This window comes from Neobacillus niacini (genome assembly GCF_019749295.1).
GTDB classification, from domain to species: Bacteria; Bacillota; Bacilli; order Bacillales; family Cytobacillaceae; genus Neobacillus; species Neobacillus niacini_D.
This window is the reverse complement of sequence record NZ_JACWFG010000011.1, coordinates 1-115,343: the sequence shown is the minus strand read 5'-3', so window position 1 is coordinate 115,343 and position 115,343 is coordinate 1. Positions and strand designations below refer to the sequence as shown.

General features: G+C 38.5%; 80 protein-coding genes (1 of these 80 running past the window's edge). 14 read left to right on the top strand and 66 right to left on the bottom strand.

Translation table 11 applies throughout. The annotated features are described in order from the left end of the window. Nucleotides 1-19: the 3' end of a metallophosphoesterase family protein gene (locus tag H0184_RS14470; protein ID WP_221826489.1), read on the top strand. 719 nt of this gene lie to the left of the window's left edge; only the last 19 of its 738 coding nucleotides appear in the window; its start codon lies beyond the left edge, outside the window; its stop codon occupies nt 17-19. A gap of 97 nt (nt 20-116) precedes the next feature. Here H0184_RS14470 and H0184_RS14465 read toward each other — a convergent pair whose 3' ends face one another. Both H0184_RS14465 and H0184_RS14460 read right to left on the bottom strand, forming a co-directional pair. Beyond that, nucleotides 117-1,334, bottom strand: coding sequence for an MFS transporter (locus H0184_RS14465; protein ID WP_221826483.1), 1,218 nt, complete (start codon nt 1,332-1,334; stop codon nt 117-119). A gap of 320 nt (nt 1,335-1,654) precedes the next feature. Then, entirely contained in the window at nt 1,655-2,281 is a 627-nt protein-coding gene (locus H0184_RS14460; RefSeq protein ID WP_260631579.1) for a fumarylacetoacetate hydrolase family protein, read from the bottom strand. A gap of 209 nt (nt 2,282-2,490) precedes the next feature. On the opposite strand from H0184_RS14460, the gene H0184_RS14455 reads away from it, so the two are divergent. Then, nucleotides 2,491-2,829, top strand: coding sequence for a replicative helicase loader/inhibitor (locus H0184_RS14455; RefSeq protein WP_221826481.1), 339 nt, complete (start codon nt 2,491-2,493; stop codon nt 2,827-2,829). Nucleotides 2,830-2,996: 167 nt separating this feature from the next. Here H0184_RS14455 and thrC read toward each other — a convergent pair whose 3' ends face one another. Continuing rightward, entirely contained in the window at nt 2,997-4,400 is a 1,404-nt protein-coding gene (gene thrC, locus H0184_RS14450) for a threonine synthase (protein ID WP_221826480.1), read from the bottom strand. Between the two features lie 262 nt (nt 4,401-4,662). On the opposite strand from thrC, the gene H0184_RS14445 reads away from it, so the two are divergent. Next, nucleotides 4,663-5,574 (top strand): AEC family transporter, encoded by a 912-nt coding sequence (locus tag H0184_RS14445; RefSeq protein WP_221826477.1) that lies wholly within the window; start codon nt 4,663-4,665, stop codon nt 5,572-5,574. A gap of 167 nt (nt 5,575-5,741) precedes the next feature. After that, complete coding sequence (locus H0184_RS14440; protein WP_221826475.1) at nt 5,742-6,650, top strand: EamA family transporter; 909 nt, start codon at nt 5,742-5,744, stop codon at nt 6,648-6,650. 95 nt (nt 6,651-6,745) lie between these two features. On the opposite strand, the gene ypfJ is transcribed toward H0184_RS14440, so the two are convergent. The 24 genes from ypfJ to H0184_RS14320 form a co-directional block, all read right to left on the bottom strand. Continuing rightward, nucleotides 6,746-7,582, bottom strand: coding sequence for a KPN_02809 family neutral zinc metallopeptidase (gene ypfJ / locus H0184_RS14435; RefSeq protein WP_221826473.1), 837 nt, complete (start codon nt 7,580-7,582; stop codon nt 6,746-6,748). Between the two features lie 134 nt (nt 7,583-7,716). Beyond that, complete coding sequence (locus tag H0184_RS14430; RefSeq protein WP_221826472.1) at nt 7,717-9,387, bottom strand: glycerol-3-phosphate dehydrogenase/oxidase; 1,671 nt, start codon at nt 9,385-9,387, stop codon at nt 7,717-7,719. 206 nt (nt 9,388-9,593) lie between these two features. Then, nucleotides 9,594-10,142: a glycerol-3-phosphate responsive antiterminator gene (locus H0184_RS14425; protein ID WP_221826470.1), complete on the bottom strand. Its 549-nt coding sequence runs from the start codon at nt 10,140-10,142 to the stop codon at nt 9,594-9,596. A gap of 444 nt (nt 10,143-10,586) precedes the next feature. After that, entirely contained in the window at nt 10,587-12,080 is a 1,494-nt protein-coding gene (gene glpK / locus H0184_RS14420) for a glycerol kinase GlpK (RefSeq protein WP_221826468.1), read from the bottom strand. Nucleotides 12,081-12,362: 282 nt separating this feature from the next. After that, nucleotides 12,363-13,286: an AEC family transporter gene (locus tag H0184_RS14415; RefSeq protein ID WP_221826467.1), complete on the bottom strand. Its 924-nt coding sequence runs from the start codon at nt 13,284-13,286 to the stop codon at nt 12,363-12,365. Nucleotides 13,287-13,361: 75 nt separating this feature from the next. Beyond that, complete coding sequence (locus tag H0184_RS14410) at nt 13,362-13,514, bottom strand: hypothetical protein (RefSeq protein WP_221827211.1); 153 nt, start codon at nt 13,512-13,514, stop codon at nt 13,362-13,364. A 35-nt stretch (nt 13,515-13,549) separates the two neighbouring features. After that, on the bottom strand, nt 13,550-14,947 hold the full coding sequence (locus H0184_RS14405; protein WP_221827167.1) for a CitMHS family transporter: 1,398 nt from the start codon (nt 14,945-14,947) through the stop codon (nt 13,550-13,552). A gap of 108 nt (nt 14,948-15,055) precedes the next feature. Then, nucleotides 15,056-15,748 carry a response regulator gene (locus H0184_RS14400; RefSeq protein ID WP_221826461.1) on the bottom strand — a complete coding sequence of 231 codons (693 nt, stop codon included), beginning with the start codon at nt 15,746-15,748 and terminating at the stop codon, nt 15,056-15,058. Continuing rightward, a complete protein-coding gene (locus H0184_RS14395; protein ID WP_260631577.1) occupies nt 15,732-17,240 on the bottom strand; it encodes an ATP-binding protein in 1,509 nt (502 codons plus the stop codon). Before H0184_RS14395 ends, H0184_RS14400 begins: the two co-directional genes overlap by 17 nt. Nucleotides 17,241-17,359: 119 nt before the next feature. Continuing rightward, nucleotides 17,360-18,079, bottom strand: a complete 720-nt coding sequence (locus H0184_RS14390) for a response regulator (RefSeq protein WP_221826459.1) — start codon at nt 18,077-18,079, stop codon at nt 17,360-17,362. Continuing rightward, nucleotides 18,045-19,670, bottom strand: a complete 1,626-nt coding sequence (locus tag H0184_RS14385) for an ATP-binding protein (RefSeq protein WP_221826457.1) — start codon at nt 19,668-19,670, stop codon at nt 18,045-18,047. Before H0184_RS14385 ends, H0184_RS14390 begins: the two co-directional genes overlap by 35 nt. Nucleotides 19,671-19,739: 69 nt before the next feature. Next, entirely contained in the window at nt 19,740-21,266 is a 1,527-nt protein-coding gene (locus H0184_RS14380; protein ID WP_221826455.1) for a tripartite tricarboxylate transporter permease, read from the bottom strand. Nucleotides 21,267-21,303: 37 nt separating this feature from the next. Beyond that, a complete protein-coding gene (locus H0184_RS14375; RefSeq protein ID WP_221826454.1) occupies nt 21,304-21,756 on the bottom strand; it encodes a tripartite tricarboxylate transporter TctB family protein in 453 nt (150 codons plus the stop codon). 59 nt (nt 21,757-21,815) lie between these two features. Then, nucleotides 21,816-22,847, bottom strand: coding sequence for a Bug family tripartite tricarboxylate transporter substrate binding protein (locus tag H0184_RS14370; RefSeq protein WP_221826452.1), 1,032 nt, complete (start codon nt 22,845-22,847; stop codon nt 21,816-21,818). A 284-nt stretch (nt 22,848-23,131) separates the two neighbouring features. Then, nucleotides 23,132-25,570 carry an Ig-like domain-containing protein gene (locus H0184_RS14365; protein ID WP_221826450.1) on the bottom strand — a complete coding sequence of 813 codons (2,439 nt, stop codon included), beginning with the start codon at nt 25,568-25,570 and terminating at the stop codon, nt 23,132-23,134. 48 nt (nt 25,571-25,618) lie between these two features. Next, on the bottom strand, nt 25,619-27,187 hold the full coding sequence (locus H0184_RS14360; protein ID WP_221826448.1) for a glycoside hydrolase family 43 protein: 1,569 nt from the start codon (nt 27,185-27,187) through the stop codon (nt 25,619-25,621). Continuing rightward, a complete protein-coding gene (locus tag H0184_RS14355) occupies nt 27,144-27,605 on the bottom strand; it encodes a DUF4064 domain-containing protein (RefSeq protein ID WP_221826447.1) in 462 nt (153 codons plus the stop codon). The genes H0184_RS14360 and H0184_RS14355 overlap by 44 nt, the downstream gene beginning before the upstream one ends. Before the next feature lie 43 nt (nt 27,606-27,648). Further along, a complete protein-coding gene (locus H0184_RS14350; protein WP_221826445.1) occupies nt 27,649-28,563 on the bottom strand; it encodes a pectinesterase family protein in 915 nt (304 codons plus the stop codon). Next, nucleotides 28,533-29,429: a dienelactone hydrolase family protein gene (locus H0184_RS14345; RefSeq protein WP_313771785.1), complete on the bottom strand. Its 897-nt coding sequence runs from the start codon at nt 29,427-29,429 to the stop codon at nt 28,533-28,535. Before H0184_RS14345 ends, H0184_RS14350 begins: the two co-directional genes overlap by 31 nt. Continuing rightward, complete coding sequence (locus tag H0184_RS14340) at nt 29,429-30,763, bottom strand: glycoside hydrolase family 28 protein (protein ID WP_221826443.1); 1,335 nt, start codon at nt 30,761-30,763, stop codon at nt 29,429-29,431. The genes H0184_RS14345 and H0184_RS14340 overlap by 1 nt, the downstream gene beginning before the upstream one ends. A gap of 4 nt (nt 30,764-30,767) precedes the next feature. After that, nucleotides 30,768-31,883, bottom strand: coding sequence for a glycoside hydrolase family 105 protein (locus H0184_RS14335; protein ID WP_396953597.1), 1,116 nt, complete (start codon nt 31,881-31,883; stop codon nt 30,768-30,770). A 123-nt stretch (nt 31,884-32,006) separates the two neighbouring features. Beyond that, complete coding sequence (locus tag H0184_RS14330) at nt 32,007-33,536, bottom strand: extracellular solute-binding protein (RefSeq protein ID WP_221826439.1); 1,530 nt, start codon at nt 33,534-33,536, stop codon at nt 32,007-32,009. Next, entirely contained in the window at nt 33,481-34,170 is a 690-nt protein-coding gene (locus H0184_RS14325; RefSeq protein WP_221826437.1) for a YesL family protein, read from the bottom strand. The genes H0184_RS14330 and H0184_RS14325 overlap by 56 nt, the downstream gene beginning before the upstream one ends. Before the next feature lie 21 nt (nt 34,171-34,191). Beyond that, complete coding sequence (locus H0184_RS14320; protein WP_260631617.1) at nt 34,192-35,049, bottom strand: ABC transporter permease; 858 nt, start codon at nt 35,047-35,049, stop codon at nt 34,192-34,194. A 445-nt stretch (nt 35,050-35,494) separates the two neighbouring features. Between H0184_RS14320 and H0184_RS14315 the strand changes: the two genes are divergently transcribed. After that, complete coding sequence (locus tag H0184_RS14315) at nt 35,495-36,379, top strand: carbohydrate ABC transporter permease (protein WP_221826433.1); 885 nt, start codon at nt 35,495-35,497, stop codon at nt 36,377-36,379. 59 nt (nt 36,380-36,438) lie between these two features. Here the strand turns inward: H0184_RS14315 and H0184_RS14310 are convergent, their stop codons facing one another. Next, entirely contained in the window at nt 36,439-38,673 is a 2,235-nt protein-coding gene (locus tag H0184_RS14310) for a helix-turn-helix transcriptional regulator (RefSeq protein WP_313771767.1), read from the bottom strand. A 329-nt stretch (nt 38,674-39,002) separates the two neighbouring features. Between H0184_RS14310 and H0184_RS14305 the strand changes: the two genes are divergently transcribed. From H0184_RS14305 to H0184_RS14295, 3 genes are read left to right on the top strand one after another with little or no spacing between them, the layout of a single operon-like run. Beyond that, entirely contained in the window at nt 39,003-39,686 is a 684-nt protein-coding gene (locus H0184_RS14305) for a rhamnogalacturonan acetylesterase (protein WP_221826418.1), read from the top strand. Between the two features lie 42 nt (nt 39,687-39,728). Then, nucleotides 39,729-41,159 carry an ABC transporter ATP-binding protein gene (locus H0184_RS14300; protein WP_221826417.1) on the top strand — a complete coding sequence of 477 codons (1,431 nt, stop codon included), beginning with the start codon at nt 39,729-39,731 and terminating at the stop codon, nt 41,157-41,159. Beyond that, nucleotides 41,156-41,491 (top strand): ATP-binding cassette domain-containing protein, encoded by a 336-nt coding sequence (locus tag H0184_RS14295; RefSeq protein WP_221826414.1) that lies wholly within the window; start codon nt 41,156-41,158, stop codon nt 41,489-41,491. Before H0184_RS14300 ends, H0184_RS14295 begins: the two co-directional genes overlap by 4 nt. 145 nt (nt 41,492-41,636) lie before the next feature. Here H0184_RS14295 and H0184_RS14290 read toward each other — a convergent pair whose 3' ends face one another. The 26 genes from H0184_RS14290 to nirB form a co-directional block, all read right to left on the bottom strand. After that, on the bottom strand, nt 41,637-43,130 hold the full coding sequence (locus H0184_RS14290) for a UxaA family hydrolase (RefSeq protein ID WP_221826406.1): 1,494 nt from the start codon (nt 43,128-43,130) through the stop codon (nt 41,637-41,639). Nucleotides 43,131-43,145: 15 nt separating this feature from the next. Next, nucleotides 43,146-44,609 carry a tagaturonate reductase gene (locus H0184_RS14285; protein WP_221826404.1) on the bottom strand — a complete coding sequence of 488 codons (1,464 nt, stop codon included), beginning with the start codon at nt 44,607-44,609 and terminating at the stop codon, nt 43,146-43,148. Between the two features lie 60 nt (nt 44,610-44,669). Further along, nucleotides 44,670-45,668 (bottom strand): LacI family DNA-binding transcriptional regulator, encoded by a 999-nt coding sequence (locus H0184_RS14280; protein WP_221826402.1) that lies wholly within the window; start codon nt 45,666-45,668, stop codon nt 44,670-44,672. A gap of 75 nt (nt 45,669-45,743) precedes the next feature. Continuing rightward, the gene (gene uxaC, locus H0184_RS14275) at nt 45,744-47,180 is read right to left on the bottom strand and encodes a glucuronate isomerase (protein WP_260631575.1); all 1,437 of its coding nucleotides are present in this window, start codon (nt 47,178-47,180) and stop codon (nt 45,744-45,746) included. Between the two features lie 102 nt (nt 47,181-47,282). Next, the gene (locus H0184_RS14270) at nt 47,283-50,549 is read right to left on the bottom strand and encodes a glycosyl hydrolase (protein ID WP_221826400.1); all 3,267 of its coding nucleotides are present in this window, start codon (nt 50,547-50,549) and stop codon (nt 47,283-47,285) included. Between the two features lie 17 nt (nt 50,550-50,566). Further along, the gene (locus H0184_RS14265) at nt 50,567-52,957 is read right to left on the bottom strand and encodes a glycosyl hydrolase family 95 catalytic domain-containing protein (protein ID WP_221826398.1); all 2,391 of its coding nucleotides are present in this window, start codon (nt 52,955-52,957) and stop codon (nt 50,567-50,569) included. A 95-nt stretch (nt 52,958-53,052) separates the two neighbouring features. Next, the gene (locus tag H0184_RS14260; protein WP_221826397.1) at nt 53,053-54,189 is read right to left on the bottom strand and encodes a glycoside hydrolase family 88/105 protein; all 1,137 of its coding nucleotides are present in this window, start codon (nt 54,187-54,189) and stop codon (nt 53,053-53,055) included. Nucleotides 54,190-54,217: 28 nt separating this feature from the next. After that, entirely contained in the window at nt 54,218-56,272 is a 2,055-nt protein-coding gene (locus tag H0184_RS14255; protein WP_221826395.1) for a glycoside hydrolase family 65 protein, read from the bottom strand. Nucleotides 56,273-56,288: 16 nt separating this feature from the next. Beyond that, nucleotides 56,289-58,580 carry an AraC family transcriptional regulator gene (locus tag H0184_RS14250; protein ID WP_221826393.1) on the bottom strand — a complete coding sequence of 764 codons (2,292 nt, stop codon included), beginning with the start codon at nt 58,578-58,580 and terminating at the stop codon, nt 56,289-56,291. A 59-nt stretch (nt 58,581-58,639) separates the two neighbouring features. Further along, on the bottom strand, nt 58,640-60,808 hold the full coding sequence (locus H0184_RS14245) for a glycoside hydrolase family 88/105 protein (RefSeq protein WP_260631574.1): 2,169 nt from the start codon (nt 60,806-60,808) through the stop codon (nt 58,640-58,642). Further along, the gene (locus H0184_RS14240; protein WP_221826386.1) at nt 60,805-62,124 is read right to left on the bottom strand and encodes a Gfo/Idh/MocA family protein; all 1,320 of its coding nucleotides are present in this window, start codon (nt 62,122-62,124) and stop codon (nt 60,805-60,807) included. The genes H0184_RS14245 and H0184_RS14240 overlap by 4 nt, the downstream gene beginning before the upstream one ends. 106 nt (nt 62,125-62,230) lie before the next feature. Next, the gene (locus H0184_RS14235; protein WP_221826384.1) at nt 62,231-63,772 is read right to left on the bottom strand and encodes an extracellular solute-binding protein; all 1,542 of its coding nucleotides are present in this window, start codon (nt 63,770-63,772) and stop codon (nt 62,231-62,233) included. 67 nt (nt 63,773-63,839) lie between these two features. Further along, entirely contained in the window at nt 63,840-64,709 is an 870-nt protein-coding gene (locus H0184_RS14230) for a carbohydrate ABC transporter permease (RefSeq protein WP_221826382.1), read from the bottom strand. Further along, a complete protein-coding gene (locus H0184_RS14225) occupies nt 64,709-65,644 on the bottom strand; it encodes an ABC transporter permease (protein WP_221827162.1) in 936 nt (311 codons plus the stop codon). Before H0184_RS14225 ends, H0184_RS14230 begins: the two co-directional genes overlap by 1 nt. Before the next feature lie 429 nt (nt 65,645-66,073). Further along, on the bottom strand, nt 66,074-69,328 hold the full coding sequence (locus tag H0184_RS14220; protein ID WP_221826380.1) for an FIMAH domain-containing protein: 3,255 nt from the start codon (nt 69,326-69,328) through the stop codon (nt 66,074-66,076). Nucleotides 69,329-69,606: 278 nt separating this feature from the next. Next, on the bottom strand, nt 69,607-70,113 hold the full coding sequence (locus tag H0184_RS14215) for a hemerythrin domain-containing protein (protein ID WP_221826378.1): 507 nt from the start codon (nt 70,111-70,113) through the stop codon (nt 69,607-69,609). Between the two features lie 90 nt (nt 70,114-70,203). Next, on the bottom strand, nt 70,204-70,839 hold the full coding sequence (locus tag H0184_RS14210) for a DNA-3-methyladenine glycosylase (protein ID WP_221826376.1): 636 nt from the start codon (nt 70,837-70,839) through the stop codon (nt 70,204-70,206). A 167-nt stretch (nt 70,840-71,006) separates the two neighbouring features. Then, nucleotides 71,007-72,323, bottom strand: coding sequence for an ABC transporter substrate-binding protein (locus H0184_RS14205; protein ID WP_221826375.1), 1,317 nt, complete (start codon nt 72,321-72,323; stop codon nt 71,007-71,009). A gap of 214 nt (nt 72,324-72,537) precedes the next feature. Beyond that, the gene (locus H0184_RS14200; protein ID WP_221826368.1) at nt 72,538-73,029 is read right to left on the bottom strand and encodes a DUF6803 family protein; all 492 of its coding nucleotides are present in this window, start codon (nt 73,027-73,029) and stop codon (nt 72,538-72,540) included. 180 nt (nt 73,030-73,209) lie between these two features. Beyond that, nucleotides 73,210-74,955, bottom strand: coding sequence for an alkaline phosphatase D family protein (locus H0184_RS14195; protein ID WP_221826367.1), 1,746 nt, complete (start codon nt 74,953-74,955; stop codon nt 73,210-73,212). Nucleotides 74,956-75,341: 386 nt separating this feature from the next. Beyond that, a complete protein-coding gene (locus H0184_RS14190) occupies nt 75,342-79,811 on the bottom strand; it encodes a hypothetical protein (RefSeq protein ID WP_221826365.1) in 4,470 nt (1,489 codons plus the stop codon). Next, on the bottom strand, nt 79,789-80,535 hold the full coding sequence (locus tag H0184_RS14185) for a DUF6063 family protein (protein WP_221826363.1): 747 nt from the start codon (nt 80,533-80,535) through the stop codon (nt 79,789-79,791). The genes H0184_RS14190 and H0184_RS14185 overlap by 23 nt, the downstream gene beginning before the upstream one ends. Beyond that, the gene (locus tag H0184_RS14180) at nt 80,532-82,046 is read right to left on the bottom strand and encodes a hypothetical protein (protein WP_260631573.1); all 1,515 of its coding nucleotides are present in this window, start codon (nt 82,044-82,046) and stop codon (nt 80,532-80,534) included. Before H0184_RS14180 ends, H0184_RS14185 begins: the two co-directional genes overlap by 4 nt. Continuing rightward, complete coding sequence (locus H0184_RS14175) at nt 82,037-83,110, bottom strand: Wadjet anti-phage system protein JetD domain-containing protein (protein ID WP_313771766.1); 1,074 nt, start codon at nt 83,108-83,110, stop codon at nt 82,037-82,039. The genes H0184_RS14180 and H0184_RS14175 overlap by 10 nt, the downstream gene beginning before the upstream one ends. Nucleotides 83,111-83,266: 156 nt before the next feature. After that, the gene (gene nasC, locus H0184_RS14170) at nt 83,267-85,414 is read right to left on the bottom strand and encodes an assimilatory nitrate reductase catalytic subunit NasC (protein WP_221826360.1); all 2,148 of its coding nucleotides are present in this window, start codon (nt 85,412-85,414) and stop codon (nt 83,267-83,269) included. 39 nt (nt 85,415-85,453) lie between these two features. Next, nucleotides 85,454-87,820 carry a nitrite reductase large subunit NirB gene (gene nirB, locus H0184_RS14165; RefSeq protein WP_221826357.1) on the bottom strand — a complete coding sequence of 789 codons (2,367 nt, stop codon included), beginning with the start codon at nt 87,818-87,820 and terminating at the stop codon, nt 85,454-85,456. Nucleotides 87,821-88,249: 429 nt separating this feature from the next. On the opposite strand from nirB, the gene H0184_RS14160 reads away from it, so the two are divergent. Next, on the top strand, nt 88,250-89,449 hold the full coding sequence (locus H0184_RS14160) for a nitrate/nitrite transporter (RefSeq protein ID WP_221826355.1): 1,200 nt from the start codon (nt 88,250-88,252) through the stop codon (nt 89,447-89,449). 86 nt (nt 89,450-89,535) lie between these two features. Here the strand turns inward: H0184_RS14160 and H0184_RS14155 are convergent, their stop codons facing one another. From H0184_RS14155 to H0184_RS14115, 9 genes are all read right to left on the bottom strand, one after another. Beyond that, nucleotides 89,536-90,231, bottom strand: coding sequence for an SDR family oxidoreductase (locus H0184_RS14155; RefSeq protein WP_221826353.1), 696 nt, complete (start codon nt 90,229-90,231; stop codon nt 89,536-89,538). A gap of 55 nt (nt 90,232-90,286) precedes the next feature. Then, the gene (locus H0184_RS14150; protein ID WP_221826347.1) at nt 90,287-90,745 is read right to left on the bottom strand and encodes a VOC family protein; all 459 of its coding nucleotides are present in this window, start codon (nt 90,743-90,745) and stop codon (nt 90,287-90,289) included. A 71-nt stretch (nt 90,746-90,816) separates the two neighbouring features. After that, the gene (locus tag H0184_RS14145; protein ID WP_221826340.1) at nt 90,817-91,746 is read right to left on the bottom strand and encodes a carbohydrate ABC transporter permease; all 930 of its coding nucleotides are present in this window, start codon (nt 91,744-91,746) and stop codon (nt 90,817-90,819) included. 11 nt (nt 91,747-91,757) lie between these two features. Beyond that, complete coding sequence (locus H0184_RS14140) at nt 91,758-92,621, bottom strand: ABC transporter permease (RefSeq protein ID WP_260631614.1); 864 nt, start codon at nt 92,619-92,621, stop codon at nt 91,758-91,760. A gap of 287 nt (nt 92,622-92,908) precedes the next feature. Further along, nucleotides 92,909-94,567, bottom strand: a complete 1,659-nt coding sequence (locus H0184_RS14135; protein ID WP_221826336.1) for an ABC transporter substrate-binding protein — start codon at nt 94,565-94,567, stop codon at nt 92,909-92,911. 83 nt (nt 94,568-94,650) lie between these two features. Then, on the bottom strand, nt 94,651-96,450 hold the full coding sequence (locus H0184_RS14130) for a sensor histidine kinase (protein ID WP_221826333.1): 1,800 nt from the start codon (nt 96,448-96,450) through the stop codon (nt 94,651-94,653). A gap of 6 nt (nt 96,451-96,456) precedes the next feature. Continuing rightward, nucleotides 96,457-98,031, bottom strand: a complete 1,575-nt coding sequence (locus H0184_RS14125) for a response regulator transcription factor (protein WP_221826331.1) — start codon at nt 98,029-98,031, stop codon at nt 96,457-96,459. Nucleotides 98,032-98,185: 154 nt separating this feature from the next. Beyond that, a complete protein-coding gene (locus tag H0184_RS14120; protein ID WP_221826329.1) occupies nt 98,186-99,334 on the bottom strand; it encodes a glycosyl hydrolase family 8 in 1,149 nt (382 codons plus the stop codon). A 320-nt stretch (nt 99,335-99,654) separates the two neighbouring features. Next, nucleotides 99,655-100,296 (bottom strand): YesL family protein, encoded by a 642-nt coding sequence (locus H0184_RS14115; RefSeq protein ID WP_221826327.1) that lies wholly within the window; start codon nt 100,294-100,296, stop codon nt 99,655-99,657. Between the two features lie 233 nt (nt 100,297-100,529). Between H0184_RS14115 and H0184_RS14110 the strand changes: the two genes are divergently transcribed. From H0184_RS14110 to H0184_RS28095, 4 genes are all read left to right on the top strand, one after another. Further along, nucleotides 100,530-104,534 carry an endo-1,4-beta-xylanase gene (locus H0184_RS14110; RefSeq protein ID WP_221826325.1) on the top strand — a complete coding sequence of 1,335 codons (4,005 nt, stop codon included), beginning with the start codon at nt 100,530-100,532 and terminating at the stop codon, nt 104,532-104,534. A gap of 470 nt (nt 104,535-105,004) precedes the next feature. Continuing rightward, nucleotides 105,005-105,562, top strand: a complete 558-nt coding sequence (locus H0184_RS14105) for a M15 family metallopeptidase (protein WP_221826323.1) — start codon at nt 105,005-105,007, stop codon at nt 105,560-105,562. A gap of 116 nt (nt 105,563-105,678) precedes the next feature. Continuing rightward, entirely contained in the window at nt 105,679-105,900 is a 222-nt protein-coding gene (locus H0184_RS14100) for a hypothetical protein (protein WP_221826321.1), read from the top strand. 105 nt (nt 105,901-106,005) lie between these two features. Beyond that, the gene (locus tag H0184_RS28095) at nt 106,006-106,161 is read left to right on the top strand and encodes a type II toxin-antitoxin system RelE/ParE family toxin (RefSeq protein WP_396953598.1); all 156 of its coding nucleotides are present in this window, start codon (nt 106,006-106,008) and stop codon (nt 106,159-106,161) included. A 340-nt stretch (nt 106,162-106,501) separates the two neighbouring features. On the opposite strand, the gene H0184_RS14090 is transcribed toward H0184_RS28095, so the two are convergent. From H0184_RS14090 to gltB, 3 genes are all read right to left on the bottom strand, one after another. Next, nucleotides 106,502-107,743: an endo-1,4-beta-xylanase gene (locus tag H0184_RS14090; RefSeq protein WP_221826318.1), complete on the bottom strand. Its 1,242-nt coding sequence runs from the start codon at nt 107,741-107,743 to the stop codon at nt 106,502-106,504. A gap of 479 nt (nt 107,744-108,222) precedes the next feature. Next, entirely contained in the window at nt 108,223-109,698 is a 1,476-nt protein-coding gene (gene gltD, locus H0184_RS14085; RefSeq protein ID WP_221826317.1) for a glutamate synthase small subunit, read from the bottom strand. Nucleotides 109,699-109,715: 17 nt separating this feature from the next. Beyond that, nucleotides 109,716-114,263: a glutamate synthase large subunit gene (gene gltB / locus H0184_RS14080; RefSeq protein ID WP_221826315.1), complete on the bottom strand. Its 4,548-nt coding sequence runs from the start codon at nt 114,261-114,263 to the stop codon at nt 109,716-109,718. Between the two features lie 133 nt (nt 114,264-114,396). Here gltB and H0184_RS14075 point away from each other — a divergent pair, with 133 nt between their 5' ends. Continuing rightward, nucleotides 114,397-115,302 carry a LysR family transcriptional regulator gene (locus H0184_RS14075; protein WP_221826313.1) on the top strand — a complete coding sequence of 302 codons (906 nt, stop codon included), beginning with the start codon at nt 114,397-114,399 and terminating at the stop codon, nt 115,300-115,302. The last annotated feature ends 41 nt before the right edge of the window (nt 115,303-115,343 follow it).

Genomic DNA, 115,343 nt, shown 5'->3' with positions numbered 1-115,343 from the left:
ATATCGAGGATTAAAATAGGAGTATTCTTAATTTGACCTAGTTCGCCGATTCAGTTACATAGTAAAAAAGCCATTCCCTCCTGTAAGCATGTTGGAGAGAATGGCTTTTCATTTATTTAGACTGCTTCAGTTAAAGTATTGACTTCATCTCTTATACCCTTACCTTTTCGCAAACTAACCATCGCTATAAAGGAGATACAATAGAGCAATGCTAGGTACGTCATTGCTACCGTAACATTAGCGTGCTGCAGAATATATCCTACTAATATAGGAGATAAACCTCCCAACGCTCTACCAAAGTTAAAGATGGTATTCGTTGCTGTACTGCGAATTTCTACTGAATAATACTTACTAATTAATGCTCCATACCCTGCAAACATTCCATTTGAGAAGAATCCTACTATCGCTCCTCCAATTAGAAGACCTGTGCTGCCTGAAGCAAAAGAGTATAAGAAGACAGCAACAGCGGAAGCGGCTAAGAAAATTCCATACGAACGCTTCATTCCAAACCGATCAATAAATTGACCAAACGTTAACATCCCAGCAATCATTCCTGCTGCGGTACTGATCGTCCAAAGAGCTGAGCTTGAAACGGATAATCCTTGAGATTGTTGAAGCATAGATGGCAGCCAAATCATCAAACCGTTATAACCAGCGATTTGAACGGTTGCCATTATGGCTAAAGCAACAGTGGTAAATGCGATTCTAGGAGTAGCAAATAATTGCTTTAATTTTCCTTGCTTCTGTACGCTCTGCTTTTTCTTTTGTGTTTCCAGCCATGCAGGTGATTCATCTAATTTTTTACGAACGATAAAGGCGAAAATAACCGGAGCCAATCCAACAAAGAACAACCCTCTCCAGCCCCAAGCCGGAAGGATCATGGCGCTAAGAAGTGCCGCAAGGATTACACCGTATTGTGCACCTACACTTACGTATGATGATGCGCGTCCTTGTTTATTCTTTGGCCATGCCTCAGCGACTAGCGCCATACCAATACCATATTCACCACCAGCTCCTAAGCCGGCAATAAACCTAAATAAATATACTTGTTCAATATTTTGTGCAAGCCCGGTTAACGCAGTTCCGACAGCAAATAATAGAATTGTATAGGTGAAGATTCTAACTCTCCCAAATTTATCTGCTAATATACCGAAAATGACTCCCCCAGCCAGCATTCCTAAATTAGTAATGGAGGAAATTAGTCCGCCGGCTGCCATATCAATTTGAAACTCTGCAATAATCATCGACATGGCAAAGGATATAAACATGATATCCATGCCCTCTAGTGTTAAACCTGCTACGGATGCGACAACTGTTTTTTTACGATAATCCATTCTTGTTGTTCTCCTTTCGAGCCTCACGGGACTCAGATTAAAAGATTTTAGCAAAATAAAATGCCTTTCTATCCAAAGGACAAAAAGGCATTCATAGACATAATAAATATGTATGAAGTTTACTTTCGCCTTTTTGGCCTCTCTGGACCAGATTTAAAGGGATCTAATTTCAACTAATAGTAACATGATAATAATCCGGTGACAATATATTAAAAAAATTTATAGATTTTTAAAAACAAAGAAACGCAAATGTGATTGCATCTAACAGAGGTGGAAAAGTCAATAATGTTGGGAATATTTCTCAGTGCCGGTCCAACCATTTAATTAAGTTTGATATAACATTCACCAAGAATGGAATTCCCCCATATTAAAGTTAGTTGATCCTTATCGTTTACTTGGCCAACACCTTCAGGGGTGCCCGTATAGATCAGATCTCCCTCCCCTAATCCAAAGTTTTGAGCGGTGAAATCGATTATCGTCTGAAAATCAAAAATCATATTTTTGATATTCCCTTGCTGCACCGTCTCCCCATTTTTCACAAGAGAAAAATCAATCTTCTTCATTTCTTCTACTCCAGGAAAAGGAATAAAATTACTAACCAAAGCTGAGTTCGGAAAACCTTTTGCCAGCAGCCATGGATGTCCTTTTTTCTTGAGCTCACTCTGGACATCTCTAAGTGTGAAGTCAATGCCAATCGCCATACTATCTACTATTTCTTCTGCCTTTATACCCTGTTCATATGGTTTACCGATTTTTAGGACAACTTCTGTTTCAAAATGGATAGATCCACGATCACCAGGGAATAAAACCTCCTGACCATCACCTTTTACGAGAGCATGTGTAGGTTTCGAAAATAGCATGGGTGAAGAAGGAACTTCATTTTGTAATTCTTTTGCATGTGCAGCGTAGTTCCGGCCAACACAATAAATGTTATTAATCTTACTCAAAACAATCCCTCACTTAAATGTATTTTATAAGAAAATGTTACCCTTCTCCCTGCCTTTCTGCAAGAATGGTATTGCGAAAAGGTTATTGGGACAAAACTAGAAGCGAATAAGAGTGACAGCAGACAGAAAGTATTGAGGAAAGAATTAATATCCGATCAGGTAGACCGGTTAATACTGGAAGGGAAAATTATGTTACAGGAGGAAATCCAATGACCAAGGAAGAAGTAGTTAAACTTTTAGTACTGATTGAATCGGTCTATTCTCATTGCGTTCTTAAAGACGAAAGTGTTCAGCAGTGGTTTCAATTTTGTTATCAGATGGATTATGAGAAAGTATTAACGAAGCTGCAAAACCATATTCGGAAAAGTCCCTTTCCTCCTGCGATTGGTGATATCGCTGTATTCCAGTTTGAAGAAAATCATTTTCCTGCCACCTTAGAAGAGTGGATGAAGAAAGGACGGGAGAGAATTGAATGCGATCGTAAATCAAACAACCGAGGATCAATACCTGCCTGGTTTGCCGAATATTCACCAAGAAAATCCATTTGAAGCGGATGGGATCCTCTGCTAAGCATCGTGGTCCGGTGGGTGTGATTAAACTAGCATTTGAAAAGAACTATAGCCGCTATCGTGATTATCCGGTATAGACTTATCCTATCTTTATAGTATGAAAAAGTAAAAGGCACCCTTCCTTCGGGAGGGTGCCAATCTTGTAATTATTTTGCAGTAAAACTAAAAAGCTTTTCTAAATGACGTACCACTTCGGCTTTATCCGCTTCAACCACTTCTAGATACTGTGGTTTATTAGACAATTGACTGATTTGTTCAGGGAATGTCTGCTGGATATCACAACGTTCAATGGATTCGTTAAACTTTGCCGGATGAGCAGTGGCGAGTGTGACACAAATCTCACTAGGTGCATTACATTTTTCGTATGCAGCTACTCCACACGCCGTATGTGGATCTAATAAATAACTAGTTTCTAAATTATACGTACTAATCGTTTGCAAGCATTCTTCCCCTTTTACTCCGTATGCTGCAAAATCCTCTTGCACTTTATGGAGCAACTCTTTGCTTACAACAATTTTTCCTTCTGAATTGAATTTTTCCATTACCTCCGAAACGGCTTTTGGATCTTCTTCAAGCAAGTAAAAAAGATAGCGTTCAAAGTTGCTAGCTACTTGGATATCCATCGAAGGGCTGAATGTGCTCCGGAATTCACCCGGCTTGTACACTCCATCATGAATAAAATCTTCTAAAATATTATTCTCGTTAGTAGCAACGATAAGTTTACCAATTGGAAGACCCATTTTCTTTGCAAGATACCCGGCAAAGATATCGCCAAAATTCCCCGTTGGCACACTAAAGTTAACTGTCTTAACATCAGCCTCTTTTGTCACCTGGAAATAGGAATAGAAATAATAAACCGTTTGTGCCATAATCCGAACAAAGTTAATGGAGTTGATTGCACGCATATGATACTTATTTTTAAAATCCACATCTGCAAATAATTCTTTAATGATACGTTGACCATCATCAAAGGTTCCTTTAATGGCTAAATTTAGAACACTTTTATCATCGACTGTTGTCATTTGTAATTCCTGAACCTTACTTACTTTCCCATGTGGATGCAAAATACAAATGCGAATGCCTTCTTTTCCTCTAACTCCCTCAATCGCTGAGGCGCCGGTATCCCCTGAGGTAGCTCCGAGAATATGAATCGACTCACCTGTCTTCTTGGATACATAGGAATATAAATTTCCTAAGAATTGAAGGGCAATATCTTTAAATGCAAAGGTAGGACCGTGGAATAGTTCTAAAACATACATGTTATCCTTCAGCTTTTGAACAGGTGTAACCTCTGGATGGCGGAAGGCTGCATAGCTCTTCTCAATTAATTCTTTCAACTCTTTTTCTGGAATTTCACCATCAACATAATAGGAAAAGATTTCGTATGCTAATTCTTGATAAGTAAGATTGGACATTGCATCTAACTTTTCTGCAGGTATTTGTGGGATTTTCTCCGGTACTAATAATCCCCCATCATTTGCCAGTCCCATTAAGACTGTGTCGATAAAACCAATTTTACTTACATTGCCACGTGTACTAACAAAGTTCATAGCTGCCTGCCTCCATATATAATCAAAATTTTATTTGAGAGATAATATTTATTCATAGTATTAAAATATAAAATCCATTTTAACACAATTGAGTGAATAATCGATAAATTATTGATATATTTGAGAAATTATTTTAAAAGTTCATTCACAAACAAAACCCGCATTCGGGCTAAATATCCTTTTTTAATATATAATGAGTTCTATGGATTTATAATTTAAATACAAAAGCATAATTTAAGGTACAGCTTAGAGGAGATTATTTATGAATCAAGAATTTCTTTACATTATTCTCATCATTGCCTTTGGCTATCTATTAAAACGGGTAAATATTTTACAAGAAAAAGATGGAGAGGTCATTTCAAAAATTATTTTTAAAATAACCCTTCCTGCCTTAGTTCTGGTAACCTTCGATTCTGTAAAAATTGAAACTTCTTTATTTTTATTACCTGTTATTGTTCTCGTTTTTGGGATAGTATCGGCCATTTTAGGACTCTTATTTTATAAAAATGAGGAAAGAGAACTTAAAGGTTCGCTTATGATGCTCTCTTCCGGATTTAATGTCGGCTTATTTGCATTTCCACTAGTTTATGCTATTTGGGGGATGGATGGATTAACCTATTTTAGTATGTTTGATGTTGGGGCGTCATTCATTGTCTTTGGAATTTCTTATATTTTGGGGAGTTATTTCTCAGAAGAAGGCCTTAATCTTAACCCTATAGAAATTCTAAAAAAACTTGGCAAGTCAATACCACTTATGACCTACATGATTGCTAGTATTTTAAATTTTTGCCATGTCAAATTACCAGATCTAATCATTAACTTGGCAACTACCATCTCAGGAGCAAATATACCATTATCATTATTATTATTAGGGCTGTTTTTAAATTTTAAGTTTGATAAACAATTTATTAAGCCTATGGTGAAGTTTTTAACTTTCCGATATGGGTTAGGTCTTAGCGTTGGTTTGGTCTTATACTATCTCCTTCCCTATGATATCATGCTTCGAACTACTATTCTGATTGGACTGTTATTGCCTGTTCCAGCATCTGCCTTAACATATGCAGTCGAATTTAAATATAGCAACGATAGTACGCGTTTCGTTGCCACTATGTCTAATATAACAATAGTAATTAGTATAATAATATTATATATCTTTGCAAACTTTATATTATAAACCTTTTTATTGACATTTGTTTAGAATCGTTTTAAGATAACAAAGGTAAATATATTGAACCAAAAAACATTTGTTTGTGGACTTTTCTAGAGAATTCTCTATTTTCGCCACACAGCTACTATTATAGCTGTGTGGCTTTTTTGTTTTAATTGAAAGGGGCAGGAAATATGAAAACTTGGCATTACGCATTAATTGTCTTAATAGGAGGCTGCTGTTACGGAGCATTATCAACCTTTGTAAAGCTTGCTTATTCTGCGGGTTTTACTAGCAGTGAGGTAACGGGAAGCCAATTCTTAATGGGAACGCTATTAATCTGGATAGCAGCAATCTTTTCGAAAAAGAAAAAACTGACTTTGCCGAAGATAGGTAAATTACTTATTTCAGGGATACCACTTGGCTTAACCAGTCTATTTTATTATCAATCTCTGCAATCACTTAACGCTTCACTTGCGATCATCTTTTTATTCCAATTTGTCTGGATTGGCAGCTTATTTGAATGGGTGTTTTACAAAAAAGCACCAACAAAAGAAAAGCTTGTTTCTATTGGTATTTTGGTAATAGGTTCTATTCTTGCATCAGGCATCATTGCCCAAGGCAGCGGTGGCCTTACATGGCAAGGAACGGTATGGGGAATGCTTTCTGCAATAACTTATACCACGTTTATTTTTGTCAGCGGCAGTGTGGAAAAAGATACTCCCGTTGTGCAAAAAAGTGCTTTATTTACCACGGGGGGCATGATTACCGTTTTCACTCTAAGTCCGCCAACAGGGTTACTTCAAATACCTGTTTTAATGGAAATTGCACCATACGGTCTGTACCTTGGCCTATTAGGTGTCGTCTTGCCGCCAATCTTATTTACAATCGGCATGCCGCATGTTGGACCAGGTCTCGGGACCATTTTAACATCTGCTGAATTGCCTATTGCAGTTATTTTATCCTCGCTAGTCTTAACGGAATATGTGAGTATGTCCCAATGGGTAGGGGTTGTTTTAATCTTAGGTGGAATTGTAGCCGGAAATCTGAAGATATCTAAAACGAAAACAAAAATAAAGTCTGCAGCTTTTGAGCTAGACTAAAGGCATTTTACCAACTGAATTTGCATTGAGAATCGCTTTAGTAAAGTTAATCGCCCATAATAGTTATGGGCGATTTGTATTTCTCGTGTCAAAAATTATAAATCAGCCTCGTTAAATGTATCTCCACCTTCAAGCGTGCCGTTTTCGAACCCTTTATAGAACCATCGTTTCCTCTGCTGTGATGTTCCATGTGTAAAACTTTCAGGTACTACATAACCTTGGGATTTTTTCTGAATATTATCATCGCCAACAGCATTTGCTGCTGCGAGTGCTTCTTCAAGGTCACCTTCCTCTAGATAGCCCTTCCCTTTTGCATGATGAGCCCAGACACCCGCCAAGTAGTCCGCCTGCAATTCAAAGCGGACAGAGTGCTCGTTACTGCGCTTCTGTTCAGGAGTTGCCTGTTCTCCGGCATGTAATAGGGTCTGTACATGATGTCCAACCTCATGGGCAATTACATATGCCATCGCAAAGTCACCGGGTGCCTGAAATCTTTGCCTTAACTGCTCATAAAAACTTAAATCAATATAAAGCTTATGGTCACCTGGGCAATAAAATGGCCCGACAGCTGAACTCGCAGATCCGCAAGCCGACTGGACACTATCCCTGTACAAAACTAACTTGGGCTCTTCATATTCTAACCCTTGTTCCTTGAATTCTTCTGACCATACATCTTCTGTGTCGGCAAGGACTACAGAAACAAAGTCCGCCAGTTCTTCCTCCTGAGACGATACATTCATCGGAGTATTTGGATTCGTACCGTTTGTCGTGGGTGTGTTGTTTGTTAAATCTCCCGGGTTCCCTCCAAGCAGCGTAAAGAGGAGAATGACGATAATACTGCCAATTCCCCCTCCAATCGCGGTTTTTCCACCCATGCCCATTCCTCTGCGGTCTTCAACGTTTGAACTTTGCCGTCTTCCTCTCCATTTCATTTTCCTACCTCCAAAAATTGTGATAACTCATAAATTTACTATTTCCATTATCTTTTACCATCATGAATGATAAAAATGGAAACGAATTTTTGAAATAGGAATTCTGAAATGGAAAAACCACCAATAATGGTTATTTAAATGGCATTCGTATGCTGCAAATCCACGGGCAGGACAGCATCTCTTATTTCTGTTTCCAGCTCTTCTTTATAAAAAGCGGTTTGTTTTTTAGTCCAGCCCAATTTCTTCTCCATAAATGACAGGACTTCATTCTTCCAAGTAAGGACCCAGTTGATATCGAAAAATAAAGCCCCTGTACGGCGAATGAAGAAATCTGCTGGAGTAGCAGCCATTTCATGTTCAATGGAATACATTAATTGCGCATAAACGGTCTTTGTTAATTTTGTGTTTTCTTCCGTATTAAATGTTTTGCCATAGGTGAAAAGTTCATTCACATTTGAACCGTACATTTGGACCAGGCACCGGCCGTCTTCCTGAGTGAATCCGTATTCCGCCGCTTCTTTTTCTTTAAGTGAAATATATTCGTAAAACCCTTTAGAACCTCCGACATCCCCTCCTGAAATAGGATATGTCTTGGTTAGTGATTCTTTAAAGAGCTGCCCTTTTTCCTCAAGTCGTTTTGCAATCAAATCGACTACCGATTCTGCCATTTTTCGATAACCGGTTAATTTGCCTCCTGCAATGGTGATAAGACCACTTTCCCCTTCCCATATTTCATCTTTACGTGATATCTCTGAAGGGTCCTTTCCTTCTTCGTATATTAATGGACGAACGCCTGCCCAGCTCGATTCGATGTCTTTTGCTGTAACCTTTACCTCTGGGAACATAAAATGTATAGCATTCAGTATATAGTCACGGTCTTCCTCAAGCATTTTTGGACGGGTCGCGTCTTCGCCATAAAATGTATCAGTGGTTCCCACATAGGTTTTCCCGTCACGGGGTATTGCAAACACCATCCGTCCGTCTGTAGTATCAAAATAAACAGCTTGGCGCAGCGGGAAGACCGCCTGATCGATAACAAGGTGAACACCTTTTGTCAAACGAAGCTGTTTGTTGTTCCTTGAGTAATCATTTTTACGAATGTGATCAACCCAAGGACCTCCTGCATTTACCACTTTTTTTGACGTGATAGTTACTGTCTTGTTTGTCAGCATATCCTTCGCCTTGACACCGATAATCATCTCATTTTGATAAATAAATTCCTCCGCTTTTACATAATTTATTAAATTTGCTCCATTTTCAAAGGCAGCTTTTAAGACTTCAATGGTTAATCGAGCATCATCTGTGCGGTATTCAACATAATACCCTCCACCCTTGAGTCCCTCTTTCTTAATAAGAGGTTCCTTCGAAATGGTTTCTTCGCGTGAAAGCATACGCCGGCGTTCAGACTTTTTCACACCTGCTAAATAATCGTAAACACGTAAACCGATAGATGTGCTCAAAGGACCGAATGTACCACCTTTATGCAGGGGTAGAAGCATCCATTCAGGGTTGGTAACATGCGGGCCATTTTCATAGACGATGGCTCTCTCTTTCCCTACTTCTGCAACCAACCCAATTTGAAATTGCTTTAGGTATCGTAATCCTCCATGAACCAGCTTGGTTGAGCGGCTTGACGTACCGGCCGCAAAGTCCTGCATGTCTATTAGCGCAACCTTCATTCCTCGAATCGAGGCATCTAAAGCAATTCCCGCTCCCGTTATACCGCCGCCAATAATAAGCAGGTCATACTGTTCTTCTGATATGATTTCAAGCTGATCTTCTCTTCTTAATGCTGAAAATGTCATTTATTATTCCTCCTATGTGAAACGTCAATGAGCTATCTGAAAAAAAAAAGAGACCAAAACGTGCATTATAGCAGATGCTATAACTTGCGTTTTGGTCTCTCCGTATCTCGAACCGTCAATTATTAACTTATTAGTAGTATAACTTATAATTTCATCGTAGAAAAGGTATAAAGTACATTTTTATTAAAATATAGTCAAACGGCAGCTTATTTGCTGCTAAAATGCTCCCAAATTTCCTTTTGGGAAGTGGTAATGGACTCCGCTCCAGCGTCTAGCACATTTTGGGCATCCTCAACACTTCGGATAAGCCCTCCTGCAATAATTTTTGTTTTGGTTCGATCTTTGATTTCTTGTATCATTGATGGAATTACCCCCGGCAGCACTTCAACATAATCTGGTTTTGTCTTATCAATAATTGAGTAACTCTTTTCTAACGCATGAGAGTCTAATAAAAACATCCGCTGGATAGCTAAAACTCCCTTTTGTTTCGCTTTTAAAATCACACTCGACTTAGTCGAAATGACCCCAATCGGCTTATATTCCTGGCAAATAAATTCTGTCCCGTATTCATCATTTTTTAAACCTTGGACGAGGTCCAAATGGTAGATCATTTTTTTCTTATGCTGTTTAGCCAATAGGGCAATGTTTTTTAATTGAGCAATATGAACGTCTAGAAATAAGCCTACTTCATAGTCGCTTTTTAAGAACTTTTCAAAATCCTTTAAGGAAGTCGATGCCGGTAATATTTTATGCATGATGACCCTTTCCAACCTTATTTCATTTTGATGCATTTTTGATTTATGTAGTCATATTATTTTTCCTTGTTAACTAGACTGTTGATTTGTGCTCAATGCGCTTCCTCTTCCGCACAAATAACAAAGTTCTAAAAATCATCTACTACCTTTAAAGAGGCTCTGATAAAACTGAATGTTGTTTTCACTGTGTTTGGAAAATAAGCGGAGAATTTCCGTTTAAATTGGGAAATACCTATATTTTCTTATAAATAGGCGGAGTTTTTCCGCTTATTAGCATCCAAACCCTTGGAATTTGTCTTTTTCATAGCAGTTAAGCGGAATATCTCCGCTTATAGCTGCTTCATAAGTTCCTCTTTAAACAATAGCCGGAATTTCTCCGCCTAAGAATTCACACCCCTACACGAAAATCAACAATGAATAATAACAGAACCTACAAAAAGTCATTTATTTGAATGCCATTGCTGCTTTTACTGCCTTTTTCCAACCCTTGTAAAGTTCTTCGCGTGTTTCTTCTGCCAGATTTGGTTGGAAACTGCTGTCAATTGCCCACTGATTTGAAATTTCCTCCTGATTGCTCCAAAAGCCTGTAGCGAGTCCAGCAAGATATGCCGCTCCAAGTGCTGTCGTTTCATTTACGACTGGTCTTTCAACAGGTACATTTAAGATATCACTTTGAAATTGCATGAGAAAATCGTTCTTTACCGCCCCACCATCCACACGGAGGGTTTTTACTTCGATTCCTGAATCTGTTTCCATAACTGATAGAACATCTTTCGTTTGATAGGCAAGGGATTCCAACGTTGCACGAACGAAATGCTCTTTTGTCGTTCCGCGTGTTAAACCAAAAACAGCTCCACGAACATCACTATCCCAATAAGGTGTTCCCAGCCCAACAAAAGCGGGAACGACGTAGACTCCATCTGTTGAAGCAACCTTTCTGGCGAGTCTTTCACTATGTTTTGCATCCTGTAACATTCTTAATCCGTCCCGGAGCCACTGGATCGCCGAACCCGCAACAAAAATACTTCCTTCGAGAGCATATTCAACTTTTCCATCAAGTCCCCATGCAATGGTCGTCAAAAGTCCGTGTTCTGAGCGTACAGCCTTTTCACCGGTATTCATCAACATAAAGCAGCCTGTACCATAGGTGTTTTTGGCCATCCCTTTTTCAAAACAAGCCTGGCCGAACAATGCTGCCTGCTGATCCCCTGCAGCACCCGCAATCGGAATCTCCTGACCAAAAAAATGATAATTTACAGTAGTACCATAAATCTCGGATGAAGACTTTACTTCGGGAAGCATAGACCTAGGAACTCCTAATATATCTAACAATTCTTCATCCCATTTTAATTCAAAAATATTGAACATCAATGTACGCGATGCGTTACTATAATCCGTAACATGTGCCTTACCGCCAGATAGCTTCCAAATTAACCAGGTGTCAATTGTTCCAAATAACAATTTTCCTTGTTCCGCTTTCTCTCTTGCACCCTCAACATTGTCCAATATCCACTTTACTTTGGTTCCTGAGAAGTAAGCATCAATTAATAGTCCTGTTTTTTCTCTGAAAAGAGTATTATATCCTTGTGCAATTAACTCATCACAAATCCCGCTTGTTTGCCTCGACTGCCAGACAATTGCGTTATATACTGGCTTTCCGGTTTCTCGATCCCATACTACTGCCGTTTCACGCTGGTTCGTAATTCCAATCCCAGAAATTTGATCTGGTCTAACACCTGATTCAGTTAGAACACAGGCAATTACGGCTAATACAGAACCCCATATTTCATTTACATTATGTTCCACCCATCCTGGTTTAGGAAAATATTGAGTAAATTCCTTTTGTGCCGAATGAACAATTTCGCCTTTCTTATTGAATAATATCGCTCTTGTACTAGTCGTTCCCTGATCCAAAGACAAAATATATTTTTCTTCCATTCTATTTACCTCCAATTTCTATTACGGTAAATCCTTTTACGATTGATGAATGTTCTATATTATATTATAAAAAAAAGACTCACCCAGAAACAACCTAATACAATAGGTTAATCAGTGTGAATCTCCCAGTCTCCGACACAACATTTTAACTTGTATTTAAATATATTCTAAGTTGTAAACGTTGTCAATACTCCGTTTTCTCATCGTAACTATCAATTCCTTTTCATCATTCTAGCAATTTAAACTATCTACCACAAAAATATTTAAGGGAGACCGTTTCACTTAAAAAAGTATTTTTGATAGATAAACAACAACCGCAACGGTAATACTGCTTATGATGGTAGTCAAAAGGACCGCTTGCGAAGCATATTCTGGATAATTATCATATTCGAGTGCCAGCAGAGCACTATTTCTCGAAGAAGGAAATGAACTGGCGATAAATAAAGCCTGAGCAGTAATTTCAGTTAATCCAAGAATAAAGATAACTAGTAACCCCACTATAGGAGAAATAATCAGCCTGCCGATTACAATCCAAACAATGGGTCTCGAAATTCGTGTAATCCTTAAAAATGCCACTTGGGCTCCAAGTGTGACCAGTGCAACTGCCAGAAACGCATTCGAGGAATTTTCAATGGGCCTCCACAAAAATTCAGGAATTTCAATATGGAGCCATTTCAACAATATGGCCAATAATAAAGCGTAAATGACCGGAAGACGGATAATTTTTCGTAATATTTCTCTACCGCTGCTATCTGCTGAGACACTGTTGAAAAAACCATATGTGAATGTAAGGAGATTTTGAAAAATAACTACTATAATCTGTATCGACATACCTGCAGGATTCGCGGCAAAAACTAGTTCACTTACCGGGAGACCATAATTACCGGAATTGCTCAAAACCATGCTGTTTTTAAAAGTAGCTGTCAGTTTACGGTCAAACCTGTTCACTTTCGCAATAAACATACTGGTAAGAATAAGGAAAATATTAAAAAGCAGTAAAAATACTAACGTTTGGCTAATTAACTTACTTGACATCTTGCTCTCATATATATTTACAAAACAAACAGCTGGCAATAAGAAATACACTGTCAACGTTGACAGTGTAGATAAATCAAGCCTAATTACACGCTGAAGTAAAGCCCCTGCCCCTATTAAAACCAATATTGGAAAAATAATATCAAGTAAAATGTGATACAAAATACTCATCCAACGTACCTTCTCTCTCTAATGAAAAAAGGAAAAATGCAGTTTATAAATAAATAAAATGCATTTTCCTACTCCTTACACGATCTGATCGTTAAAATAAATAACCTCTGAAAGAATCTTACAACCTGTAACATTTTTAAAAGCTTCTTTGGCTTCTATTTCAGAATTAAATTCAAACATTGAAATATTGTTACCCTTTGAATAGACAGTGATTATCCACATTAACATTCATCCCCCATCGATTTTCCTTTGGTCTACTATAGTTAAAAAGGAATAATTGACATTATAATTGCAACGGTCATCATAACCAAAGTCGATCCACAGGCCCATTTAAGGAATGTGCGCTGTAAGTCACCAAAATCTTCTCCAACCATACCGACTAATAAGTACGTAGAAGGTACAAGAGGGCTTAATAAATGGACAGGCTGCCCCAATAGTGATGCTCGTCCAATAAACTCAGGGTCAATACCATATACACCTGCTGCTTTGGCAAGCAATGGCAAAACTCCATAGTAAAAGGCATCATTTGACATAAAAAACGTTAAAGGTGCACTGATAATCGCGGTTATAAGTGCAAAATGAGAACCCAGTACATCAGGAATATAGGAAATCATGGTGTTTGCCATGGCATCAACCATTTTCGTTCCTGAAAGAATACCAGTAAAAATACCTGCTGCAAATACCATCGAAACAACCGATAACGCATTATCTGCATAGTTTGCAATTCTTTCTTTTTGATCACTTATTTTGGGATAATTGATCGTAATCGCTAACGCAAATCCCAGCATAAACAATACGGTTGTTGGAAGGACTTCTTTTATTAACGCAAATAGAAGGAGTATTGTAAGTAAATAGTTTACTAATATTAGCTTTGGGCGTTTAAGATAAGCTTCCTCAGATGTTGCTGCTACCATGCCCATCGTGTCGTAATCGACTTGCAGTATTCCAACTCGTTTCCGTTCTTTTCTTCCAAGACAGTAGGCCATGAACAATACGAACAATATCCCTCCCGCCATGCTAGGTATAACCGGAGTAAAAACATCTGACATCTCAAGATTTAATGCCGTCATGGCTCTTGCAGTAGGTCCGCCCCATGGAAGGAGGTTCATGACACCTGAAGCAGATACTGCAATACCAGCAAGAATCAATGGTTTCATGCCAATACGTTTATACAAGGGCAGCATGGCAGAAATCGTAATTATGTAGGTTGTTGTTCCATCCCCGTCAAGGGATATTAAAAGTGCAAGGACTGCAGTTCCAATAGCTATTTTTACCGGATCTCCCTTTACTACTTTTAAGATGGTAGAAATAATAGGATCAAATACTCCTGCATCAATCATGATACCGAAAAAGAGAATAGCGAACAAAATCATAATTCCCGTTGGTGCAACACTTTTTATCCCTTCAAACGCCATTGGCCCCATTTCCTTACCAAATCCGCCAAGTAATGCAAAAATGACAGGAATCACTATAAGGGCAATCATAGCTGGAAGTCGTTTCGTCATAATTAAAATCATAAAAGTGATAATCATTAAAAACCCTAATATTGCAAGCATCGTCTTCACCTCTTTTATATGTAAATTAAATATAATCGAAATATTCAGTCGTGAAAACGTTACCAAAATAAAGTTATTAACGTAAATAAAATTGATTTTGTACATTTTGTTCATAAGAGGGGAATTCCTCCAAATAAGAATAACTCATTGGGGTATTCAAATAAGGGGAAATATAGATGTAAATAACAAAAGGAGGGTTATTTGCCCCCCCTTCTATACCGGATAATATTTCCTTTCCGGTCTACCCACAATTCCATAAACCACTTCTGCTCTTACTTCCTGATTGGAGGAGAGATATTCCAAGTACCTTCGTGCAGTTATCCGAGAAGCACCAATTTCCTTACCAACCTCCTCTGCCGAAAGTCCCTCTCTTCTTACGAGGAAAACAGCCTTAACTTTTCCTAAGGTAATTTCGTCAATTCCTTTTGGCAATCCCGCGCTCTTTGTCGGCACTTCATTTTTCCCTTTACGGAATAGCAAGTCTACATAAGTCTGATTTACTTCTTGAGTGGCAGAAAGAAGCGTGTGTTTTTTAATATAATCCTGAATGACTTCATCAAATCTTTCCCTGCTTACTGGTTTGATTAAGTAGTTCTCCACACCATAGCTTAAGGCTTTTTCAAGGAAAACTTTATCAGTTGCTGCTGTTATCATAATAATACTGACTTTTGGAAAATTCACACGGATTATGGGGAGTAACTCAGAACCAAGCATATCCGGCATATAAACATCTAATAGCAGTAAATCTGGGGTTTTCTGCTCCAATAATTGTAAAGTTTGCTCACCATTCAATGATTTGCCAACCACATCTATTTCCTTAAACTTAACTAAAAATTTCTCATGTATATCTGCTATTCGAAAATCGTCTTCCGCTATAGCCACTTTTACCTTATCCAAAATTCTCATCCCCTTGCACATTCTTCGGAAGATAAACGGTGAAAACAGTTCCGCTTTCTGGATTGCTTTGCACCTCGATAATCCCATTCAATTCCAATACTGCCTCTTCAGCATTTGATAAGCCATATCCCCTTGGCTCAGTGCCTTTCTTAGAGGTATAACCTCTATCAAAAAGAAAGGGAATTTCTACATCACTTATCCCGTTGCCACTATCTGAAATCTCAAAAATTATATCTCTTCCAATATCTGTAGCGAAAAACTTAACCGTTGGATTTTCGCATTCATAGACTGCTTCAAAGGCATTATCTAGTAAGTTTCCAAGGATTACAATCAAGTTTGATAGTTTTATATGGGACGGCAAACTATCCAAATAGCTGTCTGGAATAATCTCAAACTTAATTTTCCTTTCGGATGCTTTTCCTAATTTCCCTAACAGGATAGCCTGCACTTTTGAATCTTTAATCTGGTTAAAAACCACTGAATTTTGAAATTGTAATGTTTGTGTCTCACTTTGTATCATAGAGATCGCTTGGTTGTATTCACCAAGCTGAAGCAGGCCCAATAAAACATATAATTTATTGGTAAACTCATGTGTTTGAGCACGAAGATCCTCCGAATAACTTTTTACTTCGGATATGGTATTTAACATTTGCTTAATTTCTGTTTTATCACGAAAAGAAGCCACAACCCCCTTAATACTTGTTTCATCGATGATAGGAGTACAATTTACAATAACGGTTTTATCTTTCCAGACCAATTCTATATCGGTTTGGGCGTTTCCTGAACTTAATACCTCATACAAATATTTTGAAGGAAAAAGCCCATCCACTTTCATATTTTTGACTGATCCTTGAAGCTGCAGAAGCCTCTTTGCCTTTTGATTCATCATGGTAATGCGGCCTTTATTATCTATCGCTAAGATACCTTCTTTTACCGCATGCAGGACAGCGTTTTTCTCTTTATAAAGAGTTGCAATTTCATAAGGCTCAAGCCCCATTGTATCCCTGCGGATGTTACGTCCTAGTAACATACTGCCTAGAAGGGATATTAAAAGTGCGAAGAAAGAAACAATGAGCACTCTCGTGATGTTATTTATAATTTGCTGCTGCACATCTTCAAGGAGAAAGCCGACAGAAACAATTCCGATTATCTCCCCTTGATGATTAAAAATAGGAGATTTACCTCTAATAGATGGTCCAAGTGAACCCTCTGCCTTTGAGATATAATATTCCCCATTGCTAAGCGCCCTTTCATTATCTCCGCCTTTCATCTTCTGCCCAATTTTTGTAATCATAGGATGCGCATATCTCGTTCCATCCCTATTTCCGATGACTACAAATTCAGCACCGGTTTCTTTTCGAATTTTTTCCACTATTGGCTGTATCGTTTTAGAAGGGTCGCTCGTTTGGAAAGCGTCAATGATCGTCGGGATGAATGATATGGTTTTCGATATTTCTAGTGCCAGCCTTCCCTTGTTTTCCTCTATTTGTTTACTTTCCATATAACTATAAAATCCTGTCATTAGCAGGATTAAAAATAAACTCAGTGAGAGTACCAGCCCGAATATTTTTGTTTGCAGGGTAACCTTTATTGACTTCAGGCAGAAAACCTCCTATTATATTAAATCTTAGTTGCTTTGCCTGAAACGATATATACTCGTTCTGGCCGACCTACTGTTCCGTATGATAAATCTGCTTCAATACTTTCATTAGATACTAAATGTTCAAGGTACCGTCTTGCGGTGGTTCTGCTTACACCTATTTCTTTCGCAACACTCTCTGCTGTTAGTCCATATTCAACCTTACCGAGAACCTCCATCACTTTTTCAAGTGTTAGTGGGTCGATTCCTTTTGGGAGGTAGGACTTTTCGTTACTTGCAGCATCGATTTCTTTTCGTAACAGCTTGTCTACCTGCTGCTGTGTCACATGAGTATTTTCTTTCCCTAATTCTAATAACTTTGTGTGATAATCCTTATATCTCAGTAACGATTGTTTAAAGCGGTCAAAAACGACCGGTTTGATAATATAATCGAATACTCCTATACTAATAGCCTCTTGGACTTGATTGATTTCTTTTGTTGCTGTAATCATAATAACATCCATTTGTTTGGTTTGCTGTTTTGTTTCCTTCAGTAAGTCAAGCCCATTCATGTCTGGAAAATATACATCCAGTAAAAGTAAATCCGGTTCCAAAATATCAATTAAGGTTCTAGCCTCAAGATAACTTGCAGCAATTCCTACTGTTTGAAAGCCTTCAATCTGTTCTATGTAACGTTTTTGGATTTCTGCTATCCTCAAGTCATCCTCAATAATTAACAATTCGATGTTCCTGTTCCCCATCCTTCACATCCCCCATGCTCTTTGGAATCGCCACAGTGAAAATCGTTCCTTCTCCCACTTCAGATGAAAACGTGACATATCCACCTAAACTATTAATTGCATTTTGAACGAGACTCAGTCCAATGCCAGCATTGCTGTTCCTGTCCTTTGTGCTGAAGCCTTCTTTAAAAATCTGGCCGTTATCATGGCTATCGATTCCTTTTCCATTATCCTCTACTTCAATAATTAACTCTTTACCAAGGTCGGTGAAAAATAGAGATACTTCTTTTTCTCCATTCTTATTTTCTTTTACAGCTTCAAAAGCATTATTGACAAGGTTGCCAATTATAGTTACTAATGAATCTCTGCTAATTTCATGTGGAATATCTTTAAAGCTGCTCTCTCTATCTATTGAAAAATTCACTTTCAATTCACTGGCTAGACTTACCTTCCCTAATATAAATCCAGCAATAATGGAATCCGGTATTTCCTTCATTAAAAATTGAATGAATCCTTGGGTAACATCCACTTCCTTTGAGATGAAATCAATAGCTTCTTTATAAGATCCAAGCTGAATCAAGCCTAAAAGGGTATATAGACGGTTGGAGTATTCATGGGTTTGAGCTCGCAAACCTTCTGCGTAGGCTTTTACATGGGATAATTCCTGCAGTAACTGGGCCAGCTCCGACTTATTTCGTAAACTCGCTACTGCCCCAATCACATCACCTTTCTTATTAAAAATCGGAATCCGGTTTGCCAAAAATACATCTCCGAATATGATAATTTCCTTATCATATTCCGCCTTCCCACTTCGAACCACTTCAAGTAGTTTCGTATTTTCTATGACCTCTTCAATTCGTTTTCCACGGAGCAGCGTCTCATTTGGCACACCTAAAATTTTATGAGCTGTTTCATTCACTACGGTGATTCGCCCATCAGTATCAATCGCAATGATTCCTTCATGAATAGACTCTAATATCGCATGTTTCTCTTGGTACATCCAGGCGATTTCTTTCGGTTCTAATCCAAACAACGCTTTTTTTATATTTAAAGAAATGAGTGAGGCAGCTAGTAATCCACCAATTAAAATAAGGAACGTAGTAAAAAAGATTTTTTTCTGGATTTTTGAAACTTCCTTTTCAATATCCGTTTGAAGATAACCGACAGAAACCACGCCAATTACTTCTCCCTGTTGAAAGATTGGTGCTTTCCCCCTAAGAGACGGACCAAGAGTCCCAATAGATTCTGATATAACAGATTCTCCTTTAAAAACAAGTCCATTATCTCCCCCAACCATTTTTTGTCCTAAACGTTTCGGATTGGGATGGGAGTATCTGGTTTCATTCGTATTCCCAATAACAATAAATTCTGCCCCAACCTGTTTCCGAATGCTTTCTGCGACCGGCTGGATAACAGCGGCTGGATTTTCTGCTTGAAAGGCTTCCTTAATATCTGGCATATTTGCAATCGATTGAGCTACAGATAAGGCTTTGGTACCTATTTCATGTTTAAGATTGGTCTCCATTATATTTTTAAAAGTAACCTCAAAAATAACTCCAATCGAGATAATTAGAAGAAGAATGACTAGCATTAATTTCGAATGTAAACGCACGCAATCACCTCATTCATATTATAGTAAAAAAACTCCTTAAATAAAGGAGTTTTCGCATTATTATAAAAATTATCCTTCGATATTGATAATTACATCCTTCCCTCTTCTTTTCATCATGAACGGAATGATCAGCCATAGGAGAGTAATGAGAAGAAAAACAAGAGAAATTGGTCGTGTAACGAATATACTGAAATCTCCATTCGAAATCGTTAAAGCTCTTCGTAAATTATTCTCTACCATGGGACCTAACACCAATCCAAGTACGAGAGGGGCGATTGGATAATCGTTCTTGCTTAAGAAATATCCAAGAATTCCACATCCCAATAAAAGTAAAAGGTCGTAAGTTGATACTTGGACCGCATAAACACCAAAAATGGAGATTGCAATTATCATAGGAATCAAGAATTGTTTTGGTGTTTGAATAATTTTGGCAAACACTTTGACAAGTGGAAGATTTAATATTAAAAGCATAATATTCCCGATAAACATGCTGGCAATAAGTCCCCATGCCACTTGAGGATGGTCCTCAAATAATAACGGTCCTGGCTGTACATTATACATCATTAATGCTCCCATTAGAATGGCCGTTGTACCTGAACCTGGTATTCCTAATGTTAATAATGGAATCATAGCCCCGCCTGATGCAGCATTATTTGCCGATTCTGGTGCTGCAACCCCAGCAATGGTTCCCGTTCCAAACTTTGAAGGCGTCTTAGAAATCTTTTTTTCAAGAATATAGGAAAAGAAGGAAGCAAGCGTTGCCCCGGCACCAGGTAAAATTCCTACGAAAAAACCTAATAGCGAGCCGCGGGTAATGGGACCTGCTGATTCTTTTAACTCTTCTTTTGATGGTAGTAAATTATTTATCTTTGCAATTTCAGCTTCTTCCTCATCTTTTTCCAAAATGGTCTTAAACACTTCTCCGAGTGCAAACAACCCTACCGCAATCGTTAAAAACTCAATTCCCTGATAAAGCCATGGGACATCAAAGGTAAATCTCGCAATACCTGATACACTGTCAATTCCAATCGTTCCAAGTAATAACCCACAAACCGTCATGATTAATGCTTTCGTTACCGATTTGCCAGCCAGTCCACTGACAGCTCCCAGCCCTAACAGCATTAAAGAAAAATACTCGGCTGGTCCAAATTTAATCGCTACAGCTGAAAGAGGTTTCGCTAATAAAATCAGGGCTACAAGGGTAACAATCCCAGCCACAAAAGAACCAATTGCCGCTATGGACAATGCACTTCCCGCTCTTCCCTTCTTTGCCATCTGGTAACCATCTAATGTCGTCACAACAGAGGAGGATTCCCCTGGTGTATTTAATAGAATGGAAGTCGTCGAACCTCCATACATCGCTCCATAATAGACTCCAGCAAGCAGAATAATTGCGCTCGTCGCAGCTTGTTCTGGCGGAAGTCCGCCAGTGATAGATGCCGTTACAGGAATAAGAAGGGCTACACCACTCATTGGTCCAATCCCTGGTAACACACCAACAGCGGTCCCAATCAATACTCCAACGAAAGCAAATAAGATATTATACCAAATAAGTGCTGTTCCCAATCCTTGAATCAAGTATTCGATTGTACTCATGCTTCAATCTCCTATCGTAAAGTTTTCTAGTTGACTATTAAAACCAGATTGGCCAGCCTGGCAGTGTACCTTTTAATACATCAACATATAAAAAATATACAAGTCCTGAAAAACAAGCAGATATGATAAGGGAAAGAATCACTTTTGAACGTTGCATCGTTTGAAAGCAAACGAATAAAAATAGAAAGGTAGTAATGACATACCCGATTGTTTCCAACGTTAAGATATAGAGCAAAGTTGTCGTAAAAATGATTATGAAAGGCTTGTACTGTAATTTTTCTTTCGTTCCATAGTGATTCTTCGTAATAAATGTTTCATAAAATAAACGAATACTTAATAAGACAAGTGCGCTTCCAAGAATGAGTGGAAATATATCAGGTCCAACTGCACTTCCATAAGAAGAACTCTCAAGATTCTTACTTCCAACAATGAAAAGTACACCTACAGCGAGAAACAATACTGATGCAATGTAATCGAACTTTAATGCCATTCCTAATCCTCCTTCAATAAACCAAGGGGAAGGAGAAAGTTAACTCCTTCCCTTCTTTTTTACTTTTGCATTCCTAATGCTGTTAATAATTGCTGGACTTGGGTTTCTTGCTCCTCTAAAAACTTTTGGAAATCAGAGCTGTTTTTATATTCTAATTCCCAGCCTTGTGTCTCAACTTCTTTTTTCCATTCAGGAGAATTAACCAGCTTATCAATGGCTTGTTCCCAATATTGTTTTGCTTCTTTAGACATCTTTTCCGGACCGAAAACTCCGCGCCAAATTGTAAACTCTGCATCGACACCCTGTTCTATTGCAGTCGGCACATCTTTAAAATCACCTGCTAATCGTTCGTCTGAGGTAATTGCTAACACCCGCACCTTACCCGCCTTTAAAAATTCTTTAACACTTGAGGCATCGGTACCAATTACATCAGCATTACCTCCAAGTAGTGCAGTTATTGCTTCACCGCCGCCATCATAGGAAACGTATTTCACTTTTGTTGGATCCACTCCATATTTATAAGCCGGGAGAATGGAGATTAAATGGTCCATAGAACCTGGTGCAGAACCACCTGCAAATGTTAGTTTACTAGGATCTTTCTTTACCTCTTCCAAAACTGATTTTAAGTCTGTAAATTTGGAATCTGCTTTTACAACAATTGCCCCGAAATCTTTTGTCAGCTGTGCCAATGGGGTTGTATTTTTGTACCCGTATGGACTATTCCCTTCTTTTTTCAGATTGTTAATAACAATCGGTGGTGAATTGACAAAGAGCATGTCATTATTTTCAACTTGCTGGGTAGCATATTCAGCCATGAAGACAGCACCGCCGCCACCAGGCTTATTCTCAACTGTCAATGGCTGATCGACTATCTTCGTTTCACCCAGCACTTTTGTAAACGAACGAGCAGTTAAATCCCAGCCGCCCCCAGCCCCTGAAGGTGCGACAACTGTAATCGCTTTCGCAGGATAGCCAGTAGTTTCTTCTTTCTTACCTGGGCTTGCTGTTTCATTACTGCTGCTGCAAGCACCAAGGCTTAGTGCCAATGCTCCAGCAAACATTACTGCTGAGATTTTTTTAATAGAAAACATTTCATTTCCCCCTTGTAAACGTTTTCTTAATTTTACAAAACTTTTGAATTTTTAATAGATTATACATTTAAACAGCATTAAAAACTTATTAACCATTTTGTTCATTTTGTTCACGAGGGATAAAACTTACCCATGTAATTCAATGTCACAAAAGCTTAAGGCTTAATTCTGCTAATTTTGTGACAATTGATATTTCTGATTAAATAACAAAAGCCGTACTAGTGAGCTAATCACTGTACGGCTGAAAAAAATCATAATTGGCAAAAAGCCATTTAGTTACTATTTCATTTTGATACGGATGGAACGTTAAATTGGTTTTTAGCTTTGTTTAATTGTATATGAGAAAAGGCAGCGGTATTTAGATTGTTTAATTGATTCTCAACTTTGTTTCCATCAACAGCTATTCCAATAAATACCTTTTTATCCATCTCAATCTCGCGTTCTCCTATTAAAGTCCAACTGACTCCATCAACAGACCCTTCAGCTCTAAAAACATTACCTGTTCGTTTCAGTTTAAGAAAATAACCCAGTGGTTTGTCTTTATCTTTAAAAGGTATATCGTTTAGTAACGCTACTCCCGATGCTAATGCATTTTCAGGAGAATCAAGGTTTTCACCTAATTCGTCCATATTTCCACCTTGTTCATAACGGGCGGCTAAATATGCAGACCATGGATTCCGATAGTATGTTGTTCCATTTTCCTTCCAAGAATAAGATTTTGTATAAGAAAGACCCAAAGCAACACTTTTCGCATCTTCTTCAAGACTCTCACGGATCATTAACCCTGCAAAAGCATGATGATCCACAGGTGTCATGGTCTCTACTTTTGCAATCAATTCTCCATCTCCTGCCAAATTACGGTAAGTAAAATGGAAGTTATCATTATTCTCTATTAATTTTCCAGAACCTTTAACAGTCATAACATCATTAGCTAATGATGCATGACCTGGAATATTTGGAGTTCCAATATCCTTTGATTTCCATTGTTTTAAATTAGTTTCGCTATTGATATGAATAACAGAAGCAGTTGCCTGTGTTTGTAGACCCGATTTATCTGTTACTTTTGCAGATAAATAATAGGTACCATCTGGTAAATTGGTACTCATCCTAAACGGTTCCTTTGTAACCGTTCCAATAATTTTATCTCCATTGTAAAATTCTACTTTTTCAATGTCTGTCTTTCCTTTTACATCCGCTTCAATCGTAATTTGATCACTTGTTTTATAAATCTGATTATTTGCAGGGGTTTTCAATGATATTTCTGGGTTATTTGGTGTATATTCTATATCTGCCAATGAATTCACGTAGGTTTCTATATTTGTATATCCGCTATGATTTGCTGATATTTCACTGCTATCATCAGCATTACTCGGATCTAATCCATTCTTCATCTCCCAGTCGTCCGCTATTCCATCATGATCTTTATCAAAATCTTCTGATCGAGTAATTACAGCTGTGTATGGGAGTCCCCCTACTTCTTCATGGCGATTAACGAATCTACCTTGATTATTCTTCACTTCATTTATAATTCTAGCATCCAAGGCATCTCGTTTTGGATAGGTTGCTCCCGCTTTTGCTAATACCTCATGATATGCTTCCTCAGCAGAAGTAGTTCTTAGTGCCTCCATGGATGTACCATCCATCTTAAACTCTTCATCTACTATTTCTGTAGATGGGGAAGCACCTTCAGAAACATAAATACCTTTTGAATTATCGTTGGATACTTCAGAATTTCCTTCTAGTACATTTCCATTAATGTAAAATTTACCTGGTTTGTCTTTCTCCCCAGCGTCCATCACCCGTGATTCTACACTGGTACGTGTGCCTAATCCTGGCTTCATATAATTATTCATATAATTCGCATAGGCTCTGCCGCCACCGTATGCAGTGTTAAAACCCCAGTTATATATTACATTATTTCTGATATCAAATAAGCCAATATGATTGTTGTCATCTGCCTCGGCAGTACCACCGCCTAAACGAGGGTTTCGAGAAGTATGATTAGCTACTAGATTGTGATGATAGGTAGTGTTGACTCCACCCCAAATGCCGCCATACCCATGGCGGCCTTTCGTATGACCGCTCATCGCTAAACTTTCTGCTACAATTGACCACTGCACAGTCATATTTTCCGCCCGATATAAGGACATTGTTTCATCAGTCGACCAGCTTGTTGATATATGATCTATCATGACATTCTTCATACTTCTACCCCAAATGGCGTCCATGGAATCACCGCTATGGACATTTTCAGCTCCTGGACGGAAGCGAAGGTATCGAATAATAACATTCTCAGAATCACTGATATTGGTTTCGTATCCAGTTAGAGTAATTCCATCCCCTGGTGCCGTTTGTCCGGCAATCGTTATATTCTTTCGTTTTCGTAGAGATAATGGTTCTTTTAGATTAATTGCTCCAGAAATGTTAAAGACGATAAAACGATTGTCCTTACTTAAGGCATCACGTAAAGATCCTGGAATTGCCTTTTCTCCAGTTCCATAGTCTTCAAGAGTATTTACGATATAGACATCCCCAAATCTCCCACCGGAAGTATAACGTCCCCCACCTTCTGCGCCAGGAAATGCAAGCACTTTATCAATATTTTTAACTTCAGTTATGGCATTCACGTTACTATCTGGTACTATTATTAAACTTGATATAGCTAATGCCGCAGTAATGATCGAAGCTTGGATTTTCTTCCCTTTTAATGACGGTTTTTTCAAGATTTAATCATCTCCTATGAAAATAATTTCGAGTGCTTTTTCTGATTGTTACAGTGAATCTAGTCCACGATAGTCAAAGAAATCAAAATCAGCATACGATCCAGCTTTCCTATCCATATCATGAACAGCAATTCCTACGAAGTTACCTGTGAATCCTCCCGCTAAAAATAACAATTCTTGAGGTTCTCCAAGTTCTTGCCAATGAGTTTTGTCACCCATGCTATAATAAAAACTTCCAACTGGTCCATTGACTTCAATCTTTAACTCTACTTCGCCATCTTCTGTTGGAATGATGTCCGGAGATAAAGTAAATTCACCATCACAGCACTTCATCAATCGAAGGACACGACCATTTTTCTCATCATAAGTCAGGTAGGAATAAAGGTAATTACTATCATTCAAGTACAGCAGTAAACCTGCCATTTGATTATAGGTTTTTGGGGTATAATCTATTTTCGTGGATGCATGAAACTTGAAATCCTTTTGGCGAATAGCCAATATATGATGTTCAAATAAGGATTGAATGGAATCACCAGAGATTAAACGTAAATACCCTTCTCGACTAGCTAAATCACACCAAGAGTCATCCGCTAAAATACGCAGGCTATTCCACTCTTTGTCGAGAACATCCGTAAAATCATCTCTAAAGTTAGTATTTTTTCTTTGTACAAGTGGATCTGCCGTAACAATTTCTGTTTCTACTAATGGTCCATTGCCGCCATCTACTAGTCGCAGCCAGCCATCTTCTGTCCAATAAACCTCTTGAATTGCGGTTTCACGTCCTAAAATCGCTGCTTTTCCAAGCAATGGGCGAGTACATAAATAGACCATATACCAGTTGCCCATTGGAGTTTGAACAATACTGCCATGACCTGAACATTGTAAAGGTGATTCAGGTTTATCACTAGCTGTTAACAGGGGGTATTGAGGATCCAATTCATATGGTCCGGTAATCTCTTTGGCACGACAAACCGTAACGGAATGACCAGAACCTGTTCCACCTTCTGCGGTAATTAAATAGTAATAATCATTATGACGATAAATATGCGGGGCTTCTGTTTTTGCCAATTCTGTACCGTCAAAAATTTTATAGACAGGTCCCGCTAAACTTTGTTTTTCTAGATCATATTCTTGAAGGACAACCCCGACTGATTTATTGCCTGTTTCAATACGATAATCCCAAATTTCATTTAGAAGCCACTTTCGTCCGTCCCGATCATGGAATAAAGATGGATCAAAACCGCTGCTATTTAAGTACACGGGTGTTGACCATGGTCCATTGATACTTGGTGCTGAAATTAAATAATTATGGCTGTCTTTAAAGGGGCGTTTTGTACTCTTTACATCGGTGTAGACAAGATAAAATAAACCGTCTGCATAACTAATTTGAGGTGCCCAAATACTTCCGTTTTGTGGATTACCGCGTAGATCCACTTGATTTGTTAATAGATCGGTTTCATGTTCCCAATTCACTAAATCTTTTGATTGATACATACGAACGCCTGGCAGCCATTCAAAGGAAGAAACAGCAATATAATACGTATCCTCCACCTTCAATACATAAGGATCTGGATTAAAGCCTGGCAAAATCGGGTTGACTATTTTTGTTCGATACATGTCCCGCACCTTCTTTTTCGTTTATTTTTCTAAATAGGCACAAGGCTGCGGCTATAAAGAAAAGAAAAGCTAAGGGAAAGGCAATAAATTGGGTACCCATTAAAGCTGCTAAGCCGGCAAATATAAAGAACACTGCTCCCCTTTTAGGATATTTATTTTGCCAAATTGATAAAGCTGCGAGAGCAACTAGAATAAATACAATTAGCAGGGTAACTCCAAACCATATAGCTAACGCTTTCACTGCTTCAAAGCTCTCTGAAATGTATTCCTCCGAAACACCCTCCTGCAGGATAGGAAAAACGGTTGTCTCGTAAGTATTTTCCTCCATGGAAGTTATCGTCAATGAAAACCCGCCTAGGAAAATAACACAAAGTATGACACCTGCTATACCAATCATCACTTCCCATTTCCTCTTCATTCTTCATGTTCCTTTCCTATTCATCTATTTGTATAAAATCGATTCAATCTAATGTGTTTATATCACTTTGACAGGTATAGGTATTGTTAATTTCTTTATAAGTTACGGTTTTTCTATTTGCTTTGTTTCCCCAATCATCCCATCTATTTTGATGTATATGTGAACCTGCCAAACAGCTTTCAAATGTGGTTTTTGCATAGCTGCGCCATGGCCTTCCTAGGAAGACATTGCTAACATCTGCCTCTGCCGTTAACCAGCACTGATAGAAATAAAAACCTTTTTTATCTTTGGGTGTGGAAGCAGCAGTAATGTACCCTTCTTTGTTGAGCGGTCTTTTCAAGGACTTAATTTCACAGCCTTGGAATAGTGCTTCTCCACCACCAAAAATAAAATCAATATTTCCTTCTATATAGCAGCTCATAAAATGGCTTTTATTCTCTTGAAAGATGTTCCTTATTTCAGGAGTAGAAAAAGGGAGGCCGTTTTTTTGCAATTCTGGCAGCGGACCTAGACAAACGGTGTCTTGATACCCTTTGAAGGAACAGTTTTTAAATGCTACGTTGTTTCCTTCACTATATAAGGCGACCGCCTGACCTGCCTTTTCTCCTGGTCCTGCATTATTAATAATCTCAAGATTTTCTATACTTATATTTTCACCATTAATAAATAGGGTTGCCGTTTGAAAGGTACCTATTTCTCGTAGATGTTCATCTTTTTGTAAAGCATATCGATTTCCTATCAACTTAACAGAGCCTATTCCTATCATGGTAATGTTAGATTGATATAAGGTAATATTTTCATAGTACTCTCCACTTAAGATTGTAATCTTTACTGGTCCATTTTCTTCACGACAACTATCTAGAGCCTCTTGAATAGTAGGAAAATCGCAAATTTCATTTTCTCCAACAACTATACTCTTAACAAAATTTATAGATGGTTTTTTAAGAAAGTTATCCATAGTGATCTCATTTCCTTTGTTTCCTGGTGTCCGCCTGTAAGTATGCATCCTTCCCAATTCTCCGGAACACACTGTTCTTCATAGGTCCTTTTCAATTGTTCATTTAAAAACTGTGCTCCTTCAATCGGGCACATTCGATCATCCTTACCGATCATGCTGAGGCGTGGTCTAGGGGCAATCATTTCTTGAACGGCAAATGTTGAAAAATGTTTTAAAAACCCAGGGACATAATAATAGAAACCATGATGATCTAAGCCGCGTTTCTGTTTTAATGTCTCAATATCCACTTGGGCTGCGATGTCCACTGTCACCTTTATACGCTCATCTAGGGCAGCTAACCACCAACTCATTAAACCACCCATACTCATCCCGATTGCTGATAATCTGGAAGAATCTACATCTGATCGGGTTTCTAGATAATCTATCAAGGACATGTTATCGAATATCCGCATCCCCCACAGCGTTTGACCATCTAACAGCATTTCTTTTACCAACTCACTTTCTTGTTTGCCTTTTCGTTGGTTAAAGCCCCACATATCAATACAACAAACAGCAAACCCAAGTTCGACTATCGATTCAACGAAGGATGGGGTTTGTAAATAGGAGGAACTGGTTAAGAGTTCTTCCTTCCCTTGGTCAAAGTTGCCGCCATGAGAATGATTAAAAATAACCGTTGGCAAAGGTTCAACAGCATTTATTGGTTTTGCGAAATAGGCAGGGACGGTTTCGATATCATTTAACTGCAGCATTAAACTTTCTAATACAAACCCCTGCCTTGTTTCTACATTTATTAATTGTGCAGATATCTCTTCTGATTTTGAACGTTCTCCTAACAAATCGATGAGATGTTTACGCCTTTTCTCAATCACACTACCCCTACTTCCTTAAGAAGTTCTTCTTGCACTTTTGTGTTTTTAGACTTACAGCGGGTAATCTCTACATCCTCACTATATTCCACATGGAAAGCTGGACCTTCGTGATTCTCAATCGTGACTGAATTAAACAGGATGTCTTTCGCAAAACCCACATAAAAACCTCGATTATTCATATCCTCTATTCCTGCCATCATCGCTGGTTTCCCGGGAATTGCATCTTCTGCCATAGAAATATCAATGTTGTTAAATGTAATTTCGGACACGTATTGCTCCGCTAAGCCATAAATAAACCCAGCTGATGCATGGACATTTCGAGCTGAAATATTAGAGAAATGTATTCTTCTAAAGGATGGTGTTTCTTTTGTTATAGGGTATGGATTTTTATCCCAGACATATTTATCTTTTCCTTTAGGTCCGCAGAAGTAGTACAGGTTCAAAATAAATGGACACATGACCCGATCCATGACAATATTGTCGATACGAATATCCTCAACTACCCCGCCGCGTCCACGCCGTGATTTAAAACGAATTCCCCTATCCGTGTCCTGGAAGGTGCAGTTACTAATCGTTACATTTCGGATGTCCCCGCTCATTTCACTGCCTAATACTACTGCCCCATGTCCATGAACCATCGTACAGTTGGTAATGGTAATGTTCTCACAAGATACCCTATCCGCAGTATCTTCCGTACCAGCTTTAATCGCAATACAGTCATCTCCTACATCAATGTGGCAGTTTGAGATTCTTACGTTTCTACAAGATTCTGGATCAATTCCATCTGTATTTGGTGAGTCTGATGGATTAATAATAGTAAGATTATCAATCGTTACATTGTTACAACGGATTGGATTTACGGTCCAGCTAGGTGAGTTAATTAAGGATACATCTCGGATTGAGATGTGTTCACATCCATCAAAGCTAATCAATTTTGGCCGTGGATATGCCAGCTTTTCTCGCTCATTTCGGAAAATATGCCACCACTTCTCCCCATTGCCATCAATTGTGCCAAAACCCGTAATAGAAATGTTTTTTGCATCTTCTGCATATAAACAAGACGCATATACCTCTCGAACAACACCCTCCCAACGAGAAACCACCACTGGATAGTCCTCTTGTTCATCCGAAAATTTCAATGTAGCTCCCGCAGACAAATGGAATTCAATATTATCTTTTAAAAATAAAGCACCTGATAAAAATACACCCGACGGAACCACGATTTGTCCGCCACCGTTTTTATAGGCTTCATCAATCGCCTTCTGTATATATTGGGTACATAAACTACCATCGGCCAATGCACCAAAATCGGTAATATAGTAAGTGGTCATATCTTTACTCCTCGTTCATGACTTCTTCAAATTCAGCTAAAGCCTGTAGAAACGCGCCAACCCCTTTTTGGTCATTACAAATTATCGGTTCACTAATGTAATACGTGTAGCTGCCATCCCTTTGATCATCGCCGCCAAGTCCAGCAACCTGGCAATTCTTATTTAAATTCACCAAGCCCTCTTTTGTTAGTAAAACAAATTCATTTAATAATCCTTGATGTGATTTCTTTAACTGTGCTTCCCATACTTGTTGATCTAAAACTCCCAGGCGAATTCCTCTCGCTATTGCACATACAAACATGCTGCTGCATGAAGCTTCTAAGTAATTCCCTTTTTCATTTCCCTTATCTGTTACTTGATACCAGACACCACTTGCTTCATCCTGGTAGTTTACGAGTGCTTTTAATGTTTTCTCTAGTATCTGTACAAGAAAGTCACGATCAGGTGTATCTTTAGGAAGGATTTCTAATGTATCTACTAAAGCCAATAAATACCAGCCCATAGAACGTCCCCAGAAGTTCTCTGACAAACCTGTTTCTTTATTTGCCCATGGCTGCACTTTTTTCTCATCCCAAGCGTGATATAAAAGCCCGGTCTTTTCATCTATTAAATGCTGATAACTAAGTTTAAACTGACGAATGATATCCTCTAAACCATCCCCGTTAGCAAAGGTTGTTTGATATTCTGCATAAAAAGGTGAACCCATGTATAAACCATCCAGCCAAATTTGATAAGGATAAATCTGTTTATGCCAAAATGCCCCTTCAGATGTTCTAGGGTGTGTTTCGAGCTGACTGCGTAATAATTCAGCAGCCTTTCGATACTTTTCCTTTCCGGTTTCTTTGTAAAGGACAAATAACATTTTTCCATTATTAATGTGATCGATATTATATTCATCTAGTTGATACCCTTTAATTGAGCCATCTTCTTGAATAAAATAATCCATATTCTCTTTAATATAGTTAAAATATTTAGGATCGCCTGTTTGCTTCCAGACTCTCTCAAACCCTTTAAATACCACTCCATAATCATACGACCATTTTCCTTTATATCCTTTGTCCTCATACAGACGAGGAAGCCTTTCCATAATTGAATCTGCTGTTTTTACGGACCAATTCATACCTATCATTCTCCTATTCTCATAACTATTATTTTCGTAGTAGTGAAATTTCTGACCTGGCAGGATGTAGAATGGAGGTACTTTCTATTGAACAAAATTCAATAAAAAGACCTCCATTGGTGATTATTTTGCCTCTTTATGTGCTGCTTTATATTCCTCTTTTATTGTTTTGCCGCCTTGTTCATTCCAATTTTTAACTGCCTTCTTATAATCCTCAAGTGTGATATCACCTAAAATGTATTGATAAGTAGCATCCGTAATAATCTTTTGTAATTCCGAACCTTGTGTAGTGAAAGTTGGTGATTCTAAAGGAACGGCAGGGTTAAATACCGCATATTTTGCGTTTTCAGCAATCATATCATCTGCTAATGCTTTAATTGGGTTAGGATCTTTTAGACCATAACCGTTTTCTTTCGGACGTGAAGAAGCAAAAGGCTGAACTTCTTGCTGCCATAAATCCTGGTTAATAATTTCATAGGCACCTTCATCATTGAGCTTATAATGTGTACCTTCAATTCCGTAGGTCATTAACGTATAGGTTTCTGGATCTAGTAAATCATTAACGAATTTTAACAGACGTTTTAATTCTGCTTCATCCTTTACTTCTGAACGCGGGAATGCTAGCAATCCTCCAATACCATTACCTGCAGACCAAATGGCTCGTTCAGAGTTTGAGTTAGAAGTCATATCATTGACTAAGGCAATTTCCATATTATCTTGGACACCTGCGGCCATTGTTTGTAGGTTTTTAGCATCAAATAGGGCTCCCACATAAATACCAGCCTTACCTTGAGCGAAGTTTTGCTGTTGATCTGTTTTGGCTGTTACAGCAAAGTCCTTGTTAATCCACCCATTCTCATATAACTCTTTCATGTAGTCCATCGTTTTAATGTAGCCATCTGTTTCAGACTCAGCTGTAAAGTTGCCCTTACTGTCAACCTGCCAATTATTTGGTGTACCATGATATGAACTTAATGTTTTGAAAGCACCATAGATTAAATCGCTGCGATCCATAAATCCAGTCGTATCATTTTTACCATTGCCATCAGGATCATTCTCTGTAAACGCTTTCGCTACTTCCATTAATTCTTCTGTTGTTTTAGGAACAGCCAAACCTAATTTATCTAACCAATCTTTACGAAGAACAACACCATTTCGAGCTAAATCTTTTTGGAACGGCACGCCATAAAGCTTACCCTCGATAGACGCTGAAGTGCGGATCTCTTTTGAAATCGCTTTTAAGTTTGGAAACTCATCTAAATAATCTTCTACATTCCAGAACATTCCTGATTTCAAGGCATTACGAACAGAAGAATTTTCCAAAATGGTTAAAGTAACAATATCTGCTAGAGAATCTGAAGCTAATGCTGTATTCAGACGTTCCTCTTTTGAAGCATCTGGGATCCAAGAGAATTTAATTTCTGAATTTGTGTTTTTCTCTATTTGGTCTAACACCGTATCGGTCGGCGGTGAGGCTGTATGCAGAATGTTTAACCACGAAATCTCTGTTTTGCTATTTTTATCTTCTCCTTCTGAGGAATTGTTGTTGTTAGATGTTGTACTGTTGCACCCTGCTAATAGAAGCGCACTTGCTAAACTAACACCGGCTAATTTTGATACCTTTTGTTTTTTCATCCCAATTCTCCTTCGCATTGTGGTAAATACTTTTATCTTCTATCTCTTCTTTGGCATCCATCGTTTCCATTCTTGTAAACACTTGATTTGCTGTCCATGTAATCAAATAGAATAAGAAACTAATACCTAGAAAGGTTAAAACCCCTGGAAAAAAAGTAGTTGCTGCCCAATAAATGACACCGGTAACCAAAAATAGTACTAGTGAATATTGCAGGCAGGAAAAACCGAATAGTAGAGACATCTTCATTTTAAAGAGAATTCCCTTCCAATTATAATGAGCCATAATCGGAAAGATATAAACGAGTGATAATAAATAGATAAAACTGATCAAAAATAATGCGACCCTGACATACCAATTGGCTACATGCATTAAATCGACGATTAAAACAGTACCGCCTATGAGATAGATCCAACTGATGATGACAGATTCTTTGAAACTCTCTTTGTAATATTTCCAGAAGGTTTTAAAAACCGGCAGGCTATTGTTGCTCCGAACCCATTGCCTGCAAATACTAACCAAGGCATATGTGGAGGGGCCAATACCGAATATACCTAATCCTAGAATCGTAAAGAGTATCCATAGAAAATTCACGTATACCAAGTTAAGGATGATCAATAAAATGTGATTTAACCTTTCTACTGATTTCAGCAAAATATCCCCTCCTTTTTTTCACTAATAGACGCCATCTTCTCCAAATTTCTTCGCTAATTTGTTTGCAAGAATGACTAATACCAATCCAACTAGACCTTTAAATAAGCCCACAGCAGTACTAAAACTTAACTGACCATTCTTCAAACCGGCTGTGTAAATATAGGTGTCGAAAATTTCTGCAACACTACGGTTTAATGAATTAAGTAAAAGATACATATGCTCAAAACCTAGATCAAGAGTGCTTCCTATTTTCAAGATTAATAGCGTAATAATAATAGGACGAATGGCGGGCAAAGTAACATGCCATGTTTTTCGAAGCCGCCCAGCACCATCCATTTCAGCAGCTTCATATAATTGAGTATCCACTGCAGTAATCGCTGCTAAGTAAATGATCGTTGACCAGCCTAATTCTTTCCAAATGATTTGTGCGATGTAAACGGTCCTTGTCCAATCAGGTGCAGTTAAGAAGCTGATTTTCTCCATCCCTATTAATGCTAAAAACTCATTAATAATACCTCCATCCACATTCAGAAAGATAAAAGAGATGGAAACAATAATTACCCAAGACATAAAGTGAGGAATATATATCAGCGTTTGAATACCAGCTTTAAAATATCTGTTCTTCACTTCATTCAGCATGAGAGCCACGATGATCGGTAATGGAAAAAAGATAACAAGATTTAAGGCAAACAAAATTAATGTATTCTTTAATAACATAAAGAAGGTAGGTTCCGTAAATAAACGAATAAAATGTTTGAGTCCGACCCATGGACTTCCCAAGATCCCTAAGAATGGCTGATAGTCTTGAAAAGCAATAATGAGACCTGCCATCGGTAAGTACTTAAATATAAGGAAATAAAGTACTCCTGGGAAAATCATAAGGTATAAGATTTTATTTGTTTTTAATCCCGCTAAGATTTTTTGTCTTTTTACAATTTTTTGCTGCCTTGCACTCAAGATGGGCAATGATTGATTATTTTGATTCACAGCACCTTCCATTTCTTTCCTCCTCTTATCATTTTGTTTTCCTTTCTTGCTCTAAGCATACTGAAAATGAAAAATTACGTACATAATCATTTTATGATTACGCTTACAAAACCCTTTGGTATCAATGTTTTTTCATATGGTATCCACCATAATGATAGTTTTTTACAGTTGGTGATTATCCCATTATCGTGTGAAATTTCTACCATGAAAGCGTTATCTTTGTTGTTAAATCAATAGTGGGATATTGATTATATACGTAATTTGGATGTGATGATAAGGTTGGTTTATCTTACTAAAAGATAAATAGATTACTATTTTGGAAGCGAGGAGGATTTATATGAAGAAAACGAGAACGATTAAAAAAAACAAAGGAGGACTAGTCTTTCCCATAATAAATGGAACCATTCTAATTCTGATTGCCCTTATTTGTTTTCTTCCATTTGTCAATGTGATCGCAAGTTCATTCGCATCCACCCAGGAAGTGGTGGCAAGAAAGTTTATCTTATTTCCACGTACTTTTTCTCTGGATGCCTATCGCTATATTTTATCAACGCCTACCCTCTTTAAGTCATTAGCGGTTTCCATTGGAGTAACTGGTATAGGTACTTTAGTTAGTATGGTTCTCACCGCTTTAATGGCATACGGCTTATCTCGAAAATATCTAATAGGAAGAAACTCCATTAATTTTATCGTTGTGTTCTCCATGCTTTTCAGTGGCGGGATGATTCCTACCTTCCTAGTTGTTAAATCAGTTGGTTTAATTGATTCTTATTGGTCATTAATATTGCCAGTTGCAATTAACGCCTTCAACTTAATTATTATGAGAAACTTTTTCCAAGCCTTACCTGATAGTTTAGAAGAATCGGCAAAAATGGATGGCTGCACAGATTTGGGTGTCTTCGTTAAAATTATGCTGCCACTGGCATTACCATCAATAGCCACTATTTCATTGTTCTATGCCGTCACCTATTGGAATACGTATATGACTGCTATTCTTTACATCAATGATTCTATCAAGTGGCCGATACAGGTATTATTACGTCAGATTGTTATTGTATCTAGTGGAATGCAGGCAGAAGGGTCTTCAGTAGATGTTGTACCTCCAGCTCAAACGATTAAGATGGCTGTTATCGTAATCGCTACTGTTCCAATGTTAATTGCTTACCCATTTGTTCAAAAGTATTTCGTTAAAGGGGCATTAGTTGGATCTGTAAAAGGATAAAATATATATCAAACAAAAAAAGCTTCTGCTGTAGAAGCTTTTTTTGTTTGACAACAGTTTTAATGCATATATTCCTTACGATAGTCTCCAGGGGTCATTCCCAATTTCTTTTTGAAGAAACGAATGAAGTTTTGAGAGTTCCGATATTGCAAGCGTTCGGCAATTTCTTTAATGGCTAAATCGGTATCCTTTAACAAGGATTGTGCCATTTGCAGACGATAATTCATCAGATAGTCTACAAAATTCTCCCCATATTCTTTTTTAAATACATTGCTTAAATAGTTTGGATTGTAATGCAATCGATCTGCAATAATATCCAGGGAAATTTCTTGATCATATTCCGTTTGTACAATATACACAATTTTTTCTGACAAGGATTTAAATCCTCTTTCTGTCTTATCATGTGTACTGATAATGACAGGTTTGATTAAATCGTTCATCAACATTTCCTTGATCTTTTCTGGATAATAAGCATTCATGGCAGCTTGGTACAATTTCTTTATATTTTCAAAGATTTTTGATTCTGCACCTAATAGTTGTCCTAATTGTACGAGTTCATTTATTACGCGTATTAAGGTGACTCCTAAGCTAATAGGGTTTTTATTTAATCGAAAGATTTCTTCCACCAGCAGGTCAACCTTGTTCATAACCTCTTCCTCATGTCCAGAACGAATACCATTCAATAACTCATTAAGTAATTCGACCGGGAATTTGGAAATAGACGCGTCATTTAACATCGACGAGATATCATTATAGAAAATAATCGACTCTGGTCCAACATTTACTCTGTAATGCAGTGATTCCTTTGCTAAATCCACCGCTTTTTTACTCTCTATTAATGATTCATAGATTGGGCTGATACCAACACTACTGATAATATTCAGCGATTGTTTCACGGCAGCTTGGATTTCCTCATAGTATTTCATAATCCGTCGCTCAGGTTCTTGTTCGCTTTTATCTAAGATAAAGATTGTCGCCTGCATTTCATCATTTAATACGATTGGATTTAAGCGTTCATCCTTAGGGACAATTTCTCCCACGATATTATTAATGGCCAATAATAATAGATTTTTATCGCCAACCTGTTGTTCATCAATAGTGTCAATTTGTATCAAACCAGTATAAAATACCTTTTCCTCTTCAAAATGATAACCAAATTGCTCTAACCGATTCATGACATCGTTTTCAGAAATTCTTTTTCTAAATAAACTTAAAACAAATAATGTCTCTAATTGAGGTATCTGCTTAGATAGACTAGCTGTTAACTGTTCGTTTTGCCCAACAATTTTATCAATAGAATCCGCTAAAAAGGAAAGTTCATTTTGTTTTTTATGTATTCCGTGTATGTCCAGTTTTTCTTGTATCCTCTTAATCGGCCGTGTGTATGATAACGCCAGCACATATGAAATAATTCCCACTAATAATATCAATAGTGCCGATACAATAATAAGTCCTACCCTCGTATTATGGATGATACTGCCAATCTCATTTTCATCTATTTCCACTACATAAAGCCAGTGATTATAATCTGACTGCATATAAACATATTTCTTTCCATCGTCAGTTTCTAAAACATTGGCAGTTTGCCCGCTTTCGTTAGAGACTGCTTTAAAATCTTGAAAACTGCCTTTTTTTACTTCATTTTCCTTCATCATGCTAGAGTAAAGCAATTGATTTTTTTTATTAAAAATTTCAACAATAATGTTTTCGCCACCTATAATCTGTTCAATGCTTCTTCTAGGAATATATGATATGCCTAAAGCGAATTTATCCCTCTTATACATCGGTAAAGTCATGACCATCTCGATTCCCGATTTTAATGGTTTCCAAAAGAGGCTATTGTTATCATTGTTAATATATGTATTTTTATATTCAGTAACCTCCTCCGCTGAAAGTGTCTTCAAAGAACCATTATTGATTCCCCAGTTCCCATCCAAGCTTACTAAACTATTATTACTGCCTTCTATCCCCATCATTTCTATGTAACTCAATTCTTTTTTGATATCGCGGTATGTATCAAAGTCTTTACCTGACAAAGGTTTTCTAAAAATCTCTTCAAAATTGGAAGTCGCACTGTAAGCAGTATATCCATATTCGATTGTTCTAACTTTTTGTTCAACATTTTGAAGAATTTGTTTTGTATAATTCTTTTTATCCTTTAAGAAACTTTCTTCAACGGAATTATAAGTGGAATTGTAAATAAATATGCTAAATCCAATAACAAGCCCTATACCCACTAAGAAAAACGGGATAAACAGTTTGTAAAACACCCTAGCTTTTCTCAACCATTTCACTCCTTCGTTACCTGTTTTCCACTATATTTCAAAAAACTCAATTTTCGAAATTTTGATAACGCTTACGTAATAATAAACTACAATTTCCATATTTACAAGACTTGTCAATCTAGCATTTACCTATTGTATGTTATATGCATTGACACATAAACTCTTACATAATAAAATGTTAACGTTAACATTTATACAAACAATTTATCACTATCTTCAATGTTTAAACTAATTATTGAAAGAAATCGGTTCTAATTTTGTTTTAACATAAAAATGTTAACGTGTACATATGCTTTTAGCAGTAATTAATAAGAATTTTAATACTTAGGAGCAAATCTATGGATAATCTGATAACCATTTATATAGCAGGAGATTCGACTGCTGCTATGAAACTACCAGAAAAAAGGCCAGAAACGGGCTGGGGTGAAGCATTTCAGGCGTACTTTAAAGAGAATGTAAAGATTGAAAATCGCGCCGTTAATGGCCGCAGCACAAAATCATTCATAAACGAAGGTCATTTAGCTAAAATCGAGAATAGCATTCAACCCGGAGATTACTTAATCATCCAATTTGGTCATAATGATCAAAAAATAGAGGATCCTGAACGCGGAACACAACCTTATGGTGATTACCAAGATAATCTCAGCCAATTCATTCAGGTTGCTTATCAAAAAAATGCCTATCCATTATTATTAACATCCGTCACTCGCCGAAAGTTTGAAGACGATAAAATTGATAGTATGTCAGTTGGAGATTATCCAGAAGCCATGATTCAATTCGCGCAAAAAAACCATGTACCCTTATTAGACATACATAAGAGCACCAATGAGTTTATGGGGAAAGCCGGTGATGAGGAGTCAAAAAAATACTACTTGCATTTACCTCTGGGTCAATCCGATAACTACCCTGAGGGGATTACGGACAACACCCACTTCAATGAAGAGGGTGCGAAAATTGTTGCTCAATTGATTATTGAAGCAATCAAACAAAGTAATTTACCTCTAAAGAACCTACTAAAATAGTACAATTTGGCTTTTTAACAACCTTAACAAGGAGTTGAATCAATGGAGGATTCCTTTGTACAGCAAATTTATAACAAAAATCAGAAAAATTCCTTTAAGGTACTAGTCGGATTATATAAAGGAAACTACTTAAGAATATTTTATTCAGCTGTTTTCTTTATCATTAAACATATCCCAGCATGGGTGATGCCGATTGCAATTGCGAATGTTATTAATGCTGCTACGATTCAGGAAGGCGGCGGCATTCAAACAATCTATCTTAACGCGATCATTATGATTATATTGGTACTTCAAAACTTCATAACAAATTATTATCATACTAAACTGCATAGTTATGCGATTCGCAGTGTGGAATCGGGTTTGCGCGCCTCGCTTATAAAAAAGCTGCAAGAACTTTCAATTCCCTATCAAAAGGAAATGCAGTCTGGCAGGCTTCAATCTAAAATCATGCGAGACGTAGAAGCTGTCCAGACACTTGCCTCACAAGTGTTTGTTAGTAGTTTAAATATAATTGTCAATCTAGTAGTTGCCTTAGCCATTACGTTATATAACAGTCCTACTGTATTTCTATTTTTTATCTTAACTGTACCGATATCAGCTCTTATCATTGTTGTCTTCCGTAAAAAAATCAAAACCTCCAATTCTGAATTCCGCCAGGAAATGGAAGAAACCTCTGCTCGTGTTATTGAAATGATTGAATTAGTACCTATTGCACGTGCGCATGCGTTAGAGAATCAAGAAGTACGCCGTTTAAATCACCGGTTCCAACAAATATTAACAAAAGGTTTTCAATTAGACATCATTCAATCTGTATTTGGTTCTGTAAGTTGGGCTAGTTTTCAAGTTTTTCAAATTATTTGTTTAGTTTTCACTGGTATTTTGGCATTACGTGGTTCCATTACGCCTGGTGAAGTAGTGATGTATCAAACGTACTTTACAACAGTCGTAAATGCTGTTTCTAGTATGATAACATTAATACCTACAATCGCTAAGGGCCTGGAATCAGTAAACTCGATTGGCGAAATTTTAACAGCCGGTGAAGTAGAAAATCATGAAAATAAACCAAAAATTAAGAAGGTAAATGGAAATTTTTCCTTACAACAGATTTGTTACCGGTATCCTGCTAGCGATAAAACAATTCTCCAAGATATTAACTTAGAGGTTAAACAAGGAGAAACAGTCGCATTTGTTGGCGAATCGGGCTCTGGGAAATCAACCATTTTGAATTTACTCATTGGGTTTATTCAGCCTACTGAAGGAAAAATTCTTTTAGATGGTCATGATATGTCTTCCATTGATTTGCGATCCTTCCGACATCATTTAGCAGTAGTCCCTCAGTCTACCATTTTATTCTCTGGAACCATTCTCCAAAATATAACCTATGGCATGCCTTCAGTTACAGAAGAAGAAATTAAAAAGGTCTTATTAGCCGCAAACCTCTGGATGTTATTCAGAAGCTTCCTGGTGGATTGAACACGAAGATTGGAGAACATGGGGATAAGCTTTCAGGAGGTCAAAGGCAAAGGGTATCTATCGCAAGAGCCTTAATTCGGAACCCAAAGGTCATTATTTTAGATGAAGCCACTTCTGCATTAGATAGCCATTCTGAGAAAAAGATTCAGGAGGCCTTGAATACTTTATGCCATGGCCGGACTACCTTTATCGTCGCTCACCGTCTTTCGACGATTCGTAATGCAGACAAAATAGCAGTGATCGAAAATGGACGCTGCGTAGAATTCGGAACCTACGATGAGCTAATGTCTTCTAAAGGGAAGTTTTATGAATTGAAACAATTGCAAATGTAGCTTCTCTAGCTAATAGTGTGATAGATGCCAAAGGAAACCAGCCTGGCATTTTTTTGGCGAGGGCCGGTTTACGCGTTTAAGGTAAAAAAATCCCTTTTTATAGACTGTAGCACTGTCTACTCAAAAGGGATTTTTTAAGTCTTAATTATAACGTAACTCCGCTCTTAAAAATCGAAATCTCTCTAAAGTCATTTTTCTCATTGTTAACAAATTCACCGCTTGCCACTTGAACAATATAATCCACAAAATCATTTAACACCTGTTCGGGAAAAACTCCATCCTCCAACAGTGTCCCTGCATTGAAATCAATCCAGTGTGGTTTTGTTTCATAGATTTGAGTGTTCGTTGAAACTTTCATCGTTGGAACAAAGGTTCCAAACGGTGTTCCCCTGCCTGTCGTAAACAATACCATTTGGCAGCCGGCTGCCGCAAGAGCTGTTGATGCGATAAGGTCATTTCCTGGCGCACTTAAGAGGTTTAATCCTTTTGTTTTTAGTGTTTCGCTATATTTTAAGACATCGACAATGGTGCTTGTTCCCGCTTTCTGTGTACACCCAAGGGATTTGTCTTCTAGTGTCGTGATGCCTCCAGATTTGTTCCCTGGGGACGGGTTTTCATAAACAGGTTGATTATGACGCAAAAAGTATTCCTTGAAGTCATTAATTAGATCTACAATCTTTTCAAATACTCTTTCATCTGCTGCACGTTCCATTAAAATCGTTTCGGCTCCAAACATTTCCGGGACTTCAGTGAGGACGGTTGTTCCTCCTTGGGCAATTAAGTAATCTGAAAACTTACCTAGAAGCGGATTAGCAGTTATACCAGAAAAACCATCGGAGCCGCCACATTTTAAACCAATTTTCAATTCTGAAAGAGGAACGGTTTCTCTTTTATCATTTTTGGCATTTTCATAGATTTCCATTACCAGTTTAAAACCTTCCTCGATTTCGTCGGTAACGTTTTGAGAAATCAGAAATTTCACTCTCTCCTCATTCACTTCACCCAACGCCTTTTTAAACTCTGGCAGCTCATTATTCTCACAGCCTAGACCTAAAACAAGAACACCACCTGCATTGGGATGCTTTACTGCATTAATCAGTATTTGTTTTGTGTTTTCATGGTCATCTCCCAGCTGGGAACATCCATAGTTATGCTTTAAGACAAGGACATTGTCAAAGGGGCTAATGTCGCCAACATGCTTCTCAAACCGTTTAATAATCTTCTCGGCAATTCCGTTCACACATCCTACCGTAGGCACAATCCATAATTCATTCCGAATTCCAACATTACCATCTCCCCGGCGGTATCCCTGGAAGGTTCGATTTTCATTATTAAATAGATTCTGAGATTCCTTAAACACGTATTGGTATTCCTGTGTTCCTGAGAGATTCGTTTTTGTGTTATGAGTATGAACATGTTCACCAGGTGCAATCAAACCCAGTGCATGCCCAATCGGATAGCCGTATTTGATAATATCCTCATTTTCATAAATATCTTTTACAGCTATCTTATGGCCGCGGCTGATATCCTCTTTTATTTGTATATTCTTCCCATTAAGATGTATCGTTTCATTTTGCTTAAAGTCTCTAAGTGCTAGAATAATATTATCGTTTTCAGTGATTTGAAGAAAATCCTTCATTTGAGCGGCCTCCTTCTAAATAGATGTTTCAAACAATTCTTTAAGAGCTTCCTTGACTCCCATTTTATAGATATTAAGGAGGTTTATACTGACTGTATTTTCTAAATTTGGGATTGAGGTCAAATCCAGCCCCCAAAACCTTTCCTCACCAAGAATCTTGTTAACAAGTTCCTTCATAGTAAGCTCATGCTGCTCAAATTTTTCCCAGTTAGTTTTAAAGAATTGCAAACTTACTGGATCATCCTGAAGTTCAATTACATCATTTCCTCTTTTACCTCTATAGAAATAAAGCAGGCTGCTTAATGAAAACACCATTCGTTTTGGCAGAGTGTTATATTTTTCAACATAATCCAATAAAGCGGGCAGGTTTCTGGTCTGAAATTTAGAAATTGAGTTTAGTGCTATGCTCATTAAATAATGCTTGATATATGGATTAGCAAAACGGTTCATCACATCATCTGCATAGTCTGCCAGCTCTGTTTTACTTCCCTCTAAGGTTGGGATTATTTCCTCTGCAATCATTTCTTTTATAAACATGCCTATTTCTTCATGATTTACACTTTCTTCCACCGTACTTAAACCGTAAAGATAAGCAACCGGAGTCATCGCAGTATGTGCGCCGTTTAAAATCCGGACTTTCCGAATCCTATAAGGAGATAAATCATTGACAATCAACGTGTTAAGCCCTGTGCCTTCCACTTTCAGCTCATTCTTTATCCAATCCGGCCCCTCAATGACCCAAAGGTGATACTGCTCCCCTACCACTATCAATTCATCCTCATATCCAAGTTGTTCGGTTTTTTCTTTATAGGAATCGGTTGGAAATCCCGGTACGATTCGGTCTACAAGGCTTGAACAGAAAGTATTCGCGTTCATTACCCATTCAATAAATTCATCCTCAAGGTTCCATAAGCTTGCATATTGCAACACAATTTCTCTCAGTCTTTCCCCGTTTCTTTCAATTAGTTCACAAGGAATGATGATGCAGCCACGCTTTTCATTACCGGCAAACGCCTTGAAACGGTGATAGAGGAACGCTGTCAACTTTCCTGGAAAACTCATTTGCGGCCGATCCTCCAACTGGTCTGATGGATCAAACATTATTCCAGCTTCCGTCGTATTCGAAACAATAAATCGGAGATCCTCTGTCCCTGCGAGCTTAATATATTCCGGATAATCGGTAAATAGATTTATACCCCTGCTAATTGACTCAATTACCTGATGCTGATTTACCAATTGTCCTTCTTTAATCCCCTGTAAATAGAGGGTAAACAGTCCATCCTGATTATTTAGCCTTTCAATCTTGTTATTTCCTCGCGGCTGGACAACCACTACACTTCCATTGAAATCAGTCTTTTCATTAAGGACTTGGAATTGCCAGTCAATAAACCCTCTTAAGAAATTCCCTTCCCCGAACTGAAGCACCTTTTCGGGATACGAGGGATAGTCATGGTAAATTTGATTATTTAGTCTTTGCACAAATCTTTTCCCCTTTCGGTAATGCACACGTTAACATTTTTGTTCATAAAGAAAGGTAAACTAACCTCTCTTCTTAACAGAATCTCTTATGATTAATTCAGTATTGGCAAATACTTTTTCGACATTTTCTTCTTGCCCTGTTACAAGAGAAAGGATTTTCTCCGCACCTAGTACACTGATTTTTTCTACCGGTCGTTTTACTGTAGTCAGCTTTGGTGTCGTGTATTGGGCAAAACCAATGTCATCAAATCCAATAATGGAAATGTCATTGGGGACATGTAATCCATTCGCAAACACGGCATTCATTGCACCAATGGCCATATCGTCATTGGAACAAAAAACGGCAGTCGGAGGCTTTTTCAAGGATAGTAATTTTTCCATACCCTGATAACCGCTTTCCATATCATAATTTCCGCTCACGGCATACTCCGGTTGAATCGAAATGCCACTATCAATCAACGCAGTTAGATAACCTTCCTTACGCATTTGCGTAGATTTAAAGGTTGATATTCCTTCTATGACTGCGATGTCTTTGTGACCGCAATCAATCAAATACTGCACTGCTTGTCTTGAACCCTCTGTATCATTAGAAAGAATATTTATGATATCATCTTCTTCAATTTCTCTGTTCAGCACAACAAGAGGAATTTCCTTTTGCAGGACATGATAGATAAAAGAATGATCCCGTACACTCTGGCTCATTAATATGATCCCGTCAAATCTTTGTGAATTAATACTCGAATAATCCTGGTAATCATCGATACCACGGATAAACAAGTTATATTCCTGGCTAATGACACTATTTACACCTTTTATTGTATCTGCAAGAAAGCTTGCGGAAGTACCATTGCTAATGCTTGTTAAAAATAGACCAATCGTATGTGACTTTTGCATGACTAGACTTTTAGCATTGTAATTAGGGGTATAATGTAGCTGGGAGGCAATTTCAAGGATTTTTCTCCTTGTTGGCTCTTTGATAAGCGGGCTGTTATTTAGTGCCCTAGAAACAGTTGTATGGGATACATTGGCCAATTTAGCAATATCTTTTATTGTAACCATTGTCTGACCTTCCTTTTGCATTCTCTATTTTCGTTCATTATACCTTATCAGCCCTGCCCCGCCAGCTTTCATCAATTAATTATTAGAAATATGTTCGACTATGGCTGCTTCCTGAAAATCAAAATAACTTTTGGCATTGTTATAAGATATTCCCTGAACAATATTTCCGAGTAACTCCAAATCATTTGGAACCTCACCGTTTTCAACCCATTCTCCAATTAAATTACAAACCAGTCTCCGGAAATATTCATGTCTTGTATAAGAAAGAAAACTCCTTGAGTCCGTCAGCATTCCGATGAATCGGCTGAAAAGACCGACAGAAGATAATGCCTTCATCTGCTCGAGCATGCCCTCCTTTGTATCATTAAACCACCATGCTGTACCGAATTGAATTTTCCCTGGGGTTTTTCCGTCTTGGAAGCTATTAATGATACTTGCAATTACCACATTATCGCCTGGATTCAAGGAATAAATAATGGTTTTCGGGAGCTTGTTTTCCTGCTCTAATGAGTCCAGAATTTTCACTAACGGCTTTGCGATCTGGTCATCGTTAATAGAATCATAACCAGTGTCAGGGCCAAGAACTTTAAACATCCTATTGTTATTGTTACGATGAGCATTGATATGGAACTGCATCGCCCAGTCCAGCTCTGCATATAGCTTGCCAAGATAAATTAACGTAAACGTTTTGAACTTCTTTTCTGCATCAAGAGAAATAGTGCTTCCAGATATTCTTTTAGCAAAAATTTCAGCCACTTCTTCAAAGCTGGTTTCTTCATATACCATAGAATCTAATGCATGATCCGAAACTTGGCCGCCAGCAGCATGAAAAAAGTGAACACGTGATTCTAGTGCTGCAAGGTAATCTTCATAATTGGCAATCTCAATTTCAGAAGCCTCCGAAAGCTTTTCTACCCAATCTATAAAGCCTTCGCGATTTATTTCTAATCCTTTATCAGGTCTGAAACCTGGTACAACACTAACTGGAAAGTTATTCTCTTCTCTTAACTTTATATGATATTTAAGGCTATCGATCGGATCATCTGTGGTACAAACAACTTTTACCTTTGAATTTTTAATAAAATCTCTGACACGAAACCCTTCTTCGTTTAACTTCGCATTTACTTTTTCCCAAATAGATGGTGCACTTTGCTCATTCAAAATATCATAAATTCCGAAGAAACGTTGTAATTCTAGATGGGTCCAATTGTATAAGGGATTCCCTATTGTCATTGGTACGGTTCTAGCCCATGCAAGGAACTTTTCATAGTCACTTGCATTGCCAGTTATATATTCTTCTGAGATTCCATTTGCTCTCATGGCTCTCCATTTATAATGATCACCATACAACCAGGCTTCAGTAATATTTTTAAATTTCTTATTTTCATAGATTTCTTTTGGGCTTAAATGACAATGGTAATCAATAATTGGCATTTCTTTTGCAAAATCATGGAATAAAGAGATAGCGGTTTCATTTTTAAGTAAAAAGTTTTCACCCATAAATTTTTCCATAATGCACCATCCTATTCGTAAAATGTTAACGTTAACAAAAATTCATACTATTAGTCTAACAAAACTTAAAAATATTGTAAATATAAAATGTTAACGTTAACATTATTTTAAGACCTTTAAAGTATGAGTGCCATAATCAAATGACTTTCCTTCTAGTAATCCTATCAGAGTATTTGTCACTTTTACTTCTATTTCATTATCCCCTTTATTCAGGATTGCTGTCGGTCCTTCCCATTGATAGGGGGTCCAGGCTCTAACTCCAAGAGAGCGGCCATTTACTACTACCTCCAGACAATCATGAACATTTTCATCTAAATCACGTAACGCTAGGATGAAGCGTTCTGATTTTGGAAATGTGTCTAGACTTTCCGTTCTCTTAAAAGAAATCGTTCCTGCGTAATAAGGAAGCAACGGATAAGGTCCATGCTTGATCACTGACATTTCCTCAATGGTCGTGATCATTGGACAATCTTTAGCTGAAAATGAAATACCAAAATCTCCAAGTAAATAAAGAGCATCAACAATCCCGTCAAAATCATGTTGAACCGTTACTTCAATTCGAATCGTATTTTGTCCTTTCTGTAACATGGAGGTAATATTTGCCAGTTGATTACGGTGATCATACACAAAATGATCCTTAAAATGTGTCACAGCTTGATCATTAATCCATATTTGATACTCCCCGGAGATTGCTTCTTTATCCATTAACAGAGAACAGCTACTAGGAAGGGCTTCAACTTCAAATACATTTTCATACGTACAAGCAACCGGATACTGAACAGCCATTTTCATTGGCGTTCCAAACACTTGATGAAAGGATAATGGCAGCCTTTGCTGTTCTGCTAGATCTGCACATTGGTAGATGAATGTTTTTACTTGAACATTTGATCCAGATAAATTCGTTGGTTCATCTGATCCCTTTCCTTCATTTACTCTTAAAAGAAAGGTATCAAACCGTAGCGCATTGTCCTGCAAAGGCTTCATGTGCCAGGCATTATTTGCTGCCACCTCCCACAAGAAGGGCTCTGACTCAGGACGTGCTGTTTCCTTTATTGTTTCTTTATTTGGAATGATTTGAATTAAGTGGGATTGATATGGGTGAAAAAGTAAATCAAGCTTCCATCTATTCCCCACTTGTTCGGCATTCAGCAAATCGATACTGCCTGTTTCCAAATTCAATCTTTGAAATGTACAATCGTGTCCTTTTCCATCGTTTACTTGATTAAAATATAATGCCGCTTGATGTTCTTCAGCCTCCTGATTGCTAATAAAGACAATAAATGAATCATCCTGCATAATTCGTTTCTCCACAAGGAAGCTTTTGCTCTCCCCTGTAGGCTTAAATTGAATCTCTTTTGAAAGATGATTTTCTAGTAAAAAAAGTAGCATGCGATAATCTTCGTTTTCCTTTTTAGGTATAAAATAGGCATTCGTTTTACCTTTCACAGGTTGTTCGATAAGACTGGATTGGTATTTTTCTGAAAAATAATGAATCTCTGAATCTTTATCCAAGCCAAACACATTCATCATGTCTTCCACAAGATATTCGTCATTAATTTGTTCAAATGGAAGCAATCCATTTGAAATGACGACTCCACCCTGTTCAAGAAATACTTTTATTTTCCCCCAAGCTTTTATTTCTAAATTGGAGATTGGCGGAAGAATAAGGATAGAGTAGCTAGCATTCCCAATCCTGATTTCTCCATCTGTAATTTGTGCTTCAGCAAGTAATTCAGGGTCCAAATGATCATAATCGTTATGTGTTAATGTTAATTCACGGGAAATTCTTGACCAATCCTGTTTCAATTTAATTAATTTATCTTCTTCCTTCTTATTTTCTCCACCGTAGGAAAAGCTATGAAATGGGTTTCCCATCTGTGTCCATAAACTAGTCGTAGGATCAAGAACAGCAATCTTACGCAGCGGGACGCCGCAACTCATAACATAACCAAGTCGGCCAGCATAATCTCCTAGTAAACGAAAATGTTCCCAGTATGGGTTTTGAAGAAATTGTGAAGGTGGGGCATCGTGTTTTTTTAATCCATCTAATGTATAAAAAAATGCGTGAAAATTATAGAAGTTGATGCCAAACGCTCCTAACCGGTCCAACATCCATTTCGCATCCTGCAGAGTCATCGACCAACCAATACTATGAAAACATTCAATCAACGCTCGTTCTCTGCCAAGTTGATTGCTAAGTGAACTGATTAACTTCGGATTTGCCCGAAAGCTCATTCCATATTGCTCTAGAATCCACTCTAATGATCGACCAAGCTTTTCATGTGCACTATCTCCACCTGGAATATGACTATAAAGCTGTGTCGTCATACGAACTGATGGGACCTCGGCTACATATTTCAAGCCATATTCTTCACACCAATCATGTATTTTCTTATGATATGTTTTTCTTAATAGAAGATGAATTGATTGAAAATAATCATAGCGAACTTTTGCCGCCCCGCTTGCTTGATCATCAATTAGTGCATGTAAATAATCTTTTATATCATATCCATTTGTTTCTTTGAAAAAATCAGGAAGCTGAGAGGTCCAAGGAATTTTCCCTAATAATCCCGTTTCATCTGAAAACATCCCTTTGACTGTTTGGCCAAATTCTTCACTCAAGTATCGTGCATATCGATTATGGGTTAAATCAATAAATGTTTTAATTGCTTCTTCATGACAGGGATCAACAAATGTTCCATAATATTTAAAATCACTTAACTCTTCTTCTAGGAAACAATGAATCTCCCATTTTCCTTCGGGAGCCTGCCAGTTTAATCTTTTTCGTGTCGAGTAGGTAAAATAGCGCTTTTGATTGTATGCTGTTAGCCCCGTCTTTTGAAATACCGGTTCAGCCTGATAATTTCCAATATAGTCTGTTACTTCTAATGCCTGATCCCAACCTTTAGTTCCTGTCGATGGATCGATTGGTACCGCTTTTGCCGATAGTACTCGTCCCCATGGCAAATCGAGACTGCAGGATTGTCCCCCATCTATCGAAACAGTCTTGTGATTGATTTTATAATGTTTTGCATCTGGATGCTCTAATGTGACTTCTCCCCCTGCAATCCCACTTGGATACGGGTATTCATCATATAACCACACATCGAGCTGATACTTTTTAGCTGTTTCGACTGCAAACTTAACCTTGCGAAACCAATCGTCTGATAAATAGGGAATCGTTAAACCTTGTCTTGGACAGATGAAAAATCCACCCACACCTTTATCGGCCATTTCGAAAATCTGTTGATTGATTTCATTCTCTTCCATCTCCCCGTTCCAAAACCAAAATGGCTGGACACGGTAGGATGATTCCGGATTAAGAAAATCATTTTTATTAAACACTAAGCCACTAGACCTCGTTTTCACTTTTGACATCCTCCTTTTCATTGGTTTATATAAAGAGTCGCTCCTTTTTCCATTTTCAGATAATAATAGGTTTCCCCTAATGCTGATTGTGTTAGTTTAACTCCATCTCCTGTTAGTGAACAGTTTGCTGCAAACGCAGGAAGCTTCAAAGTGATTTCTGTCTCTCTTTCAGCAACAACTTCTCCACATAATGTTTGCAATTCTACATTCCATGAAACGGAAACCCTCCCTGTCATAAAACGAAAATTCTTTACTTTCCCTTTTTGCCACTTTGAAGGTAGAGCCGGTAAAAGTTTGATTATTTTAGGAGAAACAAACAGAAGCATTTCTTGGACTGCATTAATAATGCCCATACTAGCATCTAATTGGATGGGAGCTGTCTCAATTTCCATGCTCAACCCCATGTTTCTCCAATCATTGTGAACGGTGAAAAAGTTATTTAAGAGACATGAACGTGAGAGGATATCTAAGCATTCTAAAGCTTTGTCACCATCGTTCATTCTCGCCCATATACTCGACATATGTGCCAGAGACCAACCTGTTTGAGCACCTAATATTCGCTTTGAAACAGCCATTCTAAATGCTTCAAACAGTTCCTTATCTTGTTCTTCGTTAATTTCTCTACCTGGAAAAACAGGATAGATATGAGAAATATGACGATGGTTGTATCGATCATCAAAGGCAGGGTGTAACCATTCCCGAATGGCACCATCTTGATTGACTTCATACTGTGGGATACGTGTAAGCATTGCCTTCCAATTTTCAATTTCATCTAAATAAATGGATGCCTCGTTTGCTCCTTCAATTAAATGCTGTAACACTTCTTTCATTATGGCAAAATCCATTGTTGCGTTGATTGTCGTTGGCATAGGATGAGCAAGGTGCTTCCCGTCCTTCGGCATAAAATTCTCTGGAGTATTTTCTGGTGAAACGGAAGGTAGATACTGATAAATTCCATCCTCATTCATGACAAGAAAATCCTCATAAAATAGAACTACTTCCTTCATAAATGGAAGCACCTTCTCGAGTAAAAGCCTCTTATCACCGGTGTATAGGTAATAATCATAATAATGTTGTGCCAACCACCCAGCTGCTCCTGTCCAATTCATAATGACCGGGACGATTTGATTCGGTACACCAATTCCTGGAGTTGTACCCGCTGGGATATATATGCCGCGACAGCCATATAGCTTTCTAGCATTCTCTCGAAAATCATCCATCATTTCCTCATAATAGTTGAATAAAGCTGGCACAAATTCGGATAATCCCCCTACTGCTGCATGCCAATACATCATTTGAATGTTCTCATTTGCCATCCGATGACACCACATGAGATGATAATCTCCCCCCCATAGACCATACATCCCAAACGGCTGCCCGTCAGGTCTAGTTCCAGAGATAAAAAGATACCTTCCATAATTCCACAATTTCTCTATTAATTGAATAGGAGCTTCTCCTTCATAAGCATCTAGAAGGAGTTCTTCATTTGATTGATCATCTTTCACATCACTCAATTGTAAAGAAGCTGTTTGAAAGAGTTGTGAATGTATGGGAATGTGTGTTTTGAGCAAGTCTTGATAATCACCATGAATGTTTAATAGCTCTTGTTGAAGCCGCGACCATTCTTTTACATGGTCTCCTTTAATAAAAACCTTCATCATAATTTGGATATGTTCAGCATGATCACAGCGGAGAATATCATTTTCAATGATTATCTTTCCACCAGTAGGAATTATTCGTAATACTGCCCCATATTCAGTGTTATCATCATTTTTTGCTGCAAAAAAGATAAAATGATCCTCTACTTTGAGCTGAATTGTAGCTTCTAATTCTTTTACTCGCAGTTCCATGCTGCTACTATCTGTCTTATGCAGGCCAAGCTGAAGCTCTGCCGTTAGTGATTGACCTGTTGATTTTATTTCATATACAACCACATTATCAGCTCGTGAAACAAATAAATTTCGCTCAAATTGCTCTTCCCCTTCTTTCCACCTTACTAATACCTCTCCAGTTTCCATATCAACTTCTCTACGATACTGTCTAAACCCCGCTGTTTGCTGCATCTTAATTGTTAATTCAACAAGAGGTAAAAACGAGGCTAACCGAGTGCGATATCCGTTTTCTTTTAATGTATTTGTTAAATGCCAGTTTGCTTCATTGTATTTTTCTTTCTCCATTAGTTCACGTGTTTCGTTTAGCGTGTAACTAACATCAGGAAGTGTATCTTTTTTTCCCATATGCCATAGCCCTTCATGGTTGATTAATATCTTTTCCATACTCACACCACCTGAAACAGAAGCACCTACTTTGCCGTTTCCAGAGGGAAGACCCTCCCTCCACATATTCCTCCACCATGCAGCAGGATATTTCAAAGAAATGCGATTGGTGGATTGGTTCTTAACAGACATGATCTATAACCTCCCATTCTATTTTTTGTTGTAATAAAAGATCACTTGTTAAAGACAAGTGATCTCGATAATTCTATTGATCTTTAGTTCTTTTTCTAAACTTTCAATGATTCAACATTTTGGATTTCAGCTAACTTCTCCATTTCCATACTTGCTAGTAAAAATGGAGCTACTCCCATAAGATCATCACTAACGATTTGCTCACTCATATAATATTCATAGGAGCCATCTCGATACTTAGCCCCGCCAAGACCAGCACCTTTACATATACTATGGAGGTGAACACCCTCTTCATCTTCAGTAACAAAGTGTTGATGAATACCCTCATACGAACGGTTAACTACTTCCTGATCAATACCCGACAAATACCCCAGTCGGATTCCCTTTGCCAATGCATATGTCAGCATACAGGAGCCAGATGCTTCTAGATAATTGGACTTTCTACCGTTTTGATCCATTAGCTGATACCAAAGGCCGCTCTCTTGGTCTTGGACATTCTTGATCGCATGAGCCATTCGCTCAAAAATGCCCATGATTTGTCCACGCTTTGGATGATTGACTGGAAAGTGCTCGAGTGAATCCACAATGGCCATCGAATACCATCCCATAGCACGTCCCCAGATGTGGAAGGATCGTCCCGTTTCTTTATCACACCAACGTTGTTCCTTACTTTCATCCCATGCATGATGTAATAGACCTGTTTGCGGATTGCGGGTCTTTGACTCAATCATCAAGATTTGTCGTGCTGCCTCATCAAAGCATTCCGGAGCATGAAAGGTTTTTGCATATTGTGCTAAAAATGGAGATGACATATAAACCCCATCAAGCCACATTTGAAAAGGATAGATTTTTTTATGCCAAAAGCCTCCTTCACTCGTTCTTGGTTGCCCTTCAAGCTGTGTGACTAATTGTTGGATTACTTTCTCATACCTTTCCTCTCCCGTACGATCCCACAGTGAGTATAGGTTCTTTCCTTTATTAATATGATCCAAATTATATTCCTCGATCGAATAGCCTCTAATCGTTCCATTTTCTTGAATATATAGGTCCATATGTTTCCTCATGACGTGATGATATTTTTCAATGCCGCTCCATTCAGAGAGCCAGTCAAATGCCTTTAGTGTCATGCCCGCTACATATCCCCAGTGATTGGCCATTTTTGGATGGTATCCATTTTCACATTTCGATAGAATGGTATCTGCAATTTTTATTGACCATTGATTTGAATTCATGCTTCACTCTCCTCTACTACTCTATTCTTTACAACACGGGATGTAATCCTTCCCATTTCACTGACCAACTGCCATCCTGCGGAAAACCTGGACATTGATGATCAGAGCCGTCCTTCCATCCACAAACCATCATCGCAACGGCGGTTAACAACCCTCCATTACCTGGCAAGTAGGCGGTCAAACCAGGTCTTTGATAATTGTGGCCGTTTACTAGATAGGTATTTTTCGTTGCTTTCATCAATAAAAAGTCTACGGCAAGATCTCTTTCCCCCAATCTTGCAGCTGTCATGGCACACATAGGAAAATCCCAGCCCCATGCAGATTCCCAATCCCAAACTTCTTTAACTTTATATAACGTATTTCTCATAATCTCCCAATCAACTAAAGTTCCGGGTAATATACCTAAGGCTCCAAGCATAGAGGGATGATCATGATTTTTCTCAGTGAATGTATTAACACACTTCTCATGTGCCAGATAAACACCTTCTTCATGGTGTGGCTTTGCCAAGGAGACAGCTACCTTTGACCACATAGGGTTCTCCGGTACATGTAATCGTTTTGCCCATTTAATGGCGATTTCCAATCCATGCTTCCAATATTCAAGCTCATATGGCGGGTTTATGCTTTCATGAATATAGTGGCATTCCTGAGCAGGTATGAGTGGCGGCCCGAGAACATAAGCTTCTTTGTCCTCATCCCAATGTGCATACGATACCATAAAGTCCGCAGCCTCAAACACAATCGATTGAAGGCGCTTGAGAAATTCGTCAGATGGCTGGACTTGATAACACATTTCTGCTAATGCCATTGGGTGGGGCTGCTGCCAAATTAATCCCGGTGCTACCGGAGAAGGACTTTGCTTGCCATCAATTCCTACCATCTTAGGCCACCTGGCACCATCATATCCCTGTGATTCTGCTAGCTCCTTTGCCTGAGGCAAGATGGTTTGATACCATTCAAGACTATTTTCTAAGAACTCCTTCCGTCCCCATATCGGAAAATGTGCCCCATGCCACCAGTGCATCTCCAAATGGAATTTTCCAAACCAGCTATTATACATATAGCCAGTTTCTTGCGGAGGCAACGTGCCACCACTATGAATCGCAGTCAAATATTGGGACAGAACCACTCTTCGCTCCAGCTCCATTGCACGCGGGTCCGTACTTTCGGAAAAATCAAGAGCTGCTCCCGTCTGCCAAAAAGCTTCCCAGAAAGAACCGCTTGCTTCAATCACCTCTTTTGGCTTTGCAGCAGCAGGCTTATTCGGGGCAAAAGAAACGGAAAATTCTAAATGATCGGAGCTTCCGTCACCCATTAAGGTGTATTCATGTACGCCTGTTTGTTCGACTGAACCATTGCTCCAGTCCCATCTTACGTAATATTGATCCTGATCCATCTTTCGTGTCAGTAAACCTGCTTTGTCTGAAAGAGATTGATAGTCTGTTTGGTGTCTATGATCATTTTCCCAATCTGGATGTGTCGCTTTTGCCCAACTATTATGAGTAATATCTGGCGCTGGAAATTGTGTAAACACTTGAAGACGCTTCTCTTCCAGCAATGGAGATGATACTTGAACTGCTACTACATCATCATCTGAATGACAAGCCGTCCTGACCTTGACAGAGACACCGTCTACCATAAATTCACTTTCAACAGTCCCAGTCCATAGATCAAGCTTTTGATAAATGTCTGTAATCTCATCGGCTCGAATCACATGATTATTTCTTGAAAAAAAACGGAACGATACTCTCCCTAATTGTAATCTATGAGGATTTTGACGTAACCAGTGGTAAGCTTCATCCTTTCCTTCAGCTTTCATCGGATAATTAACCTGTCGTCCATACGTATCATATTTTTGAAAAACAATATCCTTTTCCGTATAGAGATTATGACCGCCCGTATAATGCCATCCCCAATTTGATTGCGTCCCAAGCGGGGTCTCATATACTTCTGGAAAGGTCTGTAACCCGGTAAAATCACAGCTAAATCCGAACTCTCTGTTTCCTATAGATAATGGTGATAACGGCTCTATTTTCTTAACTATCGGATGATGACGATCAACAATTTGTTTTCTATTTAACATGCTCTCTCCCCTACATTTAAATTACTTCTTTTTTCGCTTTTAAAATCTCCCTGTATTTACCTGGTGTAATATTGTTGCATTTTCGAAAAGCTCGAATAAAACTGTTCTCATGCTGGTATCCAACCTTAATGGCAATATCAGAAACTTTTTCATCTGTATTCACCAATAGTTCTGCAGCACGCTTCATTCTTAAATCGGTAAAATAACCGTATATCGTTTCATTCATTTCTTTCTTAAAAATAGAACTTGCCAAGCTGACACTGATGCCAATGGAATCAACAATTTCCGTTATACCGATGGGTTCATCTATATGAGCATTCATATACTCAATCATTTTCTCAATTAACAGATATTCTTTACTTGTTGCCAGTACCTGATTTTCCTGTATTAACCCATTGGCTTGTTCAGTAAGAAATCCTGCAATATCATCAAGATGGATTGTGTGCAGCTGAAGAAAGAAATCTCTTCCTTTCCTTATTTCCTTATCCTCATCTTGTCCAAATCGAAGAGATTGCTCACCTATCTTCTTGACGATGGATAGTGTTCTTTCCGGCTTTAAACGACTTTCTCTAATCTCATCTATTATCTGATTTATTAGGCAGCTTGTACGTACACTGTCTCCTGTTTCAATCGCTTCTGTTAATTGATTTAGAACTTTACCATTAATCGATGTTTTTCGAGTATCCTGTTGCGTAAATTCGTCAAATTTCAATAAACTTCCATATCCGGAATACAGCCTGTTCCCAAGAGCTGTTTCTGCTTCATGGATAGCCTCTAACAGTCTGCCAAAATCAGATTTCTGACTGCTGATTCCGATGGATATACTGAACTCTAGTAATTTTTGAACAGCAGAAAGCGCTTCCCCTAATTTGTTGTCTAACAGTTTTTCATCTGAACTCGGGTGAAGAACAATCATTAACTTATCCTTCCCTAGATCAATGCACTCGCTATGTGAATATAATGCTAAGGTTTCAGTAAGTATATTAACTAACGCAAATTTTAATAGAGAGTGATCAGAGTTTGGGTATCGACAGGACCATTTATAAAAATGATCAATAGAAATGATAGCCGCCTTTAACGGTATATTAAATGACTCTTGGAAATATCCCTGACATTTTTCTCTAATCTCTCTCGGATTTGTTATATTTTTATGATAGATATCGCTTAAAAACTTAGCGGATGCCTCAGCTCGAACCTTATGTATCATATTTGACAATTGAGCATGATCATTTAATAGTTCTCCTGCCAGCATTTCCAGGTGAAGCAAATCATGAAAGTCGATATCTCTTTGCCCTATATTAAACAGTGCTTTAATTCTCCGAATTGGTCTAAAGGCAATAGAATTAATATAAAATATCGCAACACCGCCTAATAACAAAGCGATGATAGAGACTGAAAGAACAACCTGACCGACTTTCTTTGATTTGGCTAGTAAACTATCTTGAGGAACGAGAGAAACATATTTCCAGCCAGTTAGTGAAGAAGTATTATGACTGACGAGAAACTGCTGGCCTTTATAGGTGATATCTCCCAAATGTTTTTCATTTAATTCCGCTACGGCACTTACAACCGCTTTCGTATCAAGCTTAGGACTAGATGGAGAAGAAGTAGAATAAATCAGTTCATTATTTTGATTAATAATAAAGCGGGCGGTGCTTAAATTTTCAATATTCGGTGAATTAATCGGTTCAAACAAGTCTGGGTATCCAAGATTTATTGCAACGATTCCTTTGAACTCACCTTGGATCATGATTTTTCTAAAAAGTGTTACTCCTGAACGATCGTATTTTGTACCATCAAAAACAGTTCTCTTTTTGACAATCATCATTTCATCACCGAACTCATCAGCTACATCCACCCATTTTGAATCGAAAAATGTGGACTTACGGGAACTAAAACCTTGTGGCACCGATACAAAACTACCATGTTCGATATCATAGATGTAAATACTATTGATGTAGGATGAACTATTGGTAAGAGTAGATAATAGCTGGTAAATTTCAGTAATATTACTATAGGAATTCTGTATATCGCTCTTCAAAAACTTATAAACATTTGTGTTTAATGCAACCTCAATCGCAATGTTATCGCTTTCACTAATGTGTTTATCAATAAAGTCAATACTAACCTGAAGCATTTGCTGCTGAGGTTCGTTTAACTCCTCCTGCAGCACTGACTTGGACGTTTCATAGGATGTGATGCTCACGATAAGAATAATAAAGAAAACAGCAATCGTTAAAAACAAAATCAGCCTTGTCTCGGTTTTATGAAATGAATATTTCAGCCATTTTTGGAAAGATTGGACCATTTCGTTTCAACCTCCTTTATCGGCATTATACTACATATTCATTTACAGTTGGGGAAGGTTTATCCTATATTTACATTTCCAACCAGTTTTACTTGACTTTTAAGCATTCTCATTGTTTCGGTCCCTGCCAATAGAACAATACCGATTCCATGTGTATCATTCAATTTCCATGGAAGCTCATGCTTATAATAGAAATTGCTAAACGAATAACTTGATCCTTGACATACACCATATACATTCCCTTGTTTATCAATAGTCCTTTCGGTTAACCCCTTCCACCCTGACAGGATAGCCTGTATATAGGGTTCTTTGTCATCTATCCAACCGAACCGAACTCCATTCGCAAAAGCATAGATAAACATGGACGTACAGGAGGATTCTTCATAAGACTCAGGATCCGTTAATACTTGGTGCCAAAGTCCATGGCTTCCTTGAACCTTCAAACATCCTTCAGCAAATTGGCGATAAAATGCCAAAATTTCTTGGTAATGCTCATGATGTTCAGGGAGTACTTTCAATAATTCCGTTAATGAAAATAATACCCACCCATTTCCTCGGCCCCATGTTGTTAAAGTAGGTTTCTTTTCTTTCACATGATACACATGTGACATAAGTTGGTTTTCTTCTATATAAAGATAGTTCTTGTAGAGCAAAAGCTGTCTAGCTGCCTCATCTACATAGCTGCCATCTTTAGTGAGTTCAGCATACCGCAACAAAAACGGAACACTCATGTACATATCATCACACCACATTGTATTGTCCATCTTTCGAGAGACACCAATCTGACGATATAACGCTCCATCTTCTAAGCGGCTCTGCTGATTCATGATATAATCAGCTATTGTCTCTGCGATTTTCCCGGCACCCTTTAAAGGACGTTGTTTATTTGCTAGGAGCATCACAGCACCAAAGGAACCACAATCATCAAGACTATCAATATCAGAAAGTTGATTGTTTACACCAGCTGCACCATATTGTTTTTGATCCCATTTGGAGTATTCATATCTCGATGTGGCAAATTCAATATGATTTAATACGTAATCAATCACTTCAGGCTTAGAGAATTCTTTTGCTACTTCCAATAAACCATAGAGCGTAACACCTAAAGGATAATTCCATTTACCAAATAGCGGGTTTTCAAGAAAAGCTCTCACATTGTCTCCGTTATCCGAGCACCAAAATAAGCTTTCACGATCTTTATTGATGGCTACGGTGTCCATTGACATATAGTCAGAAATCTTTATCGTTTCATCTTTTGAAAATGGCCCTAAATAAAGCCATGGACTTGAGGTCCCTTTTACATCATGTGGTAACTGGAATTCAGCATGATCAGAGATAAGCTTTAACGTAAAACCCCAATTATGGTTTCCACACTCGCTTTCGATAACTACATCATGTAATCCGATCGGTACGGTTACACTTATGTCCATTTCACCTTGCTCTTCATACTGAAATAACTTTTTACCATTAACGAAGAGCTTGAGGGGACCGTATGTTTTCCCTTTAAGGATAAGAGGTTCTAAGGAGCAACATTCTATCTTTGTCCATGCATAAGCGGAATACCCTTTTTTCAACCCATAAATGTTTGCAAGCTGCCCATCATTTTCTGACAATCGTGTTCTTTTTGGAAACCAATTACAGCTTGTTGAGAATTCCCTGCATGATAAGGATGGGATTACATCCAGCGTTTCCTCCATTGGCAGGGTATAGATCCAACCTTCCTCCCCATCTCGATCAAGAGAAGGGGAGAAAAAATGGTAAGGGTAATTTTTACGGTTCCCTGTACCAAAAACCGCTCCACATCCATGTAATCCTTTTTCAATTTCAAGAACAAAATGATTCCAGCCCTTAACTAAATCTAATGAAAGTCTAATATCGCTTGATTCCTCTTCATGTGTAGACCCAAATCTTTTGACACCATTATGGTACAAGCGAACAGGCCCTAAGCATGTGAGAAGAAAAGGAAAGGTATGATCCTCTTCTGCCCACAGCTTCGCCCAAGCATACACTTTTTGTCCAGGCTGAATTTCTGGGTACATCTCTAATACAGGAAACAAATATCGATGATGTTGATCCTTCTTAATTGCATTCTTTCTTGTTACCCGATATTCAGGGGGTCTGGAAGGATTTGTTCCAATATAGCGCTGAGCGACTGTCAAAAGAATATCTTCAATATTATGCGAATGTGACATGCTTATTTCTTTGGAGAAATAATTAAACTGTTTCAAAATAATTCTTCGCCTCCACTTGAAGCGTACTCTTTTTGGTTAAGGACTTCGTCAATCGTAATGGGGCGATGTTCTTTCACTGATTTCCAGACAGCTTCACCTGTTGCTACAGAATAGGCCCCATCAATGGCACCAGACAATATTTTGTACGGTCTGCGATGGTTTTCTCCTAAAAAGAGATCTTCTAGGAGCAGAGGATCTCCTCCTCCATGACCTCCTTCACGATGGACAACATGAATGGTTTCCTTAGAACCGAATAAAGGGAAATAATCAATCGTTTGTATTGGTGTAGGAAAAGGAATCCGACCTCTTGCATGGTACTCAACTGTTTCCAACCTGCCTTTTGTTCCGTTGATTGCAAGACGGTACCCTTCATATGGAAGGGAGAAGTTAACCGAGTAACTAAGTAGTGCGCCTCCATTGTATTTGACCGTTGCTGAATAGGTGTCCTCGATATTGATTTCTGAATCATATATACATTGATCCGGCCGATAATCGGTATAAGAGTATTTATTCCCTTCAGCTTCTAGTGAACCAAGGTGATCATCCGGTACTTGAAGCTGTTCCTTCCTTGAGTTCCATCGTGAGTAATAGGCACAGTCCTCTGTATAGTTGCATGTTTCGCAATGTCTGCCGTCCTCTTTTTTAGGATTTAATTCACCATTTTGCCCATAATAGTTAAGCGCTCCATATGCAAAAACTTCAACAGGTTTTTGATCAATCCACCAATTAACCAAATCAAAATGGTGTGTGCTCTTATGAATCGATAATCCGCCAGAGAGTTCTCTTAATCTGTTCCACCTTTTGAAATAACTTGATCCATGATGTGTATCAATATACCAATTCAAATCAATTGAAGTTACTCTACCAATCTTCCCATCCTTAATGATTTCTTTGATTTTGGTATGTATAGGTGAATATCTGTAATTAAAGGTGACCGTAACCTTCCCCATGCTTGCTCGTTCAGCATCTAACACTCTTCTACAATCTTCGCCTGTTGTAACCATTGGCTTTTCTGTAATAACATCTAAGTTTCGTTCTAAGGCGGCGATGATATACTTTGCATGGCTATCATCACGTCCAGCAACAATAATTACATCTGGTTTCGTTTCATCAACCATACGATCAAAATCTGTTTCTCCATATGTTTTTACAGAAGAATATTCTGGAAATCTCGTTTGAAATAATTCAAACCGTTTCGTGTCACGATCTAATAACCCGACAATTTCACAAGTTTGAGAAAAGGTAGTCGTAATCGGCTTAACAAACATACCTAAGGCTCTCCCGCTTACACCGCAAATCGCATATCGTTTCATCCATTTCAACCCTTTCAAGAAATTACCGTTTTCATACTATTTAAACAAGTGTTGCTCAAAAGTCACTTTTTTGAGCAACACTTCTGTAAAACTTATTAACTTGTTATTACTTGTTTACTTCCTCATACCATTCTTGTACTCTCTTAGTAACTTCTTCCCCGCCTGATTTGTTCCATCGATCTACAAATTCATCGAACTTTTCGATCGGCCATTCACCAATTACGATTTTTGTTAAATATTCTTGGAATAATTTATGGGATTGAATATCCGGGAATCCTTCGTAAACGGTAGATGGTAAGCCATCTCCAGCAATTCTCCGCGCATCCGCAGTACTCACCTCAAAGATATCTTTTACCATTTGTTTTTGATATTCTTCCATTCCTTGTTCAATACGAATATCCATGTCCTCTTGCGTGATTAGATTTTTCATCCCTAATGCGATAGGTGTTTCATCAGTTGGAGGAAGCAATACCTTTTTGCCATTCTCTACTTTATGTTGTGCTCCCTCCATTCCAAACATGTTAAATTCATCATTTGCTGGATCATAGAAGAAGTCTAATAGTTTTAAAGCAGCTTCAGCTTTATCCTCAGATGCAGCTGGTATCACCCATTCTGGGTCTCCAATTCCTTTTTGAGTGATATACCCATCAAACCCGTCAGCTTTTGGAAGCGGCATTCCCGCAACATAGGCATTTGGCGCACCCTCAAGCATTGCATTGTGGCGATCACGTAAGTTTGCAGGCAAATGATACCAGCTTCCTACCAAGTTCGTATTAATCTTCGCTGTCCAAACTTCTCCTTTATTTAAGAATGTTTCATTGTCTAATAGTTTTTCTTCATATAATTCACGAATAAATGAAATCGCTGCTTTCATATTTTTTGAGGTACCTGCATATTCAATTTCACCTTCATATATATCCCATTCAGGAACACCTTCCCACATGGCAACACCATAAATGGCAAAGAGGTGATCCATCCATTTTCCAAATTCCCTTCCTGTTGTAGGTAATTCATCTTGCTTTCCATTTCCATTTGGATCTTTATCACGAAATGCGATTAATAGCTCTTTATATTCTTCTACTGTTTTCGGCATTTCCATCCCGACTGCATCAAGCCAATCTTGACGAATTAATGATGCGCGTTCTGTAACAAGATTGACCTTTGGCACATAATAGATTTTCCCATCAGGAGTCGCCGAACGCACGACATCCCATGCTTCCTGCGGAATTCTCTCCCATACATGTGGTGCATACTTTGGAAGAAGGTCATCCAAGGGCAGTGCTGCCCCTTGACTAATTAAGGTTTGTTCAAAACCGCCTATCGGACGGAAAATATCAGGATAATCCTCTGAGGCAAACATCAAGTTTAAGTTTTCAACTGGATCAGAGCCGGCAGGAGTGGAAATCAATTCGTATTGAACACCGGTTTCCTCCAATACCTTTTGAACATGTGGATCATCAGGACCCGGAAGTGTTCCTTTTGTTAAATGACTCTTATAAACTCTTACTTTCGTAACTTCTTCTGATGAAGAATCGTCAGGAGACGAGCCATCTACTTCCTTCTTACTGGTACAGCCGGCAAGCGTCCCAAGGACAAGCATCAGTGCAAATAGCATAACTAATAATGACTTTTTCTTACTCTTAACCATTCCATATCCCCCTTTATTTTAAAAAAACATTTTATATATGATAAAACCTATAGACGGTTATATCTTCTTATTCCTTAAGTGATCCTAAGACAGCGCCTTTTACAAAGTACTTCTGTAAAAATGGATATACTAATACGATTGGCACTGTCGCAAAAATAATTGTAGCCGCTTTTAAAGTTATCGTATTAAAATCGTAGTCACCCATTACCAAGTTAACATCGGCAAGAGCTTCTGGAGATTCAAAAAAGCCACGTAATCTCATCTGTAAAGGCCATAATGTTTGGTCACGCAGGAAAAGCACGGCCGCTTGAAACGAATTCCAGTAACCCACAGCATAGAACAATCCGATTGTTGCGAGTACAGGCTTTGAAAGCGGCAAATAGATTTGAAACAATAATCGAAAATCATTACATCCATCGATTCTTGCTGCGTCATCAATATCACTTGGTATTCCCATAAAGAATGTTCTTAAGATGATCATATTAAAGGTGCTAATTAGTCCAGGAATTATAAGCGCCCATATTGAATCCATCAACCCAAGCTCTCTAACGGTTAGGAAATACGGAATCATTGGCGCATTAAAAATCATCGTAACCACAATCGCAATCATTATGGGCTTTTTTAAGAGAAATTCTTTTCTAGACAAAGGAAATGCTGTTAGAACGGTAAATAACATACTTAATAATGTCCCAACAACGGTGATAAAAATGGTGACTCCGAATGATCTCCAAAGCACTTCATTCTGAAGAAGATGTTTCCATGTACCTAATGTAAATTCCACTGGAAACAGAAATACCTTTTTTGATTCAGCTGGGATTGGAGAACTAAATGAAACGGCCAGCAATTGAAGCAGAGGCAGAATCATCGTCGCTGCAACAACAGTAAGGAACGTATAATTAAAGATTTGAAAGCATTTTTCTCCCCATGATTTTTTCATTACCATAACCCCTGTTCTGATTTTCTTGCAAGCCTATTAAAAATATAAAGCAAGATAAAACCTACAATCGATTGGAATAAACCAATTGCTGTTGTCACACTAAATTGTCCTTGCAGCACCCCTGCTCGATAAACATAGGTTTCAATGATATCCCCTACTGAATAAGTCATCGGAGTCAATAGGTTAAAGATTTGATCAAAGCCAAGCTCTAAGAAATTACCGATATTTAATAAAAACAAAACTAAGATTGTCGGGAATAACAATGGCAGTGTAATATATCTGATTTGTTTCCAACGATTAGCTCCATCAATAACAGCCGCTTCATATAAACTCGGATTAATGGCCGTTATCGCAGCTAAATAGATAATAGTCCCCCAGCCAACACCTTTCCATATGCCTGAGATGACGACAATTGTACGGAAATAATTCTCTTCCTGAATAAATAAAATAGGTTCTGCTCCGAAAATCCCACGAATAGAATTGACAATCCCCCCTGTTGCCAATAATTCAAACACGATTCCTCCAACCACTACCCATGATAAAAAATGGGGAAGATAAAACAAGGTCTGGACGGTCCTTTTAAAAAACATTAGCCGTATTTCATTAAATAACAAGGCTAAAATAATGGGAGCTGGGAATCCAAAAATAAGTTGATAAAAAGCAATCATGGCTGTATTCCTTAACACATGATAAAAGTCTTGATAGGAAAAGATAAATTTGAAGTTTTCGAACCAAACCCATGGACTGTTTAAAATACCTTTAAAAATCTGATAATCTTGGAATGCGATAACGCTTCCAAATAGTGGAATGTACTTAAAGATGATGTAAAATGCAACCCCTGGAAGAATCATGATATAGAGCATCCAGTATTTTCTTATATTTTCTAAATAGATGCTTAAAAGACTCTTCTTCTTAATAATTACATCGGCATTCATTTGCAGTTCTGACTTATTCTGCAGTTTAATTGAAGAATGATCCATTTACTACCCCCCTCTATTATTTTTCGAATATTCGCAACTTGATTATATCCATCAAAATGACTATCAAACAATCATCTATTTTTGCACGTTATACACAAATTGTGGATGAAAGAACCATTTTTTCAGGATAACCCTAGCTCCAGTAGGTTTAAAAATTAAATTGGTTTATCAAATTTTTAAAGCGTTTACAATGTTGATATAAAGGGTTTTGCACAAATTGTTTGTAGTATGTAAGATATGTTTGTTCATATTTTTTTGCTCGTCTGCTAGAGAAAGGTTCATAATCAAGATGAATATAAGCAGTCGTCCGAAAAGTGGCCTGCTTATTTCGGACGACTTTTTCAAACTAGCAATCTATTTTGTTCTAAACGAAATTCTACTAAATCAACTATTCAATTTTCCTATAAATAATTGTGCGTAATAAGAAAGGAGCCATTTTGCTTCAGATGAGATTGGATGCTGATCTGTTTTTGGATGAAGTTGATTCATATATTTTTCCAAGAATGAGATTGCCTTTTCTTTTGATCCTTTGTCTAAGTGATGTTTTACTTGGTTAAGAGTCGTTGATAATTGAGATGCAGCAGGACCTGGCAAATCACCCGTTGTCTGAAATTGCTCCATATAGTTCTCTAATACCGTTATGAATCCAGGCGTAACCTTTACGGTATTTGACTTCACTGATTCTCCACTAGCATTTTCCGCCTTAATATAATAGGTGTACTCAACACCAGGGTCTGCTGTTCGGTCGTAAAACGTATTCACTTTCGCATTACCAACGTATTCTACATTCCCGTTTGCTTCTCTATAAATATTTACTTGGTTTTCGCCTCCATTAGAGGTCCATATCAATCCGACAAAAGATTCTCCCACAAGGCCAACATTCAAGTCAGATGGTGCTTGAGGTACTGGCATTGTAACAGTCAGTTCCTCTGATTGCTTAGTCTCACCCATTTCATTTACTGCAGAAACTCTGTATGTGTAGCCTGTTTTACCTACACTTATACTAGTATCAATATATTGTGGAGTTGTTGTACTATCAATCTTAGTAAAACTACCATCTCCATTAGCTTTTCTGTAAATCGTATAACTTTCAGCTTTATCTACTGAATCCCATTTAATTTCGAAAGCAGTTGTACTAACTTCACCTGCAAAAATACCTGTTGGAACCGCTGGTAAAGTGACAGGCTCTTTAGTTGTCGTTGTGATACTTTCAGATTTCTCTGATTCCCCGCCAATCCCTGTTGTTGTAACTTTGTAATAGTATGCAGTAGAAGGAGTGACGCTTGAATCAATATATTCTGCAGTTGCCGTGCTGCCAATTTTCTTATAGGTGCCATTTTGTTCAACTGACCTGTAGACACTGTAACTAATCGCATTTTCTACCGGTACCCATTCTAAGGAAACGGACAAACTCCTTGCTGCCGGTATACTTAATCCTGTCGGTGCAAGAGGTATAGGCTGTGTTGAATCAAACGTAAACACTTCGATTACTTCGGACTGAGGCGCTTCACCCACAGCATTAAGTGCAGAAACCTTATACTTATAAGTGGCTCCTTTTTCTACTGCTGCATCCTTAAATTCTGCCGTTTTAGAACTTGCTATCACTTTAAAAACGGGATCTACAGATGATGAACGGTAAATAAGATAAGCATCTGCCCCACTTACTGGTGTCCATTTTAATGAAATGGCGGAATCTTCCGTCATTTCACCTGACACTTCGGAAGGACGATCCGTAGGAGGAACATCTTCCTGATTGGTTGGTTTCACAATAACGAAATAATTCATTTTGGATGTACTATTATTCGCTCCCATTACGACAAAGGAACCTGCCGAATAATGTTTTTTATAAAGGTTAAACTCTACCGGTTGATCATCTATGATTTTTTTACCGGTATCCTCGTAGGCGGAAGCTAACCATTCAGGTTTATCGATAATCCTTGCATCATGCGCAACATAAACATCTGCATCAGCTGTTAAATAGAAAGAAACCAAAGCTTCGCTTGTGGAGCTTCTTGAACTTGTCGCTGACCTAATCCATTCCAAGCCATTTAGTTCATCGGGAATGGATGCAAATCGATACGCCTTGCTTCCAGTTAATCGATCGCCCGCTACATAATCTCCAATTTGTAAATCCTTTTCAACTGACCATAATGAAGCATTTTTCGCTCCATTGCTGCTATTATCATTGATGACTACATTCCTAACCCTTTCTCCGTCCATACTCGCAACCGGTTCTGGAGTTGGTTCCGGCTGGGGCTCTACAGGTGGTTCAAAAGCTGGGCCAGACCATGGAGGCGGGGTTGTAGGATAGTCTTGAGGAAATCCAGGTGCAGCCAATTCATTTAAATATTCTTCCAGATTGGTATAGCCATTGTTATTGCTATCACCGTTTCGATCTTCCGGATCTGTAGGATTAAAGCCATTTGCCTGTTCCCATACATCCGGCATGCCATCCCCATCAGTATCGACCGGGGCGGTTCCTCTATCTAAAACAGGAAAACCGCCAACATCATTTTCATTTCCAATGATGACTCCTGTTTGTTTTCTTACATCCCTAATAACCCGCTTGTCCACTGCATCCCGAACCAAAGACGCACCAACATGATCTAATACATGGTTATAGGCAACTTCTGGATCTTGTGTGTGTACAGGCGGATATTCAAACCGTTCCTTAACTACAACACTAGGCTTTTCGGCTTCTACTAGACCTGTTCCGGTGTCAGTCCCATCAAGAATGCTGTTTTTATTACTATCAATAAGGTTGTTTTCGATATATACACTATAGTTCTCATTTCCTCGTACTATTGCATACTCTGGATCAGCAGAGTTTTTCCCTGCTATAAAATAGTTCCCAACAACATTGCCATACCCTTTTGTACCTGATTCTCCTCCAGCTACATACGGGAAACCTCCCCAGTTATAGACAATATTGTTCACAAAATCTATCTGGCCTTTCGTTTTTGGATTTCTGTCATTGTTATGTGCGTAAAGATTATGGTGCATGCTGATCGTATTCATTTCAATCAAACCGCCCATGGAGTGGGTTAGCAGACCTTCGGAGATCATCGACCATTGAACAGTAATATTTTTTGATTTTGGATTGTTATAGTCCTTACTTTTAATCGATAATACTTCATCTGTTCCCCATGAAAAAGAAGAGTGATCTATGATCACATTCTGGCAATCTTCAAAATACATAGAATCATCATTAAAGCTTTGTTTCCCCATGCGAAAGCGCACATATCTAATTACAATATCATTACAATCTACGAAACGAATATTGTTTCCTCTAATGGTCACACCGTCGCCTGATGCTGTCTGACCAGCAATCGTAATATTTGATTTTCCTTTTACTACAATTTGTGGAATGGTAATTTCACCGGAAATATCAAATACAATCGTACGCGGGGTTTCTCCAGAAGTTGTAAGGGCATCATGAAACGTACCAGGTCCCTTAAGTTCATAGCTCGTAACATGGTAAACCTCACCGCCTCTTCCCCCAACTGCCGCATAACCAAAGCCCTCCGCCCCTGGAAATGCAGGAAGCAAAGAATAATCAGCCTTCACTGTTGAAGACGCAAAGGGCAAGAGAGAAAAACATAAAACAACACATAATAAAACGGACAAAAATCTCTTCATTTTCTACCTCCGCTAACATATTTTTTTCTGCTATTGATTCGTATACCCCCTTTTTCAAATCATTTCAATAGCTAAAATTAATTATAGCTACCTATCAAATGCTAGAACAATCATCCATTTTTCCATAACGTGCACAAATTATAGATTGTACTGTATCTGTCGAAATCGTTTATCTCCAGGATAATGGTTTGTAGGCAACTCCTCAGCCAGACCCTATTTGCACAAAATAAAAAGCCATTCCCTCATACCATTAATGTTTGAGGGAATGACTTTTAACTTTATACAATGAAACAATGTTCAAGTTCCATTTTCTCGTCAATCGAAAGCAATTTCTCTGCCAAAGGAAATAGCACTTTTTCTTCTTTTGCGAAATGTTGTGTTAAGGTAGCATAAGCCTGGACAGCGTATACGGTTATCCACTGAGCAGACTGTTCATCAATGTAATCTCCCGCCTGCTCGGCTTCAGTTAGAAAATCCTGCAGATGCCCCTCTGCCTTCTCGTGTTCTTCTTCCATGATTTCGATGGTTCTGTCACCCGCTCCAAGGCGGCGAGATATCATAGGGAACAATCCTTTATCTTCACGTTTGGAATGTGCCTTCAGTTTAATCGTGAAGGCTGATACCTGTTCATGTAATTGTGCAAACAATTGAACAACCTCATGACCAGATTCAGATTCTATCTCTTCCGTGAGGTCATAGAAATGATTCATAGCTTTACGGAGCAACACATGCTCGTCCATTAATTGTTGTAATGGTTTGCTAAATACAACATGAGTATTTTCCATTGCCCACCCCTCCTCTTTTAGACCCAATCTTTCACTGAGATTCTTACCTTCAATCATAAATCAAAAGAGTCAAGGATTTTGTGATGAGCATCACGGATTCAACTGGATCACATATTCGGACTTTTGGTGTCTTGATACAAATTGGTTATCGGTTATCCAAAACCGCCAAGGATAATCCTTTGCTTCCCCAGTGTTTTCAATGCCTATCCTTTTCCCGACTGAGATGCTTTCTGGGTTATTGCCTTTTGCAATAAATAGGGGTGGAAGCGTCAGTGAACGCCCATAGTCCTCCATGTTTATGCCTAATGCCTTTGTCAGTTTTCCAGGGCCGTTTGTCAGATTTTTCAGCACATCAACCCCTCTTCTGGTTTTCATTACGTCGATTCCGTACTGGGGTTCTAGGGCTCGAACCAAAACAGCTTCAGGTTTTTCTTCGCCACCGCTAACGACATTGAACAAGCAATGTGTATGCATAAGATAGGTATAGGCAAGGCCGGAACGATGAAACATGACCTCTGTCCGTGCAGTCCGCTTATTATTATAGCTATGTGCTGCTCTGTCACCAGGACCTATGTATGCCTCTGTTTCTACAATATAGCCCGCCGCTATTCCCTGACTCGTTTCTTTTACAAGGAGGCAGCCTAGCAATGCCTTTGCTAGTTCTAGTGTAGGCTGTTCATAAAATTCCTTGGGTAATGGAACGATTTCTTTGGGCAAGTTTTCCATGTTTAATGCCTCCATCAATTGAGTTTCTAATAGGATTCAGTAATACATTCATTTTACTTTATCATTATCTTATTTCTAAGTTTAATTTCCTGATGACCGAAAAAAACTGACCCAAACTTTGTCTTTTAACAACCTTTTTGGGTCAGCCATTTCTGTACTGTGATTATTTAGTTTTTATTTTTTGCCAATACAGCCTCTGCTTGCTGCCTAAACTGTTTAGCAGCCTCTTCCGGCTTTAGTACTTCAAAGGCAATTTGATCGGCAAAGCCCTTCAATAGACTAATTACTTCTCCTGCTCCCGTTGGATCCGGTCCGTTATAGACAGCACTATTCTCTCCAGCCCACGCCACATAATTGAATACTTGTTTTTGTGCTTCACTTAATAAAGGTATTAATGCTTCTTGGACCTTAGGAGAACCAGGAACACCGCGGTCACCAAGCATTAATTTATTTGCTTCAATATTATTGGTCATGAAGTCAATAAATTTGGCAGCTTCTGCTTTATTTTTGGAACTATTGGCAACCGACCATAACATACTAGGCTTTAGGAACAATCCTTTATCAGCATTTGGTCCCGGCAATCCCACCATTTCAAGTGGTCGATTGGCTGCTGTTTGAAGTCCAATAAACTGGTTAGACCATTGGATAAGTCCGACGGATTGTTGTTTTACAACTGGGTCATCTTCCAGTCCTTTTACTTGAGCGCTTGCATCAGGTGATTGAACCGCTTTCTTCTTTACCATATCACCATACATGGTAAAGAAGTCAACAAATAATTTGTCATCCTTATAGCCTAAAGTAGTTCCATCTTCACTATAAAGTCTTTTCCCATTTGACCTTAAATAATAGTTAAAAGATACATCTGGAGCCGTTCCTGGCCCATTTTCAAAATACATGCCAGCTGCAACTGCTTTATCAGCCATTTCTTTATAATCATCCCAAGTCCAGTCTTCAGAGATCTTGTCTACTCCAATTTTCTTAAGCAATGCAGTGTCGTATTGGAATGCGAGAGCGTTCACTCCACCATTAAGCCCGAAATATTTATCACCTATTTTCCCTCCATCAAGAAAATCCTGACTGAGGTCACTGGTGTCGATTTCCTTCCCCAAGAATGGTTTTAAATCTGCTAATTGATTGTTTTTTCCGTATTGTGTGATATACGAGAGGTCCATCTGAATAATATCTGGCATCTCATTGGATGCTGCTTGAGGTGCCAGCTTCGTCCAATAATCGTCCCAGCTTGCATATTCAGGTTCAATTTTCACATTGGGATTTTCTTTCTCGTACAATTCAATAATCTTCAGTGTATAATCATGTCTTGGCTGAGAGCCCCACCATGCCATACGCAACGTTACATTTTCGTCTTTACTTCCAGAGTTGTCTTTCTCAGAATCGCCTTCACTATTGCTCGTTGTACTTCCACTGCAGGCTGCAAGCGAAAAAACCATTATTAGTGATACTAGCATTACCATTAATTTTCTCATCGATTATTTCCCCCTTATCTTATATGTAAGTGCTTACATTTATAATTATAAAATAATTCTGAATTTTTTAAGTTTAAAATACCGACTAATATGTTTAAAAATCAGTCATTCTTATAGGAAAATAGACACAATTTGCTTTTTATACTCTCTAAAATGATAAAAATCCCACCTTCCACTTATTGAAGGTGAGATTTTTCCTGTTAATATCCTATAACTACATATCGTGACCCATAGATGGCATGTCTGAAACAATCGTTGGATCAACCATTCCTGCAATCATGGCAATGTGTGCAAAAATTAGAAACATACCAACAAAGATTGCATGGACTTTTAATTTTTCTTCTTGTGATTTGTTTTTATAAATAATCGTTAAATCTAATAGTGCCATGCCCAGCAATGGGATTATACCTAGTAAGTAAAACCCTACAGCAACTACATCAATCCACCCATGCCATTCTCCATTGGATGTAATAGGAATCACAGCATTAAATAGTAAGTAAATAAAAATACCAGTGAAATAAATCCCTACAAAAATAGATGTAACCTTGTTAACCAATCTCAATTTTCCAGTTAGGTTTCTGGTAAACAAAATGGCTAATTCCGTAACAGCAATTGTTTCAGCGCAGATAACCGGAATAGCCATAAAAATAATCAGATTCCATGGCTGATTATCTGCCAGTAAGCCCATATAATGTGTCATGTTCATGCGGGTTTATCCTCCTATAATCATCTTTGTTTTGTTTTGATACAGATAGATTGTAGGATTAGGATATAAAGATAAGATGAAGAATCTATGACAAAAGCATGACATATCCTCCGCTTAAATATTTTATTTACAGAAAAAAGAGAGCTGTGGTAATTCCAGCTCTCTTCTACTCTATTGAAATTACTTCGTAATAGCTTCACGCTTACGCTTTTTTTCCATTTGCTTTTCGTGCGCCCGGGTATGGGCACGGTGGCGATCTTCTTCCACTTCATCAGACATTTGTATACCCATAGGTACTGTAGCAGCCTCTATTTCTTTGAGCCCATTCTGGCCTTTCTCAAAGACAAACGATGCCCTTGTTGAAATATCTGCTCCCTGCTCAGTAACAAAAGGAACGACACGGTAATCTGCACGCCATTGTTCTGGAGTGACCTGGCAGCGAACGTAACCGCGGTAATTATTAAAGAATTTGATGTGCGGGTTATCCGCCAAAGATTTGGCCGTGTCTGCACGCCAATCTGATCCGTTTCCTCCTGAAGTAATCGATGTTCCAACAAACTCTGCTCCAAAAATGGGAGCCTCTGGATTGTTGTAATCAGTCGTAAGGTTAGAAGCCCAGCTTGCATGAACATCCCCAGTAAGAACAATAATATTGCTGATGTTATTGCCTGCGACAAAATCCGTAATACGCTGACGCGCAGCCGGATATCCATCCCATGAATCCATACTGAATTTTGGTGCAGTAATACTTCCAGACTTGCGCTGTGCAAAGAAAATCTGCTGGGCAAGGACGTTCCAATGAGATTTAGAATTTCCTAGATTACCAAGCAGCCATGTTTCTTGTTCAGTTCCAAGAAGAGTACGCTTTGGATCCAAGGACTCCGGTGTATGAGCCTTTGATCCATCACCATTCGCTTGGTCATCACGGTATTGGCGCGTATCCAGAACATAGAAGTTCGCCAAATCACCATAGGTGAAATCCCGGTATAATTGCATGCCTCCATCGTGAGGCAATGACGACCTGCGGAGTGGCATGTGCTCATAATAAGCTTGGTACGCAGCAGCACGCCGCTTGATAAAAGCTTCAACTGATTGGCCTTTTTCTGGAATGACATTTGCGTAATTGTTTTCTACCTCATGATCATCCCACGTAACAACCCACGGGAATGCAGCGTGTGCAGCCCTTAGGTGTTCATCTGAACGATATTGAGCATGACGATTACGGTAATCTTCAATCGTGATTATTTCATCGCCTTTGTGTGCACGGACATTGCCCGTTGGTGAAAGATACTCATTTGTACCGTATTCATATATGTAATCACCGAGGTGGAATACTAGATCAAGATCCTCTTTTGCCATATGCTTGTACGCAGTAAAATAGCCATGTTCATACTGCTGACAAGAAGCGAATGCGAACGTCATACTTGCTGCGCTGGCACCTGGTGCCGGCAAGGTTTTTGTTTTTCCTACAGGGCTTAGTTCATTTCCAGTCTTGAAGCGGTAAAAATAAACCGTATTGTTCTGCAGACCGTTCACTTCTACATGGACTGAATGTGCGAGATTAGGTGAGGCATGTTCCGTTCCCCTCTTGATTACGTTTCGGAAGTTTTCGTCTGTGGAAAGCTCCCAATTAACGGGAACGATATGGGCTGGCATTCCGCCGCCATTTAAAGGGTCCGGTGCCAACCTCGTCCATAATACGACACTGTCTGATAGCGGATCGCCGGAAGCAACGCCAAGCGTAAAAGGATATTCACTGAACTTTGGAGCCGCATCCACTTTAAACCCTCCCAATGATTGAGCAATGGTCAACCCAAGGGACAGCCCTGCGATTTTGCCGGCTCCATGAAGAAAGCTGCGGCGGTCTAAATTCTTTTTAAAGTTTTGTTCGTTAAATTTCCTAATCATCTCGTCCAAATTTGTCATGATACTCTTCCCCTCTCAGATTACATATTTTTACCACGACATTGATTATAACTAGGGTTTATTAAAAAATTATGAAGATTGTAAATAGATAAATAATGTGGTGTTGAATAGATGGTCCTTTTATAATAGGCCTTTTCATTTAGGCAGGGTTAAACACTACAACAAATATTCCGATTTTCCTCCAATCAACGGTAAATTCTATTAACTTTAACTAGCCTTTTTCTCCTGAATTTCTTAACATTATTTTCATGAAAAGCTTACAAACTATCATTTCATTAAATTGTGCACATCTCTTCATTGGCCATTTTAGGTGCCTATACACAAAAAAATCCCACCTTCCATACAGAAAGTGAGATTTTACGTTTAGTTCCGATTGTACTATTGTGTTATTTTACCAGAGTGACTTCTTCTCCCTGGTATATACGAAATGCTGGAACAATCGTGTCGGAAACAATTTCCTTTCCTTTTTCACGAATGAAGTCTAATTTATAATAGGCATCAAATCGCTGGCTTATCTCTGTCTTCACCAATTCTGGCGGTGTGACGACGATGAATTGAAACTTCAATTTTTCGGCAACGGCGAAGATCGGATCAAGAACATGTGCTGAGGCAGCTTGTCCGAATGGATTATCACAGACTAAAGGTACCCAGCTTTGATCGGTTTCACTTTTGACGGATAGTAACATCATCATCATGACCATTCGAGCAGATAACTTTTGTCCTCCACTGCCATCCGATTTCGTTTTAGAACCTTGATTAATCGTCTGCCAAGTTGAATAATGCTCTCTTTGCGGTTTACCGTACATAAACGCATTATCCGTCCTCATATTATAGACCAGCAGCTCTGGATATCGATTTCTTAATGAAACAAACAAAATTTGTTCATCACTAATCAATTGTTTGACCTCTTCGTCTAACGCTCGGTTATGATCGTCAATAAGATCAAACTGTTTGGTGATTTTGTTAATGGCCGCAACAAAGTGCTGCTTGAGCAGCGGTTCGATATCTTCGGGCTTTTTAGGTAAAATATCTTCTTTGAGCTGCACGAGTGGAAAGGAACCTCGTTCATTTTTCAACTTCATTTTCGCGACCATTGAACGAATAGCCTCTGCTATGCTCATTACTTTCATGCTGGCACGGCTGGCCCAGAAGTTTTGTGCCTTTTCTGCCCTTTCCTTATCACGTTCCAATTGCTCCAATCCGCTTTGTGAAAAACGTTTCATATTTTTAACAACGCTTTGGATATGTGTATAATGCCTGGTATCCATATGGTCAAGCGTGGTTAATACTTCATTTTTAAAACGAATCTCCCAATCCTTCCCCTCGATGGTGAGCTTTAAATTACGCAAGGATTGATCAATTTTCGCATGCTTCTCCTGTCCCTCTTCCTGTATGTTTTGATGTTCTTCACACCAGGATAAGATACAAGCTTTTCCTTGACTCTTAATTTTTTCTACGTCCTCATTCGTAAATACTCCCGCTTCTTCCTTTAAGATGACGGATAGTGTTAGAAGATCGCCTTCATAACCAGTAATATTATTCTCCGTTTCTTTTTTGCGTTTTTCAGCCTGTTTTACTTCCTCTTTCGTTAACTTGGTTTGGTCTTTTATTTCTACTTCTTTTATCTTTAAGTCAAGATTGGCCCATTCTTCAGGCTGTTTTTCATGCTTCTCTATCTTTTTGCCTGACTTTTCACGTTGTTCATTCGCATGCTTTAAGGACGTTTCCGCAACAGTAACAGACGTTCCTTGGTCCCGTTCATCTTTTTCCGCTGCCTTTGCTTCCTTTTGTGCAGTTTGCAGCATATTTTCTAAGATACTGATTGGTTCAGATGGTTCCGGAGAATCCTTCCAATCTTCATTATGAGTCGTAAGTTTCTTCTCTAATTTCTTTTGCTGCTTCTGTTCGGTTTCTTTTCTCGCTTGAAGTACAAGTAGTTCTCTAGCCTGTTCTTCCTTTGATTTTTGCAGCTGCTTTAGCTCCTCAATGCTTCCGTTAATCTCTTGAAGTAAATGCTGCGAAAGCTGCGGGACCTCTTCGCTTTGCTCACCTTTTTGATCAGGAGGAAAAATGGCTTCCTCAATAAAGAACGATATCTCCTTGATATTTTGTTCCGTTGTAAGCTTCCATTCGACAAACGTTTGATTCCACTGATTTTGCAAATCAACGATATTTTGATACTCTTTTCCTACTTCTTGCTGCTGATTAGTCAGGGCTTCCTTTTGTTTCTCTTTCTCAAGTTTGACCCGTTTATTTTCTTGGTGAAGTGATTTTTCTTGATCAAAAGCCGCTAATGTTTCTACATCCTTTGTCAGCTTTTCAATCTTGCTCTTTGTCTTTTCCAGCTGTTCTTTGATCCCAAGCTGTAATTCTTTTTCTTTCTCAACTTGTGTTTTAATTTCCTGTAATTTCGTTTTCTTCGTAAGTAGCGCGTTTTGTTCCTGATTCAGCGCTTTTTCGATTTCGCTAGAAAGTTCCCCCGATAAAAACCGATCGATTTCTTTTAAAATTCGACGTAACGAGGCTTCTGTTTTTTCAATTTCTAGAAGAGCCTCTTTCTTTTCTTCGATTTGTTTCGCAATCTTTATTTTCCAATTGGTGAATTGGTTTTTATTCGATAATAGCTCTTGCTCGGTTCCATTTATGATGACAAAAGATGGCTGGTGATGTTCTTTATTCATTTCCTCGCGCAAGAAAATCGGGACAGGACTTTTAAACATCCTGCTTGTTAGAACCTGCTGATTAATTTTCTGCCATTGCTGCCCGCTGACGACCAACCCGTATGGAAGGAGAGGATTTGACGATAGACAGTTCACCATTTCCTCTGTCCCTAATGATTGAAGAAATTGCGTTCCATAGAACACATCAATCCCAGTCTTTTCATCAATCCATTCCTTTAATTCTTTTACGTCTTTATTGGCAACCCAGAAAGGCTCATCGTTTAGGGAATGGTCGAGTTGTGTTTCCCAGAGCTCTTTTTTCATTTGTTCGGCTTGCTGACGGTTCTGGTTCACTGTTTCTTCTATTTTTAAGCTATACTTTGATAAAAGAGAATGAGTAAGCGGTGCTGTGACGTCATCTAAAATACCAAGCAGTCTATCGACAAGTTTCGCTTCTTTTTGCATTTGCACTTCATTTGCTTTGTTTAATTCATTACATTTTTCTTCAGAAAACTGAATGGATTGAAGCAGCGTCCCATGTGAAGCCGCAAGCTGATTTTGCAGTTCACTAGAATTCTTATCTTTTTCCTGCAGCTCTAGTACTCTAGCTTTTTTATCTTCGATTTGTTTTTGTAGACTATCCTTCAAGCCCTCATAGTCATAGCTTAAACGGTCACCAAATGTTTGAATGAGTGCATTTTCCTTAGACTCAAAATTATGCATTTGCGTATAAAGGAAATCAATTTCAGTACTAAGCTGGGCAATGTCTTTTGTCTTTTGTTTATCTTGCTGCGATAGTTCTGTTGCTTTTTTCTTTAAATACTTTTGATAGCCCCAGTATTGTTTCACACCATCTTGTATCGATTGGTAAGATTGCTCCCACTGCTTTCTAGCTTCTACTTTAATTTCAGCCATTCTTTGATTCACTTGCTCTAAGCCGCTATTTTGTTCCAATGTCGCAATCTGTTGTGATAGAGAGGTGATACTTTGCTCGTTTTCACTCCACTCTTTTAATAATGCCTGAAACACCAATTGTTCTTTTCGTTCCTGCTTCTCTTTGACAATCTCTTGTAAAGAAGAATGTTTTGCTCTTTCTTCTACTAATTTCTTTTCCCAATCCATGACCTCTCGGTGTGCTTTTGCAAACTCTAAATTATCTTTTTGGTAGCGAAGGTCCGCCTGCCTCACTATTAATTTCTCCATGTCTTTCTCTATAGCTAGCAAACTTTCCTCTTCCGACTGCTTCAAATGCAGCAGTGCACCAAGCAGCTTCCTGCCTGTCTGGATGCTTTCATGAACGATTTCTTTATGTTCTACTCCTTTAACTAAGTGCTCTTCAAATGGAACAATATCTTCTAAAAACTCTTTATGGGCTTGCTCTCTTTTTAAAAGAACTGGCAGGTCCTTCGCAATACTTGCCTGACTCTTGAAAATCTCCACAAGGTCATTTTTTTGATGCTCAGTTCGATGTAAGACTTGACTCACTGTAGGAATAATTCGCTTTTGGAACAGAGAATGATCATCCTCAGCACCTTCGAAGTATTTCCCAACGCCTCCCTCATCCTTATTAATATCCTTCATAATATCCCAATCTTTACGGTTAATTCCGTATGTATCAAGGATGCGATAATGCTTTTTGGTGTCTCGGTAAACATCATATCCGTTCCATTTTAGATAATCCTTCAAGCTTTCACTATCAGCAACTTCATCATTTTCAAAAAGAGGAATATGCTCTAGTGCTGCCTCTTCTTTCCGCTCAAATTCCCTCGTATAAAAGGTTATATTCGGGAGGATTTTTGCTTCCTGTTCCAAGGTCTTATTTTCATTTCCATTCTCTTCACTCATGGAAATCCGCTGTTCAGCTGAGAACATTCCACCTGTTATTAGATGGCGACGATCGGCACCGTCCAACTCCCACTGAATGAGAACATGAAAGGTATACGGAATAAATTGCTCTTTATTATTAAAAAAGAACTGCTGGTAATAACGATTGTTCTGCTTTCCCCATGGTGTTCCAGGCTTAAGGATTTGGAATATCGTTTGAAGGAACACTCCTTTTCCGCCGCCATTCATCATCGCAATGAGTCCATTGGTTGATGTCTCATCATTATGGAAATTAAACGTGGTATCTTTATATTGCTTTTGCATGCCATCATACTTCAGGTTGACAATTCTAATTCGATGGATTTTCGGCATGCTCATCCTCCTCCACAGTCATTAACTTTTTAAAAAGTTCATAACGATCGTAATCATGATACAAGTATTCAATCCGCTCAAAAAGCTCACTCTTAGGAATCACCTTTGCGATATCATCCCGATCAAGAATGACAATTAGACCCTCTGTCTCTAACAAGCGCATAGCCCCGGCAATTAAGCCGATTCGGGTTCGTCGATTTCCTTTTTTTATCCCAAAATCGTCACTATCGACCTCCATGTATTTCCATGTGGTCACAACTTCCTTCATATCAATTCGTTCTTCTTCCCCGAAGGTCGGTTGAGTTTTAAGAACGCTCTCCCATTTCATAATTAGATCATTTACTTGCCGTTCTAGCGCGTAGTAACTGATCCCTTCACGCTTCGTGCGTATTTTCGCTGCCTGATTTTGATCAATGGCTGCTAAAAAAGACATAATGACGATGCTAATGAGATGAAAGTGTTTCTTCGTTTCCACCTGCTTATGCTTATCCTTTAAATGGGTAAAATTCGTTGCAAAAACGGAGCCGGTTGGCTGAACCACTAAATGGATGCGTTTAGGTGCTTCAATGATATATGTACCGGATTCGTCTGCTAATAAAAGCACCGTCTGCCTTACTTCCGGATCAAAATAGGTCTGGAAGTGCTCACTATTCTCGTCGATCACTTTATCTTTTAATAGTGTGAAATAAACAGCTGATGCTCTCTTGATGGTTTCGGCATTCATCGCTTCTCCTCCTGTACACAGATTTTAAACGGGGTGATTTTCGTTCGATACCAATGGAAAGGCTCTGCTCGATGGTCGAATTGAGTAAAGACTTTTGAACCTTCAAACACTTGAAATTGCGGGTATTCCTTTATTAATTTATAAAGGAGAATTTCCCTCTCATCGCTTAACGTTTCTTCTTTACGATGCATGACTTGAACCTTCAACGGCTTTTTATCGAACATCATCCATAAATCAATACTTTCAGATTCTTCAAACCAAAGATCCTGTACTTCTAATGGAAGCTCTTTTAAATCCGTCAATGAAAATTCGCCGTTTGATTGTAAAAATTGAAAAACATAACTCCATGCCTTAATAACAGAATCCCAATTTGTCACTCGGAGAGTAGTAATACTTTCTTCTTCCTCCTCTTCCTCAACACTCTCAGTGATCTGTTTTTCATCAAATTCTTGTTCACCCCAAATCCAATCGAGGGGCAAAATAAATTCATTCTTCGGTGAAAACAATGGGCAAAGGACTTTTTCAATAACAGTAAAGTTTTGAACGCCTTCCTTCATGAACATATTTTCATAGTAATGTTCACGAAATGAAACCAGACTGTTTTCCCAAAACAGTGATGGGTTTTCCGCTTTTAATTTCATCTCATAGGAAATATTTTGAATCACTAACTTTGCAAAACGATCATGCAGCTGCCTAGTATGGCCAATTTTTTCTTGAAGAAGCATTAATTCTTTCTGAATCGAATCATCTTCTTCATTTCTGCGCTTCGTTTTATCAATCATACTCGTAATCGTCCGGAAGTGATTTTTCTCTTCTTCAAATTGCTTTTCAATCTCAACACGATTGTCTGCCCGCTGCCATTCTTCTTCAATCAATAGTATTTTGGGATTGTTGATCATTTCCTTTTGAAAGGAGAATTCATTTGCCATTAAGCGGTTTACGCGTGAAATGAGGTGATCGAGGTTTCGAGTGGCTTTTCGAAAATTACCGTTCTTAATCAGCTGTATACTATACAGTTGTTCAATGGTGATGGAGAATTCCTCGGCCATTTCCCTGCTCATAAAAATCATTTCCTGCGCGACATCTGTGAGTTTATATACAATGGATCCGCCCATCTCTAAATTCGTATATAATTCATCCATCGTGACGTATCGGAAAACCTGCGTCTCCCAGGACTGTTTGATTTCATCGTAATATAAAGCCTCAAAGGGTTTGCTGTACTCTTCCTTCCCTTGATACAGAAGACCACTTGTAATTCGTTCAATTTGCTTATCGTCTGCTAGAAGCTTCATTTGTTTAATAGCATCTTCAACCATATATTTGATATCTGATTTCCGTCTGTGATCATCATCATTTAATTCTCGATAAAAGATGGTGAGGAGTACCTGCATGAGAATCGTCTGGATATGAGGCTTCAACTCACCTACTTCCATTCCTCTCCCGAGCTCAAACAGTGGATTTAATCGTTGCATACGCTGGGCAAAACCTTCCCATGATTCGTTCACTGCCATCCCCTCCATGTTTCAATCGTTAAGACTTCTTGCGGAATCCGTTTATTTTCCTGCCATAATTGATGTAACTGGTTTTGTTCTTCTTCCGTAAACCATTGAAAGAATGAATCACGGTATTTGAGATTTTGTGTTTGACCTGGCTTTTGATCATTTCTTTGATTTATGCACTCTAGCATTTTTCGATAGATTTTTAATGCAGGCTGTATGCAGCAATCACGGTATTTTTCAATGAGCCGACTAATAATCCCATACCCCGCTGCATCCAGATCTCCTGCGTAATAGAAAAGATAATTGCCCGGTGGAAACATTCGGAAGAAAAAGGAGAAGCTCCGTTCAATTTTCGTTCCTTCACCATAAATGATCAGTTCTGGCTCATAATCAAGAAGATTTGCTTCTAGTAATTTAACGGAAGTGTGAAAGAATGATAAATTCTCCACAATCAATACCCGCTGAATATCTTTTATTTCTTTTCCTTGTTTCAGCCAAAAGACAAACGGCTCGCCGTAGTTCACTATTTTCAGCTGCTCTTCTGGTACTCCAATTCTAGCTAAAAACCCCTTACCCTCTGGAAAGCTATCACCATCAAGTAAGAATTTTTCATGACCAAAAAGCTCTAGGCTTCTTTCCTCAACAGATACAATTTCTCGTTCCTGGCTAGTTTGCAGAAAGGTATAGACATTCTGAATGCGATCCCATTCGTCTTGCGTCTGCCACTCAGGATGCCTTTCATAGTAGGAAAAATCAAACTGATCACTTAATTTCATCATCGCGAGACGATCCCATTTGTTTTCCTGGATTTTTATATTAACCCAGTAAAATAGCGCAAGCGCTGGAGTTCTTCCATTATATTGATTATTTAGAATCGGGATAAGCTGTCCCTCAGCTTCCAATGTTTGAATGGCATGGTAAAACAAAGAATAACCGTCCATTTCAAAATAATCATCCAAAAGCTTCCGCAGCTGAATCTCTAAATCGTTAATATTTATCTTCTTCTTTTGTTTAGGGTGTTGAATATCAGCAATAAAACCTCTAACCCTTGTTTCAATGATGTCTATCTTACTCACCTACTTAAATCTTCTTAGAGTCATAGGAAGAATCCTATTAACCATTTTGGACATCCTTTTATTATAAACTAGTAACGGAATTGTTTCTAGACGAACCTAGAGGACGGTTCTCATGGCCCAAACATGGCCAGGAGAACCGTCCCCTAGGTGTTGTATTTAAGTAAAAGTATCCATTACAGACCTTACTTTAACTGCACTTAATTTAAATCCTGGCATTTTACATATCGGATCCAGTTCTTTTGAAACTAATAGATTCACATTTTGCGAGTCTGCCCAATGAAAAGGAACAAATATGGTATCTTGACGGATGGTTTCACACCATTTACTCCTGACTACAATACTACCTCTTTTGGATTCAATCCTTACTAATGAACGATCTTCAATACCGTATTTTCTAGCAGCAGCCGGGTGAATCTCTACAAAGGATTCTACATCTCTAGCTGCCAAAGCGGGACTCTTTCTCGTTTGCACTCCTGTTAAATAGTGCGACATCACTCTACCTGTTGTTAAATAGAGGGGATACTCCTCACTCAGCTGTTCCTTAGCCAGGTCAGGACGGTTTGGGACTACAACCATCTCCGCCCTGCCATCAGGATGGGAAAATGAGGTTTCAAACAAACGTTTTGTCCCTTTATGCTCAAGGTCAGAACACGGCCAAAGGATGCCTCCTTCCTTCCGCAGACGATGATAGGTAATGCCATAATAATCCGCTTTTCCTCCACGGCTGGCCACCCGTAATTCATTAAAGATTTCTTCCGCAGACGAATAGTTAAAGTATTCTCCTTTTCCAAGAACATGAGCTACCTCGCAAATAATTTGCCAATCATGTTTCACTTCTCCCGGACAAGGATAAGTCGCTTCCCTTAATGTTACCCGTCCTTCCAGATTTGTCATCGTTCCTTCGTCTTCTAAATAAGAGGATGCTGGTAAAATGACATCTGCTAATCTTGCAGTCTCTGACACAAACAGATCCACCGCAACTAAAAACTTTAACTTTTTTAATGCTTTTTTTACAAATTGTGCGTTCGGATTGGAAACAACCGGGTTCGAGCACATTAAAAACATGCCTGTAATCTCACCGTGATCGATTTTTTCCATGATTTCATACGCGGAAACACCTTTTCTAGGTATTTCTTCTTTTTCCACACCCCAAACGCTGGCAATGTAAGTACGGTGTTCCTCATTTTCAATCGACCGATAACCTGGCAATTGGTCTGCTTTTTGTCCGTGTTCCCTTGCACCCTGACCATTTCCCTGTCCTGTAATCGCTCCATAACCACAATTCTGCTTGCCAATTTTTCCGGTAGAAATAAGAATATTCAGGAAATTACGAACGGCAATCGAACCGTCCGTATGCTGTTCCACCCCTCTTGCAGTAAAAACCATTCCCGTTTCTTCTTTTCCAAACTTACGAGCTGCTTTTTGAATTTGCTCTTTTGGAACACCTGTTATTTCTTCAATTTCTTTTAAATTCGTAGATAATAGATGTTGTCGGACTTCCTCAAACCCTTTGACCCGTTCATTAATAAATGTATGATCAATATAATTTTCATCTATTATCACCTTTAATAACCCGTTGGCTAAAGCCGCATCTGTTCCAGGTTTAATTTTTAAGTGCAGATTCGCTATTTTCGTTGTTGCTGTTTCGCGTGGATCAATCGCAATAATATAAGCACCATTTTCCCTTGCCTTCTCAAAATAAGGCATGATTGTAGGCTGACATTCTGCGATATTCGTCCCCGCAAGAATCATGCATCGAGTAAATGGAATTTCGTGGAGGCTATTTGTAAATCCTCTGTCCACACCAAACGTTTGAGAGGCTGCAGATGCTGCCGCTGACATGCATAATCGACCATTATAATCAATATATCTCGTTTTCAAGGCAACCCGGGCAAATTTTCCAAGTAAATAAGCTTCTTCATTTGTGATGGACGCACTCCCATAAACAGCTAAGGCATTCAACCCATCTTCTTCTTGAATGGTAGTAAAATTTTTTTTGATATGTTCCAATGCTTCTTCCCAGCTAACGCGGACAAATTCTCCATTTCTTTTAAGCAATGGATATTTCAACCGTTCGTTATGAAAACTATGTTGATGGGCATTCATTCCCTTCATACACAAGCGACCCTCAGATGTAGGGTTATTTCTTCCAATCGTTACGTATTTTTTTCTGGTCACAATAGACTGTTCTAGCAGCTGCATTTTACATTGCATACTGCAAAATGGACATTGTGTATCATATCTTTTTTCTGACTTCACTTCCTGCTGCTTTGAGCGGAAATACTTCAATAACAATTCCGTCAAAAGTCACTCCCCCTTTTTGGGTATTTTATAATGAATTTGTCAAAAGAAGCTTTTCTCTACTAAATTCCTGCGTAAAGCAATCTCCTCTGCCAAATGCTTGAGCAGCTGCTGGCGAAGTTCATCATCAAATAAAACTTCCCTTACATGAACCAATCCGACTCTTTCTACCCACTCCCACGTGCGCTCCAGATAATTAGCTGTCTCACGATAATATTCAACAAAACCATTGATTAACTCAATCGTTTCCTCAGTGGTTGCAGCAACACATAATAACTCACCTGACCGAACATGCCTCCCGCTGCTTCCACCGATATAAATCTCCCAACCTCGGTCAACCCCAATGACGCCAACATCTTTTGTGGTAGATCCCGCTCCGTTATGCAGGCAAGAGGATATTCCCATCTTGACCCGGTAAGGGGTGGTGAGAAATTCGAATTGCTTTTCGAGGCTTACTGCGAGCTCAATAGAAGGTTTTTTATCACATGAACAAATATGTTCACCAATACTTGTTTTAATGTTTTGGACACCATTAGCTTGCGGCGAACTCAAGGGCATGTTCAATTCTGCCCATATAGCGGACAACTGTTCTTTTTTTACACCAAGTAAATGAATTCTTTGGTCACTCGTAATTGCCACATCGTTAATATGATATTTTTCAGCTACTTGAGCAATTTTTCTTAATTGCTCTGGATTAGTGATACCACCATACATTTGCGGGATAAGGGTATAGGTCCCATCGGATTGGATCACTGCATTCATTCTTTCGTTTATAAAAAGAGCTTGTTGTTTACTCTCATATTCTGGATTAATCATTCCTAAATAATAGTTAATCGCGGGACGGCAAATAGAACAGCCTTCACTAGTTTTCCAATTTAAGACTTCCATGACTTCCTGTACAGATGTTAATCCTTGCCACTGCATCTCCTGAACCACTTCATCATCATTTAATGTGGTACAAGAACACAGACATGACTTTTCTTCTATAGGTTCTTCAACATCATGATTCTGTACATATGACAACAAGTCAGCCACGAGTGGTTTACATCCTCCGCAGGAGCTTGAAGCTTTCGTGCATTTTTTGATCTCTTCAACAGTTGTTAATCCTCCTTGTTGAATAGCCTCATGAATAGTTCCTTTCGTCACACTATTACAATTGCAAATGATTTTACTGGCAGGAATAGATGCAATAGAAAATCCACCGTCCTTCGCCTGTGGAAAGAGTGAAACCTTTTCTAAATCGGACACATCCTGATGTTTGAGAATCATGTCCAGCAGCTTGGTTCGTTCCTTTGTTTCACCGTACAAGACTGCACCAATAATCTTATGATCTTGAAAAACTACTTTTTTATAAACTCTCTCAACCTCATCAAAAATCTTTATAGATTGGTTTGAAGAATCCTTATCATGAATTTTTCCTACTGAAAACAGATCTACACCTGAAATTTTCAGTTGGGTGGAAAGAACACTTCCTTCGTACCCTTGACCCTCTATACCACAAATCCGTTTTGCTAATGCTTTACCCTGTTCATAAAGAGGCTGTACCAAGCCATATATCATTCCTCGATGCTCTACACATTCTCCTACAGCGTAAATGTTTGGTACACTAGTCTCCATATAATCATTTACTAGAATTGCTCGGTTTGTTTCAATTCCAGTTTTTTTTGCGAGTTGAACATTCGGTCTGACACCTGCAGCCATTACAACCAAATCAGCTTCAACTTCTGTCCCATCTTTAAAAAAGACACCTTCCGCACATATACCTCCAACTATTTCCTTCGTCTCTTTTTCCAATAGGAACTTCATTCCTTGACCTTCTAATTCTTTTTGAAGGATTCTTGCAGCTGTTTCATCTAACTGCCTCTCCATTAAATAACTGCCAATATGAACGACATACACGGTCATTCCGAGATTAAGAAGACCCTTTGCTGCTTCTAATCCCAACACCCCTCCACCTATGACCACTGCTTTTTTATTTTTTTTAGACAACTCTATCATTTTCTGACAATCTTCAATTGTTCTGAATGTAACGACTCCCTGTTTATCGGCACCTGGAATCGGAAGAGAAAACGGAACGGAGCCAGTAGCGATAATCAGTTGATCATAAGAAACGATTCGGTGATGATCCGTTTTGACAACCTGTGTATGCTTATCAATTTCGATTACTGTTTCTCCAGTGTACAAATGAATATGATGACGCTCATACCATTCGCGGTCTTGCAGCGTAATATCTCCAAAAGAAGTGCTCCCCTGTAAAATGGAGGATAAAAGAATACGATTATAATTTACATGGGGTTCACTTCCAAAAATAGTAATCTCAAAACCTGTAGGATCCAGCTTCAAAATTTCCTCTAAACAGCGGACACCAGCCATGCCATTTCCCACTAATACCAGCTTTTTTTTACCCATTCTAAACCTCCAGCTGTTATTTCATCTCACATCAAACTTAATGCCATCAATTATCACATAAAGTCAAAATAAAAAAATGAATCACGTTATATTTCCTTACATACTAGTTTTCTCTTAGCTAAAAAAATAAAGAATTTTGTGTTGAGATTTGATTTTTTTAATGTGCAATAAACCTTGTAATTATACAGATATTTCATGGGAGAAAAAAATACATGTGTTAGGTTTCTTCACAGCAATTGAGACAAATCACTAATCACAGACTATTCTTAAAACTATAAAAATTAGGAGGTATGCAAAATATGAAAAATAATATTGGATTGGTTTCATTCATCTTTTTATTAGTTAAAGTCTTATTTTCGAAAGGAACGAAAAATATCGGGTGGTAGCTTCTGATAGATAAAACAAGATTACTTGAGAGGAGTAGACAGGATGAAACTAGCAGATTTGAAAAAAGCGGGCCATGCACCATCATTGGTCGCCTCATTTCTTTACTTTGATATCAGTTTTATGATTTGGGTTATATTGGGGGCATTGGGGGTTTATATCACAAACGATTTCAATCTTTCTCCTTCAGAGAGAGGTTTAATCGTTGCTGTTCCCATCTTAAGCGGATCTTTTTTTCGTCTGATTCTTGGTTTCTTAACAGATCGAATGGGTCCTAAAAAAACAGCTATCAGTGGGATGACTGTGACAATCATTCCACTCCTATGGGGATGGTTATTCGGTCAAACACTTACTGAACTTTTCCTGATTGGAATTCTTCTTGGAGTAGCAGGAGCAAGTTTTGCAGCGGCCATACCAATGGCGAGCCGGTGGTACCCGCCGCATTTACAGGGATTGGCCATGGGTATTGCAGGTGCGGGCAACAGCGGGACGCTATTGGCTACTTTATTCGGACCACGTTTGGCTGAAACTATAGGCTGGCATAATGTAATGGGGCTTGCTCTTATTCCTCTTCTCATTGTTATGGTTTTATATGTTGTAATAGCCAAAGATGCCCCATCACAGCCGAAAGCAAAACCGCTCAAAGAATACCTTCAGGTTTTTAAACAAAAAGACACCTTATATTTCTGCCTTCTGTATAGTGTTACCTTTGGTGGCTTTGTCGGACTATCCAGCTTTTTAAGCATCTTTTTTGTAGATCAATATCAGTTAACAAAGGTGCGTGCTGGCGATTTCGTTACCTTATGTGTCGCAGCTGGAAGTTTTTTCCGACCAGTCGGCGGATACATTGCAGATAAAATCGGCGGGGTCCGATTGTTAACTTTCTTATTTATTGGAGTCGGAATCACCATGTTCAGCATAAGCCTGCTCCCAGCCCTCCCGATTGCGGTTGTAGTATTGTTTCTTGGAATGCTTTGTCTTGGAATGGGAAATGGAGCGGTATTCCAATTGGTTCCTCAGCGATTCCAAGAGGAAATTGGTGTGATAACAGGAATTGTAGGAGCTGCTGGCGGCGTGGGAGGATTCTTTGTTCCTAACATCCTAGGGTCACTTAAACAAATGACAGGAACATATGCTACCGGATTTTACATTTTGGCCGGGGTAGGATTATGTGCCCTTTTTGTCTTAGTAATCGCACAATTATCATGGAGGAAAACCATGGAGTCAAATCGTGCGTCCATTTAATTTCTTTGTTTTTAAGCACAGAAAATCCCCCATTTGGTTAAGTTAATTCATTTACCAAAATTGGGGGATCTTTTTTTTTCATAAATTTATAACGGCATAGGCTGCCCATTATAGGAGATAAAAACATTTTTACTTTCAATCACTTGTTTTCTTTCTATTATATCGAATATTCCATTGGCAGTATCAATCGGGTCACCTGGTGCACGGTCTCCGCCCATATCGGTCTTGATCCACCCCGGATGAATGGAGTAAACATTAACATTATTACCTTTTACATATTGACTTAATTGCTGTGAGAACATGTTCAATGCTGTTTTTGAAGCTGCATAGGCATAGTCGCCGTCATAAGCATTGGTAATACTTCCTGCTTCAGAAGAAATATTAATGATTGATGATTTGTCACCCATCAGTAAAAGAGGAAGGAAATGTTTTACTACCCTCATAGGGCCAAAAAGATTCACATCGAATGATACTTTTACTTGGTCAATATCCAAATCCTCAATCTGTTTATCACGTTCTAATAATATCCCTGCATTATTAATGATGGCATCAATCGTCCCAAAGTTTTCCTTTACTGACCTAGCGGCCAAAGAGACTGATTCTTCCTTTATAACATCTAAAGGCAGCAGTGTAATTGATTTATTAATTTCCGATTGTGTTAAAATTTCTTTACTCTTCTCGAGGCCTCGTACTCCAGCTAGAATATGATGGCCTCTTTCTGCCCCAACCTGTGATAAAGCTAAACCTAGGCCTCTATTTGCTCCCGTGATCAAAATCCGCATCCTTTTATTCCACCTTTATATTGAACTAACACGTTAAACTATTTTAAACTTCCTTTTAGCTATCGTTTTCCAATAGTTCCAATATTATTTTAAGGTCTTTGAATGTGTCAATGTATGCGTACCTTCCACCGGTGTACTCACCCTTTTGCAGCAATGGCATTTGATTTCTTCCCATCAGCTCCATTTTTTCATTCATTCCTTTGACGAAAAAAGCAATATGGTGAGGACCTTCGCCATGCTCATCAAGATGCTTTCTCCATGTACTTGGGTAATGATCCGGTTCAATTAATTCTAATTGAAGAGAGCCCATATCAAAAAATGCTAGTTTTGCCCGCGCCTCTGTTGGATTACCTTCAAACTCAGTTTGTGCTCTTTCCAATTGATCAGTTAGACTCCATTCTGGTTTATCTATACAAAAGAAATCGGCATAAGCTTGGCTGGTTGTTTCAATATCATTCACAAGTATCCCTATTTGAGCAATCACATTTGTTCCTAAAGCGTTTTTTTCATCCATTAGATGAGTCCCCCCTAATTATTCACAATCACGATAGGCAAAATAGGATTTTTCTGTTTAGCCGTTTTTGATCACCCTTTTACTCCGCCAAGGGTTAAACCTTTCACAAAATATTTTTGCAGGAATGGATAAACCATAATAATCGGCAAACTTGCGACAATGGTCATAGTTGCCCTGATGGATGTAGGTGAAACCATATTTGCACTAGCATTTGCGTTTGCAAAAGCATCCGCAGCTGTTTTACCAGACATAGATGCATTAGAATTCTGTAATATCTTCATCAACTCATATTGCAGGGTACTTAAGTTTGGAGTGGAAGAATTGTACAGGAATACATCAAACCAGGAATTCCATTGAAATACCGCCACAAATAGTGATACTGTAGCTAATACTGGCAAGGACAATGGAAGAACAATTTTAAGAAATATAGTAAAGTCACCTGCTCCATCTATCTTCGCAGATTCAAACAAACTATCTGGGATTCCTTCAATAAAGGAACGAATAACGATTAAGTTAAAAACTCCGATAATTCCAGGAATAATATAAACCCAAAAACTATCTAATAAATTTAACTCCCTGACTAGTAAGTAATTCGGTATAAGTCCTCCATTAAAATACATGGTTAATACAAAGGCAATGGTTACAAACTTCTTTAATACGAAATCCTTCCTGCTAATGGTGTAAGCAACCATGGCAGTACCCAACACGGATGTTAGTGTACCAATTAATGTTCTTAAAACTGAAATAAAGAAGGAATTTACGATACTCGCTTCACCAAAAACATGTTTATAATTTGCCCAGGTAAATTCTCTCGGCCAAAGGTAAATACCGCCTTTTAAGGAGTCACTTGCCTCGTTTAATGATACGGCCAACTGATTAAGAAATGGATATAGCATGACGATACAAAGGAATGTCAAAAATGAATAGTTAAATATATCAAATAGATAATCGCCTACCCCTGAATGATGTCGAGTTGCTTTAAAAAACGGTTTCTTATTCATAATATCCCTCCCTAGAAAAGCCTTGGCTGATCAAACTTTTTGGCAATATGGTTAGCTGAAAATAAGAAGATAAAACTCACAACTGTTTTAAAAATCCCTGCTGCGGTGGCAAGCGAGAAGTTCCCCATTGCCATACCGTACTTTAATACATAGATATCAAGGTTTTCAGAGTAGGATAGGTTCATTGGATTTCCTAATAAGTACTGCGCTTCAAAGCCAGATTCTAATACATAACCCAAGTTCATAATAATTAAAATGATAATCGTAGGTTTCAAAGATGGAAGTGTGATATGTCTAATCCTTTGCAATCTTGATGCGCCATCAATATCGGCAGCTTCATATTGCTCAGGGTCAATCATCGTGATGGCCGCTAGATAAATAATCGTATTCCAGCCGACATTTTTCCAAACCTCCGCTAAACCGTTGATTACCCAAAACCATTTTTCTTTTCCCAGCCATAGTATTGGTTCATCTACAATACCCAAATTCACCAAAACAATATTGATAATCCCGTTCTCAAGTGAGAGGCTGTAAGAGACAATACTCGCTGCAACAACCCATGAAATAAAATGAGGCAGATAGCTAATTGTTTGTACCGACTTCTTAAATCTTAAATTCCTAATTTCATTAATAAGAAGGGCGAGACCAATAGCTGTAACAAAACCTAAAACTAGGTTAATAGAGCTCATACCGACTGTATTTCTAAGTACCCGCCAAAAGTTCTCGTCCGTGAATAAAAACTTAAAATGCTCCATTCCAATCCATTCTTGATCCATTATGCTTCTAGCTGGTTTGAAATCCTGAAAGGCAATCGTCCAACCCCAAAGTGGAACATATTTAAAGATAAATAACCAGACTAGGAACGGAAGGCTCATGGCTAAAAGTACTTTTTGTGACTTCAACTTAGCGAAGAATGTTTTATTCCTCTTTTTAGAAACAGTTACTGTAGGTTTTATTACTTCCTTTGACGCTCCAGTTCCGACCTCCATACTTGCCCCTCCTTTTTGTAAATCTATGTATACTAAAATCATAAGCTACTCCCTTATTAATGACCCTTTTAAAGGGAGTGGCTTATGACTTCAGTATGCAGAAAATTATTAATAGCAGAAGGCCGATATAGCCAATTGGGCGATATCGGCCTTCGTTTGTTTATTCTATTAAACTATTTATTTTCTTCAGCAGCCTTAATGCGGTCTTCTACTACTTTATCCATTAAATCTTCTAAAGACTTTGCATCAAGTTTGTTAAATTCTTTGATATACTCGTCCCAAACCTTGTCAAAGTCACCAGGCTTAGCTAGAACTAATTTAGGGAAGAATTCTTTCGTTAAGTCTGTCTTTCTTTGTCCAAAGATTTGAGGATCTGAGCCCTGTTCAATAACAGCACTCCATGTTGGATACCATGGACGATCATCTGGATCTGCAAATAAATCAGAGAATACTTCAGCATCGTATGCCTTTAGAATAGCCTTATCACCATCGGTGTAAGATACTTGAGCAACTTCCGGCTGCTTACCTGGAACCCAAGCATTTCCATCACTATAAAGCATGTCACCCATTGGCCAGTAATACTCAAAAGTGTTTAATCCAGATTCATCACGGTACTTTTCATCACTAGTTTTCGCAAACTGCTCTTCAGTTTGATAGAATCTGCCTTTGTCATCCACGCTATACGTTTCGTCTTTGATACCCCAGAACATTAACTTTTGATTTTCCTCTTTCACCATATTGTCAAAATACTTAATAATACGGACAGGATCTTTAGCACTGACTGTGATACCTACTCCACGGTTATTAATGAATGCAGGCGGATCAATATATTGATCTTTTTGTCCATCAAATGTGATTGGAAGCGGCATATAACGTAAATCATCATTTCCAGCGACCTTTAGGTTATCCAATGATTGTTGAACCTGCCAGCCGTAATCAAAGAATCCTAAAACGCGGCCAGAAGCTAATTTAGCAAGATATTCATCATAGTTCGCTACAAATGCTTCTTTATCAAAAAGGCCTTTACTATTTAGCTCGTTTAACTCTTTAAAATAACGTTTTGTAATATCGTTATCTGCATAAACGTCGGTTTTGTGTGTCTTCATATCTACAATAACTTCACCATCATTTGGGTAGCCAGCTAGATGGTTAGGGACGTTTGAAAGTGCGAAGAAGCGCCAATCATAAGTTAAAGCTGTAAATCCAATAGTAGAGGCTCCGTTAACTTCCGGATGTTTTTTCTGATAGTCTTCAATTAATGCTAAATACTCATCAAGTGTCTTGATCTTAGGATAACCAGCTTCTCTTAATACTCCACGCTGAATCCAGAATGCACCTTGTGTAATATTAGGGTCTTTAATAAAGCCTTGCTTTGCAGCAAATGGAATAAAGTTAATTTTGCCGTCCTTATCTTTCATTTGATTTAGGAATGGCCCATATAACTTTTTAATATTAGGGGCATGCTCATCGATTAATTCAGTCAAATCAATAAATGCACCTGCGTCTAATACTTTATCAATCGCGATATCTGGAACTAGAACATCGGGATACTTCCCACTAGCAATCATCGTTCCAATCTTTGTATTGATGTCACCTACTAAATACTCAGTTTTAAAATTCACGCCTGTTTGGTCTTCAAAAATTTTCCCAATCTTTGTTTCATTTGTGTTTAAGTCTTTTCCTGGGGAAGCAGCATTAAAATACGTAAATGTTACCTTGTCTTTGGAATCACCATCCGATGATTTCCCGCTTGTACTATCGTCTTTTGTACAGCCGACGATGGCGATTAACATCATCACCATCAAAAGAACGGATAAGGACTTTTTAATCATTTTTTCAACCCCCTTAATATGTTTGAATGCACCTTCATTATACGTTGTAAGGGTTTTCATAAACCATTTAAAAAGTATAGGTATTATTTAATAAAGTATAGTTTTTTCTCCTTATCCTTTGTTTTTTCGTATTTTTCCTTTACTTCTTCTGGAATTTTAATCGTAATCCTTGTCCCCTCATTCTCCTTACTTTCAAGTTCGAACTCAAATTGATTGCCGTAATATAGCTTCAATCGATAAAAGACATTTTTAATACCTACATTTTCACCTATATCTTCTTCTTTTTCTAAGGATGACAACAATTGATTTCTTTTATCAATAGACATACCGGCACCATTGTCCATAACCATACATGTTAACAAACCATTATTAAGAGAAATATTTATCGTTATTTTCCCATCTTCAGCTAATGGCTCAATGCCATGGATACTTGCATTTTCAATAAATGGTAAGAATGACATATTAGGGATCATACAATTCATAGCTGCTTCATCGAGGTTAATCTTGTAATCTAATTTGTCACCAAATCTGTATTTCTGTATTTCTAAAAAACTATTAATAAGTTTTACCTCAGCTTGTACGGTAACCATATCTTTTCCCCATGTCAGTGAATTACGAAAGATTTTCGCCATATTGTGGATGATTTTAGCCGTTTCCATTTCTTGTTTAATGACACTCCTCATTCTTATCGTCTCAAGTGCATTAAATAAAAAATGGGGATTAATTTGACTTTGCAGTGCACTAAGCTGTGCACGGTTACGTTTAATTTCCAAGTCCTTTTTTTGAATATTAGCCAAGAATACATCTTGAATTAAATCTTTGATCTTTTTGCTCATCCGATTGTATTCAATCGTTAACTGGCCAATTTCGTCATTAAATTCCTGACCATGTATGATTTCAAAATCCTGATTTTTCATCCTTTTGACATGCTTTAAGACACGGTGCAGTCTCATCAAGAAGGAGCGTGCAATGATAATAATAATGACAGTAGGGAGTAATAAATTGATACATGCTAAGAGAATAATAAAACGTCCAGAATCATAGACCGTTTCAAGCATCGTTTTTTCCGAAATAGCCCCAACTACCTTCCAGTTATCTAAATATGTACGATCTTTTATATTTGTATTAATTGTAACGGTACTGTCTGGATAACTTATTTGGTTATATTTCAAAGGTTTATCTAACCAATTTAGTCCCTTTTTTGTGGAATATTCAATTTCGCCCTTATCATTAAGAAGGTATAGATCTCCTTTAAATGTTACATTTTCAAAGATTTGTTTAATGTTTGCAGGATTGATTTCAATCCTTACTATTTTTTCCATATTATTAAAATTAAAATAGTCAAGCTTTCGGATGACGGCAAATGTTCTTAAATTAACACCAGCTGGAGAATGAACGATAATCGGACCTGTATTTCTATCCAAAGACACCTGTTTATACCATTCCAATTGTTCTATTTCCTTTGTTATTAAATAAACCCCTCCAGAGTAAATCATTGTTGGATTTTCTGTAAAGAATCGTATTGAATTAATGGAGGGGTTGATGGGGCTTGATTGGTTAAACGTTCTGATATAGATGTTATAGTCATCAATATAATCAATATCACTTTTAAAATCCTTTTCAAGAAATGAATTAATATTGCTATTCGTATAAAGAGAGGAAGATATTCCTACCGCATCGTCGACAATTCTCCCAAAGTTATTGGTTATCTGCTGCAAGGCTAACTTTGAATCTTGCATTTGCTGTTTTTTTACATTTTCAATCGTCATATTATAAAAAATGATATTTGTTAAAACGATGGGAATGAAAACAGCAAAAAAATACATGATTAATAATTTTTTACTTAATTTAACGTTATGAAAGTTTAATTTATCCAGCCTCATTTATAATCACACTTTTCTTTTAAGATGATTCCGATACTCAGATGGTGTAATGTTTTCAAGCTTCCCAAAAATAGTTACAAAATAGTCGGTATTATTAAAACCAACACACTCTGCAATTTCATAGATTCTATTTTCTGATTGACGAAGAAGTCTTTTCGCTTCGGTGATTCTAATTTGCAATAAATAATCCTTAAAATAGATTCCATATGTTTTCTTAAACAATTGACCTAAATAAACTGGATTCATATAAAACTTTGCTGCAATCGATTTTAAACTTATATTCTCATGGTAATTTGAGTCAATATATTGTTTAATTTTATAAACTTCACTTTGTGTAGAAAACCTTCTTAATTCAGTAATTTCTTTTTTACTCTCTAATATAAAATGAATGAGAAGTTCTTTTAATTGAACTAACGTGACATTAAACTCCTGAATCTTGAGCATTGTTTGGAAAGAATCCAATTGTGATGGGTCCCCTTCCAATTTTTTGATAAACTTTAAAACAGAATGAACAATTCGATTTATCGACGAAAGAATCGCGGACCTAGCCATACTTTTCTTGTGAAATTCTTCAAATATAGAATCGATAATATCCCTAATGGAATCTGATGATTCTTCTACTATCTTCTCCAATACCAAGTGGTAGAACGAATCATCTAGTTCTGTATAATGGAGTGACTTCACATTAATATCACTACTAAAAATTATCCCATCCTTTTGCAGGTATTTGAATTGTAAACCTCTTTGAGCAGTTTCATAGGATTCCTTTAAAATTCGAAGATCAGGGACTGAAGAACCAACATAAAATGTTACCTCTTCCGAAATTTGATGGGATAGCTCTTCTTTTACCCAATGTACAAATCTACCGATTTTCATTTGAAATCTATTTAAGTAATTGGCAGTGATGAGAACACCAAAGCTTCCCTGCTCTAAATCTTGTACCCAAACTTTTTCCTTCAGGTCACAAATATCACGAATTACTTTGGCTATTTTCTCGCCAACATTTTTGTATATAGCAACGTTTTTCTCATATGTATTATTTATTAGTCCATTTACCTCAATAATAATGTAGTAAAACTCCTTTGGATTTCCTAATGTTGGTAAATAATTAGTAACTTCCTTTTCATCTGCTTTACCAAATATCAGCTTATGCATTATTTCCTTGTATTTAATTTCTCTATTCTTTTCTTGAATCGTTTTCTGTTTATTTAATGATTTAGAGAGTACTGTTAATGTTTGCTCCATTTCATCTTTATCGATAGGTTTGAGTATAAAATCATGTACACCATACTTAAGTGCCGTTTGCGCATATTTAAAGTCACTATATCCACTAATAATAATAAATTTGGGTTGGATTTCTTCTTCTTGTGATACAATTTTTATCAGCCCAAGTCCATCTAGAATTGGCATACGAATATCTATTACTACCAAATCTGGCTTGACATCACGTATAACCGTTAAGGCCTGTTGACCGTTTGAAGCCTCTTCTACAACTTCAAATCCACATTCTTGCCAATCAATTAAACTTCTTAGTCCTTTTCGAACATAGATTTCGTCATCAACTAGTATAACTTTGTACATTTCCAATCCTCCCCTTTTTATAATCGCTAGTGGAATGAACAGAATCCATTTACAATAAAGCGGTTACATTCTTTTTTGGAAAAATCAATTGATTTTTGTATATTTTGGAAGACCCCTCAATCCTAAAATTTGAGGGGTCTCTTTGTTTACATTTTTATGGCTTCCAAATTTTATAATTGCCGCTTAATGCCAATAGGCTGAAAAAGTATAAGCAGTTATCGTAATACCTTCTAACACCTGTTCTTACTGGTGTATTCCAAAATAATTCAACCCACTTTAACCGATCTTGTCCATCGGCTGCAAGGGAGGCAAAAGCATTCGTTGCAAGCAGCCCAACAGGATGCAGGGATTTTTCCTCAAATGGTTCACCTGAAATCGTGTAGCGGCGATAATCGGCAGGGTCCTTATCCGAGAAGAAGGCTTGAAGTTTATTTGCCTCACCTATTTCCCACTCATCCCCTCTAAACCATTCATAATCTAAACCAATATTTGCTGCCACTCGATAAGCATCACTAAAGAAATGACCATAACCTTTTTCATTGTTCGGTGTACCATCATAATAAGCATATTCTGGAGCTAGACCTGTTTCAGGATGACAAGAAATTTTTAAGTAGTCCCTGCTTGCTGACGCTGCTTCCTTCCAGAACTGACGATCCTCTTCATATGCCCACAAAGCAAACAATTCATAGAAATGAGGCAAATGATAGGATGGGTCAGAGAACTCACAATCTGGTATAAACTTGATTAATTTATGTTCTTTATTCCACATTGGAAATCCAATGCCATTTTCACCTTTGTGAAGACAAGTTCGAAGAAGATCTTTTGCCTGCTCACTGTAATTAAATGGGGCTGCACCATCCCCCCAACGATGCGATGCAAAAAACAAAGCCATTGCAAAAAATTCTTCTCCATCCGGTGCCGGACCAAAAGAATTCTTTGTACCATCCTGGGCACAAGACCATGCAAAGTAGCCAGCGTTTTCCCCACTTGTCATATACATGTATTTCATCGTCCATTTCCACAAGCGGTCAAAGACATCTTTATTATCCATTTGCACAGCCATCATCATTCCATAGGACATGCCCTCAGTCCGCACATCTAGGTTTCCAGTATCGAGCATGTATCCCATATCATCACCTGCTGGATAGTAGATTCTGGTATCCTCATCCCCATTAAATAACTCATTCCAATTTTGCTGAATTCTTTTTGCGATTTCATCGTCTGTTTTGCCAATTTCTTTAAATAGATTACGATATTGCCCAGTATAAAAAGAACCATTTTTCATTTCCACTTGCTTTGACATATTACCCCTCCAATTAATTTAGAAGTGATTGAACGGACATCAAGTCCGAATTAAGTTGGTGTTACTAATAACAATCGTTAATATATAAAATGTGCTGGCAGTGACAAAACTTCCAGCACATTTTATTTGTGAATATCTATTAATAAGTACTTTTACATATTAACAGACCATGTTAACGCTTACAGATATTCCATTATATTTTTAGATGTTTTTATATAAGTGCCCTTCTTTTCTATTATTATAGCTTCAGTAACTTAGTTTGTCTATCGGACAAACTAAGATTTTTAGAAAAAATTATCTATTATGAACATTTGAACACCTTACTTTTGAGAGCTAAGATTTTGTTGTTTCTTTTCTACTCTACGAAAACTTATTGCTGCTCCCCACATTATGACAACACCTATTAAACTCAAACTAAAGAACGGAAGTAGCCCTGGTATAGCTGAGAAAATATAACCTATTATTGCTATCAAAATTAATAAGAGAATCGTGATATCCATATTTAAAATCGCAATAATAAAGGAATTCTTCACGTACTGAAAAACCGTCTGATCATAATGAACGTAAACCGGAAATAGATAAACGAGGGTAATGAAATAAAAGCTAGTGATGAGTAGTAAGGGAATTGTTAATGTATATTGGAGCATTCCCCCAGCATTCATAATAAATTTAAAATCATAATACAAAAACAGGCCAAAAATAACTAAAATCACACCAAGCTTATTAACTCTTAAAAACTCACTTTTGTAGATTTGGAAAAAGGTTTGAAAGATTGGCAGTTCACTTTCTTTATTAACCAGCCATTTTCGTACAATGGAGAATAATGAAACGGTAGCAGGCAAAACTCCAAAAACAATGAGGCCTCCTATGGAGAAGAGTATCCATAAAAGATTAATATAAGCTAATTTCATAATCCATTCACAACCAATATATAGCTTCCCGAACGCCATATTGTTCTGCATTTTTGTTGACACCTCGTTAGTGTGTATTTTTATTAATAGTTTCTATTATAAATGCTTATACGTCAATATAGTAAATATTCAGAAATCATATTTACTTTCTTAAGTATCATCTTTAGTTTTTACGGTTCAATGTTTTGGGTTCCAAGCTAGAATGATAGAAAGAGAGGAGGAAACTTTTATTTTGTAAGCGCTTCACCTATTATACCACTATCTTTTATGGGGGAATGCAGAAAATGAGGGAAAGGTTTAAAAGATTCATTTCATTACTTCTTGTTGCACTCTTAATAATTCCGACAAGCTGGATACCTAAGGCTGCAGAAGCAGAAACGAACACTGATATTCCAGTACTACTGTATCATCGAGTGGTTGAAAATCCTTCCAACGAATGGACGGATACCAGCATTGTACAGTTCCAACAGACCTTGAAATATCTTCATGACAATGGTTACAACACTTTGTCTGCAGAACAATATGTGAGCATCATGGAAGGAAAGGAAAACGCTCCTGAGGATCCAATTCTATTAACCTTTGACGATGGAACTCCTGACTTCATTACCAATGCTCTTCCAGTATTAAAGCAATATAACATGAAAGCCGTCCTGTTTATAGTAAGTGACTGGATTGACGGCGATTTCAGCATGTCACAAGAACAGCTGGAAAGTTTAGCGAAAGAACCATCTTTAAGTCTCGAAAATCATACGAAAACACATGACGGAGCTATTTGGGGAACTAATGGCGGTGTACGAAGTTCTATAACGGTAGAACAAGCTGCGGACCAAATTAACTCGGCAAATACTTATCTTAAAAGCATTACAGGTAAAGACCCCGTCCTAATGGCATACCCTTATGGCAGCTATAATGATAGTACAAAGCAAGTAAACCAAGAAAGTGGGATTAAGTACGCATTTAAAGTGGGATACCCTAATGAGGATAATTATGCTATGGGTCGTCACTATGTAACAACTCAAAGTGTGGCTCAAATTGCCCAAATGATTGGCGGCCCTGTTCCGGAACCAACTCCGGATCCAGGAACCCAGACTGAAACAGTTTATCACGAAACCTTCGCTAGTGGTAAAGGTGTTGCAGTACAAGCGGGCAATGCACAATTGGAAGCAGTTTCTGATGTTGTTTTTGCTGGCAATGAAGACGGAAAAGTTATCTCTGTAAGTGGAAGAACAAATAACTGGGACGGTGTTGATATCCCATTCAGCAGCGTCGGTCTGGAAAACGGCAAAACTTATAATATTACTGTAACTGGTTTTGTTGGTGCTAGTGAGAATGTTCCTGCAGGTGCACAAGCTTTACTTCAGAATGTTGACAGCTATAATGGCTTGTATGCAGCTGCAGATTTTGCAGCCGGACAAACATTTACTCTAACGGGTAAGTATACCGTTGATACGAGCAAAGATAGAGCACTTCGTATTCAATCTAACGATGCAGGGGCAACGGTTCCCTTCTACATCGGAGATATCCTGATTACAACGGAGAAAACAACAACTGAACCAGTAGCAGATAGAGAGGTCTACCATGAGACATTTGATAGTGGCACAGGTGTTGCAGCTCCTGCGGGTAATGTGCAATTAAATCCGGTCTCTGGAAAGACTTTTGAAGGTAATGATGACGGAAAAGCTATCCATGTAGACGGAAGAACAAGCAATTGGAATGGTGTTGATATCCCATTCAGCAGCGTCAAAATGGAAAACGGCAAATCCTATACAATTACTGTCAGAGGTTATATTGATGAAGGTGTGACTGTTCCTGCAGGCGCACAAGCCTTACTTCAAAATGTTGACAGCTACAATGGCTTATATGTAGCTGCAGATTATGTTGCAGGGCAAGCGTTTACTTTAACAGGTCAGTATACTGTTGATACGAGCAAAGATAGAGCACTTCGTATTCAATCTAACGATGCAGGGGCAGCGGTTCCCTTCTACATTGGAGATATCCTAATCACTGAAAAGGCACCTACTGGCGGCGGTGAAGAGCCAGAGGACCCAAGACCACCTGCCCAAGCCTTCACACCGATTACGTTTGAAGATCAAACAACAGGAGGTTTCGAAGGCAGAGCTGGTACTGAAACGCTGACTGTAACCAATGAAGCGAATCATACCGTGGGCGGCTCCTATGCTTTAAAAGTTGAAAACAGGTCAAATACTTGGCATGGTCCTGCTTTAAGAGTAGAAAAATATGTTGACAAAGGTGCGGAATATAAAATTTCTGTCTGGGTCAAGTTGATTTCACCCGAAACTTCACAGCTTCAGCTTTCCACACAGGTTGGCGACGGCGGCAGCGCTAGTTACAATAACCTTCAAGGAAAGACAGTCAGCACCGAAGACGGCTGGGTTCAGTTCGAGGGAACTTACCGTTATAGCAGTGTAGGGGATGAATTTTTGAGCATTTATGTGGAAAGCTCGAATAACAGTACAGCGTCCTTTTATATTGATGATATTACTTTTGAACCTACTGGTTCGGGACCTATTGAAGTTCAAGAATTGCCACCTATCAAAGATATTTATCAAAATGATTTCTTGATTGGAAACGCTGTTTCAGCTTCTGATTTTGAAGGCAATAGACTTAAGCTGCTCAACATGCACCATAATGTTGTGTCAGCAGAGAATGCAATGAAGCCAGATCAAGCGTATAATGCGGAAAAACAATTTGACTTTACTGATGAGAATGCGCTTGTCGACAAAGCTTTGGCTCAGGGATTGAAGATGCATGGACACGTACTCGTATGGCATCAACAGACACCTGAATGGTTGTTTACTGCTGATAACGGTGCCCCATTGAGCCGTGATGCAGCACTAGCAAATTTAAGGACCCATGTTAAAACAGTCGTAGAAAATTTCGGTGACAAGGTAATTTCATGGGATGTGGTTAACGAAGCGATAATCGATAACCCTCCGAACCCAACGGATTGGAAAGCATCACTGCGTCAATCTGGATGGTACAAAGCCATTGGACCAGACTTCGTAGAGCAGGCTTTCCTTGCAGCGAAAGAGGTACTCGACGAAAAAGGCCTCGATATAAAGCTTTATTACAATGATTACAACGATGATAATCAAAACAAATCTGAAGCCATTTATCAGATGGTGAAAGAAATCAATGCGAAGTATGCATCAGTTAATAATGGGAAGCTTCTCATCGACGGCATTGGCATGCAGGCACACTATAATAAAAACACCAACCCGGAAAATGTAAGACTCTCCTTGGAGAAGTTTATTTCCTTGGGTGTAGAAGTAAGTGTGACTGAACTTGACATTACAGCAGGAACCAATAACGTACTAACCGAGCAGGAATCGATTGCCCAAGGTTATTTATACGCACAATTGTTTAATATTTACAAAGAATACTCAGAGCACATCGCTCGAGTGACATTCTGGGGACTGAACGATGCAACAAGCTGGAGAGCTGCCCAAAGTCCGTTATTGTTTGATAAAGACTTACAAGCAAAACCAGCCTACTATGCTGTGATTGATCCAGACAAATTTATATCAGAGCATGATCCTGAGGAGCACGAGGTTAATCAAGGAACAGCGATGTTCGGCACACCTGTAATTGATGGAACTGTAGATGATGTTTGGGGCAGCGCAACGGAACTGCCGATTAATCGCTACCAGATGGCATGGCAGGGAGCAAATGGAATTTCCAAGGTTCTCTGGGACAATGAAAACCTATATGTTTTGATTCAGGTTAGCGATTCGCAGCTTGACAAATCAAGCGCAAATCCTTGGGAGCAGGATTCAATCGAGGTCTTCGTGGACGAGAACAATGCAAAGACATCCTTCTACGAAGATGGAGACGGACAATATAGAGTAAACTTTGACAATGAGACTTCCTTCAATCCTATAAGCATTGCAGAAGGATTTGAATCTAAGACCCATGTATCCGGTAATGGGTACACAGTGGAACTGAAGATTCCGTTAAAAACAATTACTCCAGTAAACAGCACAAAGATTGGTTTTGATGTCCAGATTAATGATGGTCAAGACGGTGCCCGTCAAAGCGCTGCAACATGGAATGACACGACTGGCCTAGGATATCAGGATACATCAGTATTCGGTGAACTGACGCTGGTAAAATCAGAGGATTCAGAACCGGAAAAGCCGGGCAAACCTGGTAAACCTGATAAACCTGAAAAGCCGGTGAAACCTACAAAACCAGAGAAACCATCAAAACCAGAGAAACCATCAAAACCAGAGAAGCCTGTCAAACCAGAGAAATCTGTAAAACCTTAAACAACAACACCAGACATAAAGCTTGAAATACAATCCTGCTAAAATTTAATTTTTAACTAGCAAGAAAATATGGATTCTACTGGAACTATTTTGTTCAATAATAATAGTAGAAATGCATACAAAGATTCAATGGAGAAGAGACTGATGAGGCTATCAGTCTCTTCTTTCACTTCTACCATCAGCAGGACATTTATTGATTTCCCCCATCCAAAAAAAAATAGCTTCCCTATCTCCTAATTCATCCCCATTTTCATCCGGATTGTTAACGAACTCACCAAATTATAAAGTCAGGTCCCTTTACTAGAAGATCATGATTGTTTATTATGTAACAGATTAGTTTTATATTATACTAGTTATATAATGTTTGAGGATAATAGTGAACAATAGAAAATTTATAGAATACTGGTAGATAACGAAAGCAAAGCTTCGGAAGAAGCTAGTAATCTTCTAAAACGAGAGGAAATCCCACCATGAACAAAAGATTGTTTAAATTGTTACTATTTCTATTTGCTATAGGTATTAGTACTATTTTAATATTTAGAGAAAAAGAAACCAAACCTTCTAAAGCAACAGGCATAAAACAAGGTCAGAATGTGCCTTTACCAACTGAGCTCCATCCTATCGTAAAGGAACGGAGCGAGCAATTAGTCCAACAAGCAGCAAGAAAAGGAATTGTCGTCATAATCACTGACGGTTTTCGCAGTGTGGACGAGCAGAACACCATTTATGAACAAGGACGTACGGCAGAGGGCAATATTGTCACGCATGCAAAAGGTGGAGAATCCTATCATAATTATGGGCTTGCGATTGATTTTGCACTTGAAACTCCTTCAGGAGATGTCATTTGGGATCGTCAATATGATCGTAATCAAAATGGTAAATCAGACTGGGCCGAGGTGGTGAAAATGGCAAAGGCACTAGGATTTGAATGGGGCGGAGATTGGAAAGATTTCAAAGATTATCCACATTTCCAAATGGATTTTGGACTGACAATTGCGGATTTGCAGAATGGGCAAAGACCCGAATGATCTAGGGGATGGTTCTCCCGGCTTTTTTGGCCATGAGAAGCAGCCCCTTTGTTTTGTGTAGACTCTAGGATATCCTTATTAATTGCGATATAATAACTATTAAGGAGATGATAAAAATGGCCATTAGAAGAGAAGATGTTTATAAATTAATAGACAGAGTGCCTGATGAAAAATTATCAGACTTAGTAAAATTAATTAAACTTCTAGCAATACCCGAAGAAGAAGCAACAGTGGATGAAATAAGAGCTATTAAGGAGGCAAGAAACGATTATAACAATGGTGAAAGCCATTCTTACTCAATTGACGAACTACGTAAGGAATTTTTAGAAAATGAGTAGATACAGACTTGAACTTTCAAAAAGCTCAAAAAAATTTCTTGATAAAAGTGATAGAATAACAAGAGAACGTATTATTAATGTTATTCACGCATTATCTGAAAATCCATATCTTATCCTGGGATTATAAAGCTTACTGGCTACGAGGATACCTTTAGAGTGAGAATTGGAAAATACAGGTTAATTTATCAAGTTATAGATGAATCACTTTTGATTTTTATTCAAGACATTGACAGCCGAGGTGATGTATACAAGCAACTATAACATATTAATTAGTCCTTCATCTTAAAAACCCCCTATTATCGTGTTTCGTTGTTTCTCCTTGTTACAGAGAAAAAATCTGTTCCCCCATTCAAATTAAAATTATCAACTATACAATTTCCAGTTATTTTTCTTCAAAACCAAGGGGTTGATTCTTCCGGCCTTTTGGACCAGCAGGACACGTCAGAGACCGGTGATAAAGTCGTTACTTTGAGCAATGATCATGAAATTTCATAAATATATAATAAATAAAAGAAGGCAGTTATCTACCTATATTAGATAATTACCTTCTTTTATTTCAAATTGGACTTTTTTAGTGATTTAAAACCGTACCCAGGGTGTTTTATTTGTGGTCGATAATTGCCCAATAGGCTGGTTTTACATTGTATTCCGGATCAAATACAAACGGTGCATCTTTTCCTGCTCCTCTTTCTACTTTTGATGTTTCTCTATCTAATACAACATTTCCGTTTTCATCATAGTAAACATCTGCACGGTCATTTAACCATGTATGGTTATCGGCAATTCCCCAGAATGTCACATTACTGATTTTATCGCCCAATTTCTCATATAGCTTAAATAAACGATCATAACGGTCTGCTTGATCGATGAATTTCTGTTCTGGTATAGATTCATAAGTAGGATACGCCCTTACTGGCCAGCCATACATGCTGACATCAAGCTCAGTAATTTGGTTATCTAAGCCAAGATCAGCAAACATGTTAATTGTATCTTCAATTTCTTTTTCAGATGGCCAGCCGATTTGAATGTGGCCCTGATGCCCAACACCATCAATTGGAACGCCTTGCTCTTTTAAACTTTTTACTAGGTTGTAAAGGTATGTTCTTTTTGGTGTTACTTCTGTATTGTAATCATTGATATAAAGCTTAGCGTCTGGAGCAGCATATTGTCTGGCTGTCTCGAAAGCGACTTTAATATAGTCCGTTCCGGTAATTAGGAACCATGGAGATTGACGTAAACCTTCAGGATGTCCACCCCATTCGTCGATTACTTCATTGACAACGTCCCAAGATTTTATATCATCACTATAACGTGATACAACTGCTTGAACATGATTTTGTAATCGGCTTAATAAAAGTTCCTTGTTTTCCTCAAGATTTTCCGGATCAGCCACCACTTGTTTTCCATTTTGCCAAGTAACCATTGAGTTACCATTCTCATCTTTGAAGAACCAATCTGGTACTTGGCTATGCCAGACAAGGGTATGACCGCGCATGTCCATTCCATTTTCTTTCGCAAACTTAACAAGTTTATCTGCCGGCTCCCAGTTAAATTGTCCTTCTACTGGCTGTAAACTGCTAGGCTTCATGACATTCTCTGCTACGATGCTATTAAAATGTCGCTTTAACATTTGTGAGTCTTTTGCATTTAACAATTGATTAGGCTCCACAGCTGCACCAATAGTGAAAGAATCTTTATATCTTTGGTCCAATTGTGGTGCGGTTATTCCACTAATACTTGGTTTATTTGAGATATTTGTTTCAGCACTAACTGTCGTTCCTACAGGTATTAATAAGGCTAAAGCTAATCCAGAAAGGATAGGTTTACGTAAAACTTTTAGCATGTTTTAATCTCCTTTTTAATAAAAGTTTTTTTTGGAAGGGCTTACTAAAATCTCAGAATTAAAACTGTGTTAAGGTTGACAAATAATAAAATGGTAATTTTGCATGTTAAAAGGATTCATGTTATGTAATTACTCCGTACTCAACCTCCTTCTAAAATCCATTGTTGTGAAATGTGTTCAAGAACTTTCTGACTCTTCTGTGTTTATTCTAAATAAATTAACATTGTTTAAACACCCAACAAACTAAAGATTATACTTTTATTACTAAAGGTGATTAGGTACATAAATTAGATGTGGAAGCAAAACAAAACAGGCATCATTTAATGAAAATGATGCCTGCACCTGTTCTTCCCTATCATGGTATAGTGGTCAATGAATGCTTCCCTTAATTTCCGCAATTAAAAATCAACCCTTATTACGGTAAATGAGAGCTCCCCTTATTAGAAATTGAAACTCTCTTAGTATATTAGACGGAGATACTAATCTTGCTGCGCCATCAAGTATTTATCGACTTCGCTAGCGACTTCCCTTCCTTCATTAATCGCCCAAACGATAAGGCTTTGACCTCTTCTTGCATCGCCTGCAGCGAACACTCCCTCAACATTTGTTTTAAATTCACCGTATTTCGCAGCCACTTTTTGGTTGAATGCCTTCACGCCAAATTGGCTTAATAGAGGCTGTTCCGTACCTTCAAATCCGATTGCGATAAATACAAACTGAGCTGGCCATACTTTTTCAGTGCCTGGGATTTCTTTAAAATAATAACGTCCTGCTTCATCTTTTAGTTTCTCCATTTGGATGGTGTGAAGCTCTTTAAGATTCCCATTCTCATCGGCGACGATTTTCTTTGTTTGAATGGAGTATTGACGTGGATCTTCCCCAAATTTCCTTTCTGCTTCTTTATAAGCATAATCCATTGTAAAAACGTTTGGATAAGCCGGCCACAAATTATCTGCTGTACGTGCACCAGGTAACTGCGGATGTTTGCCAAACTGAACGACACTCTTGGCTTTTTGACGAAGAGCTGTCGCTACACAGTCGGCACCTGTATCCCCGCCACCGATAACGATAACATCTTTATCCTCTACATTGATAAATTGACCATCCTCAAAGTTTGAATCTAATAGACTCTTTGTCGCAAGAGTTAAATAATCCATCGCAAAGTGAATGCCCCTTGCTTCACGGCCTTCAATCATTAAATCACGCTGCCTCTGTGCACCTGTACAAAGAATAACGGAATCGAATTGTGCTTTAAGTTCTGCAGCTGTGATATCTTTACCCACTTCTGTATTCGTAACAAAGTTAATGCCTTCCTGAGCTAATAAACGAATTCGGCGTTCTACTACTTCTTTTTCAAGCTTCATATTTGGAATTCCATACATCAGCAAACCACCCGGACGGTCGGCACGCTCAAAAACAGTGACAGAGTGACCTGCTTGATTAAGCTGATCTGCCGCTGCCAAACCAGCAGGGCCGGAACCGATAATCGCCACTTTCTTTCCAGTCCGTAACCTTGGTATCCTTGGTGTAATCCATCCGTTTTCGAAGCCTTTATCGATAATGGCCTGTTCAATATTCTTGATTGCAACCGCTGGGTCAGAAATGGCTAACGTACATGAACCTTCACACGGTGCCGGACACACCCTGCCTGTAAACTCTGGAAAATTGTTTGTTTTCAGCAGTCGATCCAGTGCTTCTTTCCAACGGCCTCGATAGACTAGATCATTCCACTCCGGGATTAAATTGTGAATCGGGCAGCCTGATGTTGCTCCTTGAATCTCCATTCCGGTATGACAGAAGGGAATGGAACAATCCATGCACCGCGCCCCCTGTATACGTAACTTTTCATCAGAAAAGGGAACTGCATACTCTTTCCAATCATTTAAGCGTGTCAGCGGATTTCTTTCTCCCACTTTTTCGCGGGAATATTCGATAAATCCAGTTGCTTTCCCCATTGTTCCTCTCCCCTTTCTTAGCGGTTTGCAGCTTCCTGCTGTTTAGATGGTTTTGGTTTTGCAGAGGAATTCGCTAAAAAGGCGCTCATCACTGCTTCTTCTTCCGATAATCCTGCTAGTTTTTGCTCTTCTATTAAATGAATCATCCGTTTGTAATCCTTCGGAATGACTTTGACAAATTTTCTCACACACTTTTTCCAGTTTTCTAGAACACAGCTAGCCTTTACACTTTGTGTGTAACGGAAATGATTTTCGATTAACTGTTTTAGCTCATCCTGGTCGGCAGCAGTTGATACTGATTCAAATGCAATTAATTCTGAATTACATAAATGCTTAAATGCATCCTTGTCTTCAGCTAAAACGTAGGCGATTCCTCCAGACATTCCAGCTGCAAAGTTTTTGCCAACATCACCTAAAATAACTACGCGTCCGCCTGTCATATATTCACAGCCATGATCGCCAACACCTTCAACCACAACATTTACACCGCTGTTACGAACAGCAAAACGTTCACCGGCACGTCCGTTAATATACGCCTCGCCGCTCGTCGCCCCGATAAAGGCCACATTACCCGCAATAACATTTTCGGCAGAAGCGAACTTGGTATGCTCATCTGCTCTAACGATAATCTTACCGCCAGAAAGACCTTTCCCCACATAATCGTTTGCGTCCCCGGTAAGCTCTAGAGTCATTCCTTTTGGTATAAAGGCGCCAAAGCTTTGCCCAGCAGAACCGGTAAACCGTAAGGTAATGCTATCCTCTGGAAGACCATCCTCACCGTAGCGTTTGGAAATTTCACTTCCAACGATGGTTCCCGCCACGCGGTTAATGTTCGAAATCGGGAAGCTTACATCTACAGGTGTCCCCTGCTCTATAGCTGGTTGAACAGCCGGAAGAATTTCTTTGATATCAAGTGATTCGTCTATTTTATGATTTTGCGGAGTTTTGAAGGTTCTTTGTCCTTCAGGCTTATAAAGTAACGATGTTAAATCTAAATGCTGTGCCTTCCAATGTTTCTTCGCCCTCTCACTCACTGTTAAAACATCTACGGAGCCGACCATTTCCTCCATAGTTTTAAATCCAAGCTCAGCCATAAGCTCACGCACTTCCTGTGCAATGAAACGCATAAAGTTCACGATATAATCTGCTTCACCGGTGAACTTCCTGCGAAGCTCAGGATTTTGAGTGGCAATTCCAACCGGACATGTATCCAAATGACAAACGCGCATCATAACACAGCCAAGAACAACCAGCGGTGCTGTCGCAAAGCCAAATTCCTCCGCCCCGAGCAAGGCCGCCATAACAACATCCTTACCAGTCATTAATTTTCCGTCTGTTTCAAGCACAACCCGGTCACGCAAACCATTCAGCATAAGTGTTTGGTGTGCCTCTGCTAATCCAAGCTCCCACGGCAATCCAGCATGCTGAATGCTTGTTTTTGGCGATGCACCCGTGCCGCCATCGTAACCACTGATGACAATCACATCAGCTACCGCTTTTGCTACACCAGCAGCAATCGTTCCGACACCGCCTTTTGAAACAAGCTTAACGCTGATACGGGCATCACGGTTGGCATTTTTCAAATCGTGAATTAGCTGCGCCAGATCCTCGATGGAGTAAATATCATGGTGCGGCGGCGGAGAAATTAAGCTGACTCCCGGCGTTGCACCTCGAACATCGGCAACCCATGGATATACTTTCGTACCCATCAATTGGCCGCCTTCACCAGGCTTTGCGCCTTGTGCCATTTTAATTTGCAGCTCCTCGGCATTCACAAGATAATGACTCTTTACACCAAAACGGCCTGACGCAACCTGTTTTATGGCGCTTCCTCTGTTGTCACCATTTTCATCGATTACAAAGCGGCTTGAATCTTCTCCGCCCTCACCGGAGTTGCTTTTTCCACCTAAACGGTTCATGGCAATGGCTAATGTTTCATGCGCTTCTTTACTGATGGAGCCAAATGACATCGCACCGGTTTTAAAGCGGCGCACGATCGAATCAACGGATTCTACTTCTTCAATACGTACAGCTGGCCTCGAACCATTAAAGGTAAATAAATTGCGTAAGAACCCAAGTCTTTCTTCATTTGCCTGTGTGGAGTATTTTTTAAACAATTCATAATCGCCTTTACGGCATGCCCATTGAAGGGTATGAATGGTTCCTGGATTAAAGGCATGGTGTTCCCCATCATGTCTCCATTGAAAGTTACTGCCTGAATCTAAAGACTTGTCAGTTGTTTTAGTAAAAGCTTCAGCATGACGCAGCTTCGCTTCCTGGGCGATAGTGTCTAACCCAATCCCTCCAAGCTGGGACACAGTTCCTGTAAAGTAGGTGTCGATAACATCAGAGCTGATTCCAACTGCTTCAAAAATCTGTGCACCACGGTAGCTTTGCACGGTTGAAATCCCCATTTTGGACATGACTTTTACAACGCCCTCAGTCATGGCATAGATATACTTCTTAACCGCTTCTTGATATGTGTATGGGATTGTTCCTTCCTCAATTGCTTGCTGATAGGCAGCGAATGCAAGATAAGGGTTAATACCATCAACACCATATCCGAGAAGTACCGCAAAGTGATGAACTTCCCTTACTTCCCCTGTTTCAACAATAATACTTGCCTTTGTTCTTAATCCTTCACGGATCAAGTGTTGATGAAGGGCGCTCGCTGCCAATAATGATGGTATAGCAACTCTTGTTTCATTCATATTTCGGTCAGACAGGATAATCAAGCTTGCACCGTCAGCAACGGCTTTGACTGCTTGAGTGCAAATTTCATTAAGCGTCTTTTCTAAATCCTCTGAGAACAGAATGTCGATCACATGGCTTTTAAATAATGCATTCGTCTTTAAATCCTCAATCTGGCTGTTGGTTAAAATTGGCGTCTTCAACTGAATCCGACGGCAATTTTCTGCTGTAGGATGAAGTAAATTCCCCTCTGCTCCTAAATAGGAAATGGTTGAAGTAACAATCGCTTCACGAATGGAGTCAATCGGCGGATTGGTTACTTGGGCAAATAATTGCTTAAAGTAGTTGAACAAGTTTTGCGGCCGGTCTGATAATACAGCAAGCGGCATATCATTCCCCATCGCCCCAAGCGGATCCTTGCCTTCAGTCACTGCTGGAAGGATATATTTTTGAATATCTTCATACGTATATCCAAAAGCTTTTTGAAGTGTTAGTAAATCAGCCGGGATCTCACCCTCAGCCTCTACTTTATCTTCCAATCGAACCAGCTGATCATTTAACCATTGCTGATACGGCTGTTCCTGAGCCAACTGTGACTTGATTTCCTCATCGGAAATAATTCTTCCCTCTTCTAAATCTATCAAGAGCATTTTTCCAGGACGAAGGCGCTCTTTGTACAGTACCTTTTCTGGCTCTACATCAATAACGCCAACCTCTGATGAAAAAATAATATAATCATCTTCTGTTACATAATAACGGGCGGGACGCAGGCCGTTCCGGTCCAAAATGGCACCAATTTGTTTCCCATCTGTAAATGAAATAGCCGAAGGTCCATCCCATGGTTCCATGAGTGAACTGTGATATTCATAAAAAGCCCGTTTTTCCTCTGTAATATGAGGATTATCTGACCATGGTTCAGGTACCAGCATCATCGCTGCATGTGCTGGCTTGCGGCCGGCTAGCACCAAGAATTCAAGCGCATTGTCTAGAATGGAGGAATCACTTCCATCTGTATCGAGGATTGGCAGTACTTTTTCCAAATCAGTTCCAAACACCTCTGACACAAATTGACTTTCCCGAGCCTTCATCCAATGAATGTTTCCTTGAAGTGTATTAATCTCGCCATTGTGAATTAAATAGCGGTTAGGATGTGCTCTTTCCCAGCTAGGAAATGTGTTGGTGCTAAAGCGTGAATGCACTATAGCAAACGCAGAGACAAAATTCTCATTCTGCAAATCCAAATAAAACTGATCTACTTGTTCAGGCGTTAACAGACCTTTGTAAACAATTGTCCTGCTAGAAAGACTAGCAAAGTAAAAACGATATTCTGATTCCTTTGCCCATTTTTCTGCTTGTTTCCTAATTACGTATAATTTTCGCTCAAACGCTAATGAATCCGTATTTTTTTCGTTATCAGCAACAAACAACTGGCGAATGACAGGACAGCTTTCCTGTGCGGTTACCCCTATTGGTTCAGGATTAACTGGGACTGTTCTCCAGCCAAGCACCGTTTGACCCTCTTGTTCGACCATTTTATTGATATAGTTTTCAATTTCTTCCCGTTCACAATCATCCTTAGAGAAAAACAGCATCCCCACACCGTATTTCCCTTTTTGTGGTAATATAATTTCTGGACATTCTCGACGGAAAAATTGATCCGGTATTTGAACCATAAGTCCTGCGCCATCTCCTGTCAGCGGGTCACTCCCCTGTCCGCCGCGATGATCCAATTGACAAAGCATCTTTAGTCCTTTTGCCACAATATCATGTGTAGCCATTCCCTTTATGTGAGCATACAAGCCGATACCACAAGCATCATGTTCAAATTCTGGACGGTAGAGACCTTGTGCTTTTGGTAGTTGATGATACGTCATATCCAATCTCTCCCTGTAAGTTAAATTGTCGAAATATTCATATCACCTATTTTAGGTTTTATAATTAATACAAACAATATATAATTTATATCAAATCAATCTAATTCTTGTATCAATGAAAGGTGGAATAGTATTGGAGCTTCGTCAATTACGCTATTTAATCGAAGTTGCTGAGCGGCAGCATGTTACAGAGGCAGCTGACAATCTTAACGTGGCACAATCAGCGGTCAGCTATCAAATTACCAAACTAGAAGAGGAGCTAGGGGTTAAGTTATTAGAAAGGGTCGGCAGGAACATTAAGATTACACAGGCTGGAAATATTTTTTTAGAATTTGCGATAAGCGCTTTAAAAACATTAGATGAAGGAAAGGAAAAAATAGAAGAATATCTCAATCCACTAGGAGGAACGCTTCATATCGGATATCCTTCCAGTCTCTCCATCTATTGGCTTCCAAATCTTATTTCGGCTTATAAGGAGATCGCACCCAATGTTAATTTCCATTTACGGCACGGCTCCTATGCCTACTTAATCAATGCAGTGAAAAACGGAGAAATCGATTTAGCCTTTCTCGGCCCTGTCCCCATGAAGGAACCAGATCTTGAGTCTAAGATTCTATTTATGGAAAATATCGTTGCCTTGCTTCCTGAACATCACCCCTTGGCTGATAGAAAAAGTCTCTATTTAAGTGACTTGCGACAAGATCGTTTCGTCTTATTTCCAGATGGGTATGTCCTTCGGAAGATTGCTGTAGATGCTTGCCATGAAGCTGGATTCAAGCCGAATATTGCGTCTGAAGGAGAGGATATGGATGCTTTAAAAGGGCTTGTTTCCGCTGGAATCGGCGTCAGCCTATTACCTGAGAGTACCTTCTATGACTCCGTTCCCCGGTTCACAGTAAAAGTGCCGATAGAAACACCAAAAGCCATGCGAACAGTTGGCGTTATTACTCCGAAAAATAGAGACATAGCACCATCCGAAAAGAACTTCTATCAATTCCTTATCCAATATTTCAGCAGATTGGAACAGTATAAACAATAAAGAAACCGCGGGGACGGTTCTGTACTGACCCCCAAAAGTTA

Bases quoted from the DNA above. Each gene is read 5' to 3' on its own strand.
- H0184_RS14465 (WP_221826483.1), bottom strand. From the start codon at position 1,334: ATGGATTATCGTAAAAAAACAGTTGTCGCATCCGTAGCAGGTTTAACA.
- H0184_RS14455 (WP_221826481.1), top strand. From the start codon at position 2,491: ATGACCAAGGAAGAAGTAGTTAAACTTTTAGTACTGATTGAATCGGTC.
- thrC (WP_221826480.1), bottom strand. From the start codon at position 4,400: ATGAACTTTGTTAGTACACGTGGCAATGTAAGTAAAATTGGTTTTATC.
- H0184_RS14445 (WP_221826477.1), top strand. From the start codon at position 4,663: ATGAATCAAGAATTTCTTTACATTATTCTCATCATTGCCTTTGGCTAT.
- H0184_RS14440 (WP_221826475.1), top strand. From the start codon at position 5,742: ATGAAAACTTGGCATTACGCATTAATTGTCTTAATAGGAGGCTGCTGT.
- ypfJ (WP_221826473.1), bottom strand. From the start codon at position 7,582: ATGAAATGGAGAGGAAGACGGCAAAGTTCAAACGTTGAAGACCGCAGA.
- H0184_RS14430 (WP_221826472.1), bottom strand. From the start codon at position 9,387: ATGACATTTTCAGCATTAAGAAGAGAAGATCAGCTTGAAATCATATCA.
- H0184_RS14425 (WP_221826470.1), bottom strand. From the start codon at position 10,142: ATGCATAAAATATTACCGGCATCGACTTCCTTAAAGGATTTTGAAAAG.
- glpK (WP_221826468.1), bottom strand. From the start codon at position 12,080: ATGGAAGAAAAATATATTTTGTCTTTGGATCAGGGAACGACTAGTACA.
- H0184_RS14415 (WP_221826467.1), bottom strand. From the start codon at position 13,286: ATGAGTATTTTGTATCACATTTTACTTGATATTATTTTTCCAATATTG.
- H0184_RS14410 (WP_221827211.1), bottom strand. From the start codon at position 13,514: ATGTTAATGTGGATAATCACTGTCTATTCAAAGGGTAACAATATTTCA.
- H0184_RS14405 (WP_221827167.1), bottom strand. From the start codon at position 14,947: ATGTACAAAATCAATTTTATTTACGTTAATAACTTTATTTTGGTAACG.
- H0184_RS14400 (WP_221826461.1), bottom strand. From the start codon at position 15,748: ATGAGAATTTTGGATAAGGTAAAAGTGGCTATAGCGGAAGACGATTTT.
- H0184_RS14395 (WP_260631577.1), bottom strand. From the start codon at position 17,240: ATGGAAAGTAAACAAATAGAGGAAAACAAGGGAAGGCTGGCACTAGAA.
- H0184_RS14390 (WP_221826459.1), bottom strand. From the start codon at position 18,079: ATGGGGAACAGGAACATCGAATTGTTAATTATTGAGGATGACTTGAGG.
- H0184_RS14380 (WP_221826455.1), bottom strand. From the start codon at position 21,266: ATGAGTACAATCGAATACTTGATTCAAGGATTGGGAACAGCACTTATT.
- H0184_RS14375 (WP_221826454.1), bottom strand. From the start codon at position 21,756: ATGGCATTAAAGTTCGATTACATTGCATCAGTATTGTTTCTCGCTGTA.
- H0184_RS14370 (WP_221826452.1), bottom strand. From the start codon at position 22,847: ATGTTTTCTATTAAAAAAATCTCAGCAGTAATGTTTGCTGGAGCATTG.
- H0184_RS14360 (WP_221826448.1), bottom strand. From the start codon at position 27,187: ATGTATCGAACAAAAATAGTCAACCCGATTTTGCCAGGCTTTAATCCA.
- H0184_RS14355 (WP_221826447.1), bottom strand. From the start codon at position 27,605: ATGAAGAGGAAATGGGAAGTGATGATTGGTATAGCAGGTGTCATACTT.
- H0184_RS14350 (WP_221826445.1), bottom strand. From the start codon at position 28,563: ATGGATAACTTTCTTAAAAAACCATCTATAAATTTTGTTAAGAGTATA.
- H0184_RS14340 (WP_221826443.1), bottom strand. From the start codon at position 30,763: ATGACCACTTACTATATTACCGATTTTGGTGCATTGGCCGATGGTAGT.
- H0184_RS14335 (WP_396953597.1), bottom strand. From the start codon at position 31,883: ATGAATTGGTCCGTAAAAACAGCAGATTCAATTATGGAAAGGCTTCCT.
- H0184_RS14330 (WP_221826439.1), bottom strand. From the start codon at position 33,536: ATGCGAAGGAGAATTGGGATGAAAAAACAAAAGGTATCAAAATTAGCC.
- H0184_RS14320 (WP_260631617.1), bottom strand. From the start codon at position 35,049: ATGATTTTCCCAGGAGTACTTTATTTCCTTATATTTAAGTACTTACCG.
- H0184_RS14315 (WP_221826433.1), top strand. From the start codon at position 35,495: ATGAAGAAAACGAGAACGATTAAAAAAAACAAAGGAGGACTAGTCTTT.
- H0184_RS14305 (WP_221826418.1), top strand. From the start codon at position 39,003: ATGGATAATCTGATAACCATTTATATAGCAGGAGATTCGACTGCTGCT.
- H0184_RS14300 (WP_221826417.1), top strand. From the start codon at position 39,729: ATGGAGGATTCCTTTGTACAGCAAATTTATAACAAAAATCAGAAAAAT.
- H0184_RS14290 (WP_221826406.1), bottom strand. From the start codon at position 43,130: ATGAAGGATTTTCTTCAAATCACTGAAAACGATAATATTATTCTAGCA.
- H0184_RS14280 (WP_221826402.1), bottom strand. From the start codon at position 45,668: ATGGTTACAATAAAAGATATTGCTAAATTGGCCAATGTATCCCATACA.
- uxaC (WP_260631575.1), bottom strand. From the start codon at position 47,180: ATGGAAAAATTTATGGGTGAAAACTTTTTACTTAAAAATGAAACCGCT.
- H0184_RS14265 (WP_221826398.1), bottom strand. From the start codon at position 52,957: ATGTCTGTTAAGAACCAATCCACCAATCGCATTTCTTTGAAATATCCT.
- H0184_RS14260 (WP_221826397.1), bottom strand. From the start codon at position 54,189: ATGAATTCAAATCAATGGTCAATAAAAATTGCAGATACCATTCTATCG.
- H0184_RS14255 (WP_221826395.1), bottom strand. From the start codon at position 56,272: ATGTTAAATAGAAAACAAATTGTTGATCGTCATCATCCGATAGTTAAG.
- H0184_RS14250 (WP_221826393.1), bottom strand. From the start codon at position 58,580: ATGGTCCAATCTTTCCAAAAATGGCTGAAATATTCATTTCATAAAACC.
- H0184_RS14240 (WP_221826386.1), bottom strand. From the start codon at position 62,124: ATGAAACGATATGCGATTTGCGGTGTAAGCGGGAGAGCCTTAGGTATG.
- H0184_RS14235 (WP_221826384.1), bottom strand. From the start codon at position 63,772: ATGGTTAAGAGTAAGAAAAAGTCATTATTAGTTATGCTATTTGCACTG.
- H0184_RS14230 (WP_221826382.1), bottom strand. From the start codon at position 64,709: ATGAAAAAATCATGGGGAGAAAAATGCTTTCAAATCTTTAATTATACG.
- H0184_RS14225 (WP_221827162.1), bottom strand. From the start codon at position 65,644: ATGAATGCCGATGTAATTATTAAGAAGAAGAGTCTTTTAAGCATCTAT.
- H0184_RS14220 (WP_221826380.1), bottom strand. From the start codon at position 69,328: ATGAAGAGATTTTTGTCCGTTTTATTATGTGTTGTTTTATGTTTTTCT.
- H0184_RS14215 (WP_221826378.1), bottom strand. From the start codon at position 70,113: ATGGAAAATACTCATGTTGTATTTAGCAAACCATTACAACAATTAATG.
- H0184_RS14210 (WP_221826376.1), bottom strand. From the start codon at position 70,839: ATGGAAAACTTGCCCAAAGAAATCGTTCCATTACCCAAGGAATTTTAT.
- H0184_RS14205 (WP_221826375.1), bottom strand. From the start codon at position 72,323: ATGAGAAAATTAATGGTAATGCTAGTATCACTAATAATGGTTTTTTCG.
- H0184_RS14200 (WP_221826368.1), bottom strand. From the start codon at position 73,029: ATGAACATGACACATTATATGGGCTTACTGGCAGATAATCAGCCATGG.
- H0184_RS14195 (WP_221826367.1), bottom strand. From the start codon at position 74,955: ATGACAAATTTGGACGAGATGATTAGGAAATTTAACGAACAAAACTTT.
- H0184_RS14190 (WP_221826365.1), bottom strand. From the start codon at position 79,811: ATGCCGAAAATCCATCGAATTAGAATTGTCAACCTGAAGTATGATGGC.
- H0184_RS14185 (WP_221826363.1), bottom strand. From the start codon at position 80,535: ATGAATGCCGAAACCATCAAGAGAGCATCAGCTGTTTATTTCACACTA.
- H0184_RS14180 (WP_260631573.1), bottom strand. From the start codon at position 82,046: ATGGCAGTGAACGAATCATGGGAAGGTTTTGCCCAGCGTATGCAACGA.
- nirB (WP_221826357.1), bottom strand. From the start codon at position 87,820: ATGGGTAAAAAAAAGCTGGTATTAGTGGGAAATGGCATGGCTGGTGTC.
- H0184_RS14160 (WP_221826355.1), top strand. From the start codon at position 88,250: ATGAAACTAGCAGATTTGAAAAAAGCGGGCCATGCACCATCATTGGTC.
- H0184_RS14155 (WP_221826353.1), bottom strand. From the start codon at position 90,231: ATGCGGATTTTGATCACGGGAGCAAATAGAGGCCTAGGTTTAGCTTTA.
- H0184_RS14150 (WP_221826347.1), bottom strand. From the start codon at position 90,745: ATGGATGAAAAAAACGCTTTAGGAACAAATGTGATTGCTCAAATAGGG.
- H0184_RS14145 (WP_221826340.1), bottom strand. From the start codon at position 91,746: ATGAATAAGAAACCGTTTTTTAAAGCAACTCGACATCATTCAGGGGTA.
- H0184_RS14140 (WP_260631614.1), bottom strand. From the start codon at position 92,621: ATGAGCCTTCCGTTCCTAGTCTGGTTATTTATCTTTAAATATGTTCCA.
- H0184_RS14135 (WP_221826336.1), bottom strand. From the start codon at position 94,567: ATGATTAAAAAGTCCTTATCCGTTCTTTTGATGGTGATGATGTTAATC.
- H0184_RS14130 (WP_221826333.1), bottom strand. From the start codon at position 96,450: ATGAGGCTGGATAAATTAAACTTTCATAACGTTAAATTAAGTAAAAAA.
- H0184_RS14125 (WP_221826331.1), bottom strand. From the start codon at position 98,031: ATGTACAAAGTTATACTAGTTGATGACGAAATCTATGTTCGAAAAGGA.
- H0184_RS14120 (WP_221826329.1), bottom strand. From the start codon at position 99,334: ATGTCAAAGCAAGTGGAAATGAAAAATGGTTCTTTTTATACTGGGCAA.
- H0184_RS14115 (WP_221826327.1), bottom strand. From the start codon at position 100,296: ATGCAGAACAATATGGCGTTCGGGAAGCTATATATTGGTTGTGAATGG.
- H0184_RS14110 (WP_221826325.1), top strand. From the start codon at position 100,530: ATGAGGGAAAGGTTTAAAAGATTCATTTCATTACTTCTTGTTGCACTC.
- H0184_RS14105 (WP_221826323.1), top strand. From the start codon at position 105,005: ATGAACAAAAGATTGTTTAAATTGTTACTATTTCTATTTGCTATAGGT.
- H0184_RS14100 (WP_221826321.1), top strand. From the start codon at position 105,679: ATGGCCATTAGAAGAGAAGATGTTTATAAATTAATAGACAGAGTGCCT.
- H0184_RS14090 (WP_221826318.1), bottom strand. From the start codon at position 107,743: ATGCTAAAAGTTTTACGTAAACCTATCCTTTCTGGATTAGCTTTAGCC.
- gltD (WP_221826317.1), bottom strand. From the start codon at position 109,698: ATGGGGAAAGCAACTGGATTTATCGAATATTCCCGCGAAAAAGTGGGA.
- gltB (WP_221826315.1), bottom strand. From the start codon at position 114,263: ATGACGTATCATCAACTACCAAAAGCACAAGGTCTCTACCGTCCAGAA.